Here is a 115,343-nt window from a genome sequence, read left to right on the forward strand (position 1 = left end):
TCTTGAATACTTTGATCGTGCCATAGTGTACCTCCGTATTGTCTCTATTATATCATCTTTTTTCAGACTCTACTTTTTGGGGTACACCTCAGACCCTAAGATTAAGTTCAGAGTAATATGGAAGTGGCTCACTTTCAAGCGAGCATTTTTACTAAAAGTGGCTCACTTTTAGATTAGCATTTATAGGCGGATTGAGGTGAGCGGAATGTTTTTATCCCGCATCTCGATTACTCCAACAATTGTGCTGTAGTCATGCATAATCAATACTCCTTTCGTAAATTTTTTAACTACGAAAGGAACTATAAAACTTTACCGTTTGGAACGGAAGTGTTCACCGAACGTCCGGAAACGGGTTTACCGATTCAAGCGGAATCAATTCACCGTTGGAGCGGAATATGCACAATATTAATCTACAAAATATCAAAAATTTCTGACAGCCGCGAAAATCGTGCACTCCCCCTTTTATGATTCTAATGGTAACAGAAAACCTGTCCCAATATAGGGACAGGCCAAACTGTAGACAAAGCCCACATGTAAAAGTGTGGACTTTGTTTTGTTTTTGGTGTTTTCACAGTGTCAAATCAGTGTGTTTTGAGTACATACAATCCTCTGAAATGTTGAATTTCCAATGGCTTTATGGTATCATGATCTAAGAAAAGAGGTTCGATATGATTACTAAAAATGTAAGCAATAAGGGTCAGGTCCAGATTGTTTCTCTAGATCAACTGGTGCCAGAAGACCACATCCTTCGCAAAATAGACCGTTCAGTGGATTTCTCATTCATATACGATTTAGTCGAAGACAAGTATTCTTCCGATAACGGCAGACCAAGTATCGATCCGGTTATGCTGATCAAGATCCCGATCATACAGTACATGTTTGGTATTAAAAGTATGCGCCAGACAATAAAGGACATTGAAGTCAATGTAGCTTACAAATGGTTCCTGGGATTGGATTTCTTTGATCCGGTTCCTCATTTCAGCACTTTTGGAAAGAACTACAAAAGGAGATTCGAAGACACAGATTTATTCGAGCAGATTTTCGCAAACATTCTAATGCAGTGCATGAAATATGATCTTGTAGCTCCTTCAACCATTTTCGTTGATGCGACTCATGTAAAGGCGGCTGCTAACAGAAAGAAATCAAAAAAGATTCTTGTTGCCAGGAAAACTGCAAGATTTTACGATGAACAACTCAAGAGCGAAATCAATGCGGATCGCGAAGCTCATGGTAAGAAACCTCTTAAGGATAAAGAAGATGATAACAGCGATGATGATCCCGGTAATCTATCAGGGCAAAACGGGGACTTAAAGGAAAAGAAGGAAAGCACCACAGATCCTGAAAGCGGATGGTTCCATAAGGGAGAACACAAAGAAGTCTTTGCATATGCCGTTGAAGCTGCATGCGACAGACATGGATGGATCCTTGGTTATACAATACACCCTGGCAATGAACATGATTACATGACCTTTCCTTCAATATACAAGAAGCTTAAGCGGTATGATCCCGGCATAATAGTAGCTGATGCAGGTTACAAAACACCAGCCATAGCAAAGCTGTTAATAGATGACGTAGTAATACCTGTGTTCCCGTACACGAGACCGATGACGAAAGAGGGGTTCTTTAAGAAATACGAGTATGTATATGACGAATATTTCGACTGCTGCATTTGCCCGAACAATCAGATCCTGAAATATGCTACAACAAACAGAGAGGGCTATCGGGAATACAAGAGTAATCCTGATGTATGTGAAAGATGCCCCTACATATCTCAGTGTACACAAAGCAAAAACCACCAAAAGGTAGTTACAAGGCACCTGTGGCAGGATTACATTGATACATGTGAAGATATCAGGCATAGCACTGGAATGAAAGAAGTCTACAACAAACGTAAGGAGACCATAGAGAGAATCTTCGGTGTAGCAAAAGAAAATCATTGCATGAGATATACCCAGCAACGTGGTAAGGCTAAAATGGCCATGAAGGTTGGGCTTACCTTTGCATGCCTGAACATGAAAAAACTGGCTAAACTACTGCCAAGGAGAAAGAAAAATATGCTGACTTCTTGCCGATGTTCTCGTTTTTCAAGCCATATTTGGAATTTTAACCCGATCACATAGACGAAAAGCCTCTCAGATTATGATAATCCAAGAGGCTTTGTCTACAGTTTGAGGGTGTCTAAGCAGACACCCTATACTAGGAATAGCTTTATTTCAAGCTTTTCTGGGTAATGAAACGAGTTTTCCGGATGATAAATCTTCATACTCTGTCTCATAAATTCTTTCGAAATTTCGAAAGTTCCCAAAAAACAGCTCGGATCTTTTAGTGGCGTGGCTACAAGCTACTTCTGATTGATAGCTGCCTGTGCTGCTGCCAGTCTTGCGATAGGAACTCTGAACGGTGAGCATGATACGTACTGGAGCCCTACTGCATTGCAGAATGCGATCGACTTAGGATCTCCGCCGTGTTCTCCACAGATGCCGAGCTTGATGTTCGGTCTTGTCTGCTTACCGAGCTCTACAGCCATCTTCACGAGTTTGCCTACGCCTGTCTGGTCGATGCTCTGGAACGGATCATCCTCGAAGATGCCCTTGTCTCTGTATTCCTTGATGATCTTGCCTGTATCGTCTCTTGAGAATCCGAATGTCATCTGAGTCAGGTCATTAGTACCGAATGAGAAGAATTCAGCTTCTTCAGCGATCTCATCTGCAGTCAGAGCTGCTCTAGGGATCTCGATCATGGTACCTACCATGTAATCGAACTTAACACCTTCTTCTTCCATTACCTTGTCGACAGTCTTGACTACTGTAGCCTTTACATCAGCCAGCTCAGCCTTCATGCCTACGAGCGGGATCATGATCTCAGGAATGATATCGTATCCCTTTTCAGCTCTTACCTTGATAGCTGCTCTGATGATAGCTTCAGCCTGCATCTCTGCGATCTCAGGATATGTAACGGCAAGTCTGCAGCCTCTGTGTCCGAGCATAGGGTTGAACTCGTGGAGTTCTTCTGCCTTCTTGGCCAGTTTTTCGTATGGAACGTTGATCTGTGCCGACAGTTCATGAAGCTCTTCGTCTGTGTGCGGGATGAACTCGTGGAGAGGCGGATCCAGCAATCTGATAGTTACCGGTCTGTCACCCATAGTTTCATATATTCCCTCGAAGTCTCCCTGCTGATATGGCAGGAGGAACTTCAGAGCTTCTCTTCTCTCTTCTTCAGTATCAGCCATGATCATTCTTCTGATAGCCGGGATCCTCTCTTCTTCAAAGAACATGTGCTCAGTTCTGCAGAGTCCGATACCTTCAGCACCGAAGTCAACTGCCTGCTTTGCATCTCTAGGATTGTCGGCATTTGTTCTTACCTTCAGGGTTCTGATATCATCAGCCCATGACATGATCTTTCCAAAGTCTCCTGACAGTTCAGGCGGAACAGTCTTTACCTGGCCTTTGAGTACGTCACCTGCAGATCCGTTCAGTGAGATGTAATCTCCCTCAACGAAAGTCTCTCCGCCGATGATGAGTTTCTTGTTGTCTTCATCCACCTTGATCTCTGAGCAGCCTGATACACAGCACTTACCCATACCTCTTGCAACTACTGCCGCATGTGATGTCATACCGCCTCTTGCTGTGAGGATACCTTCTGCTGCTACCATACCTGCAAGGTCTTCAGGTGATGTCTCGAGTCTTACGAGGATAGCCTTTTCTCCGTTTGCAACTGCTGCTTCTGCATCTGCAGCGTTGAAGTAGATCTTTCCTGTTGCTGCACCCGGTGATGCCGGAAGTCCCTTAGTCAGTTTCTCAGCCTTTGCGAGTTCATCTGCATCGAACATAGGGTGAAGCAGCTGATCGATCTGAGCCGGTTCTATACGCATAACTGCAGTTTCTTTATCTATGAGGCCTTCAGCTTCCATGTCAACAGCGATCTTCACTGCTGCAGGAGCTGTTCTCTTGCCGTTTCTTGTCTGGAGCATGTAAAGCTTTTCTCTTTCTACAGTGAACTCCATGTCCTGCATGTCTCTGTAGTGGTTTTCAAGAAGCTCTGCGATCCTTACGAATTCCTTGTAAACTTCAGGGAAAGCTTCTGCCATCTCTGCGATAGGCTGCGGTGTTCTGATACCTGCTACAACGTCTTCGCCCTGAGCGTTCACGAGGAACTCACCGAACAGCGCTTTTTCACCTGTTGCAGCATTTCTCGTAAATGCAACACCTGTACCTGATGTATCTCCCATGTTACCGAATACCATCGACTGCACGTTTACAGCTGTACCGATGCTGTCAGGAATCTCATTGAGCTTTCTGTAAAGGATAGCTCTGTCGTTGTTCCACGATCTGAATACTGCCATTACAGCTTCCATCAGCTGATCTTTAGGCTCCTGCGGGAAGTCTCTGCCCATTTCTTCCTTAACGAGAGCTTTGTATCCCGTGATGATCTCCTTGAGATCTTCTGTAGTGAGCTCTACGTCGAAAGTGCAGCCCTTCTTTTCTTTCTGTGCATCGAAGATCGCATCGAACTTTCTCTTGTCGATCTCCATTACTACGTCTCCGAACATCTGGATGAATCTTCTGTAGCTGTCATATGCGAATCTAGGGTTTTCAGTAAGTGTCGCAAGACCTTCTACTGTATTGTCATTCAGACCCAGGTTCAGGATAGTGTCCATCATTCCCGGCATCGAGATCTTTGCACCTGAACGAACTGAAACCAGAAGCGGATTTCCTACGTCTCCGAATTTCTTTCCCGTAACATTTTCGAGCTCTTCGAGCTTTTCGAAAATTGCTGCTACTATATCTTCGCCGATAGTCTTTCCTTCTTCATAATATCTGTTGCATGCTTCAGTTGTTACTGTGAACCCAAAAGGCACCGGTAAACCTATCTTTGTCATTTCTGCCAGGTTTGCACCTTTGCCGCCCAGCAGATCTTTCATGTCTTTTGAGCCTTCATTGAATGAATACACAAATTTTTTCATTTTACCTTTTACTCTCCTCGCTTTAAATTAAAAGACTAATTTTTGCTCTATATATTCCTTTACCTGCTCAACAGGTATACGGATCTGTTCCATCGTGTCTCTGTCTCTTACAGTGACGCAACCGTCTGTCTCTGTATCAAAGTCCACGCATATCGAGAACGGTGTTCCTATCTCGTCCTCTCTTCTGTATCTCTTGCCTATAGAGCCTGTGACATCGTAATCGACTGAGAAATGCTTTGCAAGTTCCTCATAGATAGGCTCAGCAACAGGTGCAAGCTTCTTTGCAAGAGGAAGCACTGCAGCCTTGAACGGAGCAAGCGCCGGATGCAGTCTCAGGACTGTTCTCACGTCTTCCTTGCCCTTGCTGTCAGTCAGCACTTCTTCGTCATACGCTTCTGTAAGGAATGCCAGTGCCACACGATCAGCGCCGAGAGACGGCTCTATGCAGTAAGGCACGTATTTTTCATTCGTTTCAGGATCCATGTAGCTCATGTCCTGTCCTGAATGCTCCATGTGCTGCTTGAGGTCGAAGTCAGTTCTGTCTGCGATACCCCAGAGTTCTCCCCATCCAAACGGGAACCTGTACTCTATGTCTGTAGTCGCATTGCTGTAGTGTGACAGCTCTTCCTGATCATGATCTCTGAGCTTTATGTTTTCGTCCTTCATTCCGAGCGCCTTCAGGAAGTTTACACAGTAATCCTTCCAGTATGCGAACCATTCAAGGTCTGTTCCCGGAGCACAGAAGAACTCGAGCTCCATCTGTTCGAATTCTCTCGTTCTGAAGATGAAGTTGCCCGGTGTGATCTCGTTTCTGAACGATTTTCCCACCTGCGCTATACCGAACGGGATCTTCTTTCTTGAAGTTCTCTGCACGTTTTTGAAGTTGACGAATATTCCCTGAGCAGTTTCCGGTCTGAGGAAAATCTCCGCTTTGGAATCCTCCGTAACGCCCTGGAAAGTCTTGAACATGAGATTGAACTGGCGGATACCTGTGAAGTCTGACTTGCCGCATTCGGGGCATTTGATGCCTTTTTCCTCGATGAATGACTGCAGCTTGTCATTCGACCATCCGTCAACTGTGATATCTTCCATTCCCTGTTCCTTGAGCCAGCCTTCGATAAGCTGGTCTGCTCTGAATCTCGACTTGCAGCTCTTGCAGTCGATCAGCGGATCCGCGAATCCTCCAACGTGTCCTGAAGCCACCCATGTCTGCGGGTTCATCAGTATCGCTGCATCAAGGCCCACGTTGTATTTTGACTCCTGAACGAATTTCTTCCACCATGCCTTCTTGATGTTGTTCTTGAACTCAACACCGAGCGGACCGTAATCCCATGTGTTGGCCAGCCCGCCGTATATTTCAGAACCCGGATAGATATATCCTCTGTTCTTCGCCAGGGCTGTAAGCTTTTCCATTGTAACTTTTCTGCTCATTTCCTTACTTCCTTCTGATTTTTGTCTATTTCTCTTCCTCGGCCTCTTCTGTACCGCAGCAGCAACCGCATGTATCCTCTGCACCGGCTTCATCAGCTGCAGCTTCCTCTACTTCAGCCTCAGATGCTTCTGCCTCGCAGCCACATCCGCATGCACACTTGTCATCTGCACTTTCTGCAGCCACAGTATCTTCGTCTTCTGCCTTTATCTCTGTATCCGCTTCATTCTCATCGAAGCATTCCGAGAAATCGAATTCTCCCGGACCCTTCTTGATGCGGTTCACAGCTTCTCCTGCCTTCTCGACACCCTTCTGATATATCTGAGTGCTCTTTTCCTTTACCTCGCCGACCACATTGCTGCTTTTTTCAACAACTGTTCCCACAGCATCATTTACAGCATCGCTGACGTCGATTATCGTTCCGTCATCCTTGATCACTTCTATAGTGCATCTGAATCCGAATGCAGCGACTACAGCGACCACTGACGCGATCGGAGCGATCACTATACCCACGATACCTGCATTCACAGGCACATTGAGGATCGTTTCATCATCCCTCTTTACCTGGATCTTTGCAACGTTGCCCTTCTTAACGAGTTCTTTGAGACTGTCAAAAAGAGCCTCCCCCTTCTTGCCGAAACCTCTCTTCTTCTCTCCGGCATTCACTGTTTCTTCGATAGCGATTATCGCATCCACTACGCTGCCGTCAGCCTCTTCGAGCGCTGCTTTAGCCTCTGCATATGTCACGCCTGTTCTATCCTTCACCAGTTCGATTTTCTCTAATGTGATTTCCATACTCTACCTCCTGTTCAACTCTACATTTGAATAAGTTTTTCACTTTTTAAGTCCGAAGCGTCAAGGTAGTATGCTGCATATTCTCTGATTATCTCCTGCAGCAGCCTGCCCGCGTCTTCTTTCAATGCAAGATGTTCCAGTTTTTTTAACGGATTCACCGTAAAATACTTTAATATATCTAATATACCAAATTTAATGTCATAAATCAATGTATGGCATTCTAAATTTTCTTTACTCTTCAGACAGTCACTGCATATTATTCCCCCGTCGGGAATGCTGAATTTAGCTGCCGGCTTTTTTTCTCCGCAGACCGCACAGTGGTCGAGCTGCGGCATCACTCCCGAATACCTCAGTACCTTCGTCTGATAAGCGAGGACCAGTGTCCCTATGCCCCTGCTACGGTTTTCCAGCATATCGAAAAAGTCGATCAGCAGACTGAATATCCCCGGAGACGGGACTTCGTCCGACAGTATGCGTTCAGTGAATTCCAGCACATACGCCCCGTTCATGTACTTGTCGACATCCTCGCCGATCCCGTAGTAGCTCCTTATCACATCCGCACTGTTTATGTTATAGCTTTCACGGTTTTTGAACATCTCGTAACGTCCGTATGTGAACGGTCTCAGAGCCAGTGAGCTTCTGTTCCTGCCCTTTTCGGCTATGCTCGTGCCTGCGCTGATCTTGCCGTATTTCTTTGAAAAAAGCAGCACCATGCGCCTGCCGTATGAAGTTTTTACCTGTCTGAGCACTATGCCCTCTGTATCAGTAAGCAACCCTGCACCTAATCCTTGTATCCGAAATTGGAAAGAGCTATATCGCTGTCACGCCAGTTTTCCTTGACCTTTACCCACAGCTCCAGGAACACTTTCGTTCCCAGCAGCGCCTCGATCTCCTGACGGGCGCTCTTGCCGATGCCCTTGAGCTTCCTGCCGCCTTTTCCGATTATCATACCTTTATGCGATTTCTTCTCGCAGTATATCACGGCGCTGATCCTCGTCAGGCTGCGCTCTTCCTTATACTGCTCTATCTCGACCGCAACACCGTGAGGAACTTCATCCTGCAGATATAGAAGGATCTTTTCTCTTATTATCTCGCTCACGATAAAACGCTCCGGATGCTCCGTTATCATGTCGTCCGGGAAGAACATCGGCCCTTCCTCCATGAAGCCCACCGCGCATTTTATCACATCATCGACATTTTTGCCTTCTATCGCCGATACGCCTATGATTTCTTCGAAAATTCCGAGCTTGTCATATTCTTCATACACTTCTCTGAAAAAGTCAGGCTCCATCTTGTCTATCTTGTTTATCACAAGTATCTTAGGCGTCGTTACGTTGTCCAGCAGGTCGACGATGTATTTGTCTCCCGGTCCGGCCGACAGCTTGTCGTCGACGATGAATATTATCGCTTCGACTTCGTTGAAAGTCCCTGTAGCCGTATCCGTCATGTATTCGCCGAGCTTTGTCCTCGGACGGTGTATGCCCGGTGTGTCTATGAACACCATCTGTGTATCTTCTTTTATCTCTTCGTCGGCATAATGTGTATAGATGCCTCTTATCGCATTTCTCGTTGTCTGAGGCTTGTCTGTCGTTATTGCTATCTTTTCCCCCAGGATGGCATTCAGCAGCGTTGATTTGCCCACATTAGGTCTTCCGACTATGGCAATGAATCCAGTCTTCATCTTATCCTCCATTTCTGCCGCAGCATTATCGTTCTTCCGGTTCCAGCGCAAACCCCAGCGGCAGCAGATCGCTGAGCTTTCTCACATCGAGCTTTTCCCGGTCAGTACCGGTTATGATGAATATATCAGGCGAAAATTCATACATGAACTGTCTGCATATGCCGCACGGCAGCGACTCTGCTATCTTGCCGTCTGCTGTCTTTGCAGCTATCGCTATCGCCGTAAAGTCGCGCTCTCCCTCGGAGATCGCTTTTACAAATGCCGTACGCTCCGCACATATCGTCGCGCCGAATGAGGAATTCTCGACATTTACTCCGGTGTATGCTCTGCCGCTCGACGCCAGCAGCGCAGCTCCGACATGAAAATGTGAAAACGGCGCATACGCGTTAGCCGACGCTTTTACAGCCATGTCAAACAGATCTCCTGTCATTTTCATATACTCACTGTCCATACCGGTCACCTCCCGATCCCCAGCTGCGTCATAACTTCTTCCTCGCGTGCTCTCATTTCTTTCTTCTCTTCATCTTCCATGTGATCATATCCCAGAAGGTGCAGCACGCTGTGCACGAAGAGATATGTCAGCTCTCTTTCCTCGGAATGTCCGTACTCTTTAGCCTGCTCTCTTGCCTGCTCCCTGCATATCACGACATCTCCGAGTAGGATCTCTTCATCATCCTCTTCGATCTCGTTGAAATCCTCCACCATCGGGAAAGACAGCACATCTGTATGCCTGTCCACGTTCCTGTATATCCTGTTCAGCCTGTGTATCTCGTCTTTTGATACGAACGACAGGCTTATCTCCACAGCATCCTCAGGCAGTCCCTCTTTTTCCACACACAGTACCGCGGCCTCGCGGAATACATCCATCATTTCGCTTTCTGCGAACTTTTCGTCACTGCAAAGTATTCTCATATTACGGCTATTCTTCCTCCCTGGACGGATGTGCCCTGTAGTACACATCGTATGCATTGATGATCTTTTTCACGAGCTGATGCCTTACGACATCGGCTTCTTTCATATAGCAGAAACTGATCTCGCGCACGTCTTTCAGCACCGCGGCAGCTTCCTTGAGCCCTGATTTCTTTCCTCTCGGAAGATCTATCTGCGTTATATCGCCTGTAACCACGACTTTTGAACCGAATCCCATCCTTGTCAGGAACATCTTCATCTGTTCTGGCGTCGTATTCTGGGCCTCGTCGAGTATTATGAACGAATTGTCGAGCGTCCTTCCTCTCATATATGCCAGCGGAACGACCTCGATGACTTCCTTTTCCTTCAGCCTAAGCGCGCTTTCCCTGCCGAGCACATCGTAAAGAGCGTCGTACAGCGGTCTGAGATACGGATCCACCTTTTCCTGCAGGTCCCCCGGCAGGAATCCGAGTCTCTCTCCTGCTTCGACAGCCGGTCTTGCGAGTATTATCTTCTGCACCTGTTTGTTCTTGAAAGCATTCACTGCCATCGCTACTGCGATGTAGGTCTTGCCTGTTCCCGCAGGCCCGATCCCGAACACTATATCCTTTTTTCTTATCGAATCGACATATGTCTTCTGTCCTATGGTTTTCGCTCTGAGAGGTTTACCTTCATGTGTGAAACAGATTATGTCCTTTCCCGGATTTTCTTCCCTGTACGAGATCCCCCTGTCGCTGAGATCTGCAATATAATTTATCTTCTGCTCGTCCAATTTTCCTCCTTTTTCAAGCACGCTCATCATTTCTTTTATTATCTTTTCTGCCCGCGATGCATATTCGCCTTTCAGTATCAGACTGTCGTCTCTCTGTATTATATCCACCTTGAGGTTTTCTTCTATCAGCCTGAGGTTTTTATCAAGTCCTCCAAAGAGCTCGCTCCTGTCTATACCGTCGCTTACCTCGACATTTACCATTCTGCCGTTTTTCTGTCCCTGATCCTCCAATTGCTATCTCCTTCTGCCGTTTTTCCATGAATTTATCTCATGGTCATTGTCTATCCTTATTATATTTTCTTACAGTGTAAAATTCAAACTATTTATTCTGCAGTTTCGCTTCCTGCCTGCGCCCCGGCTCCGGCTTTCTCCTTTTCCTCATTTTCTTTGATCTTTATGACCTTTTCTTTGCCTATGTCTTCAAGGACTTCCAGCAGCACATCAGCTCTGATCACGCCTGCGCTTTCCGTATAATCGATCTGATGATCCGCTATAGCGGAATCACTGCCGAAATTTTCTCTGGCGTACTGCCTCACCGCCGCGTCGACCATGTCCGAAAGCCTGTTCATGTCCCGGTGTGACTCCTTTATCGTGACTTCGTCCACTCTCGTGACCCCGATCCTGACCGGTAGCGGTCTCACTGCATCGATCAGCATCTTTTCTCTGCGTTCGGATGCGGCAAATCTGCTGAACCATGACGCGGTATCGACCTCGAAGTCGCCGATTTTTACATAAATACCCGGGATATGTCTGCCCGTCGGCTCCTTTACACGTACATTTTTCTCTATATAATATGTAAGCCTGCGCGGCGTCTTTGCAAGCGCTTCACCTGAAGCGTGACTGTATCTGTAAAAAAAGCCGTCGCCTCTGCTGTAGTCGGTGCTCTGGTACTCTAACGTTCCTGATATCAGCACATCGCCCTTGTTCACGTAATCGCCGTTTTTGACCAGCGCCTCTCCCTGCAGCGGAAGGATCCTCTCTATCACTCCCGATCTTGCAGCCACGATATCGACCGGCGTTTCATCGGCTGGCTCAGCCTCCCGCTCATCCGAGCTTTCCGAGATCTCCACTTCGACCATCTTCCCGGCCTCGTGTATGCCTACCCACGCTATATTGTCGAATTCACTGTAAAGCGCAGACTTTACAGCGTTATAGTTATTCTGTCTTCTGGCGCCTTCAAAAAGCCCTGCTTCAGACATGACGTGTCTCAGCTGCTCTTCGCTTATGCTCCTGTATCCGTCGATCCTTATCTCCGCCACGAACAGGCTCTGATAAAAAATAAAAGCCCCCAGAACAAAGGCTCCTGCTATCGCCGATATCCGCGAACGCAGGCTTCTCAAAAACGGGATCGCACCGCCTTCGCCGGTCACTGTCAGCTTGTACGAATGACCTGCGGTCTTCCGGAAAGCGTCGAAATCATCTCCGCTGACCTCTGCGGAAGACTCTACCGGGTCCTTCCATCTGATGTTCCTGAGGAATATCCCGTTTTTCATGCATTTGTTCACAAAACCCGCAAGGCCTGTGCCTTCAATCTTTATCTTCCTGTAATGACGAAAAAAACCGTATTTCCTCGACCTCACCTGATACCAGCATCCTTCCTTCTTTCAGCTGCGTGATTACGAAACCGCGCCCTTTTAAAGAGGTATATTTCGCTCCGCTGAAAACAACGATTTCACTGTCCGTCAGAAGCATCACTTTCCTGACATTGTCCAGTACAGTCGTTTCTCCGCTTACCAGTACTCTAGGCATGTTGATCGCAAAATCGAACAGCAGCTCTTCCCTGACAGACATGGCTTCTCCCTGTTTTTTATTTGCCGGACTTTGAAACCTGAGCTTCAGGACCTGAGCTTCATGCTGCACGCATTGGCGATCCGGCTCAGAGCAGACTTTCTGCTCATCATGCTCATCCGCATGGAACGTTTCTGCCCGGCATGATAAATTATATTCGCCTATCCCGGAAATATCCCTGTATCTGTGCCATAATCCATGATCACATATTCCGCAGTTTTTATCCCGTCCACAGCTGCCGACATGATACCGCCGGCATATCCCGGACCTTCGCCTGCCGGGTATACGCCAGAAAATCCGGAGACTCCTGTTTCCGGCGCTGCGCACTGGTGGTCCTTTCCGCGCAGTATCCTGACCGGAGAAGAGCTCCTCGTCTCCACCGCTTTCATGACAGCATCGTCCCGGTCAAAGCCTCTGAGCTTGCGCCCCATATACGGCATCGCCTCGATGATCGCATCTGCCGCAAACGGTGGAAGGCTCTTTCTTACGGGATCTTCCGTATCTTTTCTGAAGCTGCCGTAATCCGTCACCGGGATCCTGCCGCGGCCGTTTTCATATGCAAGTCTCTCGTATCTTCGCTGGAATTCTATACCTGCCAGCGGATGTCCGGACGGAAAATCCTCCCTGCGCACATCCACGAGCAGCCCGCTGTTGGCAAACTCAGCACTGCGGCTGCTGTTGCTCATACCATTCGTAACGGCCGTTTCCGGTTCCGACGAAGAGTCTATCACATGGCCGCCCGGACACATGCAGAACGTATAAACTCCTCTGCCGTTCTCGCATCTGTGGTTCAGTTTGTAGTCCGCAGCTCCGAGCTTTTCCGCAATAGCCGGGTCGCCGTACTGCGCCTTATCGATCATCTTCTGCGGATGCTCTATCCTGACTCCTATCGAAAACGGTTTCTGCTCCATCGGAAAGCCCTCGTCGTAAAGCATCCGGAAAGTATCTCGCGCGCTGTGTCCTATCGCCAGTATCAGGCTGTCTGTTTCGATGGTCTGAGACCTGCCGCTGCGATCAAGCGTTTTTACGGCGGTCAGTCTTCTGCCACCGCTTCCGACTCCGCCACGATCATGAGCATTGCCATGATCACCGATATTGTCCTCCGGCCCCGAAAACGTCATACCTGTCAGCTTCGTGTCGAAAACCACTCTGCCCCCAAGTGACTCTATCTTGTGCCTTATGTTCTTCACGATATCGCGCAGCCTGTCCGTGCCGATGTGAGGCTTCTGCCTGTATTTTATCGATGGATCCGCGCCTGCCAGAACGAATTCATCCATCACCTTAGATATCCTCACGTCTTTTATCCCTGTCGTCAGCTTTCCGTCCGAAAAAGTGCCTGCTCCGCCTTCGCCGAACTGCACGTTTGATTCCGGGTCAAGCACGCCTTCGTTCCAGAATCTGTTCACTGATACTATGCGTTCGTCCACCGCCTGTCCGCGTTCTATCACGATCGGCCTGAGTCCCGCCTCTGCGAGTATCAGTGCAGCGAACATCCCGCACGGTCCGAAGCCTGCGATGACCGGCGGCCTGCGCTTTGCCGCAGCCTCTTCGCTTTTCACCGTCACCGGTCCATACACTTTTTTTACTGCTTTGTCGAGCTTGAGCTTTTCACCGCACGAAAAATCTAGTGTGTATACGAGTTTCACATCCGGCTTTCTCCTGGCGTCCACCGATTCTTTTACTATTTCGATGTCGCTCACCACCAGATCCGGCTTTCTCAGCTTTTTTCTTATGACTTCTGCAAAGTCTGCAGCTTCTTCATCTATTCCTAGTCTGATCTGATTTATCCTGTATCTCATCTGTCAGCCTTCTCCTGTTTTTTCTTCCATTCATTCAGAGCTTTCGCCGCTTTTATTCCTGTCTCCCAGGCGTTCTGCAGGTTGAACCCGCCGCAAGGCCCCTGCATGTCTGTGACTTCACCTGCAAAATACAGCCCGTTCACGAGTTTCGACTCCATCGTGTTCATGTCGATCTCGTCAGTAACCACTCCGCCTGCTGTACACTGTGCGTTTTTCCAGCCCTTGACTGCCAGCACCGGTAACCTCCAGTCCTTTATCTTATCAGGGCCGACACGCTCTGCAAGTTTCTCCGTCAGTATACCGAACGAGCTTTCTCTCCCGGCGAGCTTGTCTGCCGGTATATCCGGCGCAAGGTCGAGCCTTATCTCGAACTGCTTCAGCGCTTCCGCAAACGACTCGCCGCCTGACGATTTTATATACGGCGTCAGATTGAATATGCATATGCCGGAAAGCCCGTCCGCAGTAAACTGTATCTCGCCGCTTTCCTCATGCAGGAGCTCGCCGTTCCTGTAAAGGCCTGCCCTGCCTTTGGCCCGCACTCCTTTTACATCTCTCATATCTCCGCACTCCACGCCTGTGAGTATCGGAAAAACGCGTGATATGTGGTGCCCCAGGGATTTTGCGAGGGAATACCCATCGCCTGTCGTGCCGAACTGCGGCGCAGCCTTGCCGCCTGATGCTATGAGCACATTTGATGCTTTTGTCGTGCAAAGTCTGCCGTTTTTCGTGTCTTTGAAAATCACGGAAAAAGAGCCGCTTTCGCTCACGATCTTCTCTGCTGCCGCAGATGTGATGATCTCGGTGCTTCCCGTATCGGCGGATCCGATCGCATCCAGCAGTATTTTCACGACATCGGAAGCGTGGTTCGAATACGGGTAGTATCTTCCTTCATCATCGCTGAAACATATCATTCCCAGTGATTCAAAAAAATCCAGGGTCAGGTCCTTGTTTTTACAGGCTGCATTAGTGATATTGCACCGTCCTCCGCCTGTAGCCATGATCTTCCTGCCCGGGATCTCGTTTTTTTCCAGTATGCATGCTTTTATCCGCTTATCAAAAGAAGCAGCCGCTGCCAGGCCGGCTGCCCCTCCTCCTATAATACAAACATCATATTCTGTCATTCGCTTCTGCTCCTGCTGCCGCATCCTGCACCGGAACTGCCGGCTGCTGGGACGACTGTGCCGCTTCTTTCATCTTGAGACGCTCTATCACCTTTTCAGGAGTCTCGTCTTCTTCCGTTATCTTTATCGGCTCACGCTTTCTCTTGTAAATCTTCACGTATGACTTCTTCTCATGCGGCATGTTGATGCCGAGCTCTATGATATTCACACCCTGCATAACGAGGAATACACCGAGCAGCACAGCTGTCGTCATCCACTCGACCAGCGGATTGATGAATCCGAAAAGTCCGACAAGCACTGTAAGTGTTCCTGTTATCATCGTCGTACGGAAATTGAGCAGCTTTTTCTGCTTGTTGATGTGCGTGCCCGCCTCTATTCTCAGTATTCCCGACACCAGCATCCATATTCCGAACACCATCGGTATAGCCGAATCCACAACCAGCTGATTGCAAAGTATAAGTATCCCGAGTATCAGCGTTATCAGTGCATCCGTCAGTATCCATCCGTTGTTGTCGCCCTTGTTGTGCAGACCTCTTCCGATAAAGTACGCCATCGCGTGGATCAGTCCGTTTATCACCATCACAAGACCAACTATGAAAGCCAGTGATAAAAAGGTCTGTCCAGGGTTCATGAAACAGAACGCTCCGGTCAGCACCATCAGTATTCCACTTACTATAGTCCAAATTCTCATATGTCGATTACTCCTTTTATGATCGTTATTATTGCGTTTCCTTGCGTGCCACTTGGATCCGGAACTATCCCGGACCGCTTTTCCCTTCCGGGTTTCGCCAGATCTTACAGGCTCTTATCGGATCCTGCAGATTCTTAGCAGATATCGTCAAACTCTCCTGTCTGATAATCTTCCTTCGCCTGTTTCTTCACGTTCTTCCCGGCTTCTTCGGATCTCCCGCCGCCCAGAAGTTTGAATACGACAAACAATGAGCCCGTTACTATCAAAAGGATCCTCATTATTTTATCAAGTTTTTTAAGCATATCAAGCATGATGATCTTCCTTCCAAATAAATTCTTATGCGAATTTTCATCTTTCGCATTTACGATTATACCACACATCACGTTTCAATAAAAAGCGTATTATCTGTTTTTCACGAAATCCCCAAAATTGCATTGGTTGCTTCGGCATGTCTATGCTTACATGGGTTTTGAACTTTTACATGATCGAAACATTGCAGTTTAATATCTGCTCGCAACATGAAGTCATCCATCATGCATTACACAAAAAAACGCTGCCAAGCTTATATTGCAAAGCACGCAGCGTTTCTGGTTTACTACTTTATTTGTTCAATAATAAAATCTATATTGTGCTGCCAAATATCACTGCTATTTTTGCCGCTCCCATACAAGTAGACAATGTTCCTGATTTCAGTGCATCTGCGATACTTTTTCCATTCGAAAATTGTAATATAACAGCCATTGCCAACAATAAAGCTACAAGCACCAGCACTACAATTACTATTTTTGATTTTGTTCTTAACATTACTATTCTCTCCTCTTTCATTCTTACAATATATTTCTACTATAACCTATATGTGAATCACTCTATTAAATTCCAGTCTTACTGTTCATTATAAACATATGGCAATCAGTCCTATAATACAGATCAGAATTACAATGCCTATACAGACCTTTGCTTTCACGCTCAGATTTTCTATGATATCTGTGCAAATTTTCGCGATTTCATTATTAACAAAAGTTTCTTTTAAAGTCTTATTTTCCTCTGAAAGTTTCCTAATTATTTCTTTTTCACTTAATTGTTTTCCACATTTATTGCAAAAAAGCTTTGTATTATCAAATGCAACATTGCAACTCGTACAATATCTAATATGTAATATTACTTTTGACATTTCATTTCCGCACACAGGACAAAATTTCTTATTGCTTTCCGCTCCACATCTATTACACTTCCTTGTAGCTTTTCTTTTCTCTTCAAGATATACCTGCATATTATTTTCTTTTGAATTCACGTTTCGTATACTAATTACACTTGCAATTATGTATAATACACTGACTATTATCGTAATAGAAAACATCAATACAACTGTCAACGTTCTACTGGCCATAATTATAATAATCAAGAAAACAGCAAGTATAACATTCAATACAATACCACAATCTCTCAAATTTCGTTTCTTTTTGATCCCTAATATGCCACTAGCAAGTGGGATGCCTGCCAATATGCAAAGTAGAATTGAACTATTAAAATCTAAAAGCAATGTTAACATCAAAAGTATAAAAAATATGCCTACTATGCTCCCTTCTACAATACTGATTATTGATATCACTTTTAAAAAAAGGGAACGTCCTTTTTCTTCCAAAGATATATCATTCACATGATTCCATGAACTCTCAGTTCCCATATACCCGCCAACATTCACACTTACCGTTGAAATATCTTTGTTATCAATCAATTCCTTTTGTTCAGAATTCACCATTAATGTTTTTTGTCTATACATTTATTCATCCTTTACAATCATATATGTTTACACAAACTTTCATTGAAAAGTTATTGACTCTATAAACCCGTCAAATTCTTTGAAATTCCTCGAATCAGTTGTGCTGTCACTTGTCACCCATTCAAATTTATATATAATCTCATCGTACTCAATATAAATATCTGTATATTCCAATGCAGACTCTTTGTCATGATATTTGGATATATAGTTATATTCGTATACTATCGCTTTTTGTTTTCCTATTGTCTGTTCTCCTGAGGTTACTTCAGAGTAATATGATTGATAGTTTCCTTTTTCTGATGCGCTGTCTTCTTCATTTTCTTCAAGATATTTAATATCGCTTTTCATTTCTTCCTTTGTAACCATACATACTGTCAAACTACCAAAACCATAATTTCGTTCAAACTCATATTCACCATCTTCGGATTCTTGATCATCTTCATCGTACTCAACTGCACCCCACCCAGCCGGAATCATGAATGTAACATCTTTATAAGTATATGACCCATCATCATTAACACTTAATTCATTAGTTCCACATGATACAAATACCATGCATAAAATCAAGCATAACCAAAATACTGCAACCTTTTTCATACTGCACTCCTTATTCACTGATAGTTGGAATCATTGTATTGAGCTTTTCATAAAGTTCAGCGACTTCACTATCAAGGTCGTTGACTTTATCAGTATAACTATTGTATGACCCCTCTGGATCCATTGCTAAATCAGTAAAAGCTTTGTATTTTCCATAGAACTCAACTGCCAAACTATAATATTGTGCATATTCTCCAGGAGGATTTTTCAGTTTTTTCATATATTCCTCTACCTTTTTCTGATTGTCTTCTATCACACTGACTGTTTCTATAGTAGAGTCATCCAAATACAAATTCAGTAAAGCCTCATTAAAGTCTTCTACCCCTTCAACGTATTTTTCCGTTTCTTCATCGGAGTCTTCATATATTGCATCATGCCATACGCTCTTAGTAAGATTGCAGAGGTCTTCAGCTTCCGTCGCACCTTGTAGTGCCGTAGTCACAAATGCATTCAGATTCGCAACATATTCAGCTTTCTGCTGCTTGTCTTTTAAATGTATAACTATTGGAATTGACGCAATAATAGCCAAAACAATTATTGCTGCTATAATCACGATTACTTTTTTATTCATTTTCTTTTTTAATGGAGGCTGTACGTTTTCTGGCGTTACGAAATCTAAGTTTGTATCTCCTGGCATCGATTCCACCGACTCATTTTCGTGAGGTCCTGAATATCCAGCTATTTGATAGTTATTATCAGTGACATTATCTATTACGTTTTCTTCCGCTAACATCGCTACATCGCCTACAAAGTCTGTCATTGGCTTACCGCAATCAGGACAAAAATTTGCATCTGCTTTTTTACCGCATTCGAGACATATTTTCATATTTCTTCTCCTCATCAATAAAAACTATATCTAATGTTTACATTATATAACGTAACAGTCTATATCTCAATTGATTTTTTCATATAACATCTAATTAATTCATTAGATACTAAGGGGGATAGATACTATGATCAGATTGAATGTATTAGCTCTTTTAGAAGAAAGAAGCAAGACTAAATACTGGCTCTGGAAGCAACTCGGTATGTCATATCAGAATTTCAATAAAATGGTAAATAATGAAACCAAGTCAATAAGGTATGATACTATCGAGGCATTATGTGGAATTTTTGAATGTGAGCCTAATGATTTATTCATTGAAGCCGATGATGAATGATCATTCTTTCTATTACAGTACTTCTAAATGAAACAATTCTTTTCCAATCTGTACTTCTAATAACTTTACCCTGTGACACCTGACCTGATGGCACATTTACGCAGCGATTTCAGCCATAAATCCATAATTTACAGAGGTTCTTGGCTGAAAACTGGAAATCACATTTTTCTGATATTAGCGGAGAGTTCGCTTACCAATGGCCAATTGGATTTTTTCAGCCATACGACATAGAATCGGATATAATTTGGCTGAAAGCTGGAAATGCGAACCAATTAAAAAAGAAAGCACACTGCTGATGCAAAAGATGTTTGTCAATAAGTTCCTATAATTTCCTTTTTTCAGCCACAATACCGGACATAACATATACTTTTGGCTGAAACAGCGGCGACAAACTCGACACGCAAGCTCCACAATAAAATATGCGGGATCACATAAAAGATCTGCGGTCGCATTTCAGACGAAAGCAGCAGCATGCATATCAGGCCGATCAATGCCGTCACCGTTCAATTACCAATATCGCACATTCATATAACCTATATTGCGCTCGTACTGTATTTTAACTATAATTGAATTGCCCATCGACGAACAGATGAAACACCACAAGCATAACCTGATATCTATCTTCGATCGACACACTAATGAAACACCGCAGGCGTAACCTGATGTCGATCTCCGATCGACAATAATATGAAAGGAGGATTTATGGACAGAGTCATACTGCACTGCGATATGAACGGGTTTTACGCATCTGTCGAGCTGCTCGACTACCCGCAGCTCAAAGACAAACCGATGGCTGTATGCGGCAATCCGGATGACCGCCACGGCATCATACTTGCGAAAAATGAGATCGCCAAAAAATATGGTGTAGTCACTGCTGAGACCCTGTGGCAGGCCAGAAAAAAATGTCCCGGCCTTCAGGTCGTACCTCCGCATCACCACAAATACAGACATTACAGCAAACTGATAAACCAGATATATCTGCGCTACACTGACATGGTCGAACCGTTCAGCGTAGACGAATCCTGGCTAGACGTGACCGGGAGCACGAAGCTTTTCGGCACCGGCTCACAGATCGCCGATGAGATCAGACAGACAGTGAAGAAGGAGCTCGGGCTCACGCTTTCAGCCGGGGTATCATTCAACAAGATCTTCGCTAAAATGGGCAGCGACTACAAAAAACCTGATGCCACCACTGTGATAACACGGGAGAATTTCAAGCTGCTGCTCTGGCCGATGAACGTCAGGTCCATGTTTTTCGTAGGAAAAGCGACCGCAGGCAAGCTTCACGACTACGGCATCAAAACGATCGGGGAGCTTGCGAACTCAGACCGCAATATGATAAAAAAAATGCTCGGCAAACAGGGCGGACTGATACACGACTATGCCAACGGGCTCGACACTACTCCGGTCCTGCGATACGACCATCTCGAAAAAATAAAATCCGTAGGCAATGGCACTACGTTCCGCCGGAATCTCCAGGGTTTTGACGATATAAAGATCGGAGTGATAGGACTCGCCGATACGGTCGCCAGCCGTCTGCGCAAGCACAAGCTGAAAGCTTTCGGAGTCAAGGTCGATATCAAAGATCCGGCACTGAAAGTCATATCCAGGCAGCAGCAGCTCGACAATCCGACAAATCTGACCGAAGTCATCACCGAAACAGCGCTATCGATAATCAGAAAATCCTGGTCGATGCGCGATCCTATCCGGATGCTCACGATCACTGCGATAAACCTTTGCGATGAAAACCAGGCGCAGCAGCTTTCACTGTTTTCCGATGAAAACATCAGCATCGAAAAAGGAGAAAAAGTCGAACGTGCGATGGACAGCATCAGACAGAAATTCGGTTCGGGAGCGATCAGCTTCGGATCCGTGCTCAATAACGACATCGGCCTCGACACCGGTACTCTTCCCGGATCGGAAGATCCCGGCGATGACAACAGCTAAAGACAGTAACAACTAAAGATGACAATGAGAACAAAAGTGGCTTCGCCACATATTTTCATATGAAACTCTTGTTGATATTCCGGAAATATCGAAAGCGATATTTCCTACATAATGAAAAATACCTGAGATCAGCCTCGCGCACCACACGCACACCGCCGTCTCAGGTCTTTATTTATCCTTTTGTACTTTCCTTTTATATACACCGGCCGCATTGCTCTGCATGCCTGCGCCTCAGCTCCCGATGCAGCAGCGCTATGACAGGATCTCGGCTATCTCATACAGATCTTTTCTGAATTCCTTTTTCATCTCGAGTGCATCAGCCAGATCGACTGCCGTGATCTCATTATTTATTATGCCTATCGCTTTACTTCGCTCATCATCGTACAAAAGCTTCACGGCTTTGCTTGCCATGACGCTCGCGAGCATCCTGTCGCGACCCGTAGGCGTGCCGCCTCTCTGGATATATCCCGGCACTACCGAACGTACCTCTCTGCCCGTGCGCTCCTCTATTATCTCCGCGAGCTGCTGTACGCTCATATCGACACCTTCCGCTTTCATTATTATGCTGTGCAGCTTTCCTGACTGCTGCCCGCGCAGCACCCTGCGGCACACCATGTTTATATCGGTCTCCATCTCCGGAACAAGTATCACATCAGCGCCGCCGGCAAGCCCTGCATGAAGCGCGATATCACCGCAGTGACGCCCCATGACTTCTACTATAGTGGTCCGCTCGTGAGCAGACGCCGTATCTCTGAGATTTGATATCATAGACAGCACGGTGTTAACCGCTGTATCAAAGCCTATCGTATAGTCTGTACAGCCGAGGTCGTTATCTATCGTTCCCGGGATCCCCATCACAGTCACACCGAGTCTGTCGAGCTCCAGACCGCCGCGGAAAGATCCGTCACCGCCTACGACGATCAGTCCCTCTATGCCGAAAGTCTGCAGCATGTCCACAGCGTGTTTCTGCCATTTAGCTTCCCTGAAGCGTTCGCTTCTCGCCGTCCTGAGTATAGTACCGCCTCTCTGCAGTATATCTCCGACGGAATGCCATTCCATCTTCCTGATCTCTCCGTCAAGCAGACCCTCATATCCGCGTTCGATCCCGAATACTTCCATTCCCATCGAAAGTCCAGTCCTGACAGCCGCTCTGACTGCAGCATTCATTCCCGGCGCATCTCCACCGCTGGTAAGTATCGCTATTTTCTTCATATCTCATTCCTCCATTTTTCAGCCCTTGTAGTTCTCTTCCCCCACTATATCTGTTACAGCTTTCCTGAAATCCATATCAGGATCGACCCAAAGATCACGCTCCGTCCTGAACGAGCCGCCGGTCGGCATATACACGATCGCCTGATAACCTCCACGATGAGCAGTCATTATGTCCTTTATGCGGTTCAGCATTTCCGACGTATTGCCTGCCGGAAGCTTTATCTTCACCAGTCCCTCAGGCTCATCACCGCTACCTGCCGCTGCCGCCTGCCTTGAACTGTGTCTGCTGCCGTTCTGACCGCCGCCTGCGCCGGATCCGTCCGCACCCTCATCTGCAGCCAGCTCACCCAGCGCGCGTATGTCAGTTATCCTGTTAGCCAGCAGCTTCGGCACTTCACCTTCCTTGAAGTTGATCGTGCCTGCCACCGATATGATCGAGTCCTCAGCGGTAAGCGCACCGTACCTCTCGTAAACGTTCGGGAACACCACCACTTCTACCGTGCCGTACAGATCCTCCATATCCACGAATGCCATCATCTTACTGTTCTTCGTTATCAGTGTCTTCCTGCCCGTCACGATCCCCGCCATCACCGCGCTCATACCGTCGGTGATGAAGCTGTGCGTCTCGCCGCTCTCCTCGCTTTCAAGCACTTCCGCGAGATCCTGCGAAGTCACTGTTACCGACCTTTCTATCATATCGCGATACTCTGTGAGCGGGTGATCCGTTATGTAAACGCCCAGCATTTCCTTTTCCTGCGCTATGAGGACGTCTTTTTCGAAATTCTTCACGTCAGGAAGTCTCTTGACATCCTGACTCTCTTCCATGGTTTCCGCGTTCAGCTGGAAAAGCGACAGCTGTCCCTCGAGCACGTTCTTCGCATTCGACTGAGCCGACTCTATCAGACTTTCGAATATTCCCATATGAGCTGCCCTGTTTTCACTGAAACAGTCGAGCGCGCCGGCCTTTATCAGACTCTCAACAGCCTTCTTGTTTATCCTGTGTATATCCAGGTCATCTATGAACTGGAATATGTCCTTAGGAAGACCCTTTGCCTCTCGCGCCTCTATGATCGCATCGGCAGGCCCTTCGCCCACATTTTTCACGCCTAGAAGTCCGAATCTTATCTTACCGTCCGATACAGTGAACTTCTTACCGCTTTCGTTTACATCAGGAGGCAGCACCTCTATGCCCATATCCACGCAGTTCCTTATATACTTCGCCGTTGAATCCGCGTCGCCCATTACACTGGTCAGCAGCGCCGCCATGAATTCCACCGGATAATGCACTTTCAGATAGCCCGTTTCATACGCGAGCACGGCATATGCAGCCGCATGTGACTTGTTGAACGCATACTCTGCGAAGCTGACCATCTGGTTGAATATCTCCTCGGCCGCCTCTTCCGGCACACCGTTGCGCACACATCCCGCGATCTCGACAGTCCCGTCGTCTGCAGTCTTTCCATGGATGAAATATTCCTTCTCCTCGAGCATCACATCCATCTTCTTCTTGCTCATCGCACGGCGCACCAGATCCGAACGGCCGTATGAGTATCCGCCCAGGTCACGCACTATCCTCATTACCTGCTCCTGGTAAACCAGGCATCCGTACGTTACGGAAAGTATCGGTTCGAGGCTCTCGTGGATGTATTCGATGCTCTCAGGGTGTTTCTTGTTGTCTATATATGTAGGGATCGACGACATCGGGCCCGGCCTGTAGAGCGAGATCCCTGCGACGACATCTTCGAAGCAGTCCGGTCTGAGGTTTTTCATGAACTGCGTCATGCCTCCGCTTTCCAGCTGGAAGATCCCCTGTGTGTTTCCTTTGGAAATCATGTCATAGACAGCAGGATCATCGTAGTCCATCGAAGCGAAATCTATCTTCACTCCGTGGTTTTCCTCGATCATCTCCAGCGCGTCCCGTATTATCGTCAGGTTCCTGAGCCCCAGGAAGTCCATCTTGAGCAGTCCCAGCTCCTCTATCGTCGTCATGTTGAACTGCGTGGAAAGGCCTTTATCCGCAAGGTAAAGCGGCACGTATTCGTCGATGCTCTCCTTTGAGATCACCACGCCGGCAGCATGCGTCGATGCGTGGCGCGGCATTCCCTCGATAGCTCTCGCCATGTCTATTACCTTGCGCGTCGTTTCCTCCGACTCGTACTTGGCCTTCAGCTCCGGACTCGTTTCGAGAGCCTTGTCTATCGTCATCTTCAGCGCGAACGGTATCGCCTTCGCGATCGCATCCGTCTCAGGATAGCTGACATTCAGCACCCTTCCTACATCGCGCACGGCCTGCTTCGCTTTCATCGTTCCGAATGTTATAATCTGCGACACCTTGTCTTCACCGTATTTCTCGATAACGTAATCTATGACCTCGCCCCGTCTCTCGTAGCAGAAGTCTATATCTATATCAGGCATGCTGACTCTTTCCGGATTGAGGAACCTCTCGAAGATCAGGTCGTACTTGATCGGGTCTATATCCGTTATCCTGAGCGTGTATGCCACGATGCTGCCCGCTGCCGAGCCTCTGCCGGGTCCGACCATTATGCCCTTGTTCTTCGCGTAGTTTATGAAATCCCAGACTATCAGGAAGTATTCCACGTATCCCATGTTTTCTATCGTGGAAAGCTCATAGTCGAGCCTTGCATGCAGTTCCGCCATCTTCTCGCTGTCTGCAGCCTTATATCTCTGCTGCAGCCCCTCTTCGCATAGTTTTCTGAGATACTCTCTGTTCGTCATGCCGTCCGGGGCGCTGAAATCAGGCAGGTGCAGCTCGCCGAACCTGAATGTCACGTCGCAGCGTTCTGCGATCGCCGCCGTATTGTCACATGCTTCCGGTATGTTTGCAAATATCCTGCGCATCTCATCTTCGGACTTGAGATAGAACTGGTCGTTCGGGAATCTCATCCTGTTGTCTTCATCGATCGTCGATGCCGTCTGTATGCACATCAGGACGTCCTGCGCCACTGCATCTTCCTGTCTGACATAGTGCACGTCGTTCGTGGCGACAAACGGTATGCCTGTCTCCTCGTGCAGCCTTTTCATATCGGGAAGTATGCGCATTTCCTCTTCGAGTCCCTGATCCTGCAGCTCAAGGAAAAAACTGTTTTCCCCGAATATCTCACGCATCTCGAGAGCTTCTTTCTTTGCGCCGGCATAGTCCCTGTTGAGCAGCCTGTGCTGCACCTCTCCGGCAAGGCACGCGGACAGCGCGATCAGACCTTCGCTATACTGCCGCAGTACATTCTTGTCTATCCTCGGCTTGTAGTAAAAGCCGTGGCGGTAACCCTCCGACACGATTTTCATCAGGTTCTTGTAGCCTGTATCGTTTTCTGCCAGCAGCACGAGATGCCCCATATGCTTGTCCTTTTCGGAGTCCTTGTCGAAAAGCGTTCTGGCAGCAGTGTATACTTCACACCCTATTATAGGTTTTATCCCCTGTTTCAGGCATTCTCTGTAAAAGTCTATCACGCCGAACATCACACCGTGATCGGTTATCGCAAGCGATGTCATTCCAAGCTCTCTGGCATGTGACACCAGGTCATCTATCCTTGAGGCGCCGTCTAAAAGGCTGTATTCTGTATGTACATGAAGATGTGTAAAAGCCATATTTTACCTCGCAAATCCAAAAGAACAAATTATATTGCTATTTTACCACAAAAATGTATTTTTTCCCTTTAAAACTTATATTAAATAGAGTAAAATGAAAAAGGTTTGATTAAGGAGAAGATATGAAAAAAATTATTATAACCGTTTTGATAATTATTCTTGCAATAATGGCAATAATCGGATACGCTACGTTTGCATACTCGAAATCTGATGACTACAAAAGCGACAGATTCCCGGACAACACTCAGATAAACGGAGTCGACTGCTCCGGTCTGACATATGATCAGGCAGGAGAGAAGCTCACGGAAAAATGGAATGCAAAACACATAGTGATCACCGGACCGCTGAGCGATGATCTCGCCAATTTCACGGGTTTCGGCTGCACGTACAAGATAGAAAAAAGCCTTAAAAATGCGAAGAAGCACGGCATCGTTCTCGCCGCCATGAACCATTTCATAAAAACGCCTCTGATCGTCCATTTTCCGATGACTGTCGACAAGTACAGTGAAGAATTCAGGCAGAATGTCCTGAGTTCGGAGTTCCTCAACAAGAAAAACGCCAAGGAAAGCCGCAACGCTTATGTGGATCTTTCGAAACCGAATTTCCCTATAGTACCGGAGATACACGGCACAAAGCCTGACGGCGAAGCATTTTTCAAAGACCTTCTCAAACACATAGAGGGGGGCGAATTCAGATTCGCATTCGAAGAAAAGGATTACTACACAGTACCTGAGATCACTTCAGACAATGAAGAGCTGAAAGAATACCAGAAATACTGCAAGAAGTATCTCAAACAGAAAATAACATACAGCCTCGGCGAAGAGACGTTCACGATAACAGCAGAACAGCTCGACAAGCTGATGAAGGATGACAGATCCGGCAAAGCTGACGAAACTGCTGTCGGAGAATATGTCGTCTCGCTCGCTGAAAAGTACGACAACATCGGAGCTGAGAGAAACTTCACATCGCTCAGCGGAAGAGAGATCAGTGTTGCCGGCGGCACCTACGGCTGGGAGATAAATCAGGATGAGGAAAAAGCCCAGCTCGTCAAGGACATCAATTCTCACAAGGACGTCACAAGAGAGCCAGTCTTCTCAGAAAAAGGCTACGGCGAATACTCGCGAGCACTTGGAGACACTTACATTGACGTGGATATATCATACCAGACAGTGAAATTCTATATAAAGGGCGAGCTTTATTTCAGTGCAAACTGTGTTACAGGATGCCGGGCTACCGGAACAACTACCGATATCGGTACCTACTACATCCTGAATAAAGTGCGGAACGTAGTCCTCAAAGGCGACAACGGAGACGGCACGAAATACGAAAGCCCTGTAAAATACTGGCTCGGCGTCACATGGACCGGTCAGGGCTTCCACGATGCTGACTGGAGAGGCGCTTTCGGCGGAAGCATATGGGTATACAACGGAAGTCACGGATGCATCAATATGCCTCCGAGCAGGATGCCTGAGCTTTACAACGCGGCAGAGGTAGGAATGCCTGTCGTGATGCATTACTAAAACGATCGCGCACTGTGACTAACAGTGCCACTGCAACCGAAAAACAGATCCCGCAGAATTCGACCGGACAACCGGACATAACACTGCGGGATTTTTTATATCGTTTCTCAGACATGTACCGCCTCGCTGACCGGTACCACGAAATTTTCAAGCGCATCCAGCATCTTAGGATGACGTATCACGAAATGCACCGCCGGCGCCTTGTTCTTTGAAACCATCGCCCAGCTTCCCTCATGCATACGAATCTGGATATTCCTGAATGCATGATCCTCATGCTCGTTGAGCCTGTACGATTTGTGTTTTTCTGCAAAGTCCCTGCACGCCTCAAGATGCATACGGTATTCTTCATAAGAGTAGTACAGCTCCTTTTCATAAAAAATATCCGAAAGCGACATCACCATAGGATGTTCTTCAAATTCCTCCTCCGTCAGCAGGGGAACATCATCTGTCATTGTATTTTCCTGTATCATATTCTCTACAAGCTCTTTCTGCTTCTGCGCGAACGCGGAGATCCTGACTCTGTCTGCAGCCGTGACATCATTGCTGTCGAACAGACGCTCAAGCAGCTCGTCATTCATCGTATACAAAGGCAGCGATGAAAGTATGTTGTGGCGCGGCCCCGGTGCAGACGCGTCCGTATTCAAGAACATGGAATACTGTTTTTCCGATTCGCTCCTGTACACCTCCATCAGAGGCCTTGCCTTTGCCAGCAGATGCTTTGCCTTTTTGCTGAAATACGCCACTTCCTCCCTGTTCTTCGTCAGACAGTATCTGCCGCTGTCGTGGTGCCCCTGTATGCATTCGCCGCTCAGCGCCGCCTTTCCGGAAACGTAATTGAAATGACAGTATACACCGTTATGCTTTCCTCTCAGATAGTACGGCGATACCTGACCTGTCATGTAAAGCGGCATCCAGCTTTCAAGTCCTAGCATCATCTCCCTGAAAGGTCTGTCTATATTATGTATGATATTGATATGGAGCCCTTTTTTCATCATCATCGCGATCCCGAACATCCACTTCTTGCCGAAATCCAGATCCTCAGCCATGTCAGCCATAGGCATGTCGCTGCACATGAAGACATCCTCCAGCGACTTTGAAAGCACAGTTGTTTTGAAGAAGTCGAGCTCTCCCTGCTTCATTTCCTCTATGCCGTAATAACTCTTCGAAACCGGCAGCTGAAAAGGCAGCGATGGCACTTTGAGCTGATCGAACTTTATCGCCCTTATATATTCGTCCAGGTCAAAATCATCGAATTTTCTCAGAAAACTCCCTACAGGGTCGCTGCCTCCCGACGTGCCGCTGCTCAGCCATTCGCGAAGAACATCCATGCAGCCTGAATCCGTTGTCAGATCATCCTCGCTGCACCCGGTCAGCTCCGCCAGCATCCTGGCTGTATCCTCCGAATACTTCTTGTTCACGACAAACCTGCATATGCCTTCGATAAACCCTTCACGATCCGAAGGCCTCCTCTGCCCGAGACGGATCCTCGAAATGTATGACGGATCGAAGCTGAGTGCTCTGGACAGCTCTGAGGTACTGATATCGAATGCCGAAATAAGGGTATTGAGATTGGCAGTGAACTGTTCATAATCAAAATCCGCTTCATCTGTGTATCTTTTGAATGCCTCACGTATCTCTCTGCCTGCCTCGCTCACATCCGCCTGCTCTTTCCTTTCACTTCGCGCATTCTTTTCCGCCAGTGAGACCAGCCCGCCTATCAGCATCGCAAGCTGCTCTTTGCCCGGAACACGCTCTCCTGTACGATACCTGCTCAGCGCAGCGGCAGACAGCCCCGATACTTCAGAAAGTTCCTTTGCAGTACATCCTATCTCTGTAATATATTTATTTAGCAAGTCGTTAAACTTCATTCTATTTCTCTCCCCTGAAAAGTTCTACTGCTATAATATACCCTACTTGGCCGCCTTTTGCAATTCCCGAACTGTCATGGACTATTCGGGAATACAGTTTCCCCTATAGGCTTTTTCATGTAAACTTTTAATGTAAAGACATTGCACACTTACCGGTATTTACAGCAGTACAAAAGGAGATGACTGTATGCAAACAGAAAAATTTATACTCAATCAGATGAAGCGCGATAAAAAAATATACAGCGTATGTCTCAAGGTATTCGCCGTCGCACTGACAGTATTCGCTATCGCACTGATATGCAGCATATTCATGAAGGCAAGTATCGGGGTCACAATCCTTGACATAATCATCATGGCTGTCATTGCGATCCAGTTTCCCACGTTCAAACGACTTAAAAACAAAGCCGGCATAGCATGCGATGAGATAGAAAGGGCTTTATCCACCCCGGGATTTTCCTTCCCTGATGACTACTCGTCAGTTACGAATTCCATGAGGAAAAAGGCCGTTCAGGAGCCGAAAAAGCTGATGATCTCTGCGATCCTTATCCTGATCCTGGCTGTGACATGTGCGGCTTTTCCCATATTCATAATCTGGATCGAATCGTTTGACGATTTTATTTACTTTGGTATGGGGGCAATGTTCGTAGTCATACTGTTCAGCATCGTTGCTGTCGTTCTGTTCATTCTGATGCTTATGTATCTCAAGGACTACCGCACGGCCAGAAAGCTCCGGCAGCTTAACAGTGAACAATGATATTACATAAGATTTTTATTGGACTTTACTTGCAGATAATATAATGGAGGATAACATGAAAAAACTTTCTATACTGATTTCAGCACTGATGATTATCGCACTCTGCATCACAGGATGCGGGAACAAAGAAGATATCCGTGTCACTGACACTGCTGCCGGTTCTTCGGGATACGAGAACTATGACGGATACGCTTACTATCTGGACAACGGTGACGTGAAATACCGTCTCGATACCAAAAACGGATTCAAAATGCACGGTTTTTTCCAGTACGATTCACCTGAGTATGTTGAAGAAGTTTATGCCATCGACCTTCAGAAAACAGATGATTACGTTTCGACCGCCATCAAGATCACTGACGGAAGCGGCATGGATATCACCGATAACTTCAAAAGCATGACATTCACCGAAGCAGGCGGTGAACTGCGCATGGAGGTAGCGCGCGACGAGTCCACTCTTGCCGGCGGTGAAAGCAGCTCCATAATGAGCGGAGTATATTCGTTCATGCCTCCGAAAGACGGCACTTCATCCGGCTCTTCCGGTTCATCCAAATATGGCGAGACGATGTATACCACTGACGAACTCGGCAGACTGGCTCAGAGCTATTACAAAAGACACAACGGCTACTGCCCGCCTGAAGTCGCTGTTACAGACAACGGCAACTATACTTTCACGATACAGCTCTACGAAACAAAAGATAACGGAGACGGCACGTATCACACTGCCACCTCCGCATGGTACACTGTGGATCAGCTCGGCCGTGGCACCAATGACCTTACCGGCGAATCCATCAGCCTTGAAGACTGAAGCTCACTACAGCTCTTTCATTATTATGCACGGGAAACATGTCTTATGGAACTGTCTGCACGCCTGACAGTCTGAAATATCAGGAGCGATCGATCTGCTTATCCTGACCCATCCGTACTGACTGTAGTAGTCCGGGACTTTTGCACAGCCCCATATCCTGTCTGCACCGAGACGTCTGAATCCGTCCTCTGCAGTCAGCAGCATTTTTTCCCCCAGATGCTCATTTCGATATTCTTTTTTCACTGCGAGCTGCTCCAGCACATAACATCCGTCGCGATATCCTGCAACGGCTGCTGCGAGCAGCTCCCCTGTATCTTCATCTTCACACTTCCACATCTTCAGATTGTGATCCGGAGCCTCTTTCGATGGCTCGACCTCCAGACCGCATTCGCAGCACAATACCGAGATCGGATAATAATCTTCTGTTTCACTTATTCTATAATTCATGTCGCTACCGTCCTTTCACACTGATCAAGTATATTATTCGTTTTTATGACAGACTGTTCCATATGTTCATTACTGCGTAGCTTCTCCATGGACTCGTTCAAACTGCAGTTCTTTTCTATGTAGGAAGCTGTTTTGTGCGCTATCCTGTCATGATCCTGGCCGTACATACCGGTCTGCAGTATATTCCGGTAGTAGTCACTCCTATGAAAACCTTTCCGTCAAATCTTTTGTCATGCGCTGCGAATGCTCTGAACAGCGATTCTCTTTTTTTCTGATCCATAAATCTGCTCCTGTCTGTCATCAACTGCATGATAGCACTTTTAGACTTTCTTGTCTCGCCGTTTTCGGACATATATATAATAATAACAAATCATACACACTGTATACGATCCTCTAAGCTTTGCTGCACTATAAAAACCGGGAAACCCCGGTTTTTATAGTCTAAAAATTGTAAAAAGGCATGTGATTTTTAAGGAACTGCGACTATTTCTTCTTTTATGAGATCATCTATCTCACTTTCACTATATCCTGCAGATCGCAGAACAGGTTTTGTATCTTCACCGAGAAGCGGCGATGTCTTCCTTACCGAACCCGGTGTTTTGCTGAATTTCACAGGGAGTCCGAAAGCCCTGTACTTTCCTATATTGGCATCATCGATCTCTATCACCATATCTCTCTCGTTAAAATGTCTGCAATTCAGCGCCTCAAGCGGCAACTGGAGTTTTGATACAGGTATATCGAACTTCATGAAATCGACAATGACATCGTCCATTTTTCTGTCTTTCATCAATGCGGCCATATGTTCTGTAAAGCTGTCGAAATTGCTGCATCTCAGATCATTAGTCGCATACAGCTCACTGTCCTTGAGCTCAGGCTCTCCTATCGCTTCACAGAAATCAGGCCACATACTTTCTTCTGTTATACCTACTGCAACAGGACCGTCCGCGCACTCATAAACATCGTACGGAACTATCTCCCTGGGCTTTGCATTTCCTGTACGGCTTATAGGCTTGCCCGTAAGACTGTATGCCAGTACTGCATCCTCGACCGTAGCGAACATCGTATCCAGCATCGACACATCCAGTCTGCTGCCTTTGCCTGTACGCTTTTTCTTATAGCATGCCAGCACTATTGCCAGAAACATCGTCAGACCTGTATAGCTGTCTCCGACCGATGCACCCGATCTCATCGCCGGACCGTCAGGATACCCTGTCATTTCCATAAAACCGCACATACATTCCACAACATTGTCATATGCAGTTTTTTTGCGGAGCGGCCCTGTCTGTCCGAACCCTGTTATCGACGCGAATATTATTTCAGGATTTATTTCCTTTGCGACTTCATAGCCTATCCCCAGTTTGTCGATAGTGCCGAACTTGAAATTTTCAAGCACCACATCTACTTTCGGGTAAAGCTTTTTTATTATATCCTTTCCTTCAGGCTCTGAAAGATCGATCGCTATACTTTCTTTGTTACGGTTGTACAGTGCGAAATATCCGCTGCCGTCATCTTCAGTGTACGGTCCCCATTCTCGCGACTGATCTCCGTAATCAGCTCTCTCAACCTTTATCACTCTTGCTCCATAGTCAGCAAGATTCATTGCGCAGTACGGCCCGCTGTATGCCTGTGTGAAATCCAGTACAGTTATTCCTTCCAATGGTCTCATTTCGCACCTCCTTCACACAAAACGATCTTTCTCTTCTCGAGTGCTGCTATCTCGTCGTCTGCAAAGCCTGCAAACTTCAATATTTCTTCCGTATCCTCACCAAGCAGCGGCGCTGATTTTATATCTGTATCATCTATATCTGAAATTTTGATCGGTACGCCCGGCATTTTGATTTTTCCTAAAGCCTTGTCATCTATATCCAGCACCATATTCCTGGTATTGAGCTGTTCATCATTGAATGCATCTTCAACAGTATAACCCGGGCCACCCGGTATATTATGAGGTTCCAAAAGCTCTGAAATCTCTTTCCTCGTCATATCTCTGAATTTGTTGTCTATTATTTCGCGAAGCCCTCTCTCTCCGTCTTCTGCAAAATAATGCTCGCCTCTTCCCTCATTAGTAGTGAACCTTGGATCACTTAACAGTTCTTCAAATCCCATGACTTCACAGAATTTTTTCCACTGGCTGTTCGTAGAAACTGCTGTCGAGAATATGCCGTCTTTGACTTCAAATGTGTCATAAGGCGCGATCGAACGTGACCCGTTTCCTTCTCTGTGCTTTGTCACTCCTGACATCGATGCTTCTGCCAGGCAATCCTCAAGAGCAGTGAGCATACTGTCCGCAGAAGCCACTTCCACCTGCTGGCCTTCTCCCATATCTTCTCTTGCCATCAGAGCTGCAACTATTCCTGCCGCAAGATGGACTCCGCCGAACTGATCTGCCATTCTCGATCCATGAGCTGTCGGTCTTCCGCCTTTTTCATCAGGCCATCCTGTGCACTGCATAAGTCCACAGAATGCTTCTGATGTCAGGTCGCAACCTGCCGAATTGCTCATCGGACCGTATTTGCCGAATCCGGTCTGTGAAGCATAAATGATCCTCGGATTCACTTCACAGGCTTTACCGTAATCAATATTGCATCTTTCCATTTCTCCTGCCGGGAAACAGTCACACACTACATCTGCACTTTCAATTAGTCTAATTATGATCTTCTGTCCCTCTTCTGTCCTTCTATCGATGCATATGCTTTTCTTGCCCCTGTTCATATATGCGTGATATGCGCTTCCTTTATCTGTTTTCGGAAAGCTGTTTCGCAGAATATCCCCTCCAGTTTCAGGGTCTTCGATCTTGATCACCTCAGCTCCAAAATCTGCGAGAAGCATCGTTGCATAGCTTCCGGTATGTCCCTGAGTAAAATCTAGCACCCTGATCCCATCTAATATCTTAGCCATATCTTCCTCCTGTCGCTTCTGATTGATGCTTTTTATGCTGCAGGTATCGGCTCGTCGACAACGAATGTCGTATCTCCCTTAACTACTAATACAGGTTCATCGAACACTTCTGAACGATCTGATTCGATATCGTATTCTGATGTCTTGTACATTTCATATCCGTATAACCTCGATCTGCTTCCCTGCTTTACGAGCCATACGATGATCTCAACTGCGTCAAGCATATGAACAGGCTTTAATATACTTGCCTGAGTATGTACGAACAGTCCGCCGTCTCCGTTATCTCTGATATTGCTCAGCTCTGTGACACAGTCTATGCACTTTTCCATAAGCTTGCAGCCGGATATCATTTCTCCGGGGTAATGCATATCTTCACCGTGTATAGAAATTTTAAATTTCAGTTCAGTCACATCCGGACCCTTTTTAACTGCTGTTAATAAATCTCTTCTTTCCGCTTCAATTTTTGCCATCTTATTTACCTCCATATTAAACACACTTTTATTGTTTTCTCCTGTTATTCAGCAGCAGTCTCTGCCGGAAGCTCTTTCTTTTCCAGCTTCTTGTCGCATATCCTCAATACTATCGCCAGTACTGCATAGATCACAGAAACTACTGTAATGCTGTTATAGATCCTGTTTGTGATCTCTTCATCTGTTCCTCCCAGGAATGGATAATTAGCGCCATAATCAGCTTCCCATCCAACTTCATAGAAGTCAAACCAGAACAGACCGCCTATCAGGCCTATCACTGCAAGTATCGCAAAGACTATCGCCATTCTGCTGAAGTCTCCTGACACAAGCCTTGTCCTTTTGTCGATCGGGTATTTTACAGGATCATTCGCATACAACCCTCCGTACATCCGTTTCCATATCACATATAAGATCGGAGCTGATGCAAACGCTATCATTCCTCCAAGATAGTAGTCTGCACCGTTTAAGAAAAGTGCTGCACATGCTATTATCAGTCCCGGAGTAATGAGTATTTTAACGAAATTATCACCAAACGGGATCTTGAACGGTCTCGGTGTATCCGGCTCTATTTTTCTGAGTCTTGCTGCTGATATGAATACGAGTACATAATCGACCATCAGCATTGTTACGTCCATTGTTACCAAAACGCTGAAATCAAAATTGCATAATAGCGTCGTAACTACAGAAAGTGAAATCACTCCTATATATGGCACGTGTCTTTTTTTGCTTACTTTGAGCAGCACCTTCGGCGCCAGATTGTCAAGAGCCATACCGTAAAATCCTCTTGAAATCGATATCATCTGTGTATTGAACAGTGAAAGGTTGGCTATGACCGCCGCTATAGTAAAGCACGGCAGACCCCATGCACCTGCAAGTGCCAGTACATTTCCGAAAGATATCCCGGCGCCGTCATTAGCCCAGTCCTGCCACTGACCTACCGAAGCAAGTCCTGCTATTGTCGGAAGTATATAGGATATAGCTACCAGCGGCATTATTATGAGCAGACCTCTAGGAATAACGCTCTTGTCCTTACATTCAGTCGCTAATGTAGACATCGATGTATAACCTGCATACATCCACATACCGGTTGCGAGTCCTGCTCCTATCGACCCTATCAGTGTATAGTCTGCACTGTTGTAGAAAGGCTCCATCGGGTTATACTGCCAGTTTGCAAACCCTACAACTGTAACTGCCATAAACGCGATAAATATTATTACTGAAAAAATAGTGCTTACTTTTCCTACTTCTTCGATACCCAGCAGATTGATCACTGTGAATATCAGAATAAGTACAAACATGAATATAAATTTCGCGGTATCTGTCATGCCCGGTATAAGCATCTGACTGTATGAACCTGCCAGAACTATATAGAGCGTATTATCTATATAGCACGATACTGTTCTGCACCAGCCTCCTGCAAAGCCCCAGAATTCTCCAAGCCCTCTCTGTATCCACTTGTAGAATCCTCCTGCATCTGTAATGAAGGATCCAAGCTCTGCAGAGCACAGCGCCTGGGGTGCGGCCCATATAAACGGCAGTACGCACAATATCACTATTGTCATGCCCGGACCTGCGTCCGATATCATTCCTTCTATACCGAATGCTCCTGCGGCAACAAGGCAGTACATCATAAGCACCGCTGTTCGCAATGTTATATTACGTTCGACTAAGCCGCCAGATTGTTGTTTACTCATTCTTCCTCTCCTTTCGTCGGCAAATTTTTTATTACACTCCTATATAGAGCAATCTCTGTGCCAACTTTCATATCGAGAAAAAAATTCCTCTGAACACCCGTATTTTCCAACCTTTTCGGATATTTGAGGAATCTTGCGATTTTTTATTTAATTTTGACTTTTGCTCATTTTTGATTTTTGATTGCTCAAAACTGATTAGATATGCTCATCTCAAATCATATTTCAGCAGTTTTCTGTTAAGTGTAGCCCGGGAAACATCCAGTGCTTTTTCAAGATCTTCCGGATTATCGTATATTTCCATATATTTTTTTATAAGCTCTTTTTCTGCATGCTCAGACACCTCTCTTAAAGTTCCTTTTTCTCCTGAACCTTTAAAATCTTTCTTTCCTGTTCCGAGTATCATACCTACATGTTCAGCGTTTATCACATCATCATGAACTGTAAGCACAAGCCTCTCCACGATATTTTCAAGTTCACGCACATTTCCAGGCCATTCATACACCTGCAGCGCATTAAGGCTGCTGAGAGAAAACCTTTTCTGTGTACCGTATTTTTTGTTGAATTTATCAGCAAACGAATATATCAATGGCACGATATCGGCCTGTCTTTCTCTTAACGGCGGGATCATTATCGGAAATGTATTGAGCCGATAAAACAAATCCGCTTTAAACTCTCCAGTCTGGACTTTTTCAGCCAAATTTTTGTTCGTTGCGGCTATCACCTGCACATCTATCTTTATGCTCTTCTTCCCGCCTATCCTCAGGATCTCATTTTCCTGCAGCGTCCTGAGCAGTTTTGACTGGAAGCTGAGCGATATCTCTCCTATCTCGTCAAGAAAAATAACACCTTTATTCGCAAGTTCAAAATACCCTTTTTTCCCTTTTTCGTCTGCCCCTGTGAACGATCCTTTTTCGTATCCGAACAGTTCGGACTCTATTAAAGTTTCCGGTATGGCACTGCAGTTCACAGCAATAAACGGTCCGTTTTTCCTCACGCCGTTTCTATATATGAGCTTGGCTATTATCTCCTTTCCGACACCCGTCTCTCCTTCAATCAGAACTCTCGAATCATACTTGGCTGCAGTGAGCGCAAGTTCTACTACCTGTTTCATTTTAGGTGACTCGAGCACCAGATCTTTCGTTTCTTTTGCAAAAATAGATCTCAGATATCTGATTTCACTTTTGTATTTGTCGAGTTTCTCCTCATTGATCCTCAGCTGTTCTTTCATTATGTCGATCTCTTTCAGCTCTCTCTCACAGCACACGATCATGTCTATCTTACCGTCTTTGATGTATGGTATTCCTGTAGTGAGTGTCTCCGTTTCATCATACTGAAGCAATGTCTCTTTCTCGCCGCTTTTAAGGACTCTCAATGTGCATGAATCCCTGTATATTCCTTCATCTACAAGTTCCTGCATCGTCTTGCCTACTATATCCTCCCGCTTTTTCGTACCAAGCCCCTTTTCATTTATTTCCATGATGGTGCTTTTATCATCCAGAATAAAAATGCCGTCATCAATACACTCTATTACTGCTTTTATGTACTCCCTTGCATCTTTTGATAAGTTTTCAAATCTCATTTCGGCCTCGCTTTTTGCATGAATTTGGATTTATCTGATTATTTTAATCATATTAATTTTAACCGGAATGTCAATTATTTTCTTCAATTTTTACGATTTTGATATTCATTCTCTGGCGTCCATATCCGGAAAACATCCGATAAAACCATGTCTTTTCCACAAAAAAAGGAACCTTTCATCAGGCTCCTTTTTTCATATTAATTATCTGGATTTATCTGCCTTTATATGCTGTTTTTCGACGTCTGTGCGAGCTTCCTGCACGTTCAGTCCTGTCCGCGCACCGCGTCTTTCATGCTCTTCACATATTCCTTCACGTATGGCACGCAGTCTTCGCCATACTTTTCGCAGAGCTTCACGATCGCCGAGCCGACGATGGCGCCGTCCGACTTTGCAGCCATTTCTGCGGCCTGCTCTGGAGTCGAGATACCGAATCCTACAGCACAAGGGATATCGTTTGCCTTTTTCACGAGCGATACCATCGCTCCTATATCTGTCGTGATATCCGAACGCATGCCTGTAACGCCGAGTGATGAAACGCAGTATACAAAGCCGCTTGCCTCTTTTGCGATCATCGATATACGCTCGTGTGATGTCGGTGCTATCAGTGAAATAAAGTCCAGTCCGTATTCCCTGCACACGGAGTCGAATTCCTGCTTTTCCTCGAATGGAACATCCGGCAATATGATGCCGTTCATCCCGATCTCAGCTGCCTTTTTTACAAAGCGCTCAGTCCCGTATGAGAACACAACATTTGCATACGTCATGAACACCAGCGGGATATCTGTCTTTTTTCTGATGCGTTCGACCATCTCGAATATCTTATCTGTCGTGACTCCGCCTGACAGTGCTCTGACGTTGGCCGCCTGTATCACCGGGCCTTCTGCAGTCGGATCCGAAAACGGTATGCCAAGCTCTATAAGGTCAGCTCCCGCCTCTTCCATCGCATAGACCAGCTGCTCCGTGATCTCAAGCGATGGATCACCACACGTTATGAACGGGATGAAAGCTTTCCCTGATGCGAATGCGTCTGATATTTTCCTACTCATGGATATCCTCCCCTCTGTAACGTGCTATCGCTGCACAGTCCTTGTCTCCTCTGCCTGAGATCGTTATCACAACGATCTGATCCTTGTCCATCTGCGGCACTATCTTTCTGGCATGCGCCACCGCATGCGCGCTTTCGATGGCCGGGATTATACCTTCGACCCTCGAAAGGTATTCAAAAGCGTCTACTGCCTCATCATCTGTCACCGGTACATACTCAGCCCTTCCCGTGTCGTACAGATCTGCGTGTTCAGGTCCTATGCCGGGGTAATCCAGTCCTGCCGAGATCGAGTATACCGGCGCTATCTGTCCGTATTCGTCCTGGCAGAAATAAGATTTCATCCCGTGGAATATGCCGAGACTTCCCACCGATATCGTCGCAGCCGTTTCAGCCGTGTTGATGCCGCGACCTGCAGCCTCACAGCCGATCAGTCTCACGCCTTCGTCCTCTATGAAATTATAGAAAGTGCCTATCGCATTTGATCCCCCGCCTACACATGCAAGAACTGCATCAGGCAGTCTGCCTTCCTTTTCCATTATCTGCGCCTTTATCTCCTTTGAGATCACAGCCTGAAAATCCCTGACCATAGTAGGGAACGGGTGCGGTCCCATCACGGATCCCAGCACATAATGAGTGTCGTCGATACGGTTCGTCCACTCTCTCATGGTCTCCGAAACAGCGTCCTTCAAGGTCGCAGTACCCGAAGTCACAGCATTGACCTTTGCCCCCAGAAGGCGCATCCTGTATACGTTCAGCGCCTGCCGCTCAGTGTCTTCCCTGCCCATGAAGATCTCGCACTCCATGCTCATCAGCGCCGCTGCAGTAGCCGTAGCAACTCCGTGCTGTCCTGCGCCGGTCTCTGCGATAACTCTCGTCTTGCCCATCTTCTTAGCGAGCAGCACTTGTCCGAGCACGTTGTTTATCTTGTGCGAGCCCGTATGGTTCAGGTCTTCTCTCTTAAGATATACCTTGGCGCCTCCGAGATCCTCTGTCATATGTGCCGCATAGTAAAGCCTCGACGGTCTGCCCGCATATTCGTCGAGCAGCTGAGTCAGCTCTCTGTTGAATCCCGGGTCATCCTTGTATCTGTTGTAAGCTTCTTCCAGCTCTATCACCGCATTCATCAGCGTCTCCGGGATGTACTGCCCGCCGTGGACACCAAACCTTCCTGCCGTCATGTCATTTCCTCCTTTTATTCCTCGCCCTGCTTCTGCAGTTCGTCCATTATCTTCATTATTTCGTCTATCTTTTCTCTGTCTTTCACTTTGTCAGTTTCCAGGCTGCTGCTCATGTCCACTGCCCATGGATGCATCAGCTCGACCGCTTCTGCCAGATTTCCTGCATCGAGTCCTCCGGCAAGGAAAAACGGCCGCTGCAGCTTGTCCCTGTTTTCTCTGACGATCGACCAGTCGAACGAACGTCCTTCGCCTTTTCCCTGATCCAGAAGCACCATGTCCGCAGTGCTCGCCTGCGCTTTTTCAAGGTCTTCAGGCGTCTTCACCTTAAAAGCCTTGACGATCCTCACATCGCCTCCATCGCCGCCTGTTCCGTCGTTCACATCGGCATTCACACCGGTGCCGGTACCGGCGCCTGCATCTATAAGTTTCCTCAGCCTTGCTATATACTCGTCATCCTCATTTCCGTGCAGCTGCATGATCTTTATGACACCTGAGTTGTAAAGGGCTGCAGCCAGCTCCTCTCCGGCGTCTACGAACACGCCTACCGGTATTATATCATCGTCGAGCTCTTTCACGAGCTCTCTGAGCTGATCAGGAGTTATGCTCCTGCGGCTCTTCGGATAGTCTATCACGAACCCTGCATAATCGGGCTTTGCCGCATTTACATACTCGATATCTTCCGGTCTGCTCAGACCGCAGATCTTTATCTTCGGCCGCTCCGGGCTTTCAGCCGGTATGTTCACCGGACCGCCGTTCAGCTCCTCCAGCGCTGCTTTTTTATCCTCGCGCCTCATCAGCGTTTCACCTATAAGCACCGCATCGACATCGTTGTCCCGGAGCCGGCCTATATCCCCGGATGTCCTGATCCCGCTCTCTGACACGAACACCGTATCGGCCGGAGCGAGAGCCCTGAGCGCGATGCTGTTGCCCATGTCGACCTTGAAAGTCCTCAGATCCCTGTTGTTCACACCTATGATCTCTGCACCTGCAGCTATCGCTCTGAACACCTCGTCGCTGTCGTGCGCCTCGACAAGCGCATCCATTCCCAGGTTTTTCGCAACTTCCATATAACCTTTCAGCTGCACATCGTCCAGCAGGCTGCATATCAGCAGTACCGCCGACGCTCCCAGTATCTTCGCCTCATATATCATGTATTCGCTGACCGTGAAATCCTTTCGCAGCACCGGTATATCTACCGCATCGGTGATCTCCCTGAGATATCTGTCGCTTCCCTTGAAATAGAACGGTTCCGTCAGACACGATATCGCTGACGCGCCTGCAGCCTCGTATTCCTTCGCGATCTCAAGATACGGAAAATCCTCCGCTATCAGTCCTTTTGACGGTGAAGCCTTCTTCACTTCGCAGATGTACGACATGCCCGGCTTTTTCAGCGCTTCAATGAATGATTTTCTATGCGCTGCAGGTTTTCCGGCTCCCGCGGCAGCTGTATCTGTGCCATCCGGCTCCATGCCGGCTGCTGCAAGCTCTTCCGCCCTTATCTTCTCCGCTTCAGCTCTGATCTGCGCGAGCGGCTTTTCCTTCTGTTTTTCCTCTATACGTTCTCTCGTTTTCGCTGCGATCTCCAGCAGTATATCAGAAGCTCCTGCCATTTTTCCCCTTTCTCTTGACTGTTTTCTGTCTCTGTCTTTATCTATCTGTTGCTTTCAGTTATGAATTCCTCGAGCTTTCTCAGCGCTGATCCATCGTCTATCAGCGATTCAGCCATCCTTACGCCCTGCTCGATCGTCTCTGCTTTTCCTGTTATGTAAAGGGCTGCACCTGCATTCAGGCATACGGCCTGGCGTTTTGCACCTTTTTCTCTGCCTTCGAGGATAGCCTTAGTGATCTCTGCATTTTCCTGCGGTGATCCGCCCGTGAGCTGACTCTTGTCACATCGTTCATAGCCGAATTGTTCAGGCGTCAGCTCGTATGACTGGAACCAGCCGTCCTTTATCTCGCATACTGCAGTCGGCGCACACATCGAGATCTCATCGAGACTGTCTTTGCCGTAAACGACCATGCCTCTCGAAACTCCGAGCTTTGCCATTACCTGTGCCAGCGGCTCTACCAGCGACTCATCGTAAACTCCCATGAGTTCCATATTTGCCCCCGCAGGATTGCTCAGCGGCCCGAGGATGTTGAACACAGTCCTGATGCCCAGCTCTTTCCTTATCGGTGCGACGTATTTCATCGCTACGTGGTAATTCTGCGCGAACAGGAAGCATATGCTGATGTCTTTCAGCAGCTGTGCGCTTTTTTCAGGCGGTATGGAAATGTTCACGCCGAGCGCTTCCAGCACATCCGCAACGCCTGATTTTGAAGATGCCGCTCTGTTGCCGTGCTTTGCTACCGGAACTCCTGCCGCTGCGATCACGAGCGATGATGTCGTCGAGATGTTGAACGAATTCGATCCGTCACCGCCTGTTCCGACGATCTCCAGCACATCCATGTTGTGCAGCAGCTTTATGCAGTGCGCTCTCATACCTGCTGCCGACGCTGTTATCTCATCTATCGTTTCGCCTTTTATCGAAAGAGCCGTAAGGTACGCAGACATCTGTACCGGCGTCGCTTCTCCACTCATTATTTCATTCATCACGGCTTCTGCCATCTCATATGTCAGATCCTCTTTTTTTGCAAGCTTCAGTATTGCCTCTTTAATCATTTCTTACCACCTCCATGAAATTTTCGATCATTTTTCTGCCGTCCGGCGTCATTACCGATTCCGGATGGAACTGCACTCCGAATATCGGATATTCCGCATGTTCCAGCGCCATTATCTCGCCGTCGTCAGCCTCTGCCACGACCTTCAGCTCTGCAGGCAGGCTCTCCGCCTCAGCCGCCAGCGAATGGTATCTCGCAGCTTTGAATTCAGGTCCCAGGCCTCTGAAAAGCTTTCCCGTGCCGCCCTGGTAGACCTTGCTCTGCTTGCCGTGCATCAGCTCCTTTGCATATGAGACCGTTCCGCCGAACGCCTCGCATATCGCCTGATGCCCCAGGCACACGCCCAGCATCGGCAGCTTTCCTGCAAAATACTTCACAGCATCGATGCAGACGCCTGCATCTGCAGGCTTTCCCGGTCCCGGCGACAGTATCAGTGCTTCCGGTCCCATCGCTTCTATCTCCTCGATAGTGTATTCATCGTTTCTTATCACTTTTATATCTTTTTCGACCGACCCTATCAGCTGATACAGGTTGTACGAAAAACTGTCGTAATTGTCTATAAGTAAAATCATCAGATGCCCTCCTTTGCCATGCCTATTGCCGTCACAACGGCTTTCGCCTTGTTTATGCATTCTCTGAACTCGTTTTCAGGCACGCTGTCTGCGACCACTCCCGCGCCTGATCGTATGCAGATCCTGCCGTTTTTCTTGTACACCAGTCTTATCGCTATGCACGTGTCCATGTTTCCGGTAAAGTCCAGATATCCGATCGCTCCGCCGTATACACCGCGCTTGTCGTTTTCCAGTTCTTCTATGATCTGGCACGCTCTGAATTTCGGCGCGCCGGACAGTGTGCCTGCTGGAAGTATCGCGTCCACTGCATCGACCGCGTCCTTGTCTGCTCTGATCTTTCCTGTCACTGTCGAGCCGATGTGCATCACGTGTGAGAATCTTTCTATCGAAAGGTACTCTTCCACCTTTACGCTACCGATCTCGCTCACCTTGCCGATATCGTTCCTGCCGAGGTCGACCAGCATGTTGTGTTCTGCGAGTTCCTTTTCGTCTTTCAGCAGTTCTGCTTCCAGCGCCTTGTCCTCTTCGTCATCCTTTCCTCTAGGTCTCGTGCCTGCGAGCGGGAACGTGCTGATCTTGCCGTTTTCAAGCTTTGCAAGTGTCTCGGGCGATGCTCCCGAAAGCTCTATGTCGTCGCTTGAGAAGTAAAACATGTATGGCGACGGGTTCTCTGTCCTCAGCACTCTGTATGTGTCGAACAGGCTTCCTTCTGCTTCGGCTCTCATCGGGTTGGAAAGCACTACCTGAAAGATATCGCCTTCGCGTATGTACTCTTTGGCTTTTTCGACCATTTCGCAGTACTGTTTTTCGGAAAAGTGCGGCGTTATCTCTGTCTTCAGTTCCAGCGGCTTGAAGACTTCTTTTTCGCCGTTCCTTATAAGATCCGCCATTTCCTTTAGGGTATCTTTCGCGGCCTCATATGAAGTTTCTATATCTTCTGTCATCACGCCGGTTATCAGCAGCAACTTCTGCCTGTAATGGTCGAATGCAATGACTTTATCGAACAGCATCAGATCCATGTCTCTGAAATCCTGATTCTCTCCTTCTTTAACTCTGCTCTTCATCAGCGGCTTGAGCTTCGGTTCGCTGTATTTGATGTAGTCGTATGAGAAGTAGCCTACAAGTCCTCCTGTGAATGACGGCATGTCTTCCATCTGCGGCGTCTTGTATCTGTCGAGTATCTCTCTGAGCACGTCACCCGGATGATCTATCTTCTTTATCGTTTTCTGTTCTACCCCGTCCGGCATCGTCTCTCTTATCGTGAGTATATCGTCGAGGCATGTGATCTCCATTCCCGGATCGTAGCCGAGGAAAGAATACCTGCCCCATACCTCGCTCTGGCTGGCGCTTTCCAGCAGGTAACAGTGCCGGCTGGCTTTTCTCAGTATTTTCATTACTTCGACCGGTGTGTAGCTGTCCGACAGCATTTCCATACATACCGGTATCCTTCTGTAATCTCCCTGCGATGCTATCTGTTTTATTTGTTCTAGTGACGGATACATATATCTTTACCTCCTGTTGTATTCGTATTTTCTGCGGCGGCCGGATTTGTCAAGTCATAAAAAAAACTCGTCTTTGACAGAATTTTAATTCTATCAAGGACGAGTGTTACCCGCGGTGCCACCTTAATTTCATGGTCTGACCCATGCTCTCTGCAGAATACCATCATATTCCCGGCAACTGACGTATGCCTCCACGTCGCAGAATACTCAGCCTGATACAAGGCCTTTGACTGCGCCCTCGGCGGTCCATTTGGCAGCCTGCATTTCCATCCGGCTCGCACCATCCCGGACTCTCTGTGGGCGCATTACTGCTTTTATCTCCGCTTCAACGGTTTATTTCATTGTTTATTTTCTACAAAAATACCACACATTTATGTGTTTGTCAACAATTTACACGAATTTTTCTGTATTTTATTCATGCTTTTTTATTAACATGCACAGAAGGCTATCTGTCGACTACCTCGAGCAGCTTTGATTTGAGCTCGTTCTCCATCTTGCGCAGCTCGGTTTCCGCCTCCGATCTTCTGCGGCGTCCCTCCTGCTGGATCTCCATCACTTCGTCGAGTGTCGAGATCAGCGTCTGGTTAGTATGCTGCAGCGTCTCGATGTCCACGATGCCGCGTTCTGTCTCCTTCGCAGTCTCCACAGTCGCCATCTTGAGCGTGTCAGCATTCTTTTTGAGCAGCTCGTTTGTCATATCAGTCACTTCACGATGTGCCTTCACGGCATCGCTCGAATGCGCAACTCCGAGGGCTAACACCATCTGGCTCTTCCAGAGAGGGACCGTATTGACGATCGTCGACTGGATCTTTTCCACCATCATCGTGTTATTGCCCTGCACGAGCCTTATCTGCGGCGCTGTCTGTATCGAGATCGTTCTCGTCAGCTCAAGATCGTGCAGCTTTTTCTCAAAACGCTGACACTTGGACTCCAGATCCTTTGCAGCCTGCACATCTTCCGGCAGTCCGCTTGTCTTAGCCTTCTGCACCAGCTCAGCCAGCTCGCCGTTTCTCACCTGTTCGAGTTTTTTCTTTCCCGCCATTATGTACATCGTCAGTTCCTTGAAATACGTCAGGTTCGCGTCGTACATCTTGTCCATCACAGCGATGTCCTTGAGCAGCTGCACCTGATGACCCTCCAGGATCTTGCAGATGCTTTCCACATTGGTCTCGACCCTGGCGTAACGCGTCTTCAGAGCCTCGATCTTGTTCTTTCCTTTCTTGAAAAATCCGAACAGACCTTTCTCTTCCTCGGCATCGAAGCTTTTGAGCTCTGTCACTACTCCCGTGAGCAGGTCCCCGACTTCACCGAGATCCTTAGTCTTCACCTTTTCGAGAGCCGTCTCGGAAAAGTCCGCCATCTTCTTCTGAGTCCCTGCACCATACTGCAGTATAGCTGTAGAGTCATTCAGATCTATCTGCTGTGCGAATGCATCGACCATCTGCTGTTCTTCCGGTGTCAGCACCGGTTCTTCGACAGTTTCAGGCTCTTCTGCCACTACCATCTGTGCGGTTTCTGCTTCTTTGAACGGATCCAGCGTCAGTGACGGCGCTGCTGCCTCTTTGAATTCCATATCCATTTTCTTTCTCCAGTCTTCTTTATTTCTTTAAACCGTCTTCCATCAGACCTTCCTGTGCCAGCATCGTCTGCAGCACAGAAATATCAGATGAGACATCCCATGCAGTATCTTCGAATAAATTATCCAGCAGCTTTGCAAATGCGCTGTTCAGCGTATCAAGCGTGTCCTCGATCTCTTTCTTCGAATTCAATATGTTTTCGCCCTGAACAGGCTGCCTGTCGAGTTCTTCATATGCCCCCAGAAGCTTGACTGTCATCGGAAGATAGTAATCCATCATCTTCCTCAGATCACGGGCATTTTCCGGATGCGCCTCGGTCTGCTGGAAGATCCTCCTCACCAGCAGCTCCATCCTGTATATCTTCTCCGAGACTTCCTCTCCCGGTATGGCGTCATTGCTCTTTCGTATGCTTTCTATGTATTCGCTGCCTTTCTCCAGTATCGCTCTCACCTCAGGAGTCAGCCCGCCGGTGCGTTTCAGCTCTTCTTCACGCATCCTGGCCTCCTCTGCCTCACGTTCTCTTGTGTTTTTCTCTGTTTCAAGATACTGTTCATAGACCCGGTTCGATACCATCAGGCATTTTTCGCTCTTGTCGAGATGCCCCTGCAGGAACCATCCCTTCCCGAGCATTTTTCTGATGTCCCTTATTATCTCCTTCTCAGACTTATGACAGTAGACCGCAAGCTTTTCTATATCTGCATACTCGCTGTTTTCCAGGCTGCGCACGTACTGATCGAACCGCTTGGCGAGGCTCAGCCCAGTAGCGCCCTTCACGATCAGAAAAACGCCTGCCGCAAGCATTATAAACAGCATTATCGCAGACCCGATCTTTGCACCTGCTGCAGAAAAAGCTATGCTGATCAGCAGTGATATCAGAGGCAGAAAACTAAGCGAAGCCACGATTATTCCTGACACCAGCATCGCGATCGCTCCGCCGCGGCGTTTACTGCTGCCCGCGAACAGCGATGTGTTTTTTGCAAAGGCTGCAGGTCTGCTGTCTGCCCTGTATGCATATCCTCTGGTCTGCTGCCTGTGCAGATTCGATGAAGCTGATCCCTGATTTCCCGGGCCCGTCGCAGTCCCTGCTGCTTCGGAGCCTGACGCACTGCCGGGCCTGCCGTAATCATAGGCTTCGGCCTGTCCCTGCTGTCTGTTTTCATGACCTGCCGGTCCCGCCTGCTGTGAAGCCTGACCCGCAGCTCCGTTGTTTGATGTGCCATTATTTCTGCTGCCGTTTTTACCGCTCAGATCGAAATCCCATCCGTCTCCGCTCCGGAACTCCTCTCCGCTTATTCCCTGAAAAGCTTTTTTTATCGTTCTGTTGATATTTTCATTAAGTCGACCGAAATCCCCCATATGCACCGCATCCTCTATTATGCGGTTAAGGTCTCCGCCGAGATCATTCCAGTCTTTACCGTTCATTTCATCCTCCGTTTTTCACATACCCCGGCGCCATGCGGCGAAACTCGCCGCACCGCGGATTTTCAATGTTATTTTATCATATTTTTATATAAATTGAAACGCAATGTTCTGACATACCTTATAAACCGCGAATGCAGAGCTGTGCACCTTTGCATAACAGATAAAGACCCGGGAACACTTAAAATGTTCCCGGGCCGTATCTGCACCGGAATGCCGTGATCAGTTCGCCACCTCATAAGGGTTCACCAGCTCCGAATAATATACGTACATGCTCTTGATGCCGTAGATGTCCAGTATCCTGATGTTTCCGCTCAAATAGTCCTGCAGGATGATGTAATTTATACCCACGCCGATAAGGAATCCCTCATAGTATTCCGTTATGTTCGAACCCACGAGCTGCTGTATCCTGACGTACCTGCCGATCTGAGTCCGGAAGATACCGTTCAGATACTGCACTGAATTGTAGTCCAGTATCTCGTTGTATCCCTCAGAAAGCAGCGGATTCGGCGGCACACTGAACGTCGGATTCTCGGGCAGCACCATCGGGAACGTGTTCATCTGATCCAGATCACCGTTTCCCAGTATGCCTGCTCCCGGCACCTCCGACACAGGTATATCGCCGTCTTCATGCGCAGACGCCTCACCTTCAACCGTATTCCCCATCACCGGAGTCATATCCTCACGTTCGATCTGCATCACGCTTCTCTGTTCTACAGACATTTATTCGATCACCTCTCTGTTTAAGTTTGCGCATACAGAGCGGTCGGAATATAGAAGCAGTGATCGTTGATCCTGTTGTGTATCACGCCGACTCGTGTCGGAAAATACGAGGGGCACGATGCGCTGTACGGGTTATGAAAAAACAGCGAATTGTCCACTCCCGGCAGTATCCCGCCCTGCATCGCCCAGTCGACTATATCGTAATGCTCCTGCGACGGAGTCATATTGTATACGTTCTGGGGATTGTAAACTCCTCCCACCGAAGTCTTCATGCAGGTGAACTGATTGTTCTGCTCTATCACGTTCCTGATATTGCCGCCTTCATTTATCCTGGAAAACTCGCCGTACGTGATGTTCGCTCTGTTCATTATCACAGTAGCGACACCCTGCATACCCGGATATCCCTCTCCTCCGGCCTCACACTGTATCAGACGTGCAAAAAGTTCTCTGGTATCCATCGCTTCTTACTCCACCTTTCCGTTTATCGCTATGATAATATATGCAGGCGGTCATTTTTTCGTTCTGAATATCAGCTTTTTTAATTTTGCTCCGTTCCACGGGATCACCGGATACAGATACGACGTCCCGACAAGCGTCTTCGTCGCCGCCATCACCGCGAGCGATATCACGAAGGCCGCTGCCATCCCGGGCCATCCGAAGAAATGCGTGCCGATCAGCATCAGTATCCTTACGAATTTTATACCGTACCCGAGTTCTATGCTCGGCTGTGTAAAGCTTGCAAGTGCCACGACAGCCATGCACAGTATCGTCTGAGGCACGAACCATCCCGACGACACTGAGAATTCGCCGAGTATCAGCGCGCCTATCACTGACAGTGACATCCCCAGTGACTCCGGTGTGTTGAGCGAGGCCAGCTTCAGTCCGTCGATGGCAAGCTCAAGCAGCAGGAACTGCCAGAATATGCTTATCGCAAATTCTTCGTCCGTTATGAAGAACCTTATCACTTCATGCACCGGTACCGCTCCTTCTGCAAAGGCCAGGTATACAGGAGTTGCAAACAGTATAACGAGTATGTTCAGTATTCGCAGCATCCTGAAATAGTTTCCCGTCAGCATAGGGAAGTAGTAGTCGTCAACATCCTGAACGAAATCGAATATGCCGGCCGGCAGCAGTATCACAGTAGGAGAGTTGTCGACTATTACAGCTATCTTGCCCTCTTCCAGATGAGCTGCGATCACATCCGGACGCTGGGCATATCTTACTCTGGGGAACGGATTCAGCTTGCCCAGTTTCTTGCCCAGCAGCACCTCAACGAGAGTCTGCTCTGTCACCGTGAGCCCTTTCGTCTGCAGATCCTGCAGGCTTTTCGCCAGGCGTTTCACCATGCTCATGTCCGCCTTGTTCTTCATGTATGCCATAGAAACATCGGATTTGGTTATATCACCTATCGTAAAAACCTTGAAGATCAGATTATCATCACGGATACGCCGCCTTATCAGCGCGATATTCGTCATCATCGACTCCACGAAGCCATCTTTTGAGCCCCTCAGCGATTTTTCCTTGGACGGCTCCTCTATCCCTCTAAGCGGATAATTCCTGCAGTCTATGATGATTATCCCGCTGTATCCCGATATGAACAGCGGCACCAGCCCCGAATAAAGGAACGTCACCGCTTTTTCAAGGTCCTCTACGACCACGGCATCGAGGAACGGCAGATTAGATGCGATGAACTGCTCCGCATCGGCCGCCTGCTCCATTTTCTCCGGCTTCAGCGAAAACAGACTGAATATCACTCTCTGCATCATACCCCCGTCCACGAGCCCGTCGACAAAAAACATGCTCGCATCCCTGCCGCCTATCACCAGTTTTCGTTCAAGAAGATCGAAGCTTTCGCCCACCGGCACCTTTTCTCTCATCGTTCTCAGCAGTTCGCTGTATCTATCCATTTTTTCCATAAAAAAACCTCGCATACTTTTGGTATTATTTTTTACGTAATTACCTTATATATGCGAGGTGTTTTCTCTTTTATATTCCGATCATAAAGCTCGCGATACAAATGATGCACACGTTATGCATCGCTGCCGCTGCCTGAGGTCTCCGGCTACTTGAGCTTTGCGATAAGCTCTCCTGCCTTGACCTGCTGGCCTTCGTTTATGTAGACCTTGTCGATAACGCCCTTCTGCGGAGCGAGTATGTTAGTCTCCATCTTCATAGCCTCGATAACTGCGATCGGCTGTTTTTCCTCTACTTCATCGCCTTCCTTGACGAGGACCTTGATGATGTTTCCGGGGATGTTGGCTCCGATCTCGCTCGGATCGTTCGCATCCGCATAAACGATCTTCGATGTGGCTGATGCGAGGTTTGCAGCTTCGTCCTTGATCTTCACGGCGCTTCTGTTGCCGTTTACTTCAAATACCACGTTTCTAAAGCCTTCTTCGTCTGTCTCTCTTGCATCCGAAAGTCTTACGACAAGCTCCTTGCCCTCTGCGATCTTGATCTCGCAAGTCTCGCCTTCCGAAAGTCCATGGAAGAAGATGTCGCTGCCCATGAGTCTGAAGTTACCGTCCTTTTCAAGGCTCTTGAGGTAGTCTTCGAATACTTTAGGATATAAAGCATAGCTGAGCGCTTCCTTCTCTGTTCCTTCCAGACCATGCTCTTCTCTGAGCATCTTCTTGATAGCGTCAAAGTCTTCATCAGGCAGGAGTTCTCCAGGTCTGCATGTGATAGGCTCTTTGCCGTGGAGCACGAGCTTCTGGAGCTTTTCAGGGAATCCGCCTTCAGGCTGCCCCATCATACCTTCGAAGTATGAAACGATCGAGTCAGGGAAGTCGATATCCTTGGCCTTCTCGTAGATATTCTCCGGAGTCAGCTCGTTCTGTACCATGAATATAGCCATGTCTCCTACAGCCTTTGATGACGGTGTTACCTTTACGATATCGCCGAGCATCTCGTTGACTGCCTTGTACATTTCCTTGACTTCATTGAACTTGTGGCCGAGACCGAAGCTTTCGACCTGCGACTTGAGGTTGGAATACTGTCCTCCCGGCATCTCGTATTTGTATATTTCAGCTGATCCTGTCATCATATCTGATTCGAATTCCTTGTAAACAGGTCTTACTGCTGCCCAGTAGTCTGTGATTACCTGGATTCCGTCCGGATCTATGCCTGTATCTCTCTCTGTGCTTTCCATAGCTGCGACGATCGAGTTCAGTGCAGGCTGACTCGTGAGTCCCGACATGCTGTTGAACGCTGCGTCGATGATATCCACGCCTGCATTTGCAGCCATCATCAGGGTTGCCACGCCGTTGCCGCTCGTGTCGTGAGTATGGAGATGGATAGGGATCGAGATCTCGTTTTTCAGAGCCTCTATCAGCTTCTTTGCAGCCATAGGCTTCAGAAGTCCTGACATATCCTTGATGCCCAGTATATGGCTTCCTCTCTTTTCGAGTTCCTTAGCCATTCTCACATAGTAGTCGAGATTGTATTTTTCTCTGCTCGAGTCGAGTATGTCTCCTGTATAGCAGATGCATGCCTCTGCCACCTTGCCCTGGTTGAGAGTCTCATCCAGCGCTACTTCCATACCCTGTATCCAGTTGAGCGAGTCGAATATCCTGAAAACATCGATGCCTGATGCAGCCGATTCCTTGACGAATCTTCTGATCACATTGTCAGGATAGTTCTTGTATCCTACGCCGTTCGCACCTCTGAGGAGCATCTGGAACATGATATTCGGGATCTTTTTCCTGAGCGTTTCAAGTCTCTCCCACGGCGATTCCTTGAGGAATCTGTACGATGTATCGAACGTTGCTCCGCCCCACATTTCGAGTGAGAAGAGGTTCTGTCCGTACAGAGATACAGCAGGTGCGATCTTCTCCATATCGACAGTTCTTACTCTCGTAGCCATCAGCGACTGCTGAGCATCTCTCATAGTAGTATCTGTGATGAGGAGCTTCTTCTGATCCTTTACCCAGTCTACCAGACCTTCAGGTCCCTTTTCATCGAGTATCTGCTTAGTTCCGCTGAGTCCTGCAGTCTCCTCAGGCTTCAGTCTAGGGAATACAGGAACGTCGAACTGCGGCTTGATACCTCTGTTTCCGTTTACGAACTTTTCTCCGAGGTAAGTGAGGACCTTGAGCTCCTTGTCTTCACGAACCATGATGTTGAACAGTTCCGGATTGTCTGCGATGAATCCGGTGTCGCAGTTTCCGGCTCTGAACGTAGGATGGTTCAGTACATTGAGGAGGAAAGCTCTGTTCGTCTTCACTCCCGTTACCTTCATTTCCTTGAGAGCTCTCTTCGCCTTGTTCACAGCATCATTGAAGCTTCTCGCCCATGAAGTCACCTTTACGAGCAGGCTGTCGTAGTAAGGTGAGATGACAGCATTGACGAATGCATTTCCTGCATCGAGTCTGATGCCGTATCCGCCCGCACTCGTATACTTCGTGATAACGCCCGTGTCAGGTGCGAATCCGTTGATCGGATCCTCTGTCGTAAGTCTGCACTGGATCGAGAATCCTCTAGGCTGTATCTGATCCTGGCTCTTGATATTTATCTCGTCTGAATCCAGGCTGTATCCCTCTGCGATGAGGATCTGCGACTGTACGATATCGATGCCCGTAGTCATCTCTGTTACAGTATGCTCTACCTGTATTCTAGGGTTCATTTCTATGAAATAGTGGTTTCCTTCATGGTCCACGAGGAACTCCACAGTTCCGGCACTCTTGTAGTTCACTGCCTGTGCGATCTTCTTCGCATCTGCACAGATATTCTGTCTCTGCTCTTCTGTGATGGAAAGCGCAGGTGTGAATTCTACGACCTTCTGATGTCTTCTCTGGATCGAGCAGTCACGTTCATAGAGATGAACGATATTGCCGTAGTTGTCTCCGAGGATCTGCACTTCGATGTGCTTAGGTCTTTCGAGATATTTTTCGATGAAGATATCGTCGATACCGAATGCCTTCTTAGCTTCGCTCTTTGCGCTTCTGAACTGTTCAGGCATCTCCTCTCTGCTTCTGACGATCCTCATTCCTCTGCCGCCGCCGCCTGCTGCAGCTTTGAGCATTACAGGATAACCGCAGTCCTCTGCGAATCTGAGAGCGACTTCTTCTGAAGGTATCGTCTCTGTCATTCCGGGTATAGTAGGTACACCTACCTTGTTTGCCACGATCTTTGACTTTACCTTGTCTCCGAGATTGTCCATCATAGTGTGGTCAGGTCCTATGAATACGATGCCCTCATCTTCACACGCCTTTGCAAATTCAACATTTTCAGCCAGGAATCCATATCCCGGGTGGATAGCGTCAACACCTTTAGCTTTCGCAAGCTCGATGATCTCGTCTATCGCCAGGTATGCATCTACCGGAGATTTTCCTCTTCCCACCTGATAAGCCTCGTCTGCCTTTGTTCTGAATAATGTATTCTTATCCTCTTCTGAATAGATAGCTACACTTCTTATTCCTAATTCTTTGCAGGCTCTGAATATTCTGATGGCTATTTCGCCTCGGTTGGCTACCAGTACACGCTTGAATTTTCTGCCTTGCTCCATATTCCGAGTCTCCTTTCTCTTCCTTTTATGATATTTATTATTTTTGACTACATTAAGATAAAATGATTATCAAACTATTTTATCATTCTTTTTGTTTATTTTCTACTATTATATTTGTTTTTTTGTGGTATTTTCTAAAAAGACGGCTATTCCGTAAATAACCATAAATCCCGATGCATCGATATTCACTGTAACTAGACGTCTGCCGCATTACAGAAATCTGAACTGGTCTTTTTCAAAATCTATGATCTTTTCGCGTTTCATTTTATTCAGCTCGTTCGACAGGGCACTCCTGTTCACGCACAGATACTGGGCCAGCTGTTCGCGGCTCATCTTGACGCTGACAGTATCTGTCCCTGATTTTCTGTGAAGTATCTCAAGATACATCAGTATCCTGTTTCTCAGTCCTCTTTCCGCAAGTATTTCGATCTTGTGCATTTTCCTGATATTGTCGCTTGCCATGTGCTGCATAAGCACATCATATATCTGTCTGCTGAATCTCGAATTGTTGATATTAGTCAGGGAAACGAACACTATCGTGCAGTCCTCATTGCATATGTAATCGATCGGCGCAGTCTTTTTTTTCGACACTGCAGTCTCGATCGCAAATATATTTCCTTCGTCATATACCTGTATTATATGCAGCTCGCCGTTGGGGTACGCTTTCTCACCTCTGACACTTCCCCTGTCTATTATGCATATCTTGCTCACCTTGTCGCCGACACGGAAAATAACGTCATCCTTTTTCATGTTCTGACCTATGACGTTGAGTTCTTCGAATGCATGCATGTAGTCGGTCCTGTTCAGATTATCAAATAATCCGCTCTCAATAATTGTACCAAGATATTTCATCATTTCCTTCTGCTTTACAGCCGGTGAGCTGTTTTCCCCCGCTAAAATAGCAGGCACTTCTAACTAATAAACACTTTTTCAATATGCCACACCTGATTTTAACACAAATCCGCCTTTAGAATGTTGTTCCGATAACATTTTATTTAGGATTCACCTAAAAAATTTGAAAAACACAAAAGGCCGCATGACTTGAACAGCCTGCAGCCTTTACTACTGTATACATTATTCCTGTTTAAGCTTCACATCCATGTGCGGATAAGGGATCTCTATCCCGTTTTCATCGAATACCCGCTTCACCTCTTCTTCGAGGAAATATTTCACGGTCCAGTAATCCTCGGTCCTGCACCATGCGAACATATCCATTATCACAGAGCTGTCATCATGTCTCGACACTCCGATCGTAGCCTTCGGTTCATTCAGTATCATGTCGCTGCTTTCACAGATCTCTCTCAGCAGCTGCTTGGCCAGCGTGATATCGCTTTCGTAGCTGATTCCGAACTTGCAGTCGACACGCCTTATATCCTCTTTGCTGTGGTTCACCAGTATCGATGTGTTCACCAGACCGTTCGGCACGGTGATCGTCTTATTGTCATATGTGCGCAGCGTGGTCAGAAAAAGATCTATATCCTTGACCTTGCCTGAAACCGTCCCGATATCTATATAGTCATCGCGGCTGAAGGGCTTCGTAACGATTATCATCACTCCGCCGGCGATATTGGCAAGGCTGTCTTTCAGCGCCAGTGCTATGGCAGCGCCTGCAGCGCCCAGCACCGCAACTATCGTGCTCATCTGCACACCCAGTATGCCGAGACACATCGTCACCAGTATTATCGCGCTGACAGCCTTTATCGCATTGATTATGAACGTGTAAAGCACAACATCGAGACTGCTTCGCTTCAGCGCACGTCTCGTGAAGCTCAGTATCAGCTTTATCACGATCAGTCCTATCAGGATCGTGATGATCAGATTCAGCGCCAGCATCCCCAGCTCCAGCGGCTTGTCGGATTCGAAAAACTTTTCGATGATCTTCTGCGTCCTTGACAGTTCATCCATACGCTATTCCTCCGTTTTGATCTTCCTGCCGAGTCTTCTTCTTTCAAGCTCCTTGAGATATTTCTTCCTGAGTCTGATATCGTCCGGAACGATCTCCACGAGTTCGTCGTCATCTATGAACTCCAGCGCCTCCTCGAGCGTGAACACCTTTGCTGGCGCCAGCTTGATGTTGTCATCGCTTCCGGCAGCACGCATATTGGTCGCTTTCTTCGCCTTGCACGGATTCACGACCATGTCTTCGCTCCTTGCGTTCATTCCGATTATCATGCCTTCATACACTTTTGTTCCCGGCTCGATGAACATCTGGACACGCTCGCTTATATTGAAGATCGCGTACGGTGTCGCCACGCCTTCTTCCTGCGCGATAGCGACTCCGTTTACCCTGCCCGGGATATCGCCCATGTACTTGTCGAATTTATCGAATCTCCTCACCATCGTGCCTTCGCCTCTGGTGTCGTTGATGAATTCGCTCCTGTATCCGAGAAGACCTCTTGTCGGCACCAGATACTCAAGTCGTGTGAATCCGTTCTCGCTCTTCATCTCCTGCATCATTCCCTTTCTCAGGTTCAGCTTGGATATCACGGATCCCGAGTACTCGTCCGGCACCGAAAGCACCACTTCCTCGATCGGCTCAAGGATGCCGTTGTTCTCATCGCGGTGCATTATTACCTCCGGTTTGGAAACAGCCAGCTCGTAGCCTTCACGCCTCATATTCTCTATCAGTATGGAAAGGTGCAGCTCACCTCTTCCCGAGACTTTGAAGCTGTCTGTGGAGTCGGTCTCCTCGACTTTGAGTCCAACGTTGACCTCCAGCTCCTTGTCGAGACGTTCTCTTATATGTCTGGACGTCACGAACTTGCCGACTTTTCCCGCAAACGGCGACTTGTTTACCATGAAATACATGGAAAGCGTAGGCTCTTCGATCTCTATCATATCGAGTGGATCCGGATTTTCCTTATCGCATATCGTCTCGCCTATCGAAATATCGGAGATGCCCGATACTACGACTATGTCACCTGACTCTGCCTGATCTACAGCCATCCTCTTGAGACCTCTGTACACGAATACCTGGTTTATCTTTCTCTGCTCGATCTGACCGTCGCCCTTGGCTACAGCCACGACGCTTCCGGCTTTCACTATCCCCTTCGTCACTCTGCCGATACCGAGTCTTCCGATATAATCGTCATATGCGAGCGCCGATATCTGCAGCTGCAGCGGCTCCTCGTTGCGATCAGGATACGGCTTCACGTGATTGATTATCGTATCGAACAGCGGCGTGATATCGAGACCGTTCATGCCCTTTGCACTCTTCTTTATCTTTGTGTGAGTGTCATCATTCTCGACATTTATATTTTTGATGTCTTCAGGATCGTATACGACTACACCCTGTCTGGCTATGCCGTAAAGTATCGGAAAGTCAAGCTGCTCGTCATTTGCATCAAGATCCATGAACAGCTCGTATACTTCATCGACTACTTCATCGATACGTGCGTCTTTCTTGTCGATCTTGTTTATCAGCAGTATCGGATTGATACCCTGCTCCAGAGATTTTTTCAGTACGAATCTCGTCTGCGGCATAGGCCCCTCGCTGGAATCGACAAGCAGTATCACTGTATCGACCGTCTTGATGATACGCTCGACTTCTGATGAAAAGTCTGCGTGTCCCGGCGTGTCGACGATATTTATCTTTACATCTCCATGCATGACGGAACAGTTTTTGGAATATATCGTGATGCCTCTCTCACGTTCTATATCGTCGCTGTCCATCACGCAGTCTACCACCTGCTCGTTGTCGCGAAAGACTCCGCTCTGGTTTAAAAAAGCATCTACGAGCGTCGATTTACCCGCGTCTACGTGCGCGATAACTGCGATATTGATTATTTTCTGTTTATCTGACATATTATTTGTCCCTGCTTTCTGAATTGCGTTTTGTACAATATTATATTGTAAATCAATTACGCTTCTGTGTCAAAAAATAATTGATACGCATATGATGGAGTAACTGCGGCTGCAGCCGCTGCGATACAGCAGCCTGACTGCGCGACCGCTGCAATACTTTACATGAAAAGGAGACACAAAATGCCTGATCTATTTCTGAGCCCGTCTGTCCAGCAGTACAACCCTTACATCAACGGACTGGGCAGCGAGGAATACTACATGAACCTCATCGCCGACGCCATGGAGCCTTACCTGGATGCATCCGGCATAACTTACACGCGCAACGACCCGGACGATACGCTTTCTCAGGCGATAGCGCTTTCAAATGCCGGCAGTTACGACTTTCACCTGGCTCTCCACTCGAACGCCTCTCCTGCAAATATCGCAGGTCAGCTGCGAGGGCCGGACATCTACTATTACGCGACAAGCAGCGAAGGCAAGCGTGCCGCCGGGATCTTCAGCGACAACCTGAAGGTGATATATCCCGATCCGGATCTCGTGAACATCGTTCCGAACACATCTCTTGCCGAACTGAGACTGACAAGAGCGCCTTCGAACCTGATCGAGCTGGCATATCACGACAATCTCGAGGATGCGCTGTGGATAGTGAACAACATCGATCTGATCGCACGCACGCTCGTCCTGTCGTTAACGGAATATTTTGAAATCCCGTTCAATTACCCTTATTAGCTTCCACCGGACCGTCTTCTGTGATAATATATAAGTTCAGGACAAAAGGAAGGCGGTTACCATGGAAAAGATACTTCAGGTGCTGTGCACAGCCATAGACAGCGGCCGTCTGGTAAAGATAATCTTTGCCGGAAAAAGAAAGAAATCGATCGAATACAAAAAAATAACACTCAGGCCTGTGACGATAAAAGGTGAATACATGTTCCAGGCCGAATTTCATTACGATAAAAAGGTCACACACGAAAACATACCGTACTACGAGGCTGTCAGCTTCGCAGAACGCACTGTCGCGGAAGATTTCAAACAGGTGAACATACTGACCGAGAGCGAAGACATACAGATCCTGGCATCAAAACCGGACAGACCCAAGATCACCAGACATGCTGCTTCGCGCAGTGCCGGAGAGCTTTCGCACGACCGCAGAAAACAGTACATCCTCGAGGACGGCGTACCGTGCGACTTTCTGATAGAGCTCGGCGTGATGTCGCCCGAGGGCAGAGTCTTCAAAAATCACTATTCTAAATTCAGACAGATCAACAGGTATCTCGAGATCGCAGACAGCTGTTTCGAATATCTGCCGGACAGCGGCAGACTTCGGATCATAGACTTCGGATGCGGCAAAAGCTATCTGACCTTCGCGCTCTACCACTACCTCAGGCTCGTAAAGCAGCGCGACGTCGAGATCATCGGACTCGACCTGAAAAAAGACGTTATCGACTTCTGCAGCAGGACAGCCCGGAAGCTCGGCTACGACGAGCTGAAATTCCTTACCGGCGATATCGCCGACTATGAAAGCGACGGCGCCGACATGGTCGTGACACTGCACGCATGCGATACAGCTACGGATTTTGCACTCATCAACGCTGTAAAGTGGCACAGCCGCGTGATCTTGTCGGTACCATGCTGCCAGCACGAGCTGTTCTCGCAGATAAAAAGCGAGGTCGACGAGCCGATGCTGAAACACGGAATCATAAAGGACAAGTTCACCGAACTGCTGACTGATGGGCTCAGAGGACTGAAGCTCGAAGCTGCCGGTTATGAAGTCGCTATGACAGAATTCACATCGCTGGAGCACACCGCAAAGAACATCATGATAAAGGCCGTGATGCCGGACAGGCCCGATCGCGCCGCAATGAAAAAAGCAGATGATGAATACCGCGCGCTCAAAGATTTTTACCATGTATCGCCGACGATAGACATGCTCGACACGGGCAGCACCGGACGATAGACAGAAAACGAAAGGACACTCAATGCATTTCAGAAAAGGTTTGGAAGACGGGATCCCTGTAGCTTTAGGCTACTTCTCCGTATCTATCGCATTCGGCCTGATGGCCGTGCAGAGCGGCTTTACATGGATAGAGGCCGTGCTCATATCATTCACGAATCTCACCTCTGCCGGTCAGTTCGCAGGAGTCACTGTGATGGCAGGCATGGGCACATACATAGAAATGGCGGTCACACAGGTCGTGATAAATTCCAGATACGCACTGATGGGGATCGCGCTTTCACAAAAAACGGACAGCAGATTCAAAGGGATATGGAGACTGATATTCGGTTTTGCGATCACCGATGAAATATTCGCAGTAGCGATCGGTCAGGACGGGAATGTCAGCAGACGATATTTTGCCGGTCTGGCATTTCTCCCTATAATCGGATGGTCCGCCGGCACTCTCTGCGGAGCCGTGCTCGGAAACATCATGCCTGAGATCGTCACAAACGCGCTTGGCGTGGCGCTGTACGGCATGTTCATCGCAGTAGTTGTACCAAAGGCAAGAGAAAATGTACACGTGCTCATCGTCGTACTTATCGCGGTCGCGATAAGCTCGATACTGTTTTATGTGCCTGTATTTTCGATCATATCATCGGGATTTGCTATCATAATCTGTGCCGTCGCCGCTTCTATCGCCGGCGCGCTGCTGTTCCCTGTAAATGAAGATGATGACGAAGAGGAGGTGCTGTAATGGATTTCATGAAATTCCTGCCATATCTGCTGGTGATGGCCGGCGTCACTTACCTCGTGAGAGTCGTGCCTTTCATACTGATAAACAAAAAAATAGAGAACCGGTTCATAAACTCGTTTCTCTATTATATACCTTATACTGTGCTCGCTGCGATGACATTCCCTGCGATCCTCTACGCCACCGGCAATATAGTATCGGCTGTCGCCGGACTGCTCGTTGCGATCGTGATATCGTTCAGGGGACGCAGCCTGATAATCGTCGCTGTCGGCGCATGCGCTGCAGTCTTCATCACAGAGGCCATACTCACACTGTGCCTGTAGACTTTGCAGCCTATTCAGGTATGCGCCAGTCTATCGGCCCCTGTCCGTTTTTCTCAAGGAACTCATTGGCTCTCGAAAAATACCTGCCCCCGAAAAATCCGTTGTATGCCGAGAATGGACTCGGATGCGCCCCTTTGAGGATGCAGTGTTTCGGATTCGTTATGAGAGCTTCTTTGTTCTTCGCGTTCCTTCCCCAGAGTATGAATACCATCGGCTCCTCTCTCTGATTGAGGAGCTCTATCACTCTGTCCGTAAAGATCTCCCAGCCTCTGCCTGCATGCGAATTCGCACTGCTGCGCCTTACGGTCAGCACTGTATTGAGCAGCATCACACCGTTTTTCGCCCAGCTTTCGAGGTTGCCGTGCGATGGCGGTTCTATCCCCAGATCTTCCTGAAGTTCCTTGAAAATATTTACGAGCGAAGGCGGTTTTGCAACTCCTTTCTTTACCGAAAAGCAAAGCCCGTGTGCCTGTCCCGGCTGGTGATACGGATCCTGTCCCAGAATCACTGCCTTGACTTTCTCGTATGGTGTGAACTTCAGCGCGTTGAAAATGTCGTACATATCAGGGTATATCACCCTGCTGCCGTACTCCGCTTTCAGAAATTCTCTGAGCTTCAAATAATAATCTTTTTCAAATTCTCCCTTTAGGACTTCGTCCCAGCTGTTTCCTATATTGACCATGATTTTATTATATTGATTTTTACAGGCTGCCGCAAGAGATAATGTGACATGATGCAAAAAACCGCACATATCAATGCAATGTATAAAAGCTTGCCAGTACACCATAATAGGTGTTAGCAAGCTTTATTATTTACACATTTCAAAGATATGAATATAATCCATGAAATAAATTAATTCTTCTGGAATGTAATGACTTGATCAATTTCATTATCTTCGTACTGCAAAGAACTATCCTCCATCAGATATAAAATTCTTTCTTCTCCATTTTCATTCGACATCGTAACGATCATCTGCTCATTATCAACAGCATACGTACCGTTTTCTATTCCATTTTCAGAAGAAATATCATTAACCACATACTGCATAATAAGGTCCACCAGATTTTCCGTACTGAATCCCACTATTGCACTTACATATGGTTCTACACATTTTCCTACCGCTGCTGCAAATTCACCTATATCAATTCTATAGATATATGTACCATTTTCGTAAAAAGAAACACTCACATCACAATACTCGGGTTCCGGAAATATATTTACCCCTAATTCAGATTCCAGTTCTTTGTACATTATATCTGCAACATCCACCTGTCCACTCCATTCTCCCAGCACATAATTGGACAAAGGCTCTTTTCCATTATCAATTCCAACACTATTACTACTGCAGCTGCCTAAACAGAATATGATCATTAACAACAATATTGCATAAACACAGCGTTTTATTTTATTCATAACTTTTTACATTTTCCTCATTCGCGATGGCTTACCTGCTTTTTTGCAATAAATCCTCCTGCTGCCGCCACTGCAAAAGCCAGCAGCATGATCCACCATCCTGAGCCAAACTGTAAAAATCCCATTACAATAGAACTTCCTACTGTTCCATTCAAATAATGCTTTATTACCATTTCCGGTAAAAATCGAGCCAGAAGCGTTAAAAGCAGCCCTGCTAAAGCAAAAGCTATTACATACTCCTCATTTAAAACTATGACAGCGATTGCCATAATCAGCGCAAATAAAAGCAATATAACATATGCCATGAGTTCCGGTGAACTTACATTCACATCATTCATTCCAAAAAATATATCTACTATAGATATCTGATAATAATCTTCAACAATAAATGGCAAAAACATTGCGATGATTGCCAACAATCCACAACCCTTTATACCAATTTCTCTGTAACTTAAATACTTCATTTTTCTTCTCCTGTCATTTATTTTCATGCTACCATTTGGTCTCTTTTCTGCATCATTATACCACCAAATGATAGCATTAGTCAATGAACAATCATCTGTTTATAGAGTATTTAACATAAAAGAATGGAGTGCCATGTACTTTAAAAGAATAGAAGATTTAAGAATCGATCACGATTATACACAAAAACAGGTAGCGCAGCGCTTGAATATAGCCCGAGAAGTCTATCGAAGATATGAAAAAGGCACTCGTTCAATTCCTGTAGACTGTCTCATCAAACTAGCCGAGCTTTATGATACCAGCGTCGATTATATTCTTGATCTGACAAACGTAAAAAAGCACTATCCTCGAACTCCTTCAAAATAATCCAGAGTATTTTCACTTACATTACATTCGATAAAAATTGCAGCATTTTTTATATTGCAAAAAATGGCAGCCGCAGAAATGATTTTCACCACATGCTGTCCTTTGTTATAATACTGTCTGAAAACCGCCCCCATCGAGCGAAAGGAGCAAGAACATGCCCGACAAAGAAAATATATCCGAAAAAAAAGTATATCTGTCATCTCTTGTCTGTGAGCCGCTTGTCAGCTATCTCAAGGCTCAGGGTTTTTCACCTGTGCTGCTGGACGGAACAGATTCCCCGGTATATGAGGAAGTCTCTACTCATGCCGACATACACATGTGTCAGCTCGGGCTATGGGACGGCGTGCGCCTTTTCCACGGAAATACGTCAAAGCTAGGGCATGATTACCCGGGAAATATCATCTACAATGCAGTCTGCACCGGGAAATATTTTATCCATAACCTTGAATATACCGATCCGGAGCTTCTTGATGCCACGGATAACCTCAGCAGAATAAACGTGCCGCAGGGCTACACGCGATGCTGCTGTCTGCCTGTCAATGATTCGTCATTCATAACTTCAGATGAAGGCATCGCAAAAGCACTCGAAAAAACGGATGCGGACGTTCTGCGCATAAGCAGGGCCAGCATCGCTCTGCCGGGGTTCGATTACGGCTTCATCGGCGGATGCGCAGGGCATATCACTGTGAATGGCCGGAAAACTATGATCTTCAACGGAGACCTTAGCGCACATCCCGACTATAAAAAAATCGCAGCCTTCATTGAAGACCGCGATATCGACATCTTATTTTTTGAAGATTTTCCGCTGACGGATATAGGCAGCATACTCACCGGCACACCTGTGCACATGTAAAACTGCTGCATACGGTGCGCTTTGCACTGCATCGCATCATTATTCACTGATGGGGGGGCTCCATCGTGCCTGAACCGTTCCTGACTTTCCCTGATCAGAATACCTTCTCTAAAAGCTTCTAAGGACTAACTCTGTCCTGAAATCCCGCGAGGCTCTGTCCCATGCTCATTCTCACTCTCGGAAGCAGCAGCGGATCATCGCCCGGTTCCGCCTTGCCGTACTCAGTAGTCACTGCGCACAGGAAGCCTGCCTTTTCCACCATGCTCCTGCTCCTCTCATTGTAATCTCCGAACGGATATGCAAATGCATCACTGCTGCCGCACACCTCTATAGAACGCTTAAGATCAGCAAGACCGTCTTCCTCTGAAATCGCAGTGAAAATACCGCCGTGTCCGATATTTCCGCCGCCTCTGTGCATATTGTCGGAATGCGACTCATAGATCACATAATCGCTCTGATACTGCGCGATCTTTTCCTCTCCATTGTATGAAGTTATCATGAAGCACGTAGCCGGGGTCTTGCACTTTTCCAGCACCGGTATCCCGTTTTCCAGGAAGCTCACGGCACCGTCGTCAAAGCAGAGTACTATGCTCTTGTCGGGAAGCAGCAGCTTGCCGTCGACGTAATCGCGCACTTCTTTCCACGTCGGATAGTAATACCCTTCTTCATTGAGCCAGTTAAGCTCCTCCTCAAGATCCTGCATCGATATATAGTTGCCGAATCGCTGATTCAGATCATCCGGTGGATCATTTTCATCATAAACGTAGTGATACATGCAGATAGGAAGTCCCGGTGCGCCGTAATCCGTATTGGCTGCGACCTCAACCTCTCTCGTCACTCTCGTGGTATTTCCATTGTCATCGCTCACCGTATAGCTCACGGTATTCGTGCCGGCTTTTCTGATATCGCTGCCTTCCACCTTCACCTTGTCCGTTATGTCTTTGCCGTTCTCATCGGTCGCCTTGTAGCCCGGCTCATCGAACTTGTCACCGAGTTTCAGACCGTCTATCTTCTCCGATCCCTTGAGGGCGATCTCCGGATTCATCTTATCCAGAACCGTTACCTTCCTCACAGCCTTCAGATCTTCGACGCTGTATTTCAGTTCGTACGTTCCCGGTTTTGAAGTGTCCACCTCTCCGGTCACCTTGACCTTGTCCGACACATCCCTGCCGTCAACGACCGCCTCAACTCCCTGATCCTCGTACACCGCATTGAGTCCTACCGTCATCTCCTCGTCGCCCTTGAGCTTCATCGAAAAATTCGACGAATAGAACGTCATCACTATCGCTGCGATGCCGACAACGATTATCGCCAGCACCAGCACTATCAGCAGTATTTTCCTGCTTCCTGATTTACTCATCTGATACACCCATTCTTCTCCATTTAATTTATGCTTTTATTTCAAACTAACATACCTATAATACCATGTTTGTGATAGAATGTTAACTATGAAAAAGCATGCAATAATACCCGTCTTTATACCGCACAAAGGCTGCCCGAACGACTGCGTTTTCTGCAATCAGAAGGCGATCACCGCTAGGACCGCGGATATAAAGCCGGAAGACGTGAAAAAACTGATAGACGATTACCTGCCGACTCTGCAGGGGCGCGACCTGGAAACGATAGAAGTGGCTTTTTTCGGAGGAAGCTTCACCGGGATCCCGCTCGAGGAGCAGTCGGCATTTCTCGAAGTCGCCGCAGATTACAAGGCGCGCGGGCTGATCGACAAGATACACATGTCCACGAGACCTGACTACATCGATGAGACGATACTCGACAATCTGAAAAAATACGATGCGGATATCATCGAGCTCGGCGTGCAGTCTTTCCACCCGGAAGTGCTGAAAGCATCCAACCGCGGCCACAGCGCAGAAGATGTGTACAAGGCCTGCGATCTCATCAAGTCATACGGCTTTGAGCTCGGCATACAGCTCATGATCGGACTGCCGGAGGACAGCCTGAAGCGCTGTCTCTATTCGGCAAGAGAGACCGTAAAGATCGCACCGTCTGTCGCAAGGCTGTACCCTACCATCGTCCTGAACGACACTGAACTTCTCAGGATGTACCAGCGTGGCGAGTATTCTCCGCTGACCACTGATGAAGCTGTCGCGATAACAAAGGAAATGTACCGCATCCTCGATGATGCCGGGATCAACATAATACGCGTGGGGCTCAAAAGCACCGACCTGATCACCGAAGGCGGCGAGATCCGCGGCCATACTTTCCATCCGGCATTCAGACAGCTCGTCGAGGGAGAGCTTGCAAAGGAGCAGCTTGAAGAGCAGCTCACAGAGCTGCTGCAGAGGTCTGCGGAAAGTCCGGAAGTCCATGAACGCTTTGAATTCCGCAGCAGCGGCAACTCGTTTTCCAATATGGTCGGAAACAGCAGACGCAACAAGAACTACTTTGCAGAAAAGTATCCGGATCTTCGTATAAAATATAAAGTTGATCATTCTCTTGCTGACGGCCGCTATATTGTGGTAAAATCGTAAATTAAGAATAAGCACCGGCGCCGCCGGTTTATAGATACAGGAGGTCAAAATGAAAGCAGTTATTACGGTAATAGGAAAAGATATGGTCGGCATACTGGCCAAAGTGAGCACGACATGCGCTGAAGCGAATGCAAACGTATCAGAAGTGACTCAGTCGATACTGGACGAATACTTCGCAATGATAATGCTCGTTGAAATAGATAAGATGAACTGTACGCTGGACGAACTCAAAAACAGAATCGAAAAGATCGTCCCTACAATGACAGTCCATGTGATGCATGAAGACATTTTCAATTCAATGCACAGGATCTAGCACATCATCACACAGGAGGTAAACAGACATGCTCAACACCAAGGATATCATGGAAACCATAACCATGATACAGGACGAACACCTTGACATAAGAACGATAACTATGGGTATATCGCTCATGGACTGCTGTGACAGCGATATCGACGTCTCATGCAGGAAGGTCTACGACAAGATATACAGACTCGCTAAGGATCTCGTAAAGACAGGCGAGGAAATAGAAAAGAAATACGGTATCCCTATCGTCAACAAAAGGATATCGGTGACGCCTATCTCTCTGCTCGTTGCCGTATCAGGCGGAGATCCTGTAAAATACGCGAAGACTCTCGACAAGGTCGCAAAGGCGATCGGCGTGAATTTCATAGGCGGATATTCGGCGCTTGTCCACAAAGGATTCGCTGCGGGAGACAGAGAACTCATCGAATCGATACCGAGAGCTCTCGCTGAAACCGATTTCGTATGCTCATCGGTGAATATCGGCTCGACAAAATCCGGTATCAACATGGATGCCGTGAAGATGATGGGCGGCATCGTGAAGGAAGCGTCGGAGCTTACGAGCGACAGACAGTGCATCGGCGCTGCAAAGCTCGTGGTATTCTGCAACGCGCCTGAGGACAACCCGTTCATGGCCGGAGCTTTCCACGGCATAGGCGAGCCTGACTGCGTTATCAACGTAGGCGTATCAGGACCCGGAGTTGTCAGAGCAGCTCTCGCAAAGATGCCGAAGGATGCGCCGCTCTCAGAAGTCGCTGACCTGATAAAGAAGACTGCATTCAAGATCACGAGAATGGGGCAGCTCGTCGGAAGCGAAGCTTCTGCAAAGCTCGGAGTTCCGTTCGGTATCATCGATCTGTCGCTCGCACCTACACCTGCTGTCGGTGACTCCGTGGCATACATACTCGAAGAGATCGGTCTCGAGCAGTGTGGCACACACGGCACTACAGCAGCTCTGGCTATGCTTAACGATGCTGTAAAGAAAGGCGGAGTCATGGCGTCTTCGAACGTCGGCGGACTTTCCGGAGCTTTCATTCCTGTATCCGAGGACGCAGGCATGATCAGCGCCGCAGAATCCGGCACGCTTTCGATCGAAAAGCTCGAAGCGATGACCGCCGTATGCTCAGTAGGACTCGATATGATCGTCCTGCCCGGCGATACTCCGCAGGAAACGATCTCAGCGATAATCGCTGATGAAGCTGCGATCGGTATGGTCAACTCCAAGACTACCGCTGTCAGAGTGATACCTGCCATCGGTCACAAGGAAGGAGAAATGCTCGACTTCGGAGGACTTCTCGGCAAGGGGCCTATCATGAAGATCAATAAAAAATCCTCTGCTGTGATGATCAACAGAGGAGGTCGCATCCCTGCACCGATGCAGAGCCTCAAAAACTAAGCTTTTCGTTGTATTTTAAAACCCGCCGCTCCGCTAGTGAGACGGCGGGCTTTTTATTATCGTTTTACAGCTGCTTCTCACCGCTTATCTGCCGCAGCCACAGCCTCCACCGCAGCCTCCGCATGTGTTCGAAGTGCCGCATGTGTCGGAAGTCCAGGCAGTACCTGAAGTTGTCGAAGTCATTCCTCCGCAGCCGCAGCCTCTGCCGCCTCTTCCTCCGTTGCCGGTTCCTGTTCCGCCGCCGCATCCGCAGGACGGAACTATGGATCCGCATCTTCCGCCGCGCTGCCACGGCCCTGTAAATTCGCAGTTTTCGCAAGTTATATTAAAACCGGTATTACCAGTGTTGCAGTTACAGTTTGCCATAAAAAAATCCCCTTTCATCTGTCCGCCGGTCAGAGCCCGGTATCAGGATGCACCGTTCCGGTACACGTCTGCCGGGCTGCTGCCGGTGCCGGACTGTACCATCAAAGTGTCTCGCAGGCATCTTTTGTATGCTTTATACTATGAAAAGAGATCGTTTTTGGTTCACTTCAGTTTTCTTTTTTATAGCTGTTTCCGCCGTCCGCTTATGAGCTGATCCCGCAGCCGTCGAAATCACAAAGCTCGATATCCTAGTCGTCAGTCTTATCCGTATCGTCTGCTGCGTCATCATCGTCGACCGCATCGTCCGCCGGTTTCGCATTTTTCGCCATCTCAATGAATCTGTCCGACTGGACTTTGTTGACCTTGAATATGGCAAAAGCAATTACAGCTACTATTATCCCGAGAAGTAAAAGTAATGGCATAGCGTTTTCCTCCCTATATATCCGGATCTTATATGTATTTTACAATATCGCACTCGGAATTAACAGCGGTTTTATAAATCTTTTACCGTTCCGAAGCTGTATCCCATCTCTTCCCATTCAGTCAGCAGCTCATCCAGTATCTCACTGTTAGTCTTCGAGGTGCTGTGCAGCAGCACGATCGCGCCGGGATGCACTCTGGGTATCAGTTTGGAAAAAGCCTCTTCCTTAGTCGGCTGATCCGACTCGTACCAGTCGACGTAAGCCAGACTCCAGAACACGGTCTTGTATCCCATGTCACTGGCCATTTTGAGATTGGACTCACTGTACTTGCCCTGAGGAGGTCTGTAGTACTTTTTCATTTTCTTTCCGATCACTTCCCTGTACTTGTCTTCAAGCTCCGTAAGCTCCTTTTCAAAAGCCTCCTTCGTCGATATCGCCGACATGTCAGGATGCGTGAACGTGTGATTGCCGACTGTATGACCTTCCTCTACCATGCGCTTTACAAGCTCCGGACTCGTCTCGATATAGTTGCCCACCAGAAAGAACGCCGCCTTTACATCATGCTTCTTGAGTACATCGAGGATCTTTGCCGTATACCCGTTCTCATATCCGGCATCAAATGTCAGATATATCACTTTCTTATCGGTTTTCTTCATGTAAAACGCGTCGTATTTCGCCAGGTATTCGACAGTCGCGTTCCCCACAGGCGGCTGCCCCTCCTGCTGGAAGCTCAGCCCCCAGTTCTCGTCAGCAGAGCCGCTGACTGCCTTTTCCTTTACGATATCCGCACCTGAAAAAACAGCCACAGCAAATACACATGCTGCGGCTATTATTCCTGCCTTTTTGATCAGACCGTTTTTTCTCACCATGATTATCATAATATCACCACCCGGGATATTATATTTTATCACCGGTGAAAAAATAACATCTGATGCGCTATTCGATGGATAATACTTTGAAGTCTTTGTCTTCAACAGCTTTCCTGAGAACATCGTCAGCCACATCGTCAGCGAGCTTGACTACTGCAGTGCCCTTTTCATGGCTGACCTTAGCGCCTTTTACACCATCGAGAGACTCGAGTGATCCTTTTACTGAAGCCTCACAGTGCCTGCACATCATACCTTCGATTTTGATAGTCTTTTTCATTCCTGGTTCCTCCTTGTCATCTTCTTCGATTTCATTTATTATCTGCGGAATATCTATACGTTTTCTTTTCCTGTCGTGTCTCGTATTCCTTATATCAAACAGATTCAGCGTGAGTGCGTTTGTCACTACGCAGAAACTGGACAGGCTCATTGCTGCCGCGCCGAACATCGGGTTGAGCTGCCATCCCAGAAGATGTATCCACACTCCTGCCGCGAGCGGTATCCCGATAACGTTGTATATGAACGCCCAGAACAGGTTCTGATGTATGTTCCTGAGCGTCAGTCTGCTGAGGCGCACCGCTGCAGGCACATCGCTCAGACTGCTGTTCATCAGCACCACGTCTGCCGCATCTATCGCGACATCCGTGCCTGCTCCTATCGCGATACCTGTATCGGCTCTTGTAAGCGCCGGTGCATCGTTGATGCCGTCTCCGACCATCGCCACCTTGCCGTACTTCTGAAGCTCTCGTATCGCAGCTTCCTTGCCGTCAGGCAGCACCTGTGCGATGACCTGATCGACTCCTGCCTGTTTTCCCACAGCCTCCGCAGTCCTGCGGTTGTCTCCGGTGATCATCACTACGCGGATGCCCATATCCTGCAGCTCTTTCACTGCCGCCGTGCTGTCTTCTCTGATGACGTCAGCAACTGCTATCATGCCGAGGATATTTTTGTCTTTTATGAAAAACAGCGGCGTTTTTCCTTCTTCTGCCAGGCTTTCTGCCTTTCGTCTGATCTCGTCGTCAAGTTCTGCAGTCTCTGATGCAAAGCTCAGGCTTCCACCGTAAAGCGCTTCTCCATCCAGCATCGCCGAAAGACCGCTTCCCGGCAGTATTCTGAAATCACTGATATCCATAGTCTCAAGCCCTCGCTCCTCTGCAGCTGCGACCACAGCTTTTGCAAGAGGATGCCCGCTCATCGCCTCGAGCGAATATGCATATGTCATCAGCTCATCTTCGGATACACCATGTACCGGTATGATATCCGTGACTTTCGGATCGCCCTCCGTGATCGTGCCGGTCTTGTCAAGCGCCGCGATCTGCACCTTTCCGGTCGCTTCAAGCGATACAGCCGTCTTGAAAAGTATGCCGCGCCTTGCTCCTATACCATTTCCCACCATTATAGCCACCGGTGTTGCAAGTCCGAGCGCACACGGACAGCTTATGACGAGCACCGATATGCCTCTCGCCAGCGCGAAGCCGACTGTCTGTCCGACCAGCAGCCACACCAGTATCGTCACCGCAGCTATCGCGATGACTGCAGGTACGAATATCCCCGATACCTTGTCTGCTACTTTTGCTATAGGCGCCTTTGTCGCTGCCGCATCGCTTACCATTTTTATTATCTGCGAAAGCGCAGTGTCCTCGCCTACTCGTGTAGCCTCGCACTGCAGGAATCCCGACTGGTTGATCGTCGCCGCGGATACCGCATCGTCAGGAGCTTTGTCCACAGGCATGCTCTCTCCGGTCAGAGCCGATTCATCGACCGCGCTCATCCCGCTTTTCACTATACCGTCTACCGGTATGCTCTCACCCGGGCGAACGACGAATATATCGCCTTTTTTTACCTGAGATGCAGGCACCGTCACTTCCTCACCGTCTCTTAATATCACTGCCGTCTTCGGCGCCAGCTTCATCAGCCCTTTCAGCGCATCCGTCGTCTTTCCCTTGGAACGCGCCTCAAGCATCTTGCCGACTGTTATCAGCGCCAGTATCATCGCCGCAGACTCGAAATAGAATTCATGCATGTATTTCATCACTGCGGACATATCTCCGTTCACCTGTGCGTCCGTCATCGCAAACAGCGCATATGTGCTGTAAACGAATGCAGCGCCCGAACCAAGTGCTACCAGCGTGTCCATGTTCGGCGCTCTGTGCCACAGGCTCTTGAAGCCGCTTATGAAGAATTTCTGGTTTATCACCATTATTATCGCGGAAAGGAGCAGCTGTATCAGCCCCATGGCTACATGGTTCCCCTCGAGTATCGAAGGGATCGGCCAGTTCCACATCATATGACCCATCGAAAAATACATCAGCACGATCAGAACTGCCACCGACGCGATCAGTCGCCTTTTCAGCACCGGCGTTTCCGTATCCTTTAGAAGCTCCTCATCTGCAGACATCTGTGCGCCTGCGCCGCTTTCACCGGCTTCAGCCGAGCCGCCCTTTTCCGAAGCGCCGTATCCCGCAGCCTCCACTGCCGATATTATCTCCGCCGGCGATGCCGTCCCTTCGACTCCCATCGAATTCGTCAGCAGGCTCACCGAGCAGCTTTCCACGCCCGGCACCTTGTTCACCGCCTTTTCCACTCTGCTGCTGCATGCAGCACAGCTCATTCCCGTAACCTTATACTGTTTCAACATCACGTTCCTCCAGTTCTATCTCATCAGCTTCTGCAATGTCGATACAAGCTCATCTATCGTTTCATCCTTGCCGTTTCTTATGTCTTCTGCCACGCATGTCTTGATATGACTCGCCAGCAGCTCCTTGTTGAAAGAGTTCAGCGCAGCGTTCACTGCCGCCACCTGTATCAGTATGTCTGTACAGTACGCATCTTCCTCTACCATTTTCTTTATGCCTCTTATCTGCCCTTCTATCCTGCTGAGTCTGTTCACCAGCTTCCTGTATTCCTGCGGTGAACGCTCCTTCGTCTTGTGACAGCAGTTCTGGCATTTCATGTTTCCTGTTTCCATAAAGATCCGTCTCCTTTTCGTATATCTTTATCACGCCTATATAGTATACCCCCGTATGGTATATGTCAATATATTTTTGCGGTCTTTACAAATCACGATATATACTTTAATATTTTCTGTAGCACAAAAGGAGAATATGACATGAAACAGAAATTTTTTGAATCAGAAACACTTATCGGCATAGTTTTCTGCCTTGCGGCAGCCATACCCGCGCGTATCCTTGGAGGTCTTTTCCCGATAGTAGGCGGACCGGTATTCGGCATACTGATCGGTATGATCATCGCGTTTTTTAAAAGACCTGCGAAACTCGAAAAGGGCATAAAATTCACTTCGAAATACATACTGCAGTATTCCATAATACTGCTCGGCTTTGAGATGAATCTTTTCAATGTTATCAAGGTCGGTGGACAGTCGCTGCTGGTGATGCTGTTCACGCTGTCGACATCGTTCATAACGGCATATGTGGTTGGAAAGGCACTGAAAGTCGACGGCAAGACGACTGTACTCATCGGGGTCGGCACTTCGATATGCGGCGGTTCTGCCATCGCGGCTACTGCACCCGTTATAAGGGCTGAGGACGAAGATGTCGCTCAGGCGATCTCGACGATATTCCTGTTCAATATCATCGCGGTATTCATTTTCCCTGCTCTCGGCCACATGATGGGCATGACCGACACGCAATTCGGCATGTGGGCAGGCACTGCGATAAACGATACTTCATCAGTAGTCGCTGCCGGTGCTTCGTGGAGCAGCGCCGCCGGAAACAATACAGCACTGGCGTTCGCAACGATCGTAAAGCTGACCAGGACCCTGATGATCGTCCCGATAACACTCGTGCTGGCGTTTTACACGACAAGAAAAATCGCACGTGAAAAGGCTATGGCCTCGGCTGACGGAGAGCTTTCCGCACAAGACGGCGGTTTCAGCTTCGTCAGGGTTTTCCCGTGGTTCGTCCTCGGCTTCGTAGCGACCGCGATCCTCAACACACTTCTGCCGATACCGGCAGCGTTTTCAGGCGCGCTCGTGAAGATCGGCAAATTCATGATAATCATGGCGATGACTGCGATAGGGATGAATACAAATCTGAAAAAACTGCTCACGAACGGCATCAGACCGATATGCCTGGGACTCTGCTGCTGGTTCATGGTAGCAGTCGTATCGCTGATAGTGCAGCATTTTACGCTGTAATGTCAGTATACTTTACAAAACAAACCGAAAAGCCTGCAGTGCGAATCAGAATGATCTGTGCTCGCCTGCAGGCTTTTTACTTATCCATATTCAACCGCACCATTCCCAGCACTCGCCATAAAAACTGTGCAAACCCTCAGCTGCAGTCTTTACATGTCGATCTCGAGTGTCACCGGGCAGTGGTCCGAGCCGTACACGTCAGTCAGGATCTCAGCCTTCTGCAGCCTGTCGTCCAGGGCTTTTGACGTGAGGAAATAGTCTATACGCCATCCGGCGTTGTTTTTCCTGGCGTTGAAGCGGTAGCTCCACCACGAATACGCGCCTTCGAGGTCGGGATAGAAGTATCTGAAGGTATCGGTGAACCCGGCGTCCTGGAGCTGTGTCATCTTCTGGCGCTCCTCGTCGGTGAATCCGGCGTTTTTCCTGTTGGTCTTCGGATTTTTAAGATCTATCTCGCGGTGAGCGACGTTGAAATCTCCACATGCGATCACCGGCTTTTTCTCCTCCAGCTTCTTGAGATATGCCAGGAAATCATCTTCCCAGCTCATCCTGTAGTCTAGTCTTTTCAGCTCGTTCTGCGAATTCGGCACGTATACGTTCACAAGGTAAAATCCGTCATACTCGGCGGTTATCACCCTGCCTTCGTGATCGTGCTCGTCTATCCCTATGCCGTATGTCACAGACAGCGGCTCTTTCTTTGAAAACACTGCAGTTCCGGAATAGCCCTTCTTTTCAGCGGAACACCAGTACTGATGGTATCCATCCAGCGGCACCTCAGCCTGCCCTTCCTGCATCTTCGTCTCCTGGATGCACAGGATGTCCGCATCCTGCTCCTTTGCAAAATCGAGAAAGCCTTTGCCCATAGCCGCTCTTATTCCGTTTACGTTCCATGAAATCAGTTTCATATCGTCCTGTCTCCTGTTCCTCCGCACTTCGCCGGTTCCGGATGTCAAATCCCCGATGTCAAAATCACCGGTCAGCTCACGCCTGTCAGTTGAGGAATGCCTCTATGATGATGTTCTCCGCTTCCTCTTCCTTCATGCCAAGCGTCCTGAGCTTGATCAGCTGCTCGTCGTTTATCCTTCCGATAGCCGCTTCATGTATTATCGCCGCATCGAGATGCTTCGCGTTGATCTCCGGTATCGATCGCACCTGTGCGCTGTCCATGATTATCGAATCGCACTGTATGTGCGCATTGCACTTGTTGTTGCCGACTGCTGCCGGATGGAAGACCTGGCTCGAATTCTCCTTAGCTACCGATCTCGAAACTATCTGCGCCGAGCTGCCTTCTCCATTGAGCCTTATCTCCATATTCGACTCCGCGTCCTGATCTCCGTGAGTCATCAGCTTTTCCACTACGAAAAGCTTCGTGTTTTTGCCCATGTCGACCTGCGTCTCTCGCTTAGTCGAGTCCACGCCTTTTATCTGGGATGTATCCAGCGTGAAAATGCTGCCCTCGTCCAGCGTGATCTTCGTCACCGGATTGAGGATCCTCGCCCCGCTGCCGTCGCCTTCACCGTAATGGTTCTCGCGGTAAGTGACATTTGCACCTTTTCCCACGAAAAACGAGTGCACACCATCGTGCTGGCTGTCGGCATGTCCGTCATTGTGGATCCCGCAGCCTGCGATTATCACGACGTTCGCTCCGTCTGCAACGTGGAAGTCATTGTATACCTTGTCTGTAAAGCCTGTCGCATCGAGGACTACAGGGATATGGACTTCTTCACCGTCCGTATCACCGTCGATGTAGATATCGATCCCCGGCTTGTCCTGCTTTTTCACGATCTTTATGTGTTCGCTGTCCCCATGACACAGCGCAGCTCCGTTATGTCTGAGATTGAACGCACCTTCCTGCTTAAAGCCTGCTTCATCTATATATTTGAGTATCGCCTGTGTTACTTTATCAAGTTCTGCCAATTTCGCACCCTCCTAAATCTCTTCCAGTCTCTTGAGATACGCACAGCATGACGGACCTTCCTGCATTAGCTGCGGGAGTATATCCTCACGCTTTCCTATGCCGGCAACTCTGCCGTCTTCGATCACCATGACTCTGTCTGCCATCTGCATTATCCTTTCCTGATGCGAGATCAGGATGAGGCTCTGGTTCTTGTCCTTCTTGATTTCTTCGAACTGCTGTATCAGCATGGAAAAGCTCCACAGGTCTATGCCTGCTTCTGGTTCGTCGAAAATGCAGAGTTTGTGCGGTTTTGCAAGCACTGTCGCTATCTCCAGACGCTTCATCTCGCCTCCGGAAAGTGTGTTGTCGACTTCTCTTTTCACGTATTCCTGGGCGCAAAGTCCGACTTTGCTCAGAAGCGAGCAGCACTCGGATTCGCTCTTTTCCTCGCCTGCTGCCAGGGAAATCAGTCTGTCGACCGTCATTCCCTTGAATCTCGGCGGCTGCTGGAATGCAAATCCGATCCCGGCCTTAGCTCTTTCATCTATATCGTATCCTGTTATGTCGGTGCCATCCAGCGTGATCTTTCCCGCTGTCGCTTTCTCGATGCCCATGATGACCTTTGCCAGCGTGGACTTGCCTCCGCCGTTAGGTCCTGTGATGACGAGCATCTCACCGCTTTTTACATCAAAGCTGACATCCGACAGTATATTTCTCTCCATACCTTTTTCATTTACGGAGAATGACAGATTTTCTACTTTAAGCATTTACTGTTCCTTTCATTAGTTAAATCGCATACTTAATTATTATAATCCCTAAACAAAAAAATATCAATCAGAACTGTACGTATGTCGGAAACAGCGCGCAGGGTGCGCTTTGCATAGAACAAAAGTGGCTTCGCCACATATTTTGATATGAAACTTTTGCTGATATTCCGGAAATATCGAAAGCGATATTTCCTACATAATGAAAAACGGCAGTACTGGGATCCAGCCTGTCGCTCATTGCTGTCAATTCTTTTTATATCATAAACCCCTTTATCGTCTCACATCGCCTATATCTGTGACGATCTGATATCCCGCCGACAGCACACGGTTTTCAAGACATCCCCGGCACTGGGCAGTTTCGTCTCCCCTGAGGGTGCCGCTGCATCCCATCAGCAGTGCGAACTCATCATCGCTGAGGTTCCTGTTTTCTCTCAGTTTCTGCACTGTTTCCGCATATTTCTTTATATCCTTATCAGCCGATGGCTTCATAAGCTTCCTCACATTCTCTCATCGCCAGTATCGTTCTCTGTATCAGGTCGCTGAGCTCCCAGCCGAGCATGTCTGTGCCGCGCTGGATGACTTCCCTTGAGCAGCCTGCCGCAAAGTTGGCGTTCTTGTATTTTTTCTTAACTGATTTGACCTCCATGTCTGAAACGCTCTTGGACGGTCTCATCAGCGATGTGGCATATATCAGTCCTGTCAGTTCATCTGTGGCATACAGGACTTTTTCCATTTCGTGCTCCGGCTCTATATCCACTGTTATGCCGTAGCCGTGGCTTGCTGTGGCGTGTATCAGACGCTCGTCCAGGTCACGTTCTCTCATTATCTCCTGGCTTTTTATGCAGTGCTGGTCAGGGTACTGTTCAAAATCCAGGTCGTGCAGAAGTCCCACGATGCCCCAGAATTCCGCTTCGTCTTCGTAGCCCAGCTCCCTTGCAAAATATCTCATGACGCCTTCCACTGTGACTGCGTGTTTCAGATGAAAAGGATCGCTGTTGTATTCTTTAAGAAGTTCCCATGCTTCGTCTCTCGTAAGTTCCCTGCTCATTTTCATTCTCCTCTCAGTTTTGATATCATCCCGGGCAGCGCCGCCTTTGCCGCTTAACTCATCCTTGTTACAGCAGCGCTGTCAGCATCTATAATTTGTCTGTCATTTTTTATATCACACATACGCTGTCGCCCTTTCAGGCTTTGCGTAAATCATATCTGTTTTATAGGAATAAGATATCTGAAAAACCACCGGTTGTCAATACAGATCCCGGTGGTTTTATCTTTTCAACAGGAAAATTCCGGCTTACATCACTTCATCTGCCCGTATATCCTGCTCACCTCCTGCACGTACATTATGCCGTTGCCCGGCGCATCGAGGTCGATCTGCGCATTTACAGCATCGATAACCGCATCCGTGCGGTCTCTTTCCACAACGATCAGCAGCAGCTCCTTCTCAGGCTCGATATCCAGGCTGAAAAGTCTGCTGGTCTCACTCTGACCCGCACCTCGCGCATTTACGATAGTGCCGCTGTATGCTCCCGCACTCTGCGCCGCAGCGAGCATTTCCTCCGCCATACCTTTGTTGACTATGATATTTATCGCATCGTACATGAATGTCACCTTCTCTTTCTCTGTTATATGATGTTTGTCGCCACCGTCGCCTATGAACCTTGCCACCGGCACGCTGAACGTAATGCCGTCGCCCGTCATTCCGAACTGCAGCAGTTTGCTCACCATACGCATGAGCTGATATGCGAGCTTCTGCTCCGTAACTATCACGAGCACTTCCTTCTCAACGTGATCCAGCCTGAACAGATGCTTCCAGAACCCTTTTGCGGTCTGACGTCCGTAAAATATCGTTCCGCCGGAGACTCCGCGTTTTCTTGCAAAGTGCAGTATGCGGCTCGCCAGGCCTTTGTACACGACGAAGTACACGCATTCGTATCTGCTGACCGGCTTTTTTCGCTCTGCATGCTCTTCGCCTGCAGATTTTATCTTAAAAAGCAGGCCCAGCACCTGCAGTGCTATTATCGGCGTCAGCGCGACCATGGAGATCACACCGAACCCTTCGACGAGCACGTCTGCACCTTCTATCGACTCTGCCGCGCCTTGCGTGAATGTAAGTATGAAGGTCGCCGTCATCGGCCCCGAAGAAACTCCACCTGAGTCGAAGGCGATGCCGACGAACAGCTTCGGCACGAAATACATCAGTGCCAGAGCCACCGCATATCCGGGAAGCAGATAGTGCCAGAGCTGCAGTTCAGGTATCAGTATCCTGATGATCGAAAGAGCCACCGCGCAGCCGACCCCTATAGAAAGTGCGCCGAGCACGTACGAGCGCTTTACATATCCTGAAGTGACGCTTTCTATCTGATGCGTCAGCACGTGTACTGCAGGCTCCGCCAGTATCGTCACGAGACCTATCACGAAGCCTATGAGTATGAGCAGCCATCCGCCGTGATTTTCCGCAAGCGTATGACCTATGAATCGTCCGGCATCGAGGAATCCGGCATTCACTCCGGTCAGGAACAGCGTCAGCCCCGCCCAGTTGTAGACCAGTCCCGTGCATATGCGTCCGAGTTCACCGGCCTCTACCCTGATCGATATGAAATTGCATATCAGAAAGATCAGCATTATAGGCAATACTGCCATCGCAGATTCCAGCGCCAGCACGGTGATCTCGTTGAGGAAAGGAGCCAGCACGGATGACGAGCTGCCGTCGATGATCTCTACAGAGCCCTGTATCTCATCCATGTCGAATATGATGCTCATAGCCATTACAGAAATGACAGCTCCCGTGGAAGCTACAGCAACGAGGCCGAAGCTGTCTTTCTCTGATGACTTTGAGTCTCTTCTCATCGCGGAAACACCTATAGCCAGAGCCATTATGAACGGCACGGTCATCGCTCCCGTCGTCGCGCCCGATGCATCGAACGATATCGCCAGGAATTCCTCTGATGTAAAGATCGCCATCACGAATATCACCAGGTACAGCACTGTCAGCAGCTTGTAAAGCGGGAACGCTTTTACGATCCTTCCGAGTCCTATGCTCAGAAGCACTGCGATACCTATGGATACGACCACCACTATGCTGAATTTCGTGATAGTGCCGCCAGTTACCGATTCGACCTGAGATGCAAGTATGTGCAGATCAGGTTCTGCGACAGAAATAAAAAAACCCAATGCAAGACCGGCGATCATTACGATTGAAAATTTATTGCTCTTTGTGATCATCGATCCCATCAGGGTCCCTATAGGTGTGACTCCCAGATCTACGCCCAGCAGAAATACAGATAATCCTGCGATTATCAGAACTGCCCCCAGCAGAAAGCGCGCTATCATGCTTCCCGACATCGGGGTGAGTGTGAAGCTGAGGATCAGTACAATAACGGTTATCGGTACTACCGATACGAAAACTTCTCTTATTTTGTCCATCAATACAGTCAAGTGCATCCCGCCTTTCTGAAAATCATGTCAATGCTATCGTGTTAGTGCTACATGTTAGTATCAAGCATCTAATTTTTGTGTGGGTTTCATAATAACACAATTTTCAGATAATAGCAACTTAATTATTGTTTTGCGACCAAAAAATGTATTTTGAGTGACTTTTCTGATTATTGATTTTTATTAACATATATATAGTACTGTTAAATGCGATATGCTGCCGTTTCCTGTTTCTTTTTTCTGTTTTTTTTTTCTGGTTTCTTTTTTTCTGTTTTCTATCTTGACGGCATGCAAAGCCCGCCGCCCATGCGCATATACGTGCCTCCTTCTCTGCGGTATGAACAGAACAGCTCCGGTTCGCAGCAGGTGCAGTGCTCACTGACTTTTATCTGCTCTGCCGGGATTCCTGCGAGCTCCAGCTGCCTGCGGCTGATGCCTTTGATGTCTATATGGCATTTTTCGTTTTTGCGGTCTTCAGGTGCTCTGGAGATGAATTCGTGTGCGAAGTCCCAGTTTTCTGCAAAGGCCTCAGCTACTTCCATACCGGCTTCAAAGCAGCACAGGCTTATCCCCGGACCGATGTAAATCTGCAGATCTTTTGCATCGCAGCCGTATTCAGTCTGCATCTTCTCGATCATTTCCACGGCGATCCCTGCGCATGTCCCACGCCATCCCGCATGCGAAAGGCCGATGGCTTCTTTCACCGGATCATAGCAGAAGACCGCCAGACAGTCCGCATGGACAGTTGTCAGCAGAACATTTTTGATATCGGTGACAGCGCCATCGGTATCCGGGATGATGATCGATGTGTCAACTGCCGCTTCAACATCTTCCTGACGTATCACTGCAACGTGCTTCTTATGGATCTGTTTTGGAAAAACGCGCACTGCGTTTTCCATGCCAAGCTGCCTGAAGATTTCCTGATTATCGTAAGGCGAACCTTCGACTGCCCCGCTTTTCAATGAAAAAAAGCCGGTGACATCAGGGAATCCCTCAAACACCGGCAGATAATCCTTTTTAGTTCCCGCCTGTCCACTCATATCAGTTCCTCCATCAGAGCTTCGCAGCCCTGTATCACGTCATCGTACGTCTCGTCAAAGTTGCCCGTATACCATGGATCCGCAATGCTGCGATCCGCCCCGGCGTGCTCCAGCAGCCTGGTTATCTTGTGCTCCGGATCACCGCCGCATATCCTCTCGATGTTGCGGACATTGGCATCATCCATGCCTATTATATAGTCGAATTTTTCATAGTCCTTTTTCGTCATCTGGCGCGCATGCCTGCTCTCGAACGGTATCCCGTTCTCCCTCAGCTTCTCCTTCGTTCCCGGATGCGTATCATTGCCGATTTCCTCCCGGCTGGTCGCTGCCGATTCTATGTAAAACTCATTTTCATGCCCTGCCCGGCGCACCATGTCCCTGAACACGAACTCAGCCATGGTCGAACGGCAGATATTGCCGTGGCAAATAAAAAGTATTTTAATCATTGTTGCATAACCTCGCATTTCTTCGTTTTTCTTGGTATTTCAGACTTTGTGAGCCCTTGTAAAAAATTGCTTTCTGGCATAAATTGGTGTGTTATGGCATATGTTATACCGCAAAAGGTGTAAAATAAGGTGTAAATTTCAAGATTTTACACCTTGCCATTTTAAGCTATAAAATCGTAATTACACAACTCGAAGTCTGGCGACTTCTTCTCTGGCATCCTCAAGATTTACATGTGTATATGTATTCAATGTAACGCTGATATCTGAATGCCCCATCAAATACTGTAATGCTTTTGGATTCATTCCCGACTTTGCCATATTGGAACAATAGGTATGTCTGCATACATGTGGTGTAACATTCGGCATCTGAACCTTGTAAATTTTATTATACTTCTGAACGATATGTTTAAAGTAATGCTCCCAGTGTAAGGAATAGCAGATACTTCCATCTTTATCAAAATATAAAAATCCGCTCTTCCCATCTACCATAGGTTCTGCTTTTGGTGGGTTTCGTTTTTCTATAATCTTCCGAAAACATTCTTCCACATCCGCAGTCATAGGTATCTTTCTTGTTCCGCTGGTTGTCTTCGTTTCTTGAATATAATACCCGATTTTTGATTTCTTCTGCAACTGGTGGTCAATATTAATTGTATGTTCTTTAAAATCAATATCAGAAACAGTCAGTCCACAAAATTCTGAAATGCGAAGTCCCGTCTTAAACAGTATATAAATGCCTTCGTAGTATTTACTGAAATGTGGATCATCCTTCACAAATTGTAAAAACTTGCGTTCCTCTGCCCTGCTGATTGCCTCTCTTGTTACACTATCATTCACGATTACTTCCACCAGTTGAAACTGAAATGGATTTTTCCTGATCAAATCATCGTCAACTGCTAATTGAAATGCCGGTCGAAGAACTCCACGGATGGAATGAATGGAACTGTAACTTTTCTTCTCCACTTTTTGAAGATGTATCAGCCAACATTTCGCATCGGAAATCCGAACCATATCAATCCTTCTTTTTCCAAATGGATCTTTCTTCAGAAGATTGATAACCGTTCCGTATCCGGCAACCGTTGTCGGTCTAACACCAGTTCTAGTCGAAATATATTTTTCAACCAGTTCCAGCACTGTCATATTTCCACCATTTGTTACAATCTGGTCAAATCGGTCTGCCTGGATTTTCTTTTCCATTTCCCGAAGTGATGATGTACGACGTTTTCCTTTTGGAGCTGCATCATTGTGATCCAGTCTCCAGCTATATATACAGCGTTCTTTTCCCATTTCATCTACATACTTAAATCGATATCTGCCATCCGATAACTGCATTTCTCCATTGTGTAATATACGTCCTCTATGATCTCTCCTTTTTTCACTCATAATTTTTTAGTCTCCTTCATCAAATGTTCATTTAACTTGGAAGACCGTCTCGGTTTATTCATTATACCACAAGACCTTCCCTTCGCTAAGATAAAATGAACATTATTTTCATTACTATTTCTTCTATTCTGTCACTTAAACTGTGCTGGCTGTATCCAGATAATCTTCAAATAATTTTCTTTTGAACCGTATATGAGAACCTACTTCCAAAATGAAATCCGCTCCCTCATTTTCACCTGCAATCTGCCTTAATCTCTTTTCTCCAATTCCGTAATATTCTGCTGCTTCGGAAACATTTAAAGAATATTTCTTCCAAACAGGTACTGTTTTTTCTGTATGATTCATTCGCATTCCTCCTCCCCTCTGTTTGTATTCAACAACGTTTTTGCTTTCTCCATTTTCATACTTGCAATCGCTTCTCGTTTACTTACGCCTCCAACATACATTGGCGTACACATTTCTAAAATACGGTCATAGATACGCCTTTTATCTAACATGGTCTCGCTTTTTATTTCTTTCAGCGGAAGATTGGTCGTGATGATCAATGGTCGTCCTGAACGGATCCTGCGATCTATGACGCTAAAAATAATTCCTAACGCATATTCTGAATTTCGTTCTACTCCAAGATCATCAATAATTAGAAGCTGATAAGAAGCCAATGCATTGATATATTCCGTTTTGTCTGCTAGTGGAAATATATCATCGATAATGGTATTGAAATTTGTCATCTTTACCGTTACTTCTCGTTTAAGAAGCGCATTGGCAATACACCCGGCAATATAACTTTTCCCGGTACCAACCGGTCCCCAGAACAAACAACCAATATGATTTCTTTTCATTTCATTCCAGTTATCAACATAATTTTTTGCCTTATGCATTACAGCATCTGACATATCTGCATTTTCAAATGTCCACTCTTCCATTCTGCTCTCGTCAAAACAGATGCTCATATTTCTGCTGACTAATTCCCGGTGTTCTTTCTCTTTAAAATATTTTTGTTCTTCTTCATATGCTTTTCTGTCACAGGCACATTGCCTGGAATGTTTCTTCATCCCCATAAATCCACCCTTGGGGAAAAATGCTTCTTTCGCTTCCCCACAGACTTTGCAGTATCGCAAACCATCACTGCCTACACATACGGTATCTTCTTCCCTCATCACAAACTCTCTCCTTCCCCATAGCAATAATTTACTTCATGACATTTATTTCTTTTATATTTCTCAGTTACTTTACTAGGTGCCACATTTCCGGCTTCTGCACAGCCATTTTTACGACCAGATGATGGGTGCTTTTCCGGCTCTATTACAGCCATCTTTTCAACCGCCTTATCATCAACCGTCTGTAAACTTATCTCTTCAGATGGAATTTTCACATATAAATGATTGGGTTTTGAAAAACCACCGGATCTGCGAACCAATAGTCCCACATCATCTAATTCCTTCAACGCTGTCTTTACAGAAGATTTGCATTTATCGATTTGAACAGACAATTCTTCTATTGGAAATATCAGATAAACATTTCCATACTTATCTATCCAGCTATTCTTTCTCGATATCCGTGCCCGGTCATACAAAATCATATAAAGAAATTTTGCACTTTGAGAAATTCGAAGCTTTAGCAAAAACTTCGGAAACTGGAAGTACTGAATCATCTGCTCTGACTCCTTCATGTATTCATATTTCATTCTTTTTCTCGCCTCGTTTCTATGCGAATCGGACATTCGCAATCCGCTTCGCTACTTGCTCATGAGCGCAGTTGTTTCGTGAACTGCGTTCAAATTATTGTAAAAATCATTTTTCTGCCGGCTCAAAAATGTCCTTACACATATTCAAAAGATGAAGGGCATAAATACAGGCTCTTGAGGAAATTTTTTTATTTTTCCTGCAAAAAATACCCTTTCATTAATACGAAACGCTGAGAGGCATTTTTACAGTCCCCTGATGAAAATTTTTTTATTTTTTTGATCAAATGAATACTTAAAAACAAAAAACACCCACCTATTCAAGGTGAATGCTTTATCAAAATTTCATTGTTTTGTTGTCTGTGACTCTTATCCAGATACGCCTGTGTGTCTGCTAAAATGTAATTGTCAGCAATTATATTTTCACGTGGGTATGGGGAACGTAATCCCCATCAAGTCTGCTACTCGTAAGTAATACAAAATTGTCAAAATGACAATACTGTATTACACGGGTGGATCTTGCTCTGGTTGTAATACATGAATTCATATAATATATAGGCCCAAATGGGCACTTTCACCATTTGAGCCTATATATTATATGTCTTTTGGATAATGGCTTAAAAAGTAGCTGTCTAGACCGTATGTTTTTACTGTAGAATTGATTTTATAGAAGCTACAGATGTGTTTCCAAAAGCCACTGAAGACCACTCATGTTTTCTGCAATATCATTTTTCAGGAACACATTACCTGTGATAGTGACAAAGCGATTTGTAGCACCGGACACATAAACTTCAACATTTTCTTTTTTGATGTAATAGGTATCCTTGTCGTAGCTGTAGCCCTTTTCTACAAACAGAATGATTCTCAGGACGGTTCCACTGGGACTTACTTCGATATAGGTATCCTGGAAGTGAGATACGATTTCCGCTGCCCAAGGCTGTAGAGTCCCCCCCATCCTTACAGTGGTCAAGGTCGATAGCGATAATTTCAGCGCCAACACGGATGCCGATGCCGTCATAGCTATCTGCCACCTTCATTGCAGAATCGAAATCTGCAAATGTGTCCGGCTGATTCACCGAAGCATGAGTGCCGGTTAGCGGATTATAGGGAACCTTCGTAAGTCTGGGTTTTCGTTCCTCATACTTCCAACCACACCAGCCTCTATACTTCTTGAGATAGGCCGGTATATTTTCCAGATTAACCATTTTATTTTCCTCCTTCGTTTGTCTTCATCAGTAAAAGGACAGCTGCCGCCGGTTTAAGTACCGGTTTTTCAAATTACCTGCCTTCACTACTCAATGGAGGCGAGATTGGCTTTTGGCCGAAACAATTTGAAATAATTTGCGCTTCTATTTCCCACTGGAGAGAAATCCTTGATTTGAGCGGATATTTTTGAAGAAATATTCCTTACACCTACCAATGGAGGTCAGTTTGAGATTTGAGCCACATTTCCTAAAAAATTTTCTTTTACTATCCACTGGAGACACGGAAGACGTTTTGACGAAGGAAAATAAAAAATCCTCCAAGTCGTAATGACCCGGAGGAAATGGATGTTGCTATATTGTAATTTTTACCTAGTAGATATTTTCACGTATTCGTGATAAAATAGAAGGCAGTTATTGACGATAGTTTATGGAGGACGAACATGGCTATTACATATAAGAAGCTATTTCACATGTTGATAGATAGAGAAATGACACCGGCGCAGCTTCAGAAGGAGGCTGGCTACAGTGCCAATATATCCACAAGGCTCCGCCGTGACCATTATGTATCACTGGAGTCCATGGAAAAGATATGTCGTGTGCTGAATTGCAAGGTAGACGATATTATTGAATTTGTACCGGATAAGGAGGATGAAAACGATGGCTAATTTATCGCAGGAGAAACGTCAGCGCATGTTGGCATTCCTCGAAACCATCCGTGAAGAACATAAAGACGATGATGAGGTGCTCATTGCCCTCGAAGAAATTGAGAGTGAACTAAACGCAAAGAAATACGGTCTCGTATGGGAACGCCACGAAGAAGCCGTTGATGTGCAGATGAGGGATAACATTCCCGTATTTACTGAATGTGTAGACAAAGAAATCACCACTACATCAGGCGGTGTCAATTTTCTTCTTGAAGGTGATAACCTTCATAGCCTTCGATTATTGGAAAAGACTCATGCAGGCAAGATTGACGTTATCTACATTGACCCACCTTATAACACGGGAAACAAAGATTTCGTATACGATGATGCATTTGTAGATTCCGTTGATTCCTATAAGCACTCAAAGTGGCTCTCCTTTATGCAGGAACGATTGACTATTGCGAAGAAGCTACTTTCAAAACATGGTAGTATTTTTATTTCTATTGATGATGCTGAGTATGCAAATTTAAAATTACTTTGTGATGAAATTTTCGGCAACGCTAATTATGTCGGTACGATTTGTTGGAAGAAGAAAACAAATGGAAATAATATGGGATGGCTTCCTCCGGTACATGATTACATTCTATGCTATGCATGCTCTATAGAAACCATTTTCGATATGGGCTTTGAAGTATCTGAAGCAGATATTCTTAAAAATTACAGCAATCCTGATAATGACCCTCGTGGGCCATGGACAACTACAGATTTATCTGCAAATCACAAAGGCCCACATTTTGCTATTACCAACCCAGCTACAGGAGATGTTTTCTATCCGCCAGATGGTAGATATTGGGTCTTTAATGAACAGGAAGTCTTAAAGAGAATTGCAGATGGACGAATTATTTTCGGAAAAAGTGGAACTGCAAGACCTGTCCAGCGTGTATTTGCTAAAGACCGTGTATTTTCAAAGAGGAAAGCAGAATCTTGGTGGGATAGTCATGGAATGAATTCAGATGCAACACAAGAACTAAAAGAGGTTTTCGGCGTTGCAAAAGTTTTCACGCATCCAAAGCCAACCCAGCTAATAATGAATATTATTAAAATTTCCTGTGATAAATCTGCAACCATTCTCGACTTCTTCGCAGGCTCTGGCACCACCGGTCATGCTGTTTTGAAGCTCAATGCTGAAGACGGCGGCAATCGCAGATTCATCCTCTGTACCAATAACGAGAACAATATCTGTGAAGAGGTCACCTATGAACGTATCAAACGTGTCATTGAGGGATATGGCGATACGGAAGGCATCCCTGCCAATCTAAAATACTATCGCACTGACTTCGTATCCAAGGACTCCGATGCTCTCACAGATGAGCTGCTCGACCACATCAAGGAGATGATTCAGTTGGAACACGGCATCAAATTGGACGGTAGTAAGTATATCATGGTGCTCACCGATGAAGAAGCCGATGCACTGGAACAGCACTGGGATGAATATACGAATGTGAAGGCTCTGTATGTGTCCAGAAATGTACTTTTCACCACAGAGCAGAATATGCTCTTTAGTGATGTGGACATCCATATTATCCCGGATGACTACTTCAAATTTGAATTACAGGAGGTGGGTGAATCATGGTAACTTCAGGATTATCCATTAAGCTGTTTGATTTTCAGGAAAAAGCCGTTATAAAGCTGATAGATCTCACTTCCAAGAGTGACAGCAAACAGACCATTATTATGAAAGCACCGACCGGTTCCGGTAAGACCATCATTCTCATCGATTATGTGGATACCTATCTTACCAATGTCAGTGCTAATACTGCTTTTATCTGGCTCTGCCCCGGCAAGGGAAATCTTGAGGAACAGAGCCGTGAGAAAATGATGAAGTTCGTTCCGGGCAGAGCAACACAGAATCTGTTTGACGCACTGCTGAATGGATTTGCCCCCGGTAGCACCACTTTCATTAACTGGGAGCTTGTAACCAAGCGTGGCAACACGGCCATTCGTGACAGCGAGCGCAAGAATCTCTTTGACCGCATTGCAGATGCACATCGCGCCGGTGTGGAATTTATCGTCATTATTGATGAGGAGCACTCCAACAACACTGCCAAGGCAAAGACCATCATCGATGCATTTGCGTCCAAGAATATTGTCCGTGTCAGTGCTACTGCTATCGAAAATAAGAGATACGAATTCTTTGAAATTGACGAAGTGGACGTTATCGGTGCAGGCCTTATCACCAAGGCTCTCTATGTCAATGAAGGCGTAGCTGATAACACAGAAATCACCGATGATTACGATTATCTGCTTGACCTTGCAGATGCAAAGAGAAAAGCTATAGCAGGCCGATATAAGGAAATCGGTAAAAATATCCGTCCTCTCGTGCTGATTCAGTTCCCGAACGGTCAGCCGGAAACCATCGCTGCTGTAGAACAGAAATTAGAGTCTATGGGCTACACCTACGATAACGGCATGGTCAGCAAGTGGATGAGTGAAGATAAAAAAGACTTACCGGACAATCTAACCGAGAACGATGCTATTCCTGTGTTCCTTCTTATGAAACAGGCCATCAGTACAGGCTGGGATTGTCCACGTGCCAAAATTCTCGTCAAGCTGCGTGAAGGCATGAGTGAAAGCTTTGAGATTCAGACCATCGGCCGAATCCGCCGTATGCCTGAAGCAAAGCACTACGAAGATGACCTATTAGACTTCTGCTATGTTTATACTTTTGATGAGAAATACAAAGCAGGACTTCTCTCCAACATGGATAAGGCCTATGAGACTCGCAGATTGTTCCTAAAGGAAAAATGCAAGACCTTCACCTTGGAAAAAGAAATTCGTGACTTGGATGTTGGCAGCTTAGGTGAGCGTAATGTCCTGAACAAAATCTACGATGCTTTGGTGAAGAAATATAATCTGACCACAAGCACCGCAGACAACAAGTTCCGCTTTATGGCAGCAGGCTATCAATTCGGTGATGAGATTATTGGTCACGCCCTCTACGGCGAATACGTTCGTACCGATATGGTCGCTGAGAGCACCACCTACTACACCACTCGCAAGCGTGTGAATACCCACAAGCATGGTATTGAGCTACTCCACTCCGTAGATGCCATTAAGAGCACCATCGGCATGCAGACTGCCAAGTTAAAAACCATACTGGAGCGTCTGTTCCGTAGAGGTGGTTCTTCCTATAAGAAGCTGTTGTTACTGGATACCGCAGAATTTTACGCGTTTATCATCAATAATGAACACCGGCTCAAGGAAGAATTCCGTGAAGTGGCTGCAGATATGAATACGCAGATGACACTTCCTCTTAATCCGAAGAAGTCAATCTTCCATATTCCGGAGCAGGACTTCTATAAGTACGACCCGGGTGTAAAGAATGAAGTGGAATACCTGACCAATGCATACCATGATTATACTTCCGGATATGCCACAAGCCTTGTTCGTAGTACATCAGAAATGCTCTTTGAGCAATTCTGCGAAAGCCGTGATGATATTGAATGGGTCTACAAGAACGGAGACACCGGTCAGCAATATTTCTCGATTGTGTATATGGACGGTATTCAGAATCAGTGGCTCTTCTATGCCGACTATATCGTTATGAAGAAGGATGGCACCGTCTGGGTTATCGAGACTAAGGGCGGCGAGTCTAAAGGCAAGGACAAGAATATCGATATTCAGATTGAAAACAAATTCAACGCATTCAAGAAATATGCTGCTGAGCATTCCATCCATTGGGGATTCGTTCGAGACAAAGACAATCAACTTTATATTAACAATACAGAATTTGCCCGTGATATGGCTGATGACCATTGGATACCACTATCACAGGAATTTTAGAAAGAAGGTAAGTACATAGTGTCTATAGAAAAAATCCGAGCAGTATTTGCAAATACTGCAACCTGCAGAAATTGGTCTTTGCAATTATTGCAGGTAAAAACTTCAAAAAGAGATGGAACAACATATACCGGGAGAGAGGTTACTCTCTCCCCTGTGGGCACATTGGATTCTTTTGTTTCTGAAATATCCTCAAGATATAATGATGCAGAAAAGGGTGTCTTACAAAAATATCAAGATATCCGTGATTACGATGGATCTACAATTGACAAAACTATATACAGACTTGAGAAAGATAATGACTTAATCGCTACGGAGTACACAATTCTTATTGAGGCTATAGCTTCCCCTGATGCTGAAATAAATCCTTTAGATTTTAAGGCTCAGGCGTATTTAATTTCTGGATCGATCCAAATTGAAAATGAACCACATGTGGTAAAACTGATTTCTATGCAGAATCCAATAACTACACTAAAACACAAGTTTCTACATGCTAGCGGTACTTTTAAGGAGATTACTGATAAAGTGATTTCGCTTAGAACTTCTATTGATGTAGTCATTCTCGATGATGTGATTTACATGCTCACTCTTGCAGGCGAAAATCTATTTAATATGGAACGAGCATATAAGGCCACCTGTGAAAGTAAAATTCTAGATATTCAAGCATATGATATTGTCAATGATTTTGATTCTTTTTGTGCTGTAGCTGGGAGAGGACATAACCCTCGAAAATTTGTTTCTTTCAATGATAGTCACCTTCAAAAACTACGCAATGCTAACAGTCGTAAAAAAATGAGCAAAAAATTTGGCATTCCGATGATTGGTGATCAATTTGATACCACACAACCAGAGGCATCCGATAAACTTGTTAAGCTTTTATGTGACCGTGGTATGATCGATCCGTTTGATGATAATCCTATGGAAGTTGCTGGTTCAAAAAAATGGGAGTAAGCAAGAAGGGAGAACTGAATGTCGAAAATATTTTCTTTCAGCCTATATTTCACATCATTTTTGCCACTTTGGATATCAATCCTTTTTATCGACATAAAGAGTTGCATCGAGAATACAGATAATTTATGGACCGAGATAATTAGCATAAGCTGCATTCTGGGTTTCATGCTCATCTGCATTTTTGTTCTTTTTGTAACATTATGCGTAAATACCACTGAGGGGACTCAAAAGCAGCACCTATTATCAGCCGTAGAAGAGAAATCTATTACTGCAGAATATTTGCTCTCGTATATTCTGCCGTTATTTGCATTTGACTTTACTCAGTGGAGCCAAGTAATCCTATTTCTTATTTTCTTTTTGTCATTAGGCTTCTTGGCAATAAAACATAATTACCTCAGTGTAAATGTTTTATTAGAATTAACAAACTTCAGATTTTACACCTGTACTGTTGAAAATGAAGATGGCATCGTCAACGAGAAAACTATTCTTAGTCATCAGCGATTAAATGGGTGTATAGGCGATTACCTTAATATCAAATCAATCAATAACGAATACAAGCTAGATATTAAACAATAAGGATTCAAAAAGGGAGCCGGTCACCCGACTCCCTCAAGTATGCATCCTCGAATGCATACCCCAATTAGTATCTATAATATACCACTTGCCACAAAAAAATGCAAGCATTACACATAATTTTTCAGTGCCTGTATTCTGGAACTCAAATCTGGATGAATCACCATTGTAACAACAGCTGTATTTACAGAAACCCTATATTCATCCGTGATTTTCTCAAACTCTCTGATGAATGCCTTGATTTCTGTTTTAGACACCTTTAATAATTTCAGATAGTAGCACATTAGGATGATATAATCTCCTATGGTTTTGAAGTTTACATATGGCAGACCGATTTCATTTTTAAGGCAGGTCTTCATTGCTCTCGTCGGTTCATTATTATTGAATCTTGTATCAAAAACCACAGAATTATGTGCGATAGCATTGCGTAAGTCTTTTAAAGTATAAATGTATTTGTAAATGAGCTGTCTGTCTGTATCCGCCGAAACATTTAACCCAAGACGCTTTGAAATATCATCTCGAACATCATATGTCAAACATGATAAGAGATATCCGAAATCTCCTAGTGTCATTATTTCAAACAGTGCCCAAATAGGTACTCCTGCTTGGCTGGCATTATTATAAAAATGTGTAATCTTTGGATTATTCTTCCGATATGCGTTTGCAAGGCTAGCCTGTATTGAATTTTGAAGATTCAGCTTATTCTGCTGCAGTTTCTTCTTTTGCTCCAGTGATGCAGATGCCGGAGCATTTCTATAACTGCTGACTACCTTATCATACATCACCTGAATGCTCTCAGAATTTGCGTTGATCAGAATTTCTTCAAGCGCAATATTTTTAACAGCAGTCTCAATAAACATCATTTTACTGTACAAAAGACTCTTCAGCTTAGAATCATATTGAATCGTTGCATATACCTCATCATAGTTTTGAAAAGGTAATTGATTACTTGCATTCTTAAAAAAACGATATCCCTTATATCCATGAAAATATCCAGTATTAATAAGTTCTCTTTTATGTCTACTTCCCGAGATGGCTATGCCATTATCTCGGAGATGACGCATCAGTGCATCGGTAGTTTTATAACTCATAACCGCCTCCAAAATTATTATATGGATATAATATCATATTTCAGGCGATTATTCAATGTACACAGCGATCGTGAGTTATACTCAAATCATCCCAGTAAAGCCTCTAAGTAGTCCATTACTACTAAGAAATATCCCGCAAATCTTTGCAAATCACAGCATTATAGATATGTGCCTTAGTAGTAGAAAACGTAGTAATTTCAAAGCCTTCCGGCGAATATCGCCCCAATATGCCCCAGTACACGAAGGTCTAAATTATAGTAAAACTGGAGTGCCGTGGCAGATGAATAATATTTTTATCATTGTTGCATAACCTCGCATGTAATCTAATACATCATAACTATACTATATTTTTCATCATGGCTATATTTTTAATTTTAATATACTCTCGCGTTTTTTGATGGATTTTATCCTTAAAACAGCAAAACGGAAGCTGCCGCTTCACGAAAATTCATTCGCTAAAGCGACAGCCTCCTATAAAGGTTCGTCATCAAAATAAAAATGGCGAAGTGCTTATCGTAACACTCCGCCGAAAGCCTAACCGGTTTGAGCATGATGCTTGGTTAGGTCTGCTTTATTATTTTATGCAATTCCACAGCATTTATACACTTAAATGTTCTTTCCAATCTGCTGGAAGATTCATCTCTACGAGACTGATCACACCATGATTATTTTGAATCATCCTATCGAATGAATTTACAAATACTGTCCACTCCTCATCAGATGAACGCAGATACTTCATCGCCAGTAAGATTTAATACAAGCCATTATGCGCTGGTGGCGGCGTAATTTTATCTACATCCAGAATTTCCGGTGTCGTATGAATTGTACGATTATAAATTCTGGAATTATGAGCACACATATTACGCAATACTGAAACACCCTGTATCCATGAAGCAAGCATTTTCTGTGACGGAGTTACCCAATTTCCTTTTTTCGATTTATATTGGTAATTGGCCGCTAATATAGAATATGAACTTCCAGTGCCTGTTTTCAAATTCTTAATTATTTTCGATAATGTACCGAATGAAAGAACTTCAACGGCCGCCCATACAGGTACTTCTCCATCATGATTGTCAAAATTATGTTTGATAAACACATCATTAGAGCGAGCAATTTCTGACGCTACACTAGCCATATTCTGCCAATAACGTTTTTCCTCTTTAAAAATCGATGAATCTTGCAAAACAAGTGGTTCTCCGTGTATAAGCAATGCTTCCACCAATCGCACTCTCAAAGCAACCTCAATCTTAGAAATCATTGAAAAAACCAACGCTGATAATTCCTGATCAAATTGATACAATTTTATAATATCTTCAAACTTTGTTCCCGGAACATACTTCTTTGCATCATTATCATATAATTGAAACGAGTAGCCTCTCAAACGATAAAATCCAATTGACTTTAATGCCTTCTCTACATCTTCTTGAGATGTAATCTTCATTCCTGCATCTACATAAGATTGCACCTGTTGTTCTATTGTTAATATTTGCTTTGGATATTGTTACATAAAACACCCCATAAATAAGAAAGTCCCACCGGGTTGCGCATGAAAAATCAGAGGCGTGGTGGGTTCTGTTAATGTAATTATACAGCTTTCTATGTCACTGTCAAGCTTATTTTTGTAAAAGATTTTATATATTTCCAATATGCCAAAGCCGCTCTCTGTTAGTTTAATCTAGTTCTTCATTTTCTCTATTATTCCGATCCGATCTTCCAAAGGTGTAAATAAGGTATAAATTCTACGTTTCCATACAAGAAATCCAACAAAATCAAGGCTTTCACAGCCTGCATTAAACATTGCCGTGGCAGATGAAAAGCACTTTTATCATAATCTCTATATTCCTCCATAAGCCTCAAAAACACTGATATTACAGGGGTTTTCGGGTTTTCGGTTTTTCTTCATTTTTTCATAAGTCTCTATAAATCTATGTAACTACACCACCAAGTGGTGTAGTCAGGATATAGACAATCTCACCCTTCACTCGTTCCTTCGGCTGCGGATCGTTTTGCCATCCAACAATGAATAACTCTTTTCGCTTCTCTGTAAGTGTGTTATAAAGTTCTTTTGCTGCCAACTTCACACGTTTTTCTTCATCGACAGTAAGCTGCTCTTTTCTAAGAAGGTCAAACAACTCCAATTCAGCCTCCGACAATTCTTCCTTAATATGACGTTCTTCTTCGGCACGAAGTTCTTCCATCAATTTCAGAAGTTTCTCATAAAAATCATCGTTTTGAGATCCACCAGCGTTGTACTCGTCAATGATGTTTCTAAAACGCTCCGCAAATTTTGTACGGGTTATGTTGCGTCGCAGCATTTTCTGAAGCTTTTCTTCGATGTATTTACGAAGATTTGCAATTTCAAGATTCTTATTCTTCAGCCTTTTGAATTGAGATCGGAGTTCATCAATATCCAGTTTGGATAAATCAAGTTCTTTGCCTGCTCCTGTGATGGTATATTTTCTTGCATCCGCTGCGGTAATAACACTCTGATCTAACAGTTCGTTGATTCTGGCTTGTGCTGCTTCAATCTTTTCCGGACGGATTTTGCCATCAATGATTCCCTTCAGATAGAGGATGGCATCTTTGTATGCAGGCTCAAAATCCATCTTAAAAATATCCGGTCGTAGGGATTCGTACAGACCATCAACGGTATTTGCCATTACAGCAAACTCATTCTTCACATCATCATTGCCAACGATGGTATTTGCATAATCCTCAAACAGAGACAAATTCTTGAATGTATCGCCGTCTTCAACAACCTTATTTAGATCTACGTCATGACTCATGCAGAAAGTTTTGGTCAGGTCGATTGCTTCGTGCAGCTGCCCCAAAAGCTTGTCCACGTCTTTTACTGGCATTAAGCCACCGTCATCAGACGCATATTCAGCCAGAGCACGTTTCAGATACTTGAACACATCCAAATAGTCGATGATTAAACCACATTCCTTGCCGTTATATACACGGTTGGCACGGGCAATGGTCTGCATCAGCGTATGACCTTTCATCGGCTTATCCAAATACAAGGTAGAGACAGACGGTGCATCAAATCCTGTTAGCCACATAGCGCAGACAAAAACCAATTGTAACGGATTGTTCGGGTCTTTGAAGTTATCCTCGATGTCAAAACCATTTTCATCAACCTTGTTCATACGGTCCCGATGCGGTTTTATGGATAATCCTTCTGCTGCAAATTTAGCTTCTTCGTCGGCATCTTCACTGATGACAACAGCCATTTCCACTTTGCGCATATAATCTACCAGACCTTTCAGATGAAGCTTTTCAGTAGCATCCTTGGTTTTGGTGATCTGTGCATTTAACTTTTTAATTTCTTCTTTCCAGTAGTAGCTTACTTTATCGTACATCCTCACGGCAGTAAACTTGTCTACGGAAATAACCATACCCTTTCCTCGGAAACCACGGCGAGGGAAATGGTAAACAATATGCTGAGCAATAGCATCCAGTCGGTCATCACGCTTAATGACTTCCAATTCCCTTGCATAGTGATTTTCCAATCGACGCTGCTCTGCATCCGTCAGATTTTCTTCTTCCAAAATTTCCGCAAAATCAGAATCAAGGAAATCGTTCTGCAACTCTACTTCAGGTACACGCTTCACATAGTAGAGCGGTACGGTAGCGTTATCTTTGATAGATTCTGCAAAATTATATTCGCTGACATAATCACCAAACCACGCATTGGTCAGTCGCTTTGCTCCAAGCAGAGGTGTCCCTGTAAATGCCAGGAACTGTGCGTTCGGCAAGCCGGTGCGCATATTCTCCGCCAAATCCTTATACTGCGTACGATGGGCTTCATCAACGATAACAATGATGTCATCACGCTCAAACAAGACAGGATATTTCTTTCCCTTGTCATATCTAAACTTATGAATCAGCGTAAACAGAATAGACTTATTGGTTTTCAATTCTTCACGCAACTGCTTACTATTCGCAGGCTGCACCTTATCCTTATCCGTAATGAACTCTGTACGCAGGAAGTTTTTATAGATCTGCGTATCCAAATCTTCACGGTCTGTAACGATAAGAAAGGTAAAATTGCCGGTGCATTTATGCTTGATCTTACGTGCAAGCATAACCATGGAATAGCTCTTACCGCTACCTTGGGTATGCCAGAACACACCCAGCTTACCCTTCAATTCCTCACGACGCAGGAAAGCATTGTAGGCATTGTTCACGCCAAAGAACTGATGATTCTTTGCAATGATCTTTGTTCTGCGGCGATCGTAAAGAATGAAGTTTTCTATGTAATCCAGCAGATTTTTCGGTTCACAAAGACCAGCAATAAAATACTCCAAACTGGTGCAGCTCTCTCGGATGGCTTTTCTGTCCGGGTTTTCCTTTTCGTTCTCCACCTTCAGCCATTCAAAGAAAAACTCATACCCTGCGGCAAAGCTTCCCAGACGAGTTTCCATACCGTTAGACAGAACACAAATCTGGTTGTAGTTGAATAGATACGGTATATCCTTCAAATAATTCTTCAGATTGATGTCATAGGCATTCTTTACTGGGATATTGCTGTTTTTCAGTTCAATGAAAACCAGCGGAAATCCATTGATGAAGATAATCAGATCTGGTCTGCGCCAATGCGTTTCTCCTTTGATCCACATTTGAGAAGCTACCGTAAATGTATTGCTCAAAGCATCGTTATAGGATAACAGACAGAGAATATTAGAGGTTTTCTTGCCCTCCTTGTTGTATTCCACAGTGATACCGTTACGGATCTTCTGATAGTTCTGGCAATTGGTCAACATTAAATCTCCGGAAACAGGAGTATGACACAACTCGTCCACCACCGTACGAACGATTTGTTCCGGAATATCCGGATTGATCCGGCACAGGCTCTCCAACATCACATCCGGCAGAACAACTTGCTTCTTATCTTTACGTCCAGTTCCGTCAGGAAGTGTATCCGGCTCTTCTGTCATACAATTCAGAACAGTATAATTATGCCGCTCCTGCAAAGCCTTAATAGCAGCTTGCTCAATCATATCTTCCGTTATGATTTTCGGCATAGAATCACCTCCAGTTTTTTAGGGGAGCTCAGGCGTATATTTACCCAAAGCTTCCAAAATGGCTTCTTTTTCACTACGCTTACTGCGTAGCAGATTTAATACCCTTTGTGGATAGTCACGACCTTTGATGCCAAATTTTTCTCCAACCTTCTTTGACATATCCTTAAAATTGAACACAGCAAGAATCTTTTCGGTTGTATCTGCCCCATCAAAAATCGCCTGTTTCTCAGTAAGGAATGTCGAAATATTCTGTTCCGAATATTTCAGGTCAATCTTATCCTTAATTTCTTTAGGAGTCAGTTTCTGTTTTCCCAATTCAAACAATGACAGCTGATGTTTCATTTCTTGTGCCAAAGCGAGTGCAACTTGATTATCTTTATTTTGGGAGAACAGATTGCCAATAAAATCTTTTGCTTGTTGTGCTGCTCCAGGATTACACGCCAATGCGGTCTCCATAATATCAAGCAGTTCTGGCACTACGAATAAATTCTCCACTTCGGCAACATCAAGACAATAAATCCCATCACCACGTAATGCTGATATTTCATCTTCTGTTCTGAAATCTCGGTCTACAATTCCATATACATTTATTGCATTTAATTTTTCATATGTGCGTTTTGCTTTTACCAATCGAATTACCTCTTGGCAACCACCGCACGGAATAACATGATATCCTTTGTCTTTGTAAATTTCTTGATAAAGATAATGATCGTAACTGTTCTTAGTTCCCTCCACAAAAAGCACTTTTTGGCGAGTACCTATTATTTCATACAACAAATCTTCTGGAATGTCCTCGTAGTCAGCGCTATCCAGGAACTCATATTCCCAATCAGTCCCACTGTAACTCTTAACCCAAAGTATTTTAGCCTCGTTTCTGGACAAGGCAAAATTTAGGTCATGAGTGATGTACATAAATACACAGTCATTTCGCTCGGATTCCAACCGTGTCCATAATTTATCAACGATAGATTTATGGATATGAAGTTCAGGTTCATCAACAATAAGCAATGTGTTTGGGCGCTGTACCAAGACCTGACAAATCATGTACAGCATGACACGTTCTCCATCGCTCATTTCTTTACCGTGGTATCTTTGGCTCTCATAGTTTACATGAACACCATTTCCGGTCAAATCAATTTTTCTATGCGGAAGTAACTCATTCCAAATCTCCGTTGCTTTTTCAACTACCGTTGTAATTGGCTCAGGACGTGTTGAGTTTTCTTTTATTGCCTCTTTATCTCGTTGATGTGCTAACTGTAATTCTTTATTTTCCTCAGAAAACAGAAGCGATAATGCTTTGTTGAAATCATCTAACAGAAATGTAGCGGGATTTGAACCAAAACGATTTCCAGATTTAGTAGCATATTGATTGGCATCCCCTATAAAGAAACTGCGCACGGAACTTTCATGATCTAAAATTGAAATACTTTCTTGGATAGATAATGATTTTTGGGCAGAAATTCTATGTATCAGCACAGACTCTTGGGCATTCCAATTATTAAAAGTCGGATCGTTCAATTCTTCAATTTTGATGCTAAATCTTGTTTTACCAGCACCATTTGCGCCCAATAAAACAACAGGCTTTCCAAACTCGAGTTCTTGCTCCTCATTATGAGGAAATTTTATTCTTAAAGTTTTCATACTTACACCTCCAATTTGCCGTTCATCAAACGAGGTAACAACATATCACGCTGCTTGGCGAGAGTTTGATTTTTCATAATGAGCAGAGAAATCTGATTGTAAATATCAGCACTCATTTCTGTAAAACGCTCCATCGTCTTTGCATCGGGTTTGATAATCTTCATACGTTTCATATCCTTTATTGGTAGTTGTGGCTGAGCAGAACCAGACGCATACATAGTCATAAGTTTCTGTAGATACTCGTGATGAAGTGAAGTGTAGATGTACTCCGGAGAAACTACGCCCAGATTGCGCAGAATAACCATACCAGAATTGATGCGCATTTCAGAAAACGTCATAGTTTCGTTGTAAAAAGCAACATTACCAACTGTACCTCTGGTTGTAAGTACAACGTCCCCATGCTGCAATTTGCCCTTACGAAGAATAGAATCTTTTTCTTTGGTAATGTAGGAGCAAGCCGAAAAATTAAAGCCCTTTGACGTAACATTGCCTGCATTTAGGAACAAGCAATCTCCCTCAGGATAAAACTCTTCCTGTTTTGGGTAGTTCACACCTCGATCACCGTCGATAATATCGATTGCTTTTCCAAAACGTACATAGCTCCATCCCTCTGGTATTCCATCTTCAAACTGGACATTTTCATACCCGGGGAAGCGGAAACGGACAAACCATTCCTTGTACAGTTCCTGCGCTGTCTGCTCCAACAGCTCAATTCTACGGTTGTTTGCGTCAATTAGATCGTCATAAGCAGATAAAACATCTGCAATCTGGTTTTGAATTTCAATATGAGGACAAGGAACTTTAATCTTTTCCAAATCGCTACCACGAATACCCGCTTGTGCGCATTGCTGCACGATTGTTTTTACAGAATTATACGGCAATGAGAAATAATAATAAAAAAACACTGGATTGGCTATTTCGGGGTTTAATCTAACTCTTATAATGTGGGATTCAAAAGAAACAACATCCTCTAAATCTAACATAATTGAACATTTTCCAGCACCAGTAAAAACAAGAGATTGTCTTGCAAATAGAAGATCATTCTTCTGCAAAGTCATTTCTTCCTTTTCCTTTTCGTTCAGTTGAACCAATTCTGTTTCAATATTCCCAATGCGATTATAAGCAAAAATCTCGCCCATATTGATAAACTTATAACCTGCACCACGCACTGAACTCGGACGGGTCAGTCCATTTCGAGACGGGATGAGATATAAATCTCCAAATTTTTGTTCTTCCCATTTACTCATTTTTCTCCGCCTCCTTTCCATTATTTAACCAATCTGAGCAGGAACGAAAATCTCCAAAGCAACCGACTTTCTTCGGCGCAATGCTCTGCCCAGATAATCATATATTCAATGTTTTTTATTGCGTTCTCGTCTATACACTGTTTAAGAACACCATAGTTTTTGCGCACAAGCATATCATTGAAAACGCCACTATCTAACTGCTTATCAATCTGGTCTTTGGCAATATCTTTCCAAGCTTCATCGTTATATTCGCAGGCTTTCAACGCAATAGATGCAGTATTCTTCAGTGCAAGAAATTCGTCTGCTTTTATATCATTCAGGTTCGACAGAATGATATAGGTAAGAATCTGATAAAAACCGTAGAACAAGCCAACTCGTTCTAAAATATCCAGTCCCGATTCAAATTCCCATAACAGACTGCTTCCCAAAGTCAAACCACCAACTATAACAGCAATCTCAAGGAACATCATAAATATCTGCCAAATTGTTTTAGATCGAATGTGTTTCTTTTTTATTTGGCTCATTGAAACAACTCCTGTAAATTGGCGGCAATTTTACTCTCCAATCCATGCGCTTCTTCGTTCAACTTGGAAAGAGCCGTGTAATATGTCATCATCCGCTCCTTGAACTCGTCCTGTGTTAAGCCGTCATCCTCGATCACAACACCAACATAACGACCGGGATTCAGAGAAAAGTCCTGATCGCCGATGCTGTCATCTTCGTAGCCAACAAACTTTCCGTTTTCATCATAAACTTTGCCAATGGTTGCTGCCTTGCATAGGCCGACAACATCTCTGTATTTTCCTTCCGGGAAGCGTTCTGTCAGCCAATCAATATTAGCCTGCCAGTAACTTTTAGGCATAATATCTTCATCGTCAGATAGTTCCGGCGCAGCTGCTAATTTTGCACGATAATCAGCTAACAGAGCTTCAAAGTCCTCAGTCTTGCCCTCATACAGTTTGGTAATGATGCCGAGATTTCGAATCTGTTCGTCAGAGAACTTACGGTGCGCACGATCAATTTGAGTAAAAATATTTCTGGCATCAATAAACAGAATTTCGTCCTTCTTTACTTTCGCCTTATCAAAGAACCACAGGGTAGCAGGCAGCGTAACAGAGGTAAACATATTGGACGGCAGCGTTACCATCTGGCTGATAATGCCGCTTTCTATCAGCTTTACACGAATATCCTTTTCGCTGTTACCTGCATCAGATGCAGAGTTTGCCATAACCAGAGCAGCACGACCGGTATCATTCAGCGCCGTTGCAAATTGATTGATCCAAAGGTAGTTGCCGTTAGGAACGGTTTCCTTGGCATCTTTCTTTTTATTCTTGGTTTTGTTTTGAGGAACACCGTAGGTATTAAAACGAGGCTGATCCTTAACTTGATCCAGTTCTACGCCGTCTACATTGAAAGGCGGGTTTGCCATAACATAATCAAAATTACCGAAGCTACCATAAGGATCACGGTAATAGGAGTTTGCGTGGGCAATGGTGCCACGGACATTGTTAAGGACAAGGTTCATCTTTGCTAGGCGAACGGTTGCGCCCGTCTTTTCCACGCCATAAGCACGCAGATTCATCTGTTTGCCCTGAGCCTTGTGCTTTTCAATATAATGGGCAGTCTGAACGAACATACCGCCACTACCACAGGCTGGGTCGAGAATCCTACCCTCAGTAGGCGCAAGGACTTCAACCATATAACGGACAACAGACGCAGGGGTGAAGAATTCACCGCCGCCCTGACCTTCGGCCAGCGCAAATTCGCCCAGGAAGTATTCGTATATCTCGCCGAAGATGTCCAGTTCCACATCAGCAGGAATGTCCTTGAAGTTCTTCAAGAGCTTTGCCAATACGAGCGGATCATCTTCGCTGTTAACGCTGTAATAAATATCTTTTGGCAGAGTATCTTCCAATTCGGCGGTGTATTTCTCAACCGCTTCCATAGCTTCCTTAACCTTCTTGGCAAGATCTTCGCTTTCTGGCAAATTCAACAGCCAATCATATCTGGCTTCTTCCGGCAAATAGAAACCGCATTTTTCAATAGCAATTTCGTGGATAGGGCGTTCCATACGAGTACCCTTGATAGAATCAAACTCTGCCTTGATCTCGGGTTCGAACTTGCTATATTTTACATCTGCAAATCGCAGGAAAATCAGACCGAGAATAGGTTCGGCGTATTCGGTGGACTTCAAACCAGAATTAGCACGTAGCTGATCGGCGGTCGTCCATAATGTATCTTTCAAATTTTTCAACTGTTTGTTAGTCATATATTTTCTCCATATCGGCTATTTTTAAATCAGCACTTCCCATTTTCCATATCTTTTTCCGTCCACTCTACGGATATAATCCTTTTTCTGCAAGGACTCCATAATTCGTTTTACCGTGCTAAGAGATTTCCCTGTCTCTGCCACAAGCTCTTTTTGCTTAATGGAAGGATTTTTGTAGAGCAGTTTCAAGATCGCCAATTCTTCTAAAGTACATTCCAAAGTGTCAAATTGAGACTTTGGAACTTTAGGACTGATACTTTGGGAATTATCATCCACATAGTCCACGTGCATATATCTGTTTTTTAGCTCATATTCCGTCCCCAGAATCAAATTGCTGAAGAACAATTCCAAGAACTTTGTTGTGGCATGAACGCCGTTTTGCAGATCGTTATAATTTGCTCTTACCAAAGCATTGCGGAAATACCAAGAATTCTTTTCAAAGGCATCGTTATTTACTTTAAAACCGAATGTTTTCATGTACTTAATCATAAAAACAGCCGTAGCTCTGGTGTTGCCCTCGCAGAATGGATGGATCTGCCAAATATCTGAAGCAAACTTGGCAAGATGCTTCACACAGCGTTCTACAGACAATCCTTCATAAGAAAACTGTTTCTCCGTTGCGAAATCATAATCAAGGGTGTCTTTGATGCTGTTCCACGCTGCGTAGGTGACGGTATCGCCTTTTAATACCCATTCCTTTTTTGTAATATTATACTGGCGAATCTGACCGGCATTGGTAAACACACCCTCAAACAGTCTGCGGTGAATCGTCAGCCATTCAGCCGGTGAAAACTGAAACGCTTTCTCGCCTAATAGTTTCGCAATTCTTGCAGATACAATATCTGCCTCCCTGGTATCGTTCTCAACTTCCGTACGATCAGTACGTTGCTCGTAATAGCTCTGAATGCGTTTCTGCGCTTCATCAATACTGATTTTCCCTTCGATATGTTCCTTGGCAGTATCTAACAGATAAGCAGAGGTCTTCAAACCGTCTACCGCCTGCAAGCCGATTGCAGTCTGCCACGCTTCACTCTTTTCGATTTGACCAGGTTCGCCCTGTTTGATATATTCTTCAAGCTCAAATTGCCAGTTCTTTTCTGCTGACATAGCTGCACCTCACTTCTTGCTTAATACCCAATCCTAAAATAATCCAAATACGCTTTATACTTGTCCTGTGCGGTCAGGCAGGTATCGGTCAGATATCCTTTTTCATTGTCCCATTCCTTCAATCCACGGTAATAGAACATCTTCAGATTATCCTCAATGATGAACGGAACGATATTGTATTTCAGGCATTCCTTGAACATAATGAGTCTGCCTACACGACCGTTGCCGTCCTGGAACGGATGAATCCGCTCAAACTTCACATGGAAGTCCAGAATATCCTCAAATGTCTTTTCTTCCTTGGCGTTATATTCCGTCAGCAGGGCCTTCATTTTATCGGCAGCTTCTTCCAGAAGGGCGGTATCCATGCCGCCGACTTCATTCGGAAGTTTCTTATAATCGCCAACAGCAAACCAGTCTTTTCTGGAATCGCTGGTGCCGTTCTTCAAAACTAAGTGCAGCTCTTTGATGAACTTTTCCGTCAGAGCTGCTTTTGCGTGATCAATAATCATATCAATGCAGCGGAAGTGATTTGCTGTTTCAATCACGTCATCTACATTCAGCACTTCTTTTTCTATACCGATGGTGTTGGTTTCAAAGATATATCTGGTTTGATCGTGCGTCAGGCGGCTTCCTTCTATATGGTTGGAATTGTATGTCAAATCAATCTGTGTTTTGTGGTAAATCCCACCGGAGTATTTACTTGCCTTCTGCTCTTTCAGAATATCCAACAGAGTAATCGGTTCTTCTTTTCTTTTGTTGGTACGCTCCGGTTTTTTTGCGTTTTCCGGAATGTTCCATGTCTTTCCGGTAAGAAACGCACCATTTACACGCCCCTGGGCACAGTAATTTCTAACACTGCGCTCTGACACATCCCACTTTTTCGCTATTTCAGTAACTGAAAGATATCGCATCTATTATTCTCCGCCATAAATTGCATCAAAAAACTACGTTAATCTATTATATAGTATACCACATCATCGGCAAAAATATCATCATCATTTCCAACGCAACTATTATGTTTTTGCCGTCACAGAAAACTCTGTTTCTGCATACCGAAAGTCAGCAAAAATCATGATAATGCATTCAGACTGATGAAAACAGCCGCAACAGGCGGTTCGCTAGAGTCTGAAACGATTCAATCCTTTCTTATGCGACTCACCTGAACCGTATAAGAGTCCGTTCGCCGACATTTTACAGAAATAGCTGAGTAAGAATCAATGCCTTTTAAAATTCTTTCAGAGGCTCTGAAGGCACAGATTTTCACGTTTTCATATGACCCATCCCGAAAAAGACGAACATTGTCTGTTCTTTTTGCATGATATGGCATATAAATTGCTTTAAATACATGTGGGATGGAGCAGAGAGCAGCTCTGCAATCTTTAAGAAATCAGAGTGTTATTGAAAAAGTAAAAGGAGGAATTTATGAAATCATTCTTTACCGTCCTATTGAAATTTTCCCCGGTATTTCTTCTTGCCGGGCTGATGATTTCAAAGGTCGATGCATTGATCGCCGCACCTCTTGCAGCGATATATGCAGTTATAATTGCGAGGATCGTGTGCAAAATCAAGCTGCAGGATTCACTCGACAGCGCTATGAAAAGCGTGAGCAATATCCTCATAGCACTGTTCATACTTATGTTCGCATACGCTATGGCAAGTGCATTCATGAGCACAGGCGTAGGTGCAGCAGTTGTAAACCTGTCGCTTCTGCTTGGTGTCACAGGTAAAACTGTCGCTGTAGTAGGAATCATGTGTACTGCTATACTTTCGGTGGCAACAGGAACTTCATGGGGAACTTTTGCTGCATGTGCACCTATATTCATGTGGCTCAGCCATATCGTAGGCGGCGATCCGCTCCTTACTGTATGTGCTATAGCAGGCGGCGCATGCTTTGGAGACAACATAGGTCTTATCTCGGATGCGATGATAGTATCGTCCGGTATTCATAATGTAACTGTAGTACACAGAGTAAGGCATCAGGGGGTATGGTCTCTGATGTGCCTCTTCCTTGCAGCTGTATGTTTTACTGTGATGGGATTCGTACTGGATCTTCCGGGCACAGCTGCCGATGCTGCACAGGTAGTGCAGAATATCCCTGATAATGTCTGGACAGTACTCGAGGCAGAACGACCTGCCGCGATAGATCTGCTTCACCAGATCGAAGCAGGTGTTCCATACTATATGGTAATTCCTTTGCTGCTGGTAATAATCACTGCTGTTAAAGGATTCAATACGTTCATATGCATAGGTTCAGGTCTGGTATCATCATATATACTCGGTCTCTTCGCCGGAACGACAGGCTCCCTGATGGGATTCTTCGAAGCATGTATGGACGCTTTCTCGGATGCAGGTTCATGGGTAATCGTAATGATGATGTGGATAGCAGGCTTTGGTGGAATAATGCGTGAAATGGATGCTTTCGCACCGCTGGCAGCTTTTATCGTCAAATTTTCGAGAAAAGTCCGCCATATGCTTACATGGAACGCTCTGCTCTCTTTCCTCGGAAATGCTGTACTTGCAGATGAAATGGCTCAGATCGTTACTGTTGGGCCTATCATCAGAGATATCACAGCAGACAACGTTGAGGGCAGCGAGGAAGCAATGTACAAGCTGAGACTCAGAAATGCAACTTTCAGTGACGCATTCGGAGTTTTCGGATCACAGCTGGTGCCTTGGCATGTATACCTGGCATTCTATGTCGGTATCATTGCAGGCGTATATCCGCTGATGGAGATCGTAGCTTTAGACTTCCTCAAATACAACTTCATGGCGTACATCGCCGTTATATCATTGCCGATACTGACATTCACAGGACTTGACAGATTCATCCCGCTGTTCAGGATGCCGCAGGAACCAGAAGTGAGACTGGTCAAAAAAGACAAGAAAAAGACAGGCGAAAATGTAGAAGAACCGGCATAAGAAAAGCAACATTTCATAATAACATTCTGAAATTATCCTACAAACTCTTTAAAACAGGGCAGCTCCAAAGACAACGACCGGAGCTGTCCTGTTTATGTTGTAAGCGAAAGATATAAGAAGTAAGTGAAAGTAACAAAGCTGTGACTTATCCTTGTTACGGCGGGCAGAATAAGCAAAAAAGCAGCAGGATCATATATCGACTTCTGACCCTGCTGCTTCTGCAATACTAAATGTAAGTTATATTATGATTCAATAATAAATGACGTATATCTATAAGTTGTACTTCTTCTTTTTTCTCATGACCTGTGACTGGCTTATGCCAAGAGCTTTGGCAGCAGCCCTTGTACTGCCGCCTTCTTCCAGCGCAGCGGCCAGGATATCTCTTTCAAATTCGCCCACAGTTGATTTTAATCCGCTGTGCCGTGATGCTGTGTCTGTCTCTGAGGGCATATCAGGATTCTCTTTGTAAAGATTGCTGCTGACTGCGTTAGTCACGTCTTCGGATGTCAGCAGATCAGATTGGCAGTTCACCACAAGCCTGTGTACCACATTGTCCAGTTCTCTGACGTTGCCGGGCCAGTTGTATTTCTCAAGGGCCTCTATGCCGTCGGCAGAAAAGCTTTTGCTAGTGTTGTACTGAAAATTGTATTCGTTGATCAGATATCCCGCAATGCATGCGATATCTTCATTTCTTTCTCTGAGAGGCGGCACTTTTATTTCGCAGACGCTGAGCCTGTAGTAGAGATCCTCACGGAATTTACCCTCTTTGACAAGTGTTCTGAGGTCTACATTGTTCGCACATATGACTCTGACATCTACTTCCACCAGTTCCTGTCCGCCGACCCTGTAGAAATTCTTTTCCTGCAAAGCACGCAGAAGCTTGCTCTGCATGTTCAGGGACAGCTCTCCTATCTCATCGAGAAACAGGATGCCGCCATTGGCAAGTTCGAAATATCCCAGTTTCCTGTTGGCTCCCGCTCCGGTGAAAGCTCCGGGTTCATATCCGAAAAACTCGGATTCCGCGAGGTTCTCGTATATGGTGGCACAGTTGATCTTGATACACGGCTTTGTCTTGCGGATGCTGTTTTTGTAAATCAGATTCAGAATTTTCTCTTTTCCTGTTCCCGTCTCTCCCTGGATTATGACATTGCAGTCGTAGGCTGCTATGTTTATGACTTCCATGAGGATTTTCTTTGTCTTATTGCTTCCGAAAACAAATCCTTCAACTTTATCTATGTTATCTATGTCCTGTGTATTATTCAGTTCAGATACCCGCATCGGCAGCTGCTTAATGAGCCTGTGGGATTTGAAAATCTCATCGATCATGTCTATATCGGATTTGATCTCCCGCACAAAATCAAGATTGAATTCCAAGGAGCCAGACGAGAATTCCTCGATGGGAGTGAGTCTGAGCTCTTTGCCCAGTGACTCTGCAAAGAGAGCAACACTGTTGAAATTGCTTGTAAGGCTCGTGAATAATATATCCCCTCTGGTTTTGGTGAGCATGACACTTAAGGCTTCACCACCCAGCATATTGGCGCAGTTTATACTGAGATCGAAAAGCTCAGGCTCCTCCAGCCTGAAAGATTCATAACAGTCCAGTGGTTTAAGTATATCTGTAAAGTAAACATGATCTGCATATGGTTCGAGTATCCTTTTTATCTCATTCTTGCTGAGAGACTGCATGGCGCCTTTGTATACGGCAGCTACGATATACCCGTCTCTGCCGACTGCCTTGCGGGCAACAGCTGTGTAGAACAGCATATTAAGCAGCCCGTCACCCAGGATAAATATCTTTTTTTCCGGTCTGGAAAGCGTATATGCCTTTTTCATAGAGCCCATTTCATCCATGATGCAGAGAGCACGTGGTGTATCTATATCCTTCGGAAGAGGTACGATCATAGTGGATTCAAATGCTATGACATATCCCTTCACCATGATAAGTGAATAATTGAAATCCACGTCTTCCACGGACTCTATATACATCGGCAGAGATGTAAGGGATGTGGCGCATATTATCCTTGTTTCTTTATCCGGGATATCACTTCTGCTGTATGAGCTGCCCGCCCTGACGATCCTCCCGCTGCAGATACCACCGCTGTCAGTGACAGGGTTGTGCAACTTACCTCTCTTATTCACGATATATTGTATTTTTCTGCCTATCTTGGCTTTATTGTATTCGCACTCGTTACACATCTGACGAAAATTGCTTTCTTCAAGTTTTATTGTGTCCACTCTTATCAGCATTTCATTGTCTGATATCTCCAGACTGTTGTCCAGTTTCCAGGCGATGGTCGGAACGGTCCCCTTGCATTCGACGACACGATTGCTGCCAAAACTATTAAACATCTCTTGCTCCTTTCTACTCCCCTGTACGACCTGAAAATTGCCTCAGCAAATTAAGAAGGTCTTTAAGTATCTCGACAAGATGATAGCATCCTTCAGAACGTCCGAACATACAGACGATATGTCGGTCTGTGAGTTCAGAAAGTTTCGTGCCTTCAAGCTTCCTCCCGTGAGAAGCATTTCTGAAACACGATTCTCCAGGTGCCCGTACATAAGATATGTCGCATTTTCCCAGCAATCCGCTGTTAGAGTCAAACGTGATCTCGGCATAAAGCTCGTGATATGAATCGATAAAACGCCCGCGCCCCTTGCACAGGTCACCGTTCTGTTCGATCTCGAAATTCTTGAATCTGCTGAAAAGCAGACGCTTCCTCTCATACTGCGGTATATAATCCATCCACCGCAGATCGTTTTCGGACGGATAGCTGTACATCCTGCACCCGTTATTCTCCAGTATGTCCCAGTATTCGTCGTAATGTTCCCTGCTTTTGAATCCGCGCTCTTTGTAAAAATAGCTTTCTGCCTGGATCAGGCCATTGATGCACTGGATCATAAGATATCTGATTTCCGGGGCATATGAGTCCTTCAGGATACCTGATACCTTGCGTTTACCGTCTATATGACCATTCATTCCCTTCATGAAGTCAAGACTGACAATACCTGTCCTGCCGGTATCAGGGGATTTAACAGTTTCACACCATGCGTCCTGTATCAGACAGGACTCGGTGTCAGCCATTATGTATCCTCGTATCTCCTGGTTTCTGTCAAGATATACTGATGATGATATCACACTTTTACCATACTTATCAACAATGACTGCAACATTTACCTGTTCAAAAAATCTCATGCGCTTACCTCGTATTTCTCTGTATACAAGCACGATGAGATCTGCCATATGACAGACCTCATCGTCAGTATTATCTGAAAACTACACCTCGTATCCGTATTTCCTTTCAACTTCTGTGATCGCATCATCCAGGCGCATGATGATTTCATCGATCTGCTCTTTTGTGACAACGAATGCCGGTGATATCACTATGGCATCTCCCATGGCTCCTCGGTTGCATCCCTGGCTTGCTTCAATGATCATATTTCTTTCCAGACATGCATTCTGAATCTGGCCGGCAAACCCTTCTGAGATATCAAAGGATTCTTTTGTCCTGCTGTCTTTGACAAATTCAGCACCCACCATTAAGCCAAGACCTCTGACATCATCCATTGTAGGATGTTTCTTTGCGATTCTCTGCATCTGTGCTTTAAGATAATGTCCCATTATCTCACTTTTTCTGACACAGTCATGCTTGATCATATACTTGTCCACTGCAATATGAACAGCAGCTCCAAGCGGACTTCCGGACCATGTGTAGCCGGCAGGGAAATATACATCATGCTCCTTGAATACGTCGAAGATTTTTTTTGTCATTGATACTCCTGCAAGAGGGAAATATCCCCCTGACATGGATTTTCCTATTGTAATCATGTCAGGTACAATGTCAAAGTGCTTGTATGCAAAAGTTTCACCTGTTCTCCCAAAGCCTGTCATTACTTCGTCAAATACTAGAAGTACATCATATTTATCGCAGATTCTCCTTATTTCCTTAAAATAATCCGGGTGGGGAACTGCAGCACACAGCGACATTCCTGAAACAGGTTCTGCAAAGAATGCTGCAACGGAATCCGGACCTTGTGCCAGAATTTCGTTCTCCAGCGCCTTCGCGCACTGTAGGCTGCAAGTCTCAGGCTTATCACCAAACCAGCATCTGTAGCAGTAACATGGTGCAATATGACCATGATCAAAACCATAGTGCTCATAACCCTTTTTTCTTGATCCGAATCCACTTATGGAAAGTGCTGCCGACGTGATGCCATGGTAACTCTGCCATCTGCCCAAAATTTTGAACTTATCCTTCTTACCTCTGGCAATATTGTATTTTGTAATCATTTTTATCGCTATTTCCGTAGCTTCCGAACCGCTGCAGACCTGAAATGTCTTATAGAGATCTCCATCGGAAAACTCATATATTCTCCTGCAGGACTCTTCAAGAACAGGAGTGATACAGTCGTCTCTGTGAACGTAAGCAATTTTCTGAGCCTGCTCTGCAATAGCATCGCTGATTTCTTTGATACCGTGTCCCAGGCCTACCGCTACAGGCCCACCTGCGCCATCAATGATTTCAGTACCGTCAGTTTTGTACATGTAGATCCCTTTGCCGCTTTCTATTCTTGGATATTCACGGTTAAGCTCCATACTGTAAACATGATTTTCCATCTGATATTTTCTTCCTTTCTTAATTCTTATGGTCTTCTGAACAGTGCTGCCGCACCCTCGCCGCCTCCTACACACATAGACACGATGCAGTATTCTCTTTCGGCATTCTGCATTGCATATGCAGCTTTTGTGGTAAGTACTGCACCTGTAGCTCCCAGTGGATGTCCCAGAGCAATAGCTCCGCCATTAGGATTGACTCTTGCCGGATCTAGCCCCAGAGCTCTGATGCAGGCGATAGACTGTGATGCAAATGCCTCATTAAGTTCGATGAGTTCAACCTGATCAAGTGAAACACCTGTTTTATCCAGGAGTTTCTGTATAGCGAATATAGGACCTATTCCCATAACTGCCGGGTTAAGACCTGAAGATGCGAAGTCTACGATCTCGAGAAGCGGCTTTTTGCCCAATTCCTTCGCCTTTTCTTCTGAAACCACTACGACTGCAGCGCCGCCATCATTCTGAGGACAGCTGTTTCCGGCCGTTACACGTCCGTCCTTCCTGAATACAGCTCTCGCACTTGCCAGTTCTTCAAGTGTTGAATCTGCCGTAGGATCCTCATCTGTATCTATGATCACTTCTTTACCTTTGCTTTTGAATTTAACAGGGACGATCTGTTCTTTAAAAAGACCGCCTTCGATAGCTTTTTTTGCTTTGCGATGTGATTCGTAAGCGAACAGATCCATGTCTTCTCTTGTAATATCAGGATACAGATCAAGTACATTTTCTGCCGTTTCACCCATGTCATTGCCCTCGAAACCGGGAGGAACCATCATCACATATGAGAAACTAGGATAAGCGTAGCTGTATGCCTTTCTGGATTTGCTCATAAAGTACGGATTGTTGGTTTCGCTCTCTGCACCACCTGCAACATATACATCACCATGACCGCTTTCAATCATGGCAGCTGCCATATTTATAGTTTCAAGTCCGGATGCACACTGACGGTCAAATTGTATTCCCGGGACAGATTCCGGGAGCCCTGCTTCCAGCGCAACACATCTTCCCAGATTGCCCGGAGCCCCTTCTGCATTTCCCATATATACTTCAACGATCTCTGACGGATCAACGCCTGATCTTTTAACCGCTTCTCTAACAGCTATTGCACCAAGCTGGTAACCTTCGAACTTTTTGAGATTGCCGCCCATTCTTCCCACAGGTGTTCTTGCGGCCGAAATTATCACTGCTTTTCTCTTTTCCATTTTATATTCTCCTTAAGATATTAATTATAACGAATAATCCTTATATCATCGGCAACTTCCACATCAGCATCTGTTTTTTCGATAACTTCATCAACTGTGTGTCCGTCAAAAAGCTCCGTCAGCAAATAACCTCTTTCCGTTACTTTCATAACAGCTATATCAGTTATTATCAGAGATACGCAGTTATCAGCAGTCAGCGGCAGCTCGCATTCTCCTTTCAGCTTAGGGTTGCCGTTCTTGTCAGTATGTGTAGTTACTGCTATGACGCGCTTTGCTTTCTTTGCCAGATCCATAGCTCCGCCCATTCCCGGGATTTTACCTCCCGGTACCATCCAGTTTGCCAGATCACCGTTTGCTCCGATTTCAAGCGCTCCCAGTATCGTTATATCAAGGCAGCCTGATCTGATAAGCGCAAATGAATCCGCACTGTCAAAGAAACTTGCGCCCGGAACTGTCGTGATCGCCACACATCCGGAATCCACGACATCTGCATCTTCAAAGCCTTCGGCTGCTGCAGGACCTGCACCGAGGATGCCGTTTTCCGCATGAATGAATACTGTCATATCATCCGGTATATAGTTGACTACCTTCTGTGGTATGCCGAACCCAAGATTTACTACATTTCCATTAACTATTTCTTCTGCGGCTCTTTTTGCCATCATTTCTTTTATTGCCATGGCCATGTCCAGTCACTCCTTTCTTCTACTATCATATTCACATAAGCTCCCGGGGTAATAACGTGCTCCGGTTCGAGTTCTCCGAGAGGTACTATTTTTTTTGCGCCGACTATTGTTATGTCAGCCGCTCTTGCCATAAGAGGGTTCAAGCCTCTTGATGTTCCTCTGTAGATGAGATTCCCGTATTCATCTGCCACCTCTGCTTCTATTATTGCAACGTCAGCTTTGAGAGGAGTCTCCAGCAGATATTCCTGCCCATTTACTGATACCTTCGGCTTGTCGTATTCAATCATCGTACCTATGCCGACATCTGTGAGTATCCCTCCAAGACCTGTGCCGCCTGCTCGGATCCTTTCAGCAAGAGTGCCCTGTGAACAGAACTCCACTTCCAGCTCTCCCGCATTAAGGAGTTCTCCTGCGGCTTTTGTCGCTCCTATATGACTTGTGATGAGTTTTTTGCACTGACGATTTCCGATGATATGATCAGGCCCGAGATCCGGATCACCTGCATCAACTGATATGATCGTAAGATCCTTGACGTTTTTCCTGATTATTGCTTCACATAAATCATATGGAGAGCCATGCCCTCCGAAGCCACCGATCATGATAGTGCATCCGTCTTTGATGCACTCCATAGCTTCTTCGAGAGTTTTGATTTTTCCGAATTTGTTCTCCATTTTGCTGTTCCTTTCTGTTTTATTTTTTATTTCTTTCGTGACGGATGAGTCCTGCAGGTTCCATGGTCATCCTGTCACCCTGTCCGATACCTGCAACACCTTCGTAATGGTGATCTGTATTAAGGCAGTCTTCATAGCTGCACTGGAGCGGTTCCTGAGCGGGAGGCTCTGTATATGTAGTTATGACGCCTTCGTAATTCCTCAGTATCACCTTATTCGGCGTCTGGGAAATCACATACTGAGGCATAACAGGAGTCTTGCCGCCGCCTCCCGGAGCATCTACAACGAATGTAGGTACTGCGTAACCTGATGTATGGCCTCTCAGTGATTCGATGAGCTCGATACCCTTTGCTACCGGTGTTCTGAAGTGACCGATACCCAGGGAAAGGTCGCACTGATAGATGTAGTAAGGTCTTACTCTGCTCTTTACCAGCTTATGAACCAGATTTCTCATAACATGTACATCATCGTTGACTCCTCTCAAAAGTACAGTCTGATTGCCCAGAGGTATTCCTGCATCAGCAAGCTTGCGACATGCTTCTATCGCTTCCGGTGTCACCTCCTTAGGATGGTTGAAATGTGTGTTGAGCCATATCGGATGGTATTTCTTAAGCATGCTGCAAAGCTCATCGGTTAT

General features: G+C 46.0%; 102 protein-coding genes and 1 pseudogene (1 of these 103 running past the window's edge). 21 read left to right on the forward strand and 82 right to left on the reverse strand.

Annotated features, from left to right (window positions below):
• The first annotated feature begins 668 nt into the window (after window positions 1-668).
• Window positions 669-2,120 carry an IS1182 family transposase gene (locus OCV59_RS02770; protein WP_262584074.1) on the forward strand — a complete coding sequence of 484 codons (1,452 nt, stop codon included), beginning with the start codon at window positions 669-671 and terminating at the stop codon, window positions 2,118-2,120.
• 221 nt (window positions 2,121-2,341) lie between these two features.
• On the opposite strand, the gene ppdK is transcribed toward OCV59_RS02770, so the two are convergent.
• The 18 genes from ppdK to OCV59_RS02860 all read right to left on the reverse strand — a co-directional run bounded on the left by ppdK (window position 2,342) and on the right by OCV59_RS02860 (window position 19,151).
• Window positions 2,342-4,963, reverse strand: coding sequence for a pyruvate, phosphate dikinase (gene ppdK, locus OCV59_RS02775; protein ID WP_147592961.1), 2,622 nt, complete (start codon window positions 4,961-4,963; stop codon window positions 2,342-2,344).
• A gap of 27 nt (window positions 4,964-4,990) precedes the next feature.
• The gene (locus OCV59_RS02780) at window positions 4,991-6,394 is read right to left on the reverse strand and encodes a glycine--tRNA ligase (RefSeq protein ID WP_147592963.1); all 1,404 of its coding nucleotides are present in this window, start codon (window positions 6,392-6,394) and stop codon (window positions 4,991-4,993) included.
• Window positions 6,395-6,419: 25 nt separating this feature from the next.
• Window positions 6,420-7,187: a DUF4342 domain-containing protein gene (locus OCV59_RS02785; RefSeq protein WP_147592965.1), complete on the reverse strand. Its 768-nt coding sequence runs from the start codon at window positions 7,185-7,187 to the stop codon at window positions 6,420-6,422.
• A gap of 20 nt (window positions 7,188-7,207) precedes the next feature.
• Entirely contained in the window at window positions 7,208-7,960 is a 753-nt protein-coding gene (gene recO, locus OCV59_RS02790; RefSeq protein ID WP_262584075.1) for a DNA repair protein RecO, read from the reverse strand.
• Between the two features lie 8 nt (window positions 7,961-7,968).
• The gene (gene era, locus OCV59_RS02795; RefSeq protein ID WP_262584076.1) at window positions 7,969-8,868 is read right to left on the reverse strand and encodes a GTPase Era; all 900 of its coding nucleotides are present in this window, start codon (window positions 8,866-8,868) and stop codon (window positions 7,969-7,971) included.
• Window positions 8,869-8,893: 25 nt separating this feature from the next.
• Window positions 8,894-9,319, reverse strand: coding sequence for a cytidine deaminase (cdd, locus tag OCV59_RS02800; protein WP_262584077.1), 426 nt, complete (start codon window positions 9,317-9,319; stop codon window positions 8,894-8,896).
• Between the two features lie 5 nt (window positions 9,320-9,324).
• Window positions 9,325-9,780: an rRNA maturation RNase YbeY gene (gene ybeY / locus OCV59_RS02805; RefSeq protein ID WP_147592972.1), complete on the reverse strand. Its 456-nt coding sequence runs from the start codon at window positions 9,778-9,780 to the stop codon at window positions 9,325-9,327.
• Window positions 9,781-9,787: 7 nt separating this feature from the next.
• On the reverse strand, window positions 9,788-10,750 hold the full coding sequence (locus OCV59_RS02810) for a PhoH family protein (RefSeq protein WP_147593164.1): 963 nt from the start codon (window positions 10,748-10,750) through the stop codon (window positions 9,788-9,790).
• A gap of 122 nt (window positions 10,751-10,872) precedes the next feature.
• Window positions 10,873-12,129, reverse strand: a complete 1,257-nt coding sequence (locus OCV59_RS02815; RefSeq protein WP_147592974.1) for a sporulation protein YqfD — start codon at window positions 12,127-12,129, stop codon at window positions 10,873-10,875.
• Entirely contained in the window at window positions 12,077-12,340 is a 264-nt protein-coding gene (locus OCV59_RS02820; RefSeq protein WP_147592976.1) for a YabP/YqfC family sporulation protein, read from the reverse strand. Before OCV59_RS02820 ends, OCV59_RS02815 begins: the two co-directional genes overlap by 53 nt.
• A 158-nt stretch (window positions 12,341-12,498) precedes the next feature.
• On the reverse strand, window positions 12,499-14,136 hold the full coding sequence (locus OCV59_RS02825) for an NAD(P)/FAD-dependent oxidoreductase (protein WP_147592978.1): 1,638 nt from the start codon (window positions 14,134-14,136) through the stop codon (window positions 12,499-12,501).
• Entirely contained in the window at window positions 14,133-15,257 is a 1,125-nt protein-coding gene (locus OCV59_RS02830; RefSeq protein ID WP_262584078.1) for an NAD(P)/FAD-dependent oxidoreductase, read from the reverse strand. The genes OCV59_RS02825 and OCV59_RS02830 overlap by 4 nt, the downstream gene beginning before the upstream one ends.
• On the reverse strand, window positions 15,244-15,948 hold the full coding sequence (locus OCV59_RS02835; protein WP_147592982.1) for an HdeD family acid-resistance protein: 705 nt from the start codon (window positions 15,946-15,948) through the stop codon (window positions 15,244-15,246). The genes OCV59_RS02830 and OCV59_RS02835 overlap by 14 nt, the downstream gene beginning before the upstream one ends.
• A 134-nt stretch (window positions 15,949-16,082) precedes the next feature.
• The gene (locus OCV59_RS02840; protein WP_262584079.1) at window positions 16,083-16,259 is read right to left on the reverse strand and encodes a hypothetical protein; all 177 of its coding nucleotides are present in this window, start codon (window positions 16,257-16,259) and stop codon (window positions 16,083-16,085) included.
• Window positions 16,260-16,569: 310 nt separating this feature from the next.
• Window positions 16,570-16,752: a hypothetical protein gene (locus OCV59_RS02845; RefSeq protein WP_147592984.1), complete on the reverse strand. Its 183-nt coding sequence runs from the start codon at window positions 16,750-16,752 to the stop codon at window positions 16,570-16,572.
• 88 nt (window positions 16,753-16,840) lie between these two features.
• The gene (locus OCV59_RS02850; RefSeq protein WP_147592986.1) at window positions 16,841-17,728 is read right to left on the reverse strand and encodes a zinc ribbon domain-containing protein; all 888 of its coding nucleotides are present in this window, start codon (window positions 17,726-17,728) and stop codon (window positions 16,841-16,843) included.
• Between the two features lie 39 nt (window positions 17,729-17,767).
• Window positions 17,768-18,325 carry a hypothetical protein gene (locus tag OCV59_RS02855; RefSeq protein ID WP_147592988.1) on the reverse strand — a complete coding sequence of 186 codons (558 nt, stop codon included), beginning with the start codon at window positions 18,323-18,325 and terminating at the stop codon, window positions 17,768-17,770.
• A gap of 10 nt (window positions 18,326-18,335) precedes the next feature.
• Window positions 18,336-19,151, reverse strand: coding sequence for a zinc ribbon domain-containing protein (locus OCV59_RS02860; protein WP_147592989.1), 816 nt, complete (start codon window positions 19,149-19,151; stop codon window positions 18,336-18,338).
• A 127-nt stretch (window positions 19,152-19,278) separates the two neighbouring features.
• Here OCV59_RS02860 and OCV59_RS02865 point away from each other — a divergent pair, with 127 nt between their 5' ends.
• Entirely contained in the window at window positions 19,279-19,485 is a 207-nt protein-coding gene (locus OCV59_RS02865; RefSeq protein ID WP_147592991.1) for a helix-turn-helix domain-containing protein, read from the forward strand.
• Between the two features lie 702 nt (window positions 19,486-20,187).
• Window positions 20,188-21,432, forward strand: coding sequence for a DNA polymerase IV (gene dinB, locus OCV59_RS02870; RefSeq protein ID WP_147592993.1), 1,245 nt, complete (start codon window positions 20,188-20,190; stop codon window positions 21,430-21,432).
• 252 nt (window positions 21,433-21,684) lie between these two features.
• On the opposite strand, the gene pfkA is transcribed toward dinB, so the two are convergent.
• Both pfkA and OCV59_RS02880 read right to left on the reverse strand, forming a co-directional pair.
• Complete coding sequence (gene pfkA, locus OCV59_RS02875) at window positions 21,685-22,644, reverse strand: 6-phosphofructokinase (RefSeq protein WP_147592995.1); 960 nt, start codon at window positions 22,642-22,644, stop codon at window positions 21,685-21,687.
• A gap of 18 nt (window positions 22,645-22,662) precedes the next feature.
• Complete coding sequence (locus OCV59_RS02880) at window positions 22,663-26,250, reverse strand: DNA polymerase III subunit alpha (protein WP_147592997.1); 3,588 nt, start codon at window positions 26,248-26,250, stop codon at window positions 22,663-22,665.
• A gap of 122 nt (window positions 26,251-26,372) precedes the next feature.
• On the opposite strand from OCV59_RS02880, the gene OCV59_RS02885 reads away from it, so the two are divergent.
• On the forward strand, window positions 26,373-27,770 hold the full coding sequence (locus tag OCV59_RS02885; RefSeq protein WP_147592999.1) for a L,D-transpeptidase family protein: 1,398 nt from the start codon (window positions 26,373-26,375) through the stop codon (window positions 27,768-27,770).
• A 107-nt stretch (window positions 27,771-27,877) separates the two neighbouring features.
• On the opposite strand, the gene OCV59_RS02890 is transcribed toward OCV59_RS02885, so the two are convergent.
• Complete coding sequence (locus tag OCV59_RS02890) at window positions 27,878-29,638, reverse strand: helix-turn-helix transcriptional regulator (protein ID WP_147593001.1); 1,761 nt, start codon at window positions 29,636-29,638, stop codon at window positions 27,878-27,880.
• A gap of 187 nt (window positions 29,639-29,825) precedes the next feature.
• On the opposite strand from OCV59_RS02890, the gene OCV59_RS02895 reads away from it, so the two are divergent.
• Together OCV59_RS02895 and OCV59_RS02900 are read left to right on the forward strand one after the other, a co-directional pair.
• Window positions 29,826-30,392: a hypothetical protein gene (locus OCV59_RS02895; protein WP_147593003.1), complete on the forward strand. Its 567-nt coding sequence runs from the start codon at window positions 29,826-29,828 to the stop codon at window positions 30,390-30,392.
• Window positions 30,393-30,447: 55 nt separating this feature from the next.
• Window positions 30,448-31,197, forward strand: coding sequence for a hypothetical protein (locus OCV59_RS02900; protein WP_147593008.1), 750 nt, complete (start codon window positions 30,448-30,450; stop codon window positions 31,195-31,197).
• Between the two features lie 6 nt (window positions 31,198-31,203).
• Here OCV59_RS02900 and OCV59_RS02905 read toward each other — a convergent pair whose 3' ends face one another.
• From OCV59_RS02905 to typA, 22 genes are all read right to left on the reverse strand, one after another.
• Window positions 31,204-31,644: a GNAT family N-acetyltransferase gene (locus OCV59_RS02905; RefSeq protein WP_147593010.1), complete on the reverse strand. Its 441-nt coding sequence runs from the start codon at window positions 31,642-31,644 to the stop codon at window positions 31,204-31,206.
• Window positions 31,645-31,783: 139 nt separating this feature from the next.
• Complete coding sequence (locus OCV59_RS02910; protein WP_147593012.1) at window positions 31,784-31,924, reverse strand: Ada metal-binding domain-containing protein; 141 nt, start codon at window positions 31,922-31,924, stop codon at window positions 31,784-31,786.
• Window positions 31,925-32,113: 189 nt separating this feature from the next.
• Window positions 32,114-33,310 carry a CaiB/BaiF CoA transferase family protein gene (locus OCV59_RS02915; protein WP_147593014.1) on the reverse strand — a complete coding sequence of 399 codons (1,197 nt, stop codon included), beginning with the start codon at window positions 33,308-33,310 and terminating at the stop codon, window positions 32,114-32,116.
• Window positions 33,307-34,542 (reverse strand): CaiB/BaiF CoA transferase family protein, encoded by a 1,236-nt coding sequence (locus OCV59_RS02920; RefSeq protein ID WP_147593015.1) that lies wholly within the window; start codon window positions 34,540-34,542, stop codon window positions 33,307-33,309. The genes OCV59_RS02915 and OCV59_RS02920 overlap by 4 nt, the downstream gene beginning before the upstream one ends.
• A 32-nt stretch (window positions 34,543-34,574) precedes the next feature.
• Window positions 34,575-35,012 (reverse strand): hypothetical protein, encoded by a 438-nt coding sequence (locus OCV59_RS02925; RefSeq protein ID WP_147593016.1) that lies wholly within the window; start codon window positions 35,010-35,012, stop codon window positions 34,575-34,577.
• A 44-nt stretch (window positions 35,013-35,056) separates the two neighbouring features.
• The gene (locus tag OCV59_RS02930) at window positions 35,057-36,706 is read right to left on the reverse strand and encodes an APC family permease (RefSeq protein WP_147593017.1); all 1,650 of its coding nucleotides are present in this window, start codon (window positions 36,704-36,706) and stop codon (window positions 35,057-35,059) included.
• 205 nt (window positions 36,707-36,911) lie between these two features.
• The gene (locus OCV59_RS02935; protein ID WP_147593018.1) at window positions 36,912-38,285 is read right to left on the reverse strand and encodes a sigma-54 interaction domain-containing protein; all 1,374 of its coding nucleotides are present in this window, start codon (window positions 38,283-38,285) and stop codon (window positions 36,912-36,914) included.
• 263 nt (window positions 38,286-38,548) lie between these two features.
• On the reverse strand, window positions 38,549-39,331 hold the full coding sequence (gene trpA, locus OCV59_RS02940) for a tryptophan synthase subunit alpha (protein ID WP_147593019.1): 783 nt from the start codon (window positions 39,329-39,331) through the stop codon (window positions 38,549-38,551).
• Window positions 39,324-40,508 carry a tryptophan synthase subunit beta gene (trpB, locus tag OCV59_RS02945; protein WP_147593020.1) on the reverse strand — a complete coding sequence of 395 codons (1,185 nt, stop codon included), beginning with the start codon at window positions 40,506-40,508 and terminating at the stop codon, window positions 39,324-39,326. Before trpB ends, trpA begins: the two co-directional genes overlap by 8 nt.
• A 14-nt stretch (window positions 40,509-40,522) precedes the next feature.
• The gene (trpC, locus tag OCV59_RS12020; RefSeq protein WP_147593021.1) at window positions 40,523-42,118 is read right to left on the reverse strand and encodes an indole-3-glycerol phosphate synthase TrpC; all 1,596 of its coding nucleotides are present in this window, start codon (window positions 42,116-42,118) and stop codon (window positions 40,523-40,525) included.
• A 41-nt stretch (window positions 42,119-42,159) separates the two neighbouring features.
• Complete coding sequence (gene trpD, locus OCV59_RS02960; protein WP_147593022.1) at window positions 42,160-43,170, reverse strand: anthranilate phosphoribosyltransferase; 1,011 nt, start codon at window positions 43,168-43,170, stop codon at window positions 42,160-42,162.
• Window positions 43,163-43,741, reverse strand: coding sequence for an anthranilate synthase component II (locus OCV59_RS02965; protein ID WP_147593023.1), 579 nt, complete (start codon window positions 43,739-43,741; stop codon window positions 43,163-43,165). Before OCV59_RS02965 ends, trpD begins: the two co-directional genes overlap by 8 nt.
• Window positions 43,741-45,243, reverse strand: coding sequence for an anthranilate synthase component I (gene trpE / locus OCV59_RS02970; RefSeq protein WP_147593025.1), 1,503 nt, complete (start codon window positions 45,241-45,243; stop codon window positions 43,741-43,743). Before trpE ends, OCV59_RS02965 begins: the two co-directional genes overlap by 1 nt.
• Window positions 45,244-45,688: 445 nt before the next feature.
• A complete protein-coding gene (locus tag OCV59_RS02975) occupies window positions 45,689-46,822 on the reverse strand; it encodes a toxic anion resistance protein (protein ID WP_147593027.1) in 1,134 nt (377 codons plus the stop codon).
• Between the two features lie 19 nt (window positions 46,823-46,841).
• On the reverse strand, window positions 46,842-48,242 hold the full coding sequence (locus OCV59_RS02980; RefSeq protein WP_147593028.1) for a 5-bromo-4-chloroindolyl phosphate hydrolysis family protein: 1,401 nt from the start codon (window positions 48,240-48,242) through the stop codon (window positions 46,842-46,844).
• A 219-nt stretch (window positions 48,243-48,461) separates the two neighbouring features.
• The gene (locus OCV59_RS02985; RefSeq protein ID WP_147593030.1) at window positions 48,462-48,962 is read right to left on the reverse strand and encodes a hypothetical protein; all 501 of its coding nucleotides are present in this window, start codon (window positions 48,960-48,962) and stop codon (window positions 48,462-48,464) included.
• 20 nt (window positions 48,963-48,982) lie between these two features.
• Entirely contained in the window at window positions 48,983-49,420 is a 438-nt protein-coding gene (locus OCV59_RS02990) for a cell wall hydrolase (protein ID WP_147593032.1), read from the reverse strand.
• Between the two features lie 51 nt (window positions 49,421-49,471).
• The gene (locus OCV59_RS02995; RefSeq protein WP_262584080.1) at window positions 49,472-50,878 is read right to left on the reverse strand and encodes a spore germination protein; all 1,407 of its coding nucleotides are present in this window, start codon (window positions 50,876-50,878) and stop codon (window positions 49,472-49,474) included.
• 146 nt (window positions 50,879-51,024) lie between these two features.
• On the reverse strand, window positions 51,025-54,468 hold the full coding sequence (locus OCV59_RS03000) for a pyruvate carboxylase (RefSeq protein WP_147593036.1): 3,444 nt from the start codon (window positions 54,466-54,468) through the stop codon (window positions 51,025-51,027).
• 210 nt (window positions 54,469-54,678) lie between these two features.
• Complete coding sequence (locus OCV59_RS03005) at window positions 54,679-55,323, reverse strand: Crp/Fnr family transcriptional regulator (RefSeq protein WP_147593037.1); 645 nt, start codon at window positions 55,321-55,323, stop codon at window positions 54,679-54,681.
• Between the two features lie 219 nt (window positions 55,324-55,542).
• Window positions 55,543-56,373: a mechanosensitive ion channel family protein gene (locus tag OCV59_RS03010; RefSeq protein WP_147593038.1), complete on the reverse strand. Its 831-nt coding sequence runs from the start codon at window positions 56,371-56,373 to the stop codon at window positions 55,543-55,545.
• A gap of 3 nt (window positions 56,374-56,376) precedes the next feature.
• A complete protein-coding gene (gene typA / locus OCV59_RS03015) occupies window positions 56,377-58,272 on the reverse strand; it encodes a translational GTPase TypA (protein WP_147593039.1) in 1,896 nt (631 codons plus the stop codon).
• 180 nt (window positions 58,273-58,452) lie between these two features.
• Here typA and OCV59_RS03020 point away from each other — a divergent pair, with 180 nt between their 5' ends.
• The 4 genes from OCV59_RS03020 (at window position 58,453) to OCV59_RS03035 (ending at window position 61,282) form a co-directional block, all read left to right on the forward strand.
• On the forward strand, window positions 58,453-59,001 hold the full coding sequence (locus OCV59_RS03020) for an N-acetylmuramoyl-L-alanine amidase (protein ID WP_147593040.1): 549 nt from the start codon (window positions 58,453-58,455) through the stop codon (window positions 58,999-59,001).
• A 61-nt stretch (window positions 59,002-59,062) separates the two neighbouring features.
• A complete protein-coding gene (locus tag OCV59_RS03025; RefSeq protein WP_147593041.1) occupies window positions 59,063-60,229 on the forward strand; it encodes a class I SAM-dependent methyltransferase in 1,167 nt (388 codons plus the stop codon).
• Between the two features lie 22 nt (window positions 60,230-60,251).
• Window positions 60,252-60,962 carry an AzlC family ABC transporter permease gene (locus OCV59_RS03030; protein WP_147593042.1) on the forward strand — a complete coding sequence of 237 codons (711 nt, stop codon included), beginning with the start codon at window positions 60,252-60,254 and terminating at the stop codon, window positions 60,960-60,962.
• Window positions 60,962-61,282, forward strand: a complete 321-nt coding sequence (locus tag OCV59_RS03035; RefSeq protein ID WP_147593043.1) for an AzlD domain-containing protein — start codon at window positions 60,962-60,964, stop codon at window positions 61,280-61,282. The genes OCV59_RS03030 and OCV59_RS03035 overlap by 1 nt, the downstream gene beginning before the upstream one ends.
• Window positions 61,283-61,292: 10 nt before the next feature.
• On the opposite strand, the gene OCV59_RS03040 is transcribed toward OCV59_RS03035, so the two are convergent.
• The 3 genes from OCV59_RS03040 to OCV59_RS03050 all read right to left on the reverse strand — a co-directional run bounded on the left by OCV59_RS03040 (window position 61,293) and on the right by OCV59_RS03050 (window position 63,159).
• A complete protein-coding gene (locus tag OCV59_RS03040) occupies window positions 61,293-61,964 on the reverse strand; it encodes a uracil-DNA glycosylase (RefSeq protein ID WP_147593044.1) in 672 nt (223 codons plus the stop codon).
• Between the two features lie 170 nt (window positions 61,965-62,134).
• Window positions 62,135-62,695, reverse strand: coding sequence for a hypothetical protein (locus OCV59_RS03045; RefSeq protein ID WP_147593045.1), 561 nt, complete (start codon window positions 62,693-62,695; stop codon window positions 62,135-62,137).
• 17 nt (window positions 62,696-62,712) lie between these two features.
• On the reverse strand, window positions 62,713-63,159 hold the full coding sequence (locus OCV59_RS03050) for a hypothetical protein (protein WP_147593046.1): 447 nt from the start codon (window positions 63,157-63,159) through the stop codon (window positions 62,713-62,715).
• Between the two features lie 133 nt (window positions 63,160-63,292).
• Here OCV59_RS03050 and OCV59_RS03055 point away from each other — a divergent pair, with 133 nt between their 5' ends.
• Window positions 63,293-63,523: a helix-turn-helix domain-containing protein gene (locus OCV59_RS03055; protein WP_147593047.1), complete on the forward strand. Its 231-nt coding sequence runs from the start codon at window positions 63,293-63,295 to the stop codon at window positions 63,521-63,523.
• 154 nt (window positions 63,524-63,677) lie between these two features.
• Window positions 63,678-64,376, forward strand: coding sequence for a DUF6873 family GME fold protein (locus OCV59_RS03060; RefSeq protein ID WP_147593048.1), 699 nt, complete (start codon window positions 63,678-63,680; stop codon window positions 64,374-64,376).
• 118 nt (window positions 64,377-64,494) lie between these two features.
• On the opposite strand, the gene OCV59_RS03065 is transcribed toward OCV59_RS03060, so the two are convergent.
• Window positions 64,495-65,736, reverse strand: coding sequence for an immunoglobulin-like domain-containing protein (locus OCV59_RS03065; protein ID WP_147593049.1), 1,242 nt, complete (start codon window positions 65,734-65,736; stop codon window positions 64,495-64,497).
• 88 nt (window positions 65,737-65,824) lie between these two features.
• Here OCV59_RS03065 and OCV59_RS03070 point away from each other — a divergent pair, with 88 nt between their 5' ends.
• From OCV59_RS03070 to OCV59_RS03080, 3 genes are read left to right on the forward strand one after another with little or no spacing between them, the layout of a single operon-like run.
• Complete coding sequence (locus OCV59_RS03070; RefSeq protein ID WP_147593050.1) at window positions 65,825-66,868, forward strand: elongator complex protein 3; 1,044 nt, start codon at window positions 65,825-65,827, stop codon at window positions 66,866-66,868.
• Between the two features lie 49 nt (window positions 66,869-66,917).
• Window positions 66,918-67,181: an ACT domain-containing protein gene (locus tag OCV59_RS03075; protein WP_147593051.1), complete on the forward strand. Its 264-nt coding sequence runs from the start codon at window positions 66,918-66,920 to the stop codon at window positions 67,179-67,181.
• Window positions 67,182-67,209: 28 nt separating this feature from the next.
• Window positions 67,210-68,568, forward strand: a complete 1,359-nt coding sequence (locus tag OCV59_RS03080; RefSeq protein ID WP_147593052.1) for a PFL family protein — start codon at window positions 67,210-67,212, stop codon at window positions 68,566-68,568.
• 84 nt (window positions 68,569-68,652) lie between these two features.
• Here the strand turns inward: OCV59_RS03080 and OCV59_RS03085 are convergent, their stop codons facing one another.
• The 5 genes from OCV59_RS03085 to OCV59_RS03105 all read right to left on the reverse strand — a co-directional run bounded on the left by OCV59_RS03085 (window position 68,653) and on the right by OCV59_RS03105 (window position 73,175).
• Window positions 68,653-68,934: a hypothetical protein gene (locus OCV59_RS03085; RefSeq protein WP_147593053.1), complete on the reverse strand. Its 282-nt coding sequence runs from the start codon at window positions 68,932-68,934 to the stop codon at window positions 68,653-68,655.
• A 248-nt stretch (window positions 68,935-69,182) separates the two neighbouring features.
• Complete coding sequence (locus OCV59_RS03090) at window positions 69,183-69,356, reverse strand: hypothetical protein (RefSeq protein ID WP_262584081.1); 174 nt, start codon at window positions 69,354-69,356, stop codon at window positions 69,183-69,185.
• A gap of 71 nt (window positions 69,357-69,427) precedes the next feature.
• Window positions 69,428-70,234, reverse strand: a complete 807-nt coding sequence (gene pdaA / locus OCV59_RS03095) for a delta-lactam-biosynthetic de-N-acetylase (RefSeq protein ID WP_147593054.1) — start codon at window positions 70,232-70,234, stop codon at window positions 69,428-69,430.
• A 58-nt stretch (window positions 70,235-70,292) separates the two neighbouring features.
• Entirely contained in the window at window positions 70,293-72,857 is a 2,565-nt protein-coding gene (locus OCV59_RS03100) for a heavy metal translocating P-type ATPase (RefSeq protein WP_147593165.1), read from the reverse strand.
• Between the two features lie 18 nt (window positions 72,858-72,875).
• Complete coding sequence (locus OCV59_RS03105; RefSeq protein ID WP_147593166.1) at window positions 72,876-73,175, reverse strand: metal-sensing transcriptional repressor; 300 nt, start codon at window positions 73,173-73,175, stop codon at window positions 72,876-72,878.
• A 156-nt stretch (window positions 73,176-73,331) separates the two neighbouring features.
• On the opposite strand from OCV59_RS03105, the gene OCV59_RS03110 reads away from it, so the two are divergent.
• The gene (locus OCV59_RS03110) at window positions 73,332-74,378 is read left to right on the forward strand and encodes a YeiH family protein (RefSeq protein WP_147593055.1); all 1,047 of its coding nucleotides are present in this window, start codon (window positions 73,332-73,334) and stop codon (window positions 74,376-74,378) included.
• Between the two features lie 149 nt (window positions 74,379-74,527).
• Here the strand turns inward: OCV59_RS03110 and OCV59_RS03115 are convergent, their stop codons facing one another.
• From OCV59_RS03115 to OCV59_RS03180, 14 genes and pseudogenes are all read right to left on the reverse strand, one after another.
• Window positions 74,528-75,283 (reverse strand): exodeoxyribonuclease III, encoded by a 756-nt coding sequence (locus OCV59_RS03115; RefSeq protein ID WP_147593056.1) that lies wholly within the window; start codon window positions 75,281-75,283, stop codon window positions 74,528-74,530.
• 85 nt (window positions 75,284-75,368) lie between these two features.
• A complete protein-coding gene (locus OCV59_RS03120; protein ID WP_147593057.1) occupies window positions 75,369-76,295 on the reverse strand; it encodes a SufB/SufD family protein in 927 nt (308 codons plus the stop codon).
• Window positions 76,296-76,307: 12 nt separating this feature from the next.
• Window positions 76,308-77,042: an ABC transporter ATP-binding protein gene (locus OCV59_RS03125; protein ID WP_147593058.1), complete on the reverse strand. Its 735-nt coding sequence runs from the start codon at window positions 77,040-77,042 to the stop codon at window positions 76,308-76,310.
• Between the two features lie 270 nt (window positions 77,043-77,312).
• Window positions 77,313-77,531, reverse strand: a complete 219-nt coding sequence (locus OCV59_RS03130) for a hypothetical protein (protein ID WP_262584082.1) — start codon at window positions 77,529-77,531, stop codon at window positions 77,313-77,315.
• The gene (locus OCV59_RS03135; protein WP_147593059.1) at window positions 77,515-78,090 is read right to left on the reverse strand and encodes a hydrolase; all 576 of its coding nucleotides are present in this window, start codon (window positions 78,088-78,090) and stop codon (window positions 77,515-77,517) included. The genes OCV59_RS03130 and OCV59_RS03135 overlap by 17 nt, the downstream gene beginning before the upstream one ends.
• A gap of 251 nt (window positions 78,091-78,341) precedes the next feature.
• Window positions 78,342-78,776 carry a P-II family nitrogen regulator gene (locus tag OCV59_RS03140; RefSeq protein WP_317239784.1) on the reverse strand — a complete coding sequence of 145 codons (435 nt, stop codon included), beginning with the start codon at window positions 78,774-78,776 and terminating at the stop codon, window positions 78,342-78,344.
• A gap of 213 nt (window positions 78,777-78,989) precedes the next feature.
• Window positions 78,990-80,480: pseudogene (locus tag OCV59_RS03145) on the reverse strand (DUF1538 domain-containing protein); the annotation flags it as partial.
• A 272-nt stretch (window positions 80,481-80,752) separates the two neighbouring features.
• Window positions 80,753-81,517, reverse strand: a complete 765-nt coding sequence (gene pgeF / locus OCV59_RS03150; protein ID WP_147593061.1) for a peptidoglycan editing factor PgeF — start codon at window positions 81,515-81,517, stop codon at window positions 80,753-80,755.
• Window positions 81,514-81,963, reverse strand: coding sequence for a low molecular weight protein-tyrosine-phosphatase (locus tag OCV59_RS03155; RefSeq protein WP_147593062.1), 450 nt, complete (start codon window positions 81,961-81,963; stop codon window positions 81,514-81,516). Before OCV59_RS03155 ends, pgeF begins: the two co-directional genes overlap by 4 nt.
• A gap of 180 nt (window positions 81,964-82,143) precedes the next feature.
• Window positions 82,144-83,343 (reverse strand): site-specific integrase, encoded by a 1,200-nt coding sequence (locus OCV59_RS03160; protein ID WP_147593063.1) that lies wholly within the window; start codon window positions 83,341-83,343, stop codon window positions 82,144-82,146.
• Window positions 83,344-83,478: 135 nt separating this feature from the next.
• Window positions 83,479-83,688 (reverse strand): MerR family transcriptional regulator, encoded by a 210-nt coding sequence (locus OCV59_RS03165; RefSeq protein ID WP_009242709.1) that lies wholly within the window; start codon window positions 83,686-83,688, stop codon window positions 83,479-83,481.
• The gene (locus OCV59_RS03170; RefSeq protein ID WP_147593064.1) at window positions 83,685-84,500 is read right to left on the reverse strand and encodes an ATP-binding protein; all 816 of its coding nucleotides are present in this window, start codon (window positions 84,498-84,500) and stop codon (window positions 83,685-83,687) included. Before OCV59_RS03170 ends, OCV59_RS03165 begins: the two co-directional genes overlap by 4 nt.
• A complete protein-coding gene (locus tag OCV59_RS03175) occupies window positions 84,500-85,027 on the reverse strand; it encodes a replication initiator protein A (RefSeq protein ID WP_147593065.1) in 528 nt (175 codons plus the stop codon). The genes OCV59_RS03170 and OCV59_RS03175 overlap by 1 nt, the downstream gene beginning before the upstream one ends.
• A 670-nt stretch (window positions 85,028-85,697) precedes the next feature.
• Window positions 85,698-86,042, reverse strand: coding sequence for a hypothetical protein (locus tag OCV59_RS03180; protein ID WP_147593066.1), 345 nt, complete (start codon window positions 86,040-86,042; stop codon window positions 85,698-85,700).
• 627 nt (window positions 86,043-86,669) lie between these two features.
• Here OCV59_RS03180 and OCV59_RS03185 point away from each other — a divergent pair.
• The 4 genes from OCV59_RS03185 to OCV59_RS03200 are packed head-to-tail and all read left to right on the forward strand — an operon-like array spanning window position 86,670 to window position 91,664.
• On the forward strand, window positions 86,670-86,894 hold the full coding sequence (locus OCV59_RS03185; protein ID WP_147593067.1) for a helix-turn-helix domain-containing protein: 225 nt from the start codon (window positions 86,670-86,672) through the stop codon (window positions 86,892-86,894).
• Window positions 86,887-88,509 (forward strand): site-specific DNA-methyltransferase, encoded by a 1,623-nt coding sequence (locus OCV59_RS03190; RefSeq protein ID WP_147593068.1) that lies wholly within the window; start codon window positions 86,887-86,889, stop codon window positions 88,507-88,509. Before OCV59_RS03185 ends, OCV59_RS03190 begins: the two co-directional genes overlap by 8 nt.
• Window positions 88,503-90,716 (forward strand): DEAD/DEAH box helicase, encoded by a 2,214-nt coding sequence (locus OCV59_RS03195; RefSeq protein WP_147593069.1) that lies wholly within the window; start codon window positions 88,503-88,505, stop codon window positions 90,714-90,716. The genes OCV59_RS03190 and OCV59_RS03195 overlap by 7 nt, the downstream gene beginning before the upstream one ends.
• A gap of 18 nt (window positions 90,717-90,734) precedes the next feature.
• Complete coding sequence (locus tag OCV59_RS03200) at window positions 90,735-91,664, forward strand: Kiwa anti-phage protein KwaB-like domain-containing protein (protein ID WP_147593070.1); 930 nt, start codon at window positions 90,735-90,737, stop codon at window positions 91,662-91,664.
• Between the two features lie 683 nt (window positions 91,665-92,347).
• Here OCV59_RS03200 and OCV59_RS03205 read toward each other — a convergent pair.
• From OCV59_RS03205 to OCV59_RS03245, 9 genes are all read right to left on the reverse strand, one after another.
• Window positions 92,348-93,328, reverse strand: a complete 981-nt coding sequence (locus tag OCV59_RS03205) for an Abi family protein (RefSeq protein WP_147593072.1) — start codon at window positions 93,326-93,328, stop codon at window positions 92,348-92,350.
• Between the two features lie 751 nt (window positions 93,329-94,079).
• The gene (locus tag OCV59_RS03210; RefSeq protein WP_262584083.1) at window positions 94,080-94,769 is read right to left on the reverse strand and encodes an Abi family protein; all 690 of its coding nucleotides are present in this window, start codon (window positions 94,767-94,769) and stop codon (window positions 94,080-94,082) included.
• Between the two features lie 484 nt (window positions 94,770-95,253).
• On the reverse strand, window positions 95,254-98,355 hold the full coding sequence (locus tag OCV59_RS03215; RefSeq protein WP_147593073.1) for a type I restriction endonuclease subunit R: 3,102 nt from the start codon (window positions 98,353-98,355) through the stop codon (window positions 95,254-95,256).
• Window positions 98,356-98,373: 18 nt separating this feature from the next.
• Window positions 98,374-99,996 (reverse strand): DUF4435 domain-containing protein, encoded by a 1,623-nt coding sequence (locus OCV59_RS03220; RefSeq protein ID WP_147593074.1) that lies wholly within the window; start codon window positions 99,994-99,996, stop codon window positions 98,374-98,376.
• Window positions 99,997-99,998: 2 nt separating this feature from the next.
• Window positions 99,999-101,243, reverse strand: coding sequence for a restriction endonuclease subunit S (locus tag OCV59_RS03225; RefSeq protein WP_262584084.1), 1,245 nt, complete (start codon window positions 101,241-101,243; stop codon window positions 99,999-100,001).
• Window positions 101,244-101,263: 20 nt separating this feature from the next.
• Window positions 101,264-101,767 (reverse strand): hypothetical protein, encoded by a 504-nt coding sequence (locus tag OCV59_RS03230; RefSeq protein ID WP_147593076.1) that lies wholly within the window; start codon window positions 101,765-101,767, stop codon window positions 101,264-101,266.
• The gene (locus OCV59_RS03235; RefSeq protein ID WP_147593077.1) at window positions 101,764-103,512 is read right to left on the reverse strand and encodes a type I restriction-modification system subunit M; all 1,749 of its coding nucleotides are present in this window, start codon (window positions 103,510-103,512) and stop codon (window positions 101,764-101,766) included. The genes OCV59_RS03230 and OCV59_RS03235 overlap by 4 nt, the downstream gene beginning before the upstream one ends.
• A 24-nt stretch (window positions 103,513-103,536) precedes the next feature.
• Window positions 103,537-104,619: a winged helix-turn-helix transcriptional regulator gene (locus tag OCV59_RS03240; RefSeq protein ID WP_147593078.1), complete on the reverse strand. Its 1,083-nt coding sequence runs from the start codon at window positions 104,617-104,619 to the stop codon at window positions 103,537-103,539.
• A 20-nt stretch (window positions 104,620-104,639) separates the two neighbouring features.
• The gene (locus tag OCV59_RS03245) at window positions 104,640-105,530 is read right to left on the reverse strand and encodes a Fic family protein (protein WP_147593079.1); all 891 of its coding nucleotides are present in this window, start codon (window positions 105,528-105,530) and stop codon (window positions 104,640-104,642) included.
• Window positions 105,531-106,041: 511 nt separating this feature from the next.
• Between OCV59_RS03245 and OCV59_RS03250 the strand changes: the two genes are divergently transcribed.
• Window positions 106,042-107,538 (forward strand): Na+/H+ antiporter NhaC family protein, encoded by a 1,497-nt coding sequence (locus OCV59_RS03250; RefSeq protein WP_147593080.1) that lies wholly within the window; start codon window positions 106,042-106,044, stop codon window positions 107,536-107,538.
• Window positions 107,539-107,808: 270 nt separating this feature from the next.
• Here OCV59_RS03250 and OCV59_RS03255 read toward each other — a convergent pair whose 3' ends face one another.
• The 7 genes from OCV59_RS03255 to kamA all read right to left on the reverse strand — a co-directional run.
• Window positions 107,809-109,887, reverse strand: coding sequence for a sigma 54-interacting transcriptional regulator (locus OCV59_RS03255; protein WP_147593081.1), 2,079 nt, complete (start codon window positions 109,885-109,887; stop codon window positions 107,809-107,811).
• Window positions 109,888-109,900: 13 nt separating this feature from the next.
• The gene (locus OCV59_RS03260) at window positions 109,901-110,731 is read right to left on the reverse strand and encodes a DUF2889 domain-containing protein (protein ID WP_262584085.1); all 831 of its coding nucleotides are present in this window, start codon (window positions 110,729-110,731) and stop codon (window positions 109,901-109,903) included.
• Window positions 110,732-110,812: 81 nt separating this feature from the next.
• A complete protein-coding gene (locus tag OCV59_RS03265) occupies window positions 110,813-112,153 on the reverse strand; it encodes an aminotransferase family protein (protein WP_147593083.1) in 1,341 nt (446 codons plus the stop codon).
• A gap of 26 nt (window positions 112,154-112,179) precedes the next feature.
• Complete coding sequence (locus OCV59_RS03270) at window positions 112,180-113,352, reverse strand: thiolase family protein (protein ID WP_147593084.1); 1,173 nt, start codon at window positions 113,350-113,352, stop codon at window positions 112,180-112,182.
• Between the two features lie 20 nt (window positions 113,353-113,372).
• Window positions 113,373-114,029, reverse strand: a complete 657-nt coding sequence (locus tag OCV59_RS03275) for a 3-oxoacid CoA-transferase subunit B (RefSeq protein ID WP_262584086.1) — start codon at window positions 114,027-114,029, stop codon at window positions 113,373-113,375.
• Entirely contained in the window at window positions 114,020-114,706 is a 687-nt protein-coding gene (locus OCV59_RS03280) for a CoA transferase subunit A (protein WP_147593086.1), read from the reverse strand. The genes OCV59_RS03275 and OCV59_RS03280 overlap by 10 nt, the downstream gene beginning before the upstream one ends.
• Before the next feature lie 19 nt (window positions 114,707-114,725).
• Window positions 114,726-115,343 carry the 3' end of a lysine 2,3-aminomutase gene (gene kamA, locus OCV59_RS03285; RefSeq protein ID WP_147593087.1) on the reverse strand. 639 nt of this gene lie beyond the right edge of the window, so 618 of the gene's 1,257 nt are visible here — the last part of the coding sequence; its start codon lies beyond the right edge, outside the window; it ends in the stop codon at window positions 114,726-114,728.

The sequence above is a fragment of the Brotomerdimonas butyrica genome, from assembly GCF_025567305.1.
Lineage (GTDB): Bacteria > Bacillota > Clostridia > Peptostreptococcales > Anaerovoracaceae > Lentihominibacter > Lentihominibacter butyricus.

What these genes read in the sequence shown, in the direction of transcription:
- OCV59_RS02865 (WP_147592991.1), top strand. Translation starts at nt 19,279, where the DNA reads ATGATCAGATTGAATGTATTAGCTCTTTTAGAAGAAAGAAGCAAGACT.
- OCV59_RS03280 (WP_147593086.1), bottom strand. Translation starts at nt 114,706, where the DNA reads ATGGAGAACAAATTCGGAAAAATCAAAACTCTCGAAGAAGCTATGGAG.
- OCV59_RS03255 (WP_147593081.1), bottom strand. Translation starts at nt 109,887, where the DNA reads ATGTTTAATAGTTTTGGCAGCAATCGTGTCGTCGAATGCAAGGGGACC.
- OCV59_RS03155 (WP_147593062.1), bottom strand. Translation starts at nt 81,963, where the DNA reads ATGATTAAAATACTTTTTATTTGCCACGGCAATATCTGCCGTTCGACC.
- OCV59_RS03185 (WP_147593067.1), top strand. Translation starts at nt 86,670, where the DNA reads ATGGCTATTACATATAAGAAGCTATTTCACATGTTGATAGATAGAGAA.
- OCV59_RS03260 (WP_262584085.1), bottom strand. Translation starts at nt 110,731, where the DNA reads ATGAGATTTTTTGAACAGGTAAATGTTGCAGTCATTGTTGATAAGTAT.
- pfkA (WP_147592995.1), bottom strand. Translation starts at nt 22,644, where the DNA reads ATGAAGAAAATAGCGATACTTACCAGCGGTGGAGATGCGCCGGGAATG.
- OCV59_RS02770 (WP_262584074.1), top strand. Translation starts at nt 669, where the DNA reads ATGATTACTAAAAATGTAAGCAATAAGGGTCAGGTCCAGATTGTTTCT.
- OCV59_RS02850 (WP_147592986.1), bottom strand. Translation starts at nt 17,728, where the DNA reads ATGTATAGACAAAAAACATTAATGGTGAATTCTGAACAAAAGGAATTG.
- OCV59_RS02885 (WP_147592999.1), top strand. Translation starts at nt 26,373, where the DNA reads ATGAAAAAAATTATTATAACCGTTTTGATAATTATTCTTGCAATAATG.
- OCV59_RS02965 (WP_147593023.1), bottom strand. Translation starts at nt 43,741, where the DNA reads ATGATTTTACTTATAGACAATTACGACAGTTTTTCGTACAACCTGTAT.
- OCV59_RS02975 (WP_147593027.1), bottom strand. Translation starts at nt 46,822, where the DNA reads ATGGATATGGAATTCAAAGAGGCAGCAGCGCCGTCACTGACGCTGGAT.
- OCV59_RS02995 (WP_262584080.1), bottom strand. Translation starts at nt 50,878, where the DNA reads ATGGAAAAAATGGATAGATACAGCGAACTGCTGAGAACGATGAGAGAA.
- OCV59_RS02990 (WP_147593032.1), bottom strand. Translation starts at nt 49,420, where the DNA reads ATGGATACCAGAGAACTTTTTGCACGTCTGATACAGTGTGAGGCCGGA.
- OCV59_RS02915 (WP_147593014.1), bottom strand. Translation starts at nt 33,310, where the DNA reads ATGAGACCATTGGAAGGAATAACTGTACTGGATTTCACACAGGCATAC.
- OCV59_RS03090 (WP_262584081.1), bottom strand. Translation starts at nt 69,356, where the DNA reads ATGCCATTACTTTTACTTCTCGGGATAATAGTAGCTGTAATTGCTTTT.
- OCV59_RS02905 (WP_147593010.1), bottom strand. Translation starts at nt 31,644, where the DNA reads ATGAATTATAGAATAAGTGAAACAGAAGATTATTATCCGATCTCGGTA.
- trpC (WP_147593021.1), bottom strand. Translation starts at nt 42,118, where the DNA reads ATGGCAGGAGCTTCTGATATACTGCTGGAGATCGCAGCGAAAACGAGA.
- trpE (WP_147593025.1), bottom strand. Translation starts at nt 45,243, where the DNA reads ATGTATCCGTCACTAGAACAAATAAAACAGATAGCATCGCAGGGAGAT.
- OCV59_RS02855 (WP_147592988.1), bottom strand. Translation starts at nt 18,325, where the DNA reads ATGAAAAAGGTTGCAGTATTTTGGTTATGCTTGATTTTATGCATGGTA.
- OCV59_RS03230 (WP_147593076.1), bottom strand. Translation starts at nt 101,767, where the DNA reads ATGAGCCAAATAAAAAAGAAACACATTCGATCTAAAACAATTTGGCAG.
- trpD (WP_147593022.1), bottom strand. Translation starts at nt 43,170, where the DNA reads ATGATTAAAGAGGCAATACTGAAGCTTGCAAAAAAAGAGGATCTGACA.
- ybeY (WP_147592972.1), bottom strand. Translation starts at nt 9,780, where the DNA reads ATGAGAATACTTTGCAGTGACGAAAAGTTCGCAGAAAGCGAAATGATG.
- OCV59_RS03265 (WP_147593083.1), bottom strand. Translation starts at nt 112,153, where the DNA reads ATGGAAAATCATGTTTACAGTATGGAGCTTAACCGTGAATATCCAAGA.
- OCV59_RS02825 (WP_147592978.1), bottom strand. Translation starts at nt 14,136, where the DNA reads ATGAGATACAGGATAAATCAGATCAGACTAGGAATAGATGAAGAAGCT.
- era (WP_262584076.1), bottom strand. Translation starts at nt 8,868, where the DNA reads ATGAAGACTGGATTCATTGCCATAGTCGGAAGACCTAATGTGGGCAAA.
- OCV59_RS02890 (WP_147593001.1), bottom strand. Translation starts at nt 29,638, where the DNA reads ATGAAGTTTAACGACTTGCTAAATAAATATATTACAGAGATAGGATGT.
- OCV59_RS03220 (WP_147593074.1), bottom strand. Translation starts at nt 99,996, where the DNA reads ATGAAAACTTTAAGAATAAAATTTCCTCATAATGAGGAGCAAGAACTC.
- trpA (WP_147593019.1), bottom strand. Translation starts at nt 39,331, where the DNA reads ATGAGTAGGAAAATATCAGACGCATTCGCATCAGGGAAAGCTTTCATC.
- OCV59_RS03115 (WP_147593056.1), bottom strand. Translation starts at nt 75,283, where the DNA reads ATGAAACTGATTTCATGGAACGTAAACGGAATAAGAGCGGCTATGGGC.
- trpB (WP_147593020.1), bottom strand. Translation starts at nt 40,508, where the DNA reads ATGACGGCAGGAAGGTTTGGTGTCCACGGCGGGCAGTACATCCCGGAG.
- OCV59_RS03070 (WP_147593050.1), top strand. Translation starts at nt 65,825, where the DNA reads ATGAAAAAGCATGCAATAATACCCGTCTTTATACCGCACAAAGGCTGC.
- OCV59_RS02985 (WP_147593030.1), bottom strand. Translation starts at nt 48,962, where the DNA reads ATGTCTGTAGAACAGAGAAGCGTGATGCAGATCGAACGTGAGGATATG.
- OCV59_RS03075 (WP_147593051.1), top strand. Translation starts at nt 66,918, where the DNA reads ATGAAAGCAGTTATTACGGTAATAGGAAAAGATATGGTCGGCATACTG.
- OCV59_RS02880 (WP_147592997.1), bottom strand. Translation starts at nt 26,250, where the DNA reads ATGGCTTTTACACATCTTCATGTACATACAGAATACAGCCTTTTAGAC.
- OCV59_RS02785 (WP_147592965.1), bottom strand. Translation starts at nt 7,187, where the DNA reads ATGGAAATCACATTAGAGAAAATCGAACTGGTGAAGGATAGAACAGGC.
- OCV59_RS03225 (WP_262584084.1), bottom strand. Translation starts at nt 101,243, where the DNA reads ATGAGTAAATGGGAAGAACAAAAATTTGGAGATTTATATCTCATCCCG.
- OCV59_RS02835 (WP_147592982.1), bottom strand. Translation starts at nt 15,948, where the DNA reads ATGAGAATTTGGACTATAGTAAGTGGAATACTGATGGTGCTGACCGGA.
- pgeF (WP_147593061.1), bottom strand. Translation starts at nt 81,517, where the DNA reads ATGAGTGGACAGGCGGGAACTAAAAAGGATTATCTGCCGGTGTTTGAG.
- OCV59_RS02845 (WP_147592984.1), bottom strand. Translation starts at nt 16,752, where the DNA reads ATGTTAAGAACAAAATCAAAAATAGTAATTGTAGTGCTGGTGCTTGTA.
- OCV59_RS03035 (WP_147593043.1), top strand. Translation starts at nt 60,962, where the DNA reads ATGGATTTCATGAAATTCCTGCCATATCTGCTGGTGATGGCCGGCGTC.
- OCV59_RS02820 (WP_147592976.1), bottom strand. Translation starts at nt 12,340, where the DNA reads ATGTCTGTCAGGGAAGAGCTGCTGTTCGATTTTGCGATCAACATGCCT.
- OCV59_RS02810 (WP_147593164.1), bottom strand. Translation starts at nt 10,750, where the DNA reads ATGGTAAATGTCGAGGTAAGCGACGGTATAGACAGGAGCGAGCTCTTT.
- ppdK (WP_147592961.1), bottom strand. Translation starts at nt 4,963, where the DNA reads ATGAAAAAATTTGTGTATTCATTCAATGAAGGCTCAAAAGACATGAAA.
- cdd (WP_262584077.1), bottom strand. Translation starts at nt 9,319, where the DNA reads ATGGACAGTGAGTATATGAAAATGACAGGAGATCTGTTTGACATGGCT.
- OCV59_RS03055 (WP_147593047.1), top strand. Translation starts at nt 63,293, where the DNA reads ATGTACTTTAAAAGAATAGAAGATTTAAGAATCGATCACGATTATACA.
- OCV59_RS03160 (WP_147593063.1), bottom strand. Translation starts at nt 83,343, where the DNA reads ATGAGTGAAAAAAGGAGAGATCATAGAGGACGTATATTACACAATGGA.
- OCV59_RS03245 (WP_147593079.1), bottom strand. Translation starts at nt 105,530, where the DNA reads ATGCGATATCTTTCAGTTACTGAAATAGCGAAAAAGTGGGATGTGTCA.
- OCV59_RS03135 (WP_147593059.1), bottom strand. Translation starts at nt 78,090, where the DNA reads ATGAGCAGGGAACTTACGAGAGACGAAGCATGGGAACTTCTTAAAGAA.
- typA (WP_147593039.1), bottom strand. Translation starts at nt 58,272, where the DNA reads ATGTCAGATAAACAGAAAATAATCAATATCGCAGTTATCGCGCACGTA.
- OCV59_RS03175 (WP_147593065.1), bottom strand. Translation starts at nt 85,027, where the DNA reads ATGAAATATGAATACATGAAGGAGTCAGAGCAGATGATTCAGTACTTC.
- OCV59_RS03080 (WP_147593052.1), top strand. Translation starts at nt 67,210, where the DNA reads ATGCTCAACACCAAGGATATCATGGAAACCATAACCATGATACAGGAC.
- OCV59_RS02830 (WP_262584078.1), bottom strand. Translation starts at nt 15,257, where the DNA reads ATGACAGAATATGATGTTTGTATTATAGGAGGAGGGGCAGCCGGCCTG.
- OCV59_RS03005 (WP_147593037.1), bottom strand. Translation starts at nt 55,323, where the DNA reads ATGATGAAATATCTTGGTACAATTATTGAGAGCGGATTATTTGATAAT.
- OCV59_RS02900 (WP_147593008.1), top strand. Translation starts at nt 30,448, where the DNA reads ATGAAAAAACTTTCTATACTGATTTCAGCACTGATGATTATCGCACTC.
- OCV59_RS03105 (WP_147593166.1), bottom strand. Translation starts at nt 73,175, where the DNA reads ATGAAATGCCAGAACTGCTGTCACAAGACGAAGGAGCGTTCACCGCAG.
- OCV59_RS03010 (WP_147593038.1), bottom strand. Translation starts at nt 56,373, where the DNA reads ATGGATGAACTGTCAAGGACGCAGAAGATCATCGAAAAGTTTTTCGAA.
- OCV59_RS02860 (WP_147592989.1), bottom strand. Translation starts at nt 19,151, where the DNA reads ATGAAAATATGTCTCGAATGCGGTAAAAAAGCAGATGCAAATTTTTGT.
- OCV59_RS03125 (WP_147593058.1), bottom strand. Translation starts at nt 77,042, where the DNA reads ATGCTTAAAGTAGAAAATCTGTCATTCTCCGTAAATGAAAAAGGTATG.
- OCV59_RS03215 (WP_147593073.1), bottom strand. Translation starts at nt 98,355, where the DNA reads ATGCCGAAAATCATAACGGAAGATATGATTGAGCAAGCTGCTATTAAG.
- OCV59_RS03195 (WP_147593069.1), top strand. Translation starts at nt 88,503, where the DNA reads ATGGTAACTTCAGGATTATCCATTAAGCTGTTTGATTTTCAGGAAAAA.
- OCV59_RS02925 (WP_147593016.1), bottom strand. Translation starts at nt 35,012, where the DNA reads ATGGCAAAAATTGAAGCGGAAAGAAGAGATTTATTAACAGCAGTTAAA.
- OCV59_RS03045 (WP_147593045.1), bottom strand. Translation starts at nt 62,695, where the DNA reads ATGAATAAAATAAAACGCTGTGTTTATGCAATATTGTTGTTAATGATC.
- pdaA (WP_147593054.1), bottom strand. Translation starts at nt 70,234, where the DNA reads ATGATAATCATGGTGAGAAAAAACGGTCTGATCAAAAAGGCAGGAATA.
- OCV59_RS03170 (WP_147593064.1), bottom strand. Translation starts at nt 84,500, where the DNA reads ATGAGGGAAGAAGATACCGTATGTGTAGGCAGTGATGGTTTGCGATAC.
- OCV59_RS03025 (WP_147593041.1), top strand. Translation starts at nt 59,063, where the DNA reads ATGGAAAAGATACTTCAGGTGCTGTGCACAGCCATAGACAGCGGCCGT.
- dinB (WP_147592993.1), top strand. Translation starts at nt 20,188, where the DNA reads ATGGACAGAGTCATACTGCACTGCGATATGAACGGGTTTTACGCATCT.
- OCV59_RS03000 (WP_147593036.1), bottom strand. Translation starts at nt 54,468, where the DNA reads ATGGAGCAAGGCAGAAAATTCAAGCGTGTACTGGTAGCCAACCGAGGC.
- OCV59_RS02895 (WP_147593003.1), top strand. Translation starts at nt 29,826, where the DNA reads ATGCAAACAGAAAAATTTATACTCAATCAGATGAAGCGCGATAAAAAA.
- OCV59_RS03190 (WP_147593068.1), top strand. Translation starts at nt 86,887, where the DNA reads ATGGCTAATTTATCGCAGGAGAAACGTCAGCGCATGTTGGCATTCCTC.
- OCV59_RS02980 (WP_147593028.1), bottom strand. Translation starts at nt 48,242, where the DNA reads ATGAACGGTAAAGACTGGAATGATCTCGGCGGAGACCTTAACCGCATA.
- OCV59_RS03130 (WP_262584082.1), bottom strand. Translation starts at nt 77,531, where the DNA reads ATGAAGCCATCGGCTGATAAGGATATAAAGAAATATGCGGAAACAGTG.
- OCV59_RS03040 (WP_147593044.1), bottom strand. Translation starts at nt 61,964, where the DNA reads ATGGTCAATATAGGAAACAGCTGGGACGAAGTCCTAAAGGGAGAATTT.
- OCV59_RS03060 (WP_147593048.1), top strand. Translation starts at nt 63,678, where the DNA reads ATGCCCGACAAAGAAAATATATCCGAAAAAAAAGTATATCTGTCATCT.
- OCV59_RS02930 (WP_147593017.1), bottom strand. Translation starts at nt 36,706, where the DNA reads ATGAGTAAACAACAATCTGGCGGCTTAGTCGAACGTAATATAACATTG.
- OCV59_RS03165 (WP_009242709.1), bottom strand. Translation starts at nt 83,688, where the DNA reads ATGAATCATACAGAAAAAACAGTACCTGTTTGGAAGAAATATTCTTTA.
- OCV59_RS03205 (WP_147593072.1), bottom strand. Translation starts at nt 93,328, where the DNA reads ATGAGTTATAAAACTACCGATGCACTGATGCGTCATCTCCGAGATAAT.
- OCV59_RS03050 (WP_147593046.1), bottom strand. Translation starts at nt 63,159, where the DNA reads ATGAAGTATTTAAGTTACAGAGAAATTGGTATAAAGGGTTGTGGATTG.
- OCV59_RS02780 (WP_147592963.1), bottom strand. Translation starts at nt 6,394, where the DNA reads ATGAGCAGAAAAGTTACAATGGAAAAGCTTACAGCCCTGGCGAAGAAC.
- OCV59_RS03210 (WP_262584083.1), bottom strand. Translation starts at nt 94,769, where the DNA reads ATGAAGATTACATCTCAAGAAGATGTAGAGAAGGCATTAAAGTCAATT.
- OCV59_RS03250 (WP_147593080.1), top strand. Translation starts at nt 106,042, where the DNA reads ATGAAATCATTCTTTACCGTCCTATTGAAATTTTCCCCGGTATTTCTT.
- OCV59_RS02840 (WP_262584079.1), bottom strand. Translation starts at nt 16,259, where the DNA reads ATGCTTGATATGCTTAAAAAACTTGATAAAATAATGAGGATCCTTTTG.
- OCV59_RS03085 (WP_147593053.1), bottom strand. Translation starts at nt 68,934, where the DNA reads ATGGCAAACTGTAACTGCAACACTGGTAATACCGGTTTTAATATAACT.
- OCV59_RS03020 (WP_147593040.1), top strand. Translation starts at nt 58,453, where the DNA reads ATGCCTGATCTATTTCTGAGCCCGTCTGTCCAGCAGTACAACCCTTAC.
- OCV59_RS03065 (WP_147593049.1), bottom strand. Translation starts at nt 65,736, where the DNA reads ATGAGTAAATCAGGAAGCAGGAAAATACTGCTGATAGTGCTGGTGCTG.
- OCV59_RS03140 (WP_317239784.1), bottom strand. Translation starts at nt 78,776, where the DNA reads ATGCGTATGGTGAGCAAACTGCTGCAGTTCGGAATGACGGGCGACGGC.
- OCV59_RS03180 (WP_147593066.1), bottom strand. Translation starts at nt 86,042, where the DNA reads ATGACGGCATCGGCATCCGTGTTGGCGCTGAAATTATCGCTATCGACC.
- OCV59_RS03270 (WP_147593084.1), bottom strand. Translation starts at nt 113,352, where the DNA reads ATGGAAAAGAGAAAAGCAGTGATAATTTCGGCCGCAAGAACACCTGTG.
- OCV59_RS03275 (WP_262584086.1), bottom strand. Translation starts at nt 114,029, where the DNA reads ATGGCAATAAAAGAAATGATGGCAAAAAGAGCCGCAGAAGAAATAGTT.
- OCV59_RS03030 (WP_147593042.1), top strand. Translation starts at nt 60,252, where the DNA reads ATGCATTTCAGAAAAGGTTTGGAAGACGGGATCCCTGTAGCTTTAGGC.
- OCV59_RS03240 (WP_147593078.1), bottom strand. Translation starts at nt 104,619, where the DNA reads ATGTCAGCAGAAAAGAACTGGCAATTTGAGCTTGAAGAATATATCAAA.
- OCV59_RS03110 (WP_147593055.1), top strand. Translation starts at nt 73,332, where the DNA reads ATGAAACAGAAATTTTTTGAATCAGAAACACTTATCGGCATAGTTTTC.
- OCV59_RS02910 (WP_147593012.1), bottom strand. Translation starts at nt 31,924, where the DNA reads ATGGATCAGAAAAAAAGAGAATCGCTGTTCAGAGCATTCGCAGCGCAT.
- OCV59_RS02935 (WP_147593018.1), bottom strand. Translation starts at nt 38,285, where the DNA reads ATGAGATTTGAAAACTTATCAAAAGATGCAAGGGAGTACATAAAAGCA.
- OCV59_RS02920 (WP_147593015.1), bottom strand. Translation starts at nt 34,542, where the DNA reads ATGGCTAAGATATTAGATGGGATCAGGGTGCTAGATTTTACTCAGGGA.
- OCV59_RS03235 (WP_147593077.1), bottom strand. Translation starts at nt 103,512, where the DNA reads ATGACTAACAAACAGTTGAAAAATTTGAAAGATACATTATGGACGACC.